Genomic DNA, 109,869 nt, shown 5'->3' on the forward strand with positions numbered 1-109,869 from the left:
CCGGCCATCCGCGCGGCGACGCCGGACGACGACCTGCTAAAATCCGCCTTCGACGCCTACTGGGGGATGCGCCTCGTCGACGACCCGGTCGTCCCCTGCCTCGTCTCGTTCATCTGCTCGGCGCAGATGCGCGTCGGCCGCATCCACGGGATGCAACGCGAACTCGAACGAGCCTTCGGGACGACCGTCGAGTTCGACGGGCGGACCTACCACGCCTACCCGACGGCCGAGCAGCTGGCCGCCGCGACCGAGGCCGAACTGCGCGACCTCGGGCTGGGCTATCGCGCCCCGTACGTCCTCGAAACCGCGCGGATGATCGCCGAGGGTGAGGCCCACCCCGAGGAAGCCGCCGACCTCGACTACGAGGACGCCCGCGAGTCACTGACGCGGTTCGTCGGCGTCGGCGACAAGGTGGCCGACTGCGTGGCCCTGTTCGCGCTCGACTTCCTCGAAGCGGTCCCGCTCGACACGTGGATCCGGACGACCATCGAGGAGTACTACCCCGACTGCGACCGCGGCAACTACGCCGAGACCTCCCGCGCTATCCGCGAGGCCTTCGGCGGCGAGTACGCCGGCTACGCGCAGACTTACGTCTTCCACTACCTGCGGTAGCGCGGAACCGGAGAGAAACTGCCGCAGCGTCGCGACGGCCTACCGCTCGTCGACCGGCGTCCACGAGCGGTCGTGTTCGCCGACGTACGCGGAGAGCGGGCGGATGAGGCGGTTGTCGTCGAGCTGTTCGAGCGCGTGAGCAGTCCAGCCGCCGACCCGTGAGACGGCGAAGGTCGTCGTGAACAGTTCCTTCGGGACGCCGACGCCGTCCAGCAGGGCCGCGGTGTAGAACTCGACGTTCGTGTCGAGGCGGCGACCCGGCTTGTGTTCTTCGAGCAGGTCGACGGCCACTTCCTCGAAGGCCCGCACGGAGTCGAAGAAGTCGTCGTCGCCGGCTTCCTCGTAGAACTCCGAGGCGGCCGCTTCGAGGACTGCGGCTCGCGGGTCGCGAACGCGGTAGACCCGGTGGCCGAAGCCCATCAGCCGCTCGCCGGCCTCCAGCTTCTCGCGGACGTACCCCTCGGGGTCACCGGACTCGTGGACGGTCCGGAGCATGTCGAGCACGGGGCCGGGCGCGCCGCCGTGGAGCGGCCCCTTGAGCGTGCCGACCGCCGCGGTCGCCGCCGAGACCACGTCCGACTCCGTCGAGACGACCGTTCGCGCGGTGAACGTCGAGGCGTTCAGCCCGTGGTCGACGACGGTGTTGAGGTACGTCTCCAGCCCGCGGACCGCGGGCTCGTCCGGCTCGTCGCCGGTCAGCATGTAGAGGTAGTTCGCCGCGTGGCGCAGGTCCTCGCGGGGTTCGACCGGCTCCTCCCCCTCGCGGTAGCGCCAGTACGTCGCGACGATGGTCGGGAAGACCGCGATCACCCGCCGGGCGTCAGCCTCGGGGTCCTCCCCCCCGGTACCGAGGTTGGCCGCCGCGGCGCCCATCCGCAGCGCGTCCATCCCCGGTTTCTCCTCGTCGGCCGCCCGCCGCAGGACCGCGCGGACTTCCTCGCCGATCTCCCGCCGTGCGGCCAGATCGGATCTGAACTCGTCGAGTTCCTCGGCCGTCGGGAGCCGGTCGTGAAAGAGCAGGTAGACGCTCTCCTCGTAGGTCGCCGCCCGCGCGAGTTCGTCGACCGGGAACCCGCCGATCGTGAGTTCGCCGGCCTCGCCGTCGATGTCGCTCAGTCGCGTCTCCGCGACGGTGATCCCCTCGAGACCGCGGTTCAGGTTGCCATCTCCCATGGCCACCACTCTGCGGGAGACTCCCAAAGCTCTGTTGGAACACTCCGAGCATTTCCGCGATAATTCGGAAAATGTCTCCACGTCTCCCGAGCATTTCACCAGTTGTGTCCAATTGTCGACGGCGTGATCGACAGTCGTAGAACTCACCGAACCGGCCAGGAACGACTCGCGGTGACTGGACGCCGACCGCCAGTCCGACCGTGACGGTCGATGCGTTTTTTCGGCGTCCGGTCGGTATCTGCAGATATGACAGACCGGACGCACGCACACGTCTACATCTCAGGTCGAGTACAGGGCGTCTACTACCGGGCGACGACCCGCGACGAGGCACGCGAGCGCGGGGTCGACGGCTGGGTGAAGAACCTCGACGACGGCCGAGTGGAAGCGGTCTTCGAGGGGCCCACCGACGCCGTGGATTCGATGGTCGAGTGGTGTCACGAGGGGAGTTCCCGCGCTCGGGTCGACGACGTGGAAGCCGAGTACGGCGAACCGGAGGGATTCGACGGGTTCGAGATTCGCCGCTGACCGCGCGAGGTCACCGCGACGCGGGACGTTCGCCGCCGCGGCCGTTGCCCCCACCCTTTTCAGCGGGGCGGGCGAACGCTCGCGTATGATTACTGGCAGCGAGATGGCTGTCATCGACGAGAACGCCGCGGCGATGGGGGTGCCGCGCAAGCAGTTGATGGAGTCGAGCGGGCACGCGGTCGCGCGAGCGGTCCGCGAGGTCGCCGGGCTCGGCGCGAGCGTCCGGGTCGTCGCCGGGAGGGGGAACAACGGCGGCGACGCGTTCGTCGCGGTGCGCTTTCTCGACGACTTCGACGTGACGACGACACTGCTCGGCCGCCCGGAGAACATCTCGACGGCCATCGCCCGCGAGAACTGGGCCGCCCTCGACGCCGGCGAGTACGACACCGACGTGGTCCGCGACTCCGCCGGGTTCGACCTCGGCGATCCCGACGTCGTCGTCGATGCGATGCTCGGCACCGGGATCAGCGGCGACCTCCGCGAGCCCGAGCGGACCGCTGCCGCGGCCATCAACGACAGCGATGCGGCGGTCGTCTCCGTGGACGTCCCCTCCGGCATGAACGCCGAGACAGGCGAACTCGCCGAGACGGCTGTCGACGCCGATCACGTGGTCACCTTCCACGAAACCAAGCCCGGCCTCGACGCGCTGGGCGCCGACGTGACCGTCGCGGACATCGGCATCCCCGCGGCCGCCGAGCGGTTCGTCGAACGCGGCGACCTGCTGCGGCTCGACGACCGAGACCCCGGGAGTCACAAGGGACAGAACGGCGAGGTGCTCGTCATCGGCGGCGGGCCGTACGCAGGCGCCCCCGCGCTGTCGGCGAAGGCGGCGCTCCGCGCCGGCGCGGATCTCGTCCGCGTCGCCTGCCCGATGGTTGTCGGGCGGGAACTCCAGGGGTTCAGCGAGGACCTCATCGTCCGCCCCTATCAGGGCAAACAGCTCGAACCGAAGCAGGTCGGCTTCCTGCTCCAGATGGCCCGCCACCACGACGCGGTCGTCATCGGCCCCGGGCTCGGCGACGCGGAGGAGACGCTGGAAGCCGTGGAAGGCATCCTCTCGGGGTACTCCGGGACCGCGGTCGTCGACGCGGACGCCCTCTCGCGCGTGCCGCAGGTCGACACCGACGCGGACCTCGTCTGCACGCCCCACCAGGGCGAGTTCGCGAAGATGGGCGGGCGCGTCTCCGACGACTGGGAAGAGCGGGCGAGCTACGTCGAGACGTTCGCCTCCGACCTCGGACAGGTCGTCCTCGTCAAGGGGGACTACGACGTCGTCTCCGACGGCGAGCGGACCCGAATCAACCGGACCGGCAACGCCGGGATGACCGTGGGCGGCACCGGCGACGTGCTCGCCGGTATCACGGGGGCGCTCGCGGCGACGCAGGACCCGCTCGACGCGGCCGCGATGGCCGCCTACACCAACGGACGCGCCGGCGACCGCGTCTACGAGCGGCGCAACAACGGCCTCGTCGCGACCGACCTGCACGACGAAATCCCGGAGGTCCTCTGGACCGACCGAGGTGGCGAGGCGTGAGCGACGACGGTTCGACGGACGACCCCCAAAGTACCGACGCCGACCTCACCCACACCGACGAGTCGGGTGAGGCCCAGATGGTCGACGTCGGCGACAAGCCCGACACGGCGCGCCGGGCGGTCGCCCACGGGTCGATCCACCTGCGCCCGGCGACGGTCGACGCCGTTCGAGAGAACAGCGTCGAGAAGGGCGACGTGCTCGCGACGGCACGTATCGGCGCGATCCAGGCGGTCAAGCACACCTGGGAGACCATCCCGATGTGTCACCAGATCCCGATCACGAACGTCGAGACGGACTTCGAGTTCGGCGAGGAGCGCATCGAACTCACCGTCACCGTCGAGACGACCGGCAAGACCGGCTGCGAGATGGAAGCGCTGGAGGGGGCTACCACCGGTCTCAACGTGGTCTGGGACATGGTGAAATCGGCCGAGAAGGACGCCGACGGGAACTATCCCGACACCGGCATCGAGTCGATCGAAGTCGTCGAGAAGACGAAGCGACCGCTGTGACTGTCGGCGATCGGTCCAGCGGCGGTCCGAACGTTCAAGTGCGAAAGTGGGACCAGAGCGGTCCATGCGCTGACGCTCGCCCCGCGGCGGCTCGCGGTCGCGCGACGCGACCGCCGCGCGGATCGGTCGGTCGCGTCGCCTGTTCGCTATCGGTCCGAGTTGTCGGCTCCAATCCCCCGTCTCGCCAAGCCAGTACTCCGGTTCCGGCCGCTTTTTCTCCGTGTAGCGATCACCGTAGCGTATGCGCGCAGCGATCTACCACGGACCGGAGGACATCCGCGTCGAAGACGTGCCGCGGCCCGAGATCGAGGACCCGGGCGACGCGCTCGTTCGAGTGACCCACACCGCGATCTGCGGGTCGGACCTGTGGCCCTACCGCGGCGAGAGCGACCGCGACGTCCCCTCGCGGATCGGGCACGAACCCATGGGGATCGTCGAGGAGGTCGGCGACGACGTGCGGAGCATCCAGCCGGGCGACCGCGTGTTCGCACCCTTCGTGATCAGCTGCGGCGAGTGCGAGTTCTGCCGACGCGGGCTACACACCTCCTGTGTGAACGGCGACGGCTGGGGCGGCGACAACGGCGGCGCCCAGGGTGAGTACGTTCGAACGCCCCACGCCGACGGGACGCTCGTCCGGATCCCCGACCGCCACGCCGACGACGAGGACGCGCTGCGAGCGGCACTCCCGCTGACCGACGTGATGGGAACCGGTCACCACGCCGCGGTGAGCGCGGGCGTCGAAGCGGGCAGCACCTGCGCCGTCGTCGGCGACGGCGCGGTCGGCCTCTGCGGCGTGCTCGCGGCCCGACGGCTGGGCGCCTCGCGGATCATCGCCGTGGGCCACCACCCCGACCGCCTCGAACTCGCCGAGGAGTTCGGCGCGACCGACACCGTACTCGGCGGCAGCGAGGGGGTCGACGACGAGGCCGAGCGCGTGGCCGAACTCACCAACGGCGGCGCCGGGCACGTCCTCGAATGCGTCGGCGCTGCGGGCGCGATGGAGACCGCCGTCGGCGCCTGTCGGCCCGGCGGCACCGTCGGCTACGTCGGCGTCCCGCACGGCATGGGCGACGGCCTCGACCTCTTCGACTTCTTCGGCGACAACGTCACCCTCGCCGGCGGCGTCGCGCCCGTCCGGGAGTACGCCGACGACCTCCTCGCCGACGTGCTCGGCGGGACGCTCGACCCCTCGCCCATCTTCACGAAGACCGTCTCACTGGAAGACGTCGCGGAGGGGTACCGCGCGATGGACGAGCGCGAGGCGATCAAGGTGCTCGTCGAGCCCGACTGGTAACTCCCGTCCGAGGCGATTCGCGGCCGCAGGAACGACAAGGCTCGCTCCCCACTCTCCGGTATGCCGACTATCAGCGACACGTATCTCGAGAACCGATGGCGCGTCCAGCCCAACCACGCGAACAACTACGGGACCGTCCACGGGGGCAACGTCATGAAGTGGATGGACGAACTCGGGGCGATGTCGGCCATGCGCTTCGCGGGCGAGCCCTGCGTCACCGCCTCGATCGACCGCATGGACTTCCACCGGCCGGTCCCCACCGGCAACGTCGTCGTCATCGAGGCGTTCGTCTTCGACGAGGGGCGCAGCAGCGTCAACGTCCACCTGCGGGCCGCACGCGAGAACCCGCGGACGGGCGACCAGGAGATGACCACCGAGTCGCAGTTCGTCTTCGTCGCTATCGACGAGGACGGCTCACCGGTCCCCGTCCCCGACCTGTCGGTCGAGGGCGAGCGCTGCAAGGAACTGCGCGACCGCGCACTCGAATGGCGCGAGGAGAAGGGCAACGGCGACTGATCGGCGGGCCGACGCCTCGGTGAGGTCGCCGTGGTGGAGCTGCCGTCCGAATCCGACCGCGATGTCGAACGTAGGCCGCACACCGGCGGCTGACTGTGAAGAGAGCAGTTGAGCGTACTCGTCACAACATTATTCTGCCGTCCGGCCCACGTTCGAGTATGGTCCCCGGACGAGACGACTTCGACTACAACTACGACGAGGACGGCTCCCGAATGTCCCCGAATACCCCGGGAACGCCGAACAGTTCCGGTGTGCTGTGGGCATTACTGATCTGCCTCGTCGGTCTCGGCATCCTGTTGTACCTGTAGCCGTTCGGCACGGACGCGCTGGCGTGCGCTCGCCCGGGTTGACTGTTCGGACGGCATCGGCGACGAGAGCGCTCGGCGATGTTGGGCCTGTCTCGTGGTTACCATCGGCCCGGAGTGCGGACTCCCTCGGTATCCGTCTGGCCCGGCGGTCCGAAGAGGCCGCTCCAGCGGTCGAGAACCGTCTCAGGCCGAGGCCTCGACGAGGTCGCCGGCCTTCGCCCGCGACCGCTCGACGATGGCCGGTCGGGCCTCGAACTCGACGATCACTTGGTCCCCGTAGTCGACGGAGTCGACCTGCGCGTGGTCGTGGATCCACGAGACGAGCGACATCGTGTCCTCCGTCATCGGTAGGACGAGCCGCTCACGTTCGTAATCGGGTAACTCCTCGTGAATACGCTCGCGCAGGTCGTCGACCCGCTCGCCCGTTCGGGCACTGACCGACACCGGGTTCGGCGCCAGGGCCGACAGCGCCTCGCGCTTGCGGGCGACCTCTTCGTCGTCGACCGTGTCGATCTTGTTCAGGACGGTCACGATCGGCGCCTCGTTGCGCTCGTAGAGGGTGTCGTGACACGTGACCAGTTTCTCGCGGATCTCCTCGATGGACTCGCTCACGTCGACGACGAGCAAGACGAGATCCGCCCGGTAGACCGAGTCCAGCGTCGACTTGAACGACTCGACTAGCCAGTGAGGCAGATCAGAGATGAACCCGACCGTGTCGGTCACGAGCACGTCCCGCTGGTCCATGTCCGCGCGGCGGGTGGTCGTCCCGAGCGTCGTGAACAGCCGGTCTTCGGACTCGGCGGTCGCGTCCAGATCGGGGTGCAGATCCTCGTTCTCGTCGACGTCGACGTCCTCGGCGAGCCGGCGGAGCAGCGTGGACTTCCCGGCGTTCGTGTAGCCCGCCAGCGCCACGAGGTCGAAGCCCGACTCGCGGCGCTGCTCGCGGCGGTGCTCCTCGGTCTCCTCGATCTGTTCGAGTTCCTCCCGGATCCGGGAGATCTGGGCCTTGATGTCGCGCTCGCGGCTCTCGTCGTACTCGCCCAGGCCCATGAACCCCGGCCGCTCGTCGCGGCGGGCGAGACTCGCCTTCGCCTCGGCCCGCGGCAGTTCGTAGCGGAGTTCGGCCAGTTCGACCTGCAGCTGGGCCTTCCGGGTCTGGGCGCGCTGACCGAATATCTCCAGGATGAGCCGGAACCGGTCGATCAGGCGGACCCCTTCGGGGAGCTCGTTCCCGACGTTGTACATCTGGTAGGGACCGAGCTGGTTGTCGAAGATGACCACCGTCGCCTCCGTCTCGACGACCCTGCGGGCGAGCGTCGCGACCTTCCCTTCCCCGAGGTGCGTCGCCGGGTCTTCCGTCCGGGTCTGGGTCACCTCGCCGACCACATCGTAGCCGGCCGCCCGCGCGAGCTCGCGGATCTCGGTCGTATCGGCCGTTCCGCTGTCGACGCGCTTGGCGACGACAGCCCGCCGTTCGGATTGTGACTGCGTCACTCGCGCGGAGCTACGTCACCCGCGTATTTAAACTCTGGTCGGTGTCGTCGGACGATCACACGCTTTGAACGAGGCGGAGTTACGGACAGTCTCGCCGCTGTTTTGGCCACACTCAGTTCTCGTAGGACGACCCTACTGACGGCGCGTTCGCGGACACAAGAGCCTTATTCCGTGGCCGACACCGGGGAGGATATGGTAGACATCGGTTTGCAGCAGATCGGGCTGGAACTGGGTTCGGGCGCGGTCATCGGGGGGCTGATCGGCTTCACGGCGAAGAAAGTCGCGAAGATCATCGCCTTCCTGATCGGCCTCGAACTCGCGCTGTTCAAGTTCCTCGAATCGCAGAGCATTCTCACGGTCGACTGGGAGCGCCTCTCGGCGGGACTGGTCAACGCGAGCAGCGTGGCCGGCGACGCTGCGACGGCAAACCAGCCGCCGAGCATGGTAATGAGTTTCCTCTCGATCATCCCGGTCAGCGCAGGCTTCACCGGCGGTTTCTTCGTCGGATTCAGAAAAGGATAACACCGCGCAACGCCGCGATCGGTTTTTCCGGTCCAGACTATCGAACAGCGACGGCTTCGCCGTCAGGGGGCGGCCGTCGGCGTGATCGGTTCGTCGCCGCCGTTGCCGTCGCCGCTACCGTCGTCTTCGCCGAACCCACCGCCGTCACCGCCGCCGAAACCGCCGTCCCCCCCGCCGCCGGTCGCCGGCACGTCCTCGTCCTTGTCGCCGGAGACGAGGAACTCGAGGAGGTTGCTGATGAACTGCTCGTTATCCATGTCGTAGCGCTCCGAGGACTTCAGGAACGACGTATCTCCCACGAGGACGAAGTTACCGTTCTGGGCCGCGACGGGGTGCTCGCCCTCGATCCGCCGGTCGAGCGTCTTGCTGCCCGGGAGCGCGCGGAGTCGCACGTCCGCTTGGTCGTTGATCTGGACGACGGTCCCCGCCGAGTCGAACGTGACGTTGTCGACGTCCTCGGTCAGCGACGAGTCACCGTCGGGGCTGGCAATGATGCTCTCGTAGTTGTTGTCGTTCCGGTCGTCGTCGATGTTGTAGACCCCCTCGGTTCCCATCCGGAGCCCGAACTCCTCGGCGAGGTCCTGCCCGCCGAACCGGACTTCGGTGATCTGGGAGGTCAGCCCGGTGCTGACCTGCAGTTGCGGGGGTTCGCCGAGCGCGACGATGCGGCCGCCGCCCTCCGCGTAGGCCTTCAGTCCCGCGACCTCGCCTTCGGAATACGACCCGGTCGGCTGGACGATCAACACGGCGTCGTAGCGCTGGAGCGTCGCGTTGTAACCGCCACCGCCGAAGCCGCCGTTACCACCGCTGGCGCCGACGTCGACCTCGTGGCCAGCCTGCGACAGCGCCTGGACGAGCGGCTCCAGTTCCGACTGGGAGAACTGGTTGCCGTGCCCGTTGTCGACGAGGATGCGTTTGTCTTCGCCGCCGGCGTCGACGGATATCTCGCCGTCGTCCGGGGCGCTCGTCTCGATCGCGTTCTCGGGCTGGTACTGGTTCGGCGACTGCCCCTCGATATCCTCGCCGTCAGCCGGTCCGGCCGACCCGGACCCGCTGAGCGTCGCGGCGACCGCGGTGCCAGCGAGGACGACAGCGATCACGAGCACGAAGACGCCGAGCGGCTTGAGTACTTCACTTGCTCTCATTGACGTTCACCTCCTCGGCGTCCTCGGTGACCGGGACGCCCCAGACCGCGTAGTACCGCACTGGTCGTTCGAACTCGGTGGCCGACTGGCCCGAGCGGTCGACGTAGACGACGTTCCCGTCGACCTTCTCGGCGCCCTGCGAGAGCAGGATAGTGCCGCCGGACGGGCTGATGGGCTCGTCGTAGTGGACGTTGTAGTCGCTCCCCTCGATCCCGTCGGCCTGCGAGGCCGCGTAGTCGATGGCCGAGTAGAGGTCGCCCGTCTCGTCGGCGAACCCGTTCCGGACCGCCACCGGGCCGATGTAGGCGTCGCCGTGGGCGACCTCACTGCGGGTCAGGTTGAGTTCGTCCTCGCGGTGGTTCATGATCGAGTCGACGAAGGAGTTGTGCAGCGTCTCCATCTCCTCGCGGTACTGGTCTTTCTCGTAGGTCGCCTTGTCCGGGCCGGTCCGGAGGTAGGTCTTGCTCTGGGCCGAGGCCTGTTCGAGCGCGCTCAGCGGTGAGCTGACGATCACGCCGATAGAGCCCACGGTCGAGCTCGGCTTGACGTAGATCTTGTCCGCAGGCGCGATCCCGTAGTATCCGCCCGATGCGGCCGTCCCCTCGACGTAGGCGACGACCGGCATCTGCCGTGCGGTCCGGTTGACCGCGAGATACAGCTCTTCGCTCGATGCCACAGCGCCACCGGGGCTGTCGATCCGGAACACGACCGCCTCGACGGAATCGTTGGTTCTCGCGTCGCGGAGGGATTCCTTGACGTCGTTGACCGGGCCGGCGTCAGTTCCGGCCCGCAGTGTGATCACGGACACCGTCGGGTCCCCCGAATCGCCCGAAGACTGTGCCGCGCTCCAGACGACTGGCGCGAGTACGGTTGCAATTAAAACGGCGACGACCACGACGATGACGTACAACACAGCGGTCGTCGAGGCCGAGTCGCTTCTGTCCACCATACACCCCGAGGGACGAACGACCCCCTCAAGAAGGTTGTTCAATCTAAAAATCTGTTTGACGTATTCGCCGCGCCGTCCCCGGGAACCTGCCGAGAGCGGTTGTATCGACGATCTCCCCGAAGTAGCCCTGTCTTACCCCCTTTGACCGCACCAGCACCGCTGGGCCGACCGAGCCAGTACGAGCGTTAACTCGTTTCTGACTCAGCAGGTATTTATTAGCTATCGACACGTGCATTCTGTCCATGCCCGAAATTCAGGTGTCCGACAGTCTGTACAGCCAGTTAGAGGAAGTCTCCGACGGGCGCGACCTCGACGCAGCGATGTGGGAGATGGTGTACCTCTTCCAGCGCGGAAACAACCCCTCCGAGTGAGTCCAAGCGCGATTCCGTCCGTTCAGTTCTTCGCCCGTGAGTCCCTCATTCGCTGTCCGCGCCGTCTCCGTGGCCGGACTCGCCGAGTAGTCGCTCCGCCCGGTCGCGGTCGTCGGGCGTGTTGACGTTGACGCGGCGCCCGTCGAAGGGGACCGTCTCGACGCGGCGGCCGGCTCGCAGGAAGAGGTCGATGGCGTCGGTGAGTTCGTACTGGCCGCGGGCCGAGGGCTGGACGAGATGGCAGGCGTGGAAGATGTCCGGGTCGAATCCAAACAGGCCCGTCAGCACTCTCGTCGACGGCGGATCGTCCGGCTTCTCGACGAGCGCGTCGAGTCGCCCGTCGTCGTCGGTGACGAACACGCCCGTCTCGGCCGCCTCGTCCCGGGACACCTCGTCGACCAGCAGCGTCGCGTCGACGCCGTCGGAGCGCTGGCGTTCGATCACGTCGCCGAGGTTCCCCGTGATCACGTTGTCGCCGTTGAACACGAGGAAGTCGTCGTCGACCTCGTTCTCGGCCCTGAGGACGGCGTCGGCCAGTCCTTTCGGTTCGCGCTGGTGGACGTAGGTGATAGGGACGCCTTCGAACTCGTCGCCGTAGTGGTCGATGATAGCCTCCTTCCGGTAGCCGACCACGAGCACGAACTCCGAGACGTCGAGATCCGCCAGCCGTGCGAGACCGTGCGAGAGCAGCGGCCGCCCGGCGACGTCGACGAGCGCTTTCGGCCGGTCGTCGGTGAGCGGCTGGAGCCGCGTCCCGCGCCCAGCCGCTGGGATGACTGCTTTCATCGAATTCGCGTAGACTCACGGCGGCGGCGTACAAAACGCTGGTGCGGTCCCGTCAGTCGCACCGGCCCCGGTCGATCACTCGGTTTTCGGCCGCTCAGAACGTGTCCTTGAGCCCTTCGAGCCGCGCGATCAGGTGGTCGATCTCCGCGTTCGTCTCCGCGATGCGCTCGGCGATCCCCTCCGCCGGCGTGGCGCCGTCGGGCGTCGGCTCCACCAGGTCGTCGTCCTCCAGCATCCGCAGCGAGTAGCGCACCTTGTGCTCGGGAACGCCCGTCACCTCGGCGAGTTTGACGATCCCGATCGGCCCGGACTCGACGACCGCCTCCAGAATGAGCAGGTCCCGTTCCTCCTTGCCGACCTGTTTGGCCAGTCTGTCCACCATACAGTTCACCGGTGTTTCCCACCCAGTCGTAATAAAGTCGCTGAAGCACCGATTCGTACCGTTCCCCGAGTGGTCCCAATAGCCGATCGGACGACCGCTCGCGCTTCTCTCAGCGGGTCGCGGTCACTCGTCGCCGACCGGTTTCCGCCGCAGTTCGTCCAGCTGGTCGCGGAGTCGGCCGAGTTCGCTCTCGAGGTCTTCCTGCCGGTCGATAAGCGCACTGAGCTCCTCGGTGTTGACCGAGTAGTCCCGATCCAGCGCGCTGTCGAGCGAGTCGGTCGTCGCCTGCACGAGGTACGACGCGAACTGCAGCACCTCCTCGGGCGAGCCCTGCCCGGCGAACAGTTCGACCGACCCCGACTTCGGCGCGTAGTTGACCACGGGCACCTCCGCATCGGAGTGGTAGGTCGTCGTCGCTTCCAGTTCCGTGACCGGATTGCGCCGCTCGCGGGTCTGTTCGGTGCGGACGACGCCGAACGGTTCGGCGAGCGCCGGGTAGGTCTCTCCTAGGTCCCGGAGGACGTCCGCGGCTTCGACGCCCAGCTGGGCTTCCACGTCGCCGTAGAACTGCTTGGACCCGGAGAGCGAGAGCGCGATGGCGTAGAAGACGTGCTGGTTGTTCTCGGCGAGGTCGCGGATGCGTTCGCGGACCGACTCGTGGTCGCCCTCCAGCGTCGCCCGCTCGAGGTCGTCCAGGAGCGCGCGCGTCCCCTCCTCGCGCTCGAGGAACTCCTCGACGAGGACGCGCGGCATCTCCTGGCTGTCGACTTCGTCCATACCGACCAATTCGGGCGCAGCCATTTACGCTTTTACCGGTCGGCTACCAGCCCTCGACGCTCCCGTGCGAGAGCACGTAGACGGCCGTGTACACCGCTACCGCGAGAAACACCCCGCTTGCTACCCCGGACAGGACCGATTGGGAGACTCCCCCCACCTCTCTGACGAGCCAGACGGATGCGATGACCGCCGCGATCAACACCACTCGGCCGAGCATCCCTGCGGTCCGCGACCACTTGCCGATACTGTCTCCGAGCGACGACTGCGCCAGCGGTCCGATAGCCAGGGCCGTCAGCAGAGCGCTCGCGGCTACAATGCCCCAGTTCAACTGCCCGGCCGTCGTCAGATTGCTCAGGAACAGCACCGCACAGACGGTGCCCGCGAGCACGTCGGTCCACGTCGGTGGCCGGTCGGACACCCACCGACCGGCTCGGCGCGCTGATTCCATACGTGGGTCGAGTCGCGCCCGATTGATAGTCCATTCGGCCGACACGACGGACTCTCTGAGAACGGCGACGGTTCCGGAATACAGCGCGAGGAGTACGGTGCGATGAAACGCGCCGCTTGTCGGTCGAGTTCGAGAGAAACGCTCGAGGCGGGATTTGAACCGGAATCAGACGTGCTCGCTTACTTCCCTCGCTGCGCGCGACTGGTAGGGTTCAAATCCGCTACTACCGCTCGCTGAATTCGGGAGTGGCGCGGAGATCGAACTCCGCGCCGTTGAAATCGAAGAAGCGCCCGAGGCGGGATTTGAACCACGCCCGAGAACCTGCGCCTGCGGCGCAGAACCTCGGTCTACCTCAAATCCCGGACGGCGTACACGAAATTCAGCGTTGCGCGGAGATGAAGCTCCGCGTAGATTGAATTTCGAGAAGCGCCCGAGGCGGGATTTGAACCCGCGTCACGACCGTGACAGGGTCGTATGATGGGCCACTACACCACCCGGGCTTACCAACATCTGGGGGGAACACACGGAAAAGGCTTTCCAGTTACGACGACGCCGTCCGCCGATCACGCCACACATGCCAATGAGTACCACACCCCAACACTAATCAAGGTCGTTTGCGTATCCTGCCCCACGAACGGGAATTGCCGCGGCCCACGGCGACTGTTCGCGGTCCGAGTAGCTATGCTCGACTGACTTGGTAAGCGTTTTATGGCTCGCGGTTATACGGCCCTGTAGTATCTCGTGACAGCAACTTCTCACTCCCAACAGGCCCACACATGGTAGACGTAAGCCAGCACGAACTCGTTCCCGACCACACGCTCCTCGACGGCGACGAAATCGAGGGCGTGCTCGAGGAGTACAACATCAAGAAAACAGACCTGCCGAAGATCAAGCGGTCCGACCCCGCGCTGCGCGATCTCGACGCCGACGTCGAGGCCGGCGACGTCGTCCGGGTGACGCGGGACTCGCGAACGACCGACCGGGCAGTCGTATACCGACTCGTGGTGGAATAATATGAACATTCAGGACAGACGCGAAATCTCACGGGAGTATTTCTCGAGGGAACGACTCGCAGAACACCACTTCCGCTCGTTCAACGCGTTCCTCGACCGGGGGATGCAGCGGGTGGTCGACGAGAAGGAGACGATCGAGACGGACATCGGCGACAAAGAGGGCGAAGAACCCGTCTACGTCGAACTCGGGGACGTGCGGGTGGTCACGCCGCGCGTCCGCGAAGCCGACGGTTCCGAGGAGCTGCTCTATCCCCAGGAAGCGCGCCTGCGGAACATCACCTACGCCGCCCCCGTGTTCATGGAGATGGCGATCATCAAGGGCGGCGAGGAAGAGGAAGAGCGGGTGGTCGACCAGACCGAGACCAAGATCGGCCGGATGCCGATCATGGTCGGCTCGAACAAGTGTAACATCGCCGGGTTCACGAAAGAGGAACTGATCGACATCGGCGAGGACCCCGCCGACCCCGGCGGGTACTTCATCGTCAACGGCTCCGAGCGCGTGCTGATGACGAGCGAGGACCTCGCGCCGAATAAGATCCTCGCCGAGACCGACACGAAGTACGGCGACACCATCGAGGTCGCCAAGACGTTCTCCCAGCGCCGCGGCTACCGCGCGCTCGTGCTCGTCGAGCGCACGCGGGACGGCCTGCTCGAAGTCTCGTTCCCCTCGGTGTCGGGGAGCATCAACTTCGTGACGCTCATCCGGGCGCTCGGGCTGGAATCCGACGAGGAGATCGTCCACCGCGTCTCCGAGGATCCGGAGATCGTGAAGTTCATGCTGGAGAACCTCGAGGCCGCCGAGGTCCAGACGACCGAGGAAGCCATCGAGGAGCTCGGCAAGCGCGTCGCCTCGGGCCAGGGCAAAAACTACCAGCTCAAGCGCGCCAACTACGTCATCGACCGCTACCTGCTCCCGCACCTCCACGAGGACGGGGTCGAGGAGGAGGACGTGCGCATCAACAAGGCCTACTACCTCTGTCGGATGGCAGAGGCGTGTTTCGAGCTCGCGCTCGAACGCCGCGACGCCGACGACAAGGACCACTACGCCAACAAGCGCCTCAAGGTCAGCGGCGACCTGATGAAGGACCTGTTCCGGACGGCGCTGAACAAGCTCGCGCGCGACGTGAAGTACCAGCTCGAACGCGCCAACATGCGCAACCGGCAGCTGTCGGTGTCGACGGTGGTCCGCTCGGACGTGCTGACCGAGCGGCTCGAACACCCCATCGCGACGGGCAACTGGGTCGGCGGCCGCTCCGGTGTGAGCCAGCTGGTCGACCGGACGGACTACATGGGCGTTCTCTCCCACCTGCGCCGACTGCGCTCGCCGCTTTCGCGCTCGCAGCCGCACTTCGAAGCGCGGGACCTGCACGCGACCCAGTGGGGTCGCATCTGTCCCTCGGAGACGCCCGAGGGGCCGAACTGCGGACTGGTGAAGAACTTCGCGCAGGCGATGGAGCTGTCACAGAACGTCGAGGACGAACAGGGACTCAAACAGGAACTGGCGGCGATGGGCGTCTCGGGCATCCCGGGCATCGAGTCCATCGACCAGCAGCAGCCGGCGGACGACTAACATGAGCCAGCAAACACGAGAAGCGAAAGTATACGTCAACGGGAGCCTGGTCGGGACCCACCCCGACCCGCATCAGCTTGCAGACCAGATCCGGCAGGCGCGACGGCGCGGCGACGTCAGCGAGATGGTCAACGTCTCGGTCAAGGACCGCACGCGCGAAGTCATCGTCAACGCCGACGCCGGCCGGGCGCGCCGCCCGCTGCTCGTCATCGAGAACGGCGAACCGCTCGTCTCCGACGAGGAGGTCCAGGCGGTCAAGGACGGCGACATGGAGTTCGACGAACTCGTCGAGCGCGGCTACATCGAGTTCATCGACGCCGAGGAGGAAGAGGACATCTACGTCGCGGTCGACGAGGAGGACCTGAACGAGGACCACACCCACCTCGAAGTCGACCCGTCGCTGATGTTCGGGATCGGTGCGGGCATGATCCCCTACCCCGAGCACAACGCCTCGCCCCGGATTACGATGGGGTCGGGGATGATCAAGCAGTCGCTCGGCCTGCCGAGCGCGAACTACCGGATCCGACCGGACACGCGCCAGCACCTCCTGCACTACCCGCAGCTGTCGCTGGTCAAGACGCAGACGACCGAGCAGATCGGCTACGACGACCGGCCGGCCGCGCAGAACTTCGTCGTCGCCGTGATGAGCTACGAGGGGTTCAACATCGAGGACGCGCTGGTCATGAACCAGGGCTCCGTGGACCGGGCGCTCGCCCGCTCGCACTTCTTCCGTACCTACGAGGGCGAGGAACGCCGGTACCCCGGCGGTCAGGAAGACCACTTCGAGATCCCCGACGACGAAGTCCGCGGCGCTCGCGGCGAGGAAGCGTACACCCACCTCGACGAGGACGGCCTCGTCAACCCCGAGACGCCCGTCGGCGAGAATGACGTGCTCCTCGGGAAGACCAGCCCGCCCCGGTTCCTCGAGGAGCCGGACGACATGGGCGGCCTCTCCCCGCAGAAGCGCCGAGAGACGTCCGTGACGATGCGCTCCGGTGAGTCCGGGGTCGTCGACACGGTCACGCTGATGGAGGGCGAGGACGGTTCCAAGCTCTCGAAGGTCTCCGTGCGCGACGAGCGGATCCCCGAACTCGGGGACAAGTTCGCATCGCGCCACGGTCAGAAGGGTGTCGTGGGCCACATCGCACCCCAGGAAGACATGCCCTTCACCGAGCAGGGCGTCGTGCCGGACCTCATCATCAACCCGCACGCGCTGCCCTCGCGGATGACCGTCGGGCACATCCTCGAGATGATCGGCGGGAAGGTCGGCTCGCTGGAAGGCCGCCGCGTCGACGGCACGGCCTTCACCGGCGAGGACGAGGACGAACTCCGCGGGTCGCTGGAGGAGCGCGGGTTCAAGTCCAGCGGCAAGGAGATCATGTACTCCGGCATCACGGGCGAGAAGATCGAGGCGGAGATCTTCGTCGGGACCATCTTCTACCAGAAGCTCTACCACATGGTCTCGAACAAGATCCACGCCCGCTCGCGCGGGCCGGTGCAGGTGCTGACCCGCCAGCCGACCGAGGGGCGCGCCCGCGAGGGTGGCCTGCGCGTCGGCGAGATGGAACGCGACGTGCTCATCGGGCACGGCGCCGCGATGGCGCTGAAGGAGCGACTGCTCGACGAGTCCGACCGCGAGTTCATCAACGTCTGTGCTAACTGTGGGATGGCCGCCGTCGAGAACGTCGAGCAACGGCGCGTCTACTGCCCGAACTGCGACGAGGAAACGGACATCCACGAGATCGAGATGAGCTACGCCTTCAAGCTCCTGCTCGACGAGATGAAGGCGCTCGGCATCGCGCCGCGCATCGAACTGGAGGACGCCGTATAAATGAGCGCACAAGGAACACCCCAGGAGATCGGTCAGATCAGCTTCGGGCTGATGGACCCCGAGGAGTACCGCGAGATGTCGGCCACGAAGGTCATCACGGCCGACACGTACGACGACGACGGCTTCCCCATCGACATGGGGCTGATGGACCCCCGGCTGGGCGTCATCGACCCCGGGCTGGAGTGCAAGACCTGCGGCAAGCACTCCGGGTCCTGTAACGGCCACTTCGGCCACATCGAGCTCGCCGCGCCCGTCATCCACGTCGGGTTCGCGAAGCTCATCCGGCGCCTGCTGCGCGGGACCTGCCGCGAGTGCTCGCGGCTGACCCCCGTCGACGGCCGCCGCGTCGCCGACGCCGAGGAGAAGGCCGAGCAGCGCAAGGAGACCTACCGCGAGAAGCTCCGCCGCGCCAAGGAACTCAACAAGGACCCCAGCGACGTGCTCAAGTCGGCCATCCGCGAGTGCCGGAAGGTCGACTACTGCCCGTACTGCGGCGCCAAGCAGTTCGACATCAAACACGAGAAGCCGACCACCTACTACGAGATCATCGAGGTTCCCCACGGCGAACTGTCCAAGCGCCTCGAGCGCGCGATGGACCCGCCCGAGGGCGACGCAGTTCGGCCGAGCGACGTCGCCGAGGAACTCGACGAGGGCGATTTCAACGCCGAGCGCATCCGCGAGCTGCTGTCGGGCACCTACCGCCCCGACCGCAACGACATCGACCGCCTGAAGAACCTCGGGCGGGCGCTCGGTCGACTCAACGACCTGGACGAGCTCGACGTGGACGTCAGCTCCTCGGCGGAGTACCTCGTCGAGGAGGACATGGACAAGCTGATGCCCTCGGACATCCGCGACTGGTTCGAGGAGATCCCCGACCAGGACATCGAGGCGCTGGGGATCAACCCCGACCGCTCGCGGCCCGAGTGGATGATCCTCACCGTCCTGCCCGTGCCGCCGGTGACGGCGCGGCCCTCGATCACGCTGGACAACGGTCAGCGCTCCGAGGACGACCTCACACACAAGCTGGTCGACATCATCCGCATCAACCAGCGGTTCATGGAGAACCGCGAGGCCGGTGCGCCCCAGCTGATCATCGAGGACCTCTGGGAACTGCTGCAGTACCACGTCACCACCTTCATGGACAACGAGATCTCGGGCACGCCGCCGGCGCGTCACCGCTCCGGCCGGCCGCTGAAGACCCTCTCCCAGCGCCTGAAGGGCAAGGAAGGCCGCTTCCGCGGTTCCCTGTCCGGGAAGCGCGTCAACTTCTCCGCGCGTACCGTCATCTCCCCCGACCCGACGCTCAGCCTGAACGAGGTCGGCGTCCCCGACCGGGTCGCCAAGGAGATGACCCAGACGATGAACGTCAACGAGCGGAACTTAGAGGAGGCCAAGCGCTACGTCGCGAACGGGCCGGAGGCGCACCCGGGCGCCAACTACGTCCGCCGCCACGACGGCCGACGGCTCAAGGTCACCGAGAAGAACTGCGAGGAGCTCGCCGAGAAGGTCGAGCCGGGCTGGGAAGTCAGTCGGCACCTCATCGACGGCGACATCGTGATCTTCAACCGGCAGCCGTCGCTGCACCGGATGTCCATCATGGCCCACGAAGTGGTCGTGATGCCGTACAAGACGTTCCGCCTGAACACGACGGTCTGTCCGCCGTACAACGCGGACTTCGACGGCGACGAGATGAACATGCACGCCCTCCAGAACGAGGAGGCCCGTGCGGAGGCCCGCGTCCTGATGCGCGTCCAGGAGCAGATGCTCAGCCCGAAGATGGGCGAGAACATCATCGGCGCCATCCAGGACCACATCACCGGAACATATCTGCTGACGCACACGAACCCGAACTTCAACGAGACGCAGGCGCTCGACCTGCTGCGTGCGACTCGGATCGACGAGCTGCCCGAGCCCGACGGGCAGGAAGACGGAGAAGCGTACTGGACCGGCCGGACGCTGTTCTCCGAGCTGCTGCCGGACGACCTGAACCTCGAGTTCACGTCCTCGGCGGGCGACACGGTCGTCATCGAGAACGGGCAGATGACCGACGGCACCATCGACGAGGACGCGGTCGGCGCGTTCGGCGGCGAGGTCGTCGACACCATCGCGAAGAAGTACTCGAAGACTCGCGCGCGCATCTTCATCAACGAGGTGTCGGCGCTCGCGATGCGCTCGATCATGCACTTCGGGTTCTCGATCAGTATCGACGACGAGTCCATCCCGCCGGCTGCCGAGGAGCAGATCGACGAGGCCATCGGCGACGCGTACGACCGCGTCGAGAAGCTCATCGAGACCTACGACGCGGGCGAACTGGAGTCGCTTCCGGGTCGGTCGGTCGACGAGACGCTGGAGATGAAGATCATGTCCACGCTCTCGAAGGCCCGTGACACGGCCGGTGACATCGCCGAGGACCACTTCGGCGACACCAATCCGGCGGTCATCATGGCCGACTCCGGGGCGCGTGGGTCGATGCTGAACCTCACGCAGATGGCCGGCTGTGTCGGCCAGCAGGCAGTCCGCGGCGAGCGGATCAACCGCGGCTACGAGGACCGCACCCTCAGCCACTACAAGCCCGACGACCTCTCCGCGGAGGCCCACGGCTTCGTGGAGCACTCGTATCGGAGCGGGCTCGAACCCCGGGAGTTCTTCTTCCACGCGATGGGCGGCCGCGAGGGGCTAGTCGACACGGCAGTCCGTACCTCGAAGTCCGGGTATCTCCAGCGCCGGCTCATCAACGCGCTGTCGGAGCTGGAGACCCAGTACGACGGTACCGTCCGGGACACCTCGGACAACATCGTCCAGTTCGAGTTCGGCGAGGACGGCACCTCGCCGGTCGAGGTCTCTTCGAGCCAGGACGAGGCCGCCGTCGACGTCGAGGCCATCGCGGACCAGGTCATCGACGCCGAGTTCGACGACGATGTCGCCAAAGAGCAGTTCCTCGGGCGCGAGCCCGAGCCGACGAACCTCTCCGAGCACGCCGACGACTGGTGGATGGAAGCGGCCGGAGGTGACTGACGATGGTCCAGGTAACCGAAGACATGCGGGCGCTCGTCGAGGACACCGAGCTCCCGCGCCGACTGAAGGAGGAAGTGTACAGCACGCTCGAAGAGCGCGACTCGGTCACGCTCGAACAGGTCGACGAGATCGCTCGCGCGGTCGAGAGCAAGTACGTCGACACGCGGGTCGACCCGCTCGACCCCGTCGGCACCGTCAGCGCCCAGTCCATCGGGGAGCCGGGGACGCAGATGACGATGAACACCTTCCACTACGCGGGGGTCGCGGAGATCGACGTGACCCAGGGGCTGCCCCGGCTCATCGAGCTGGTGGACGCCCGGAAGGAGCCGGACACCCCGATGATGACCATCCACCTCGAGGACGAGTACGCCGCCGAGCGCGAGCGCGCCCACGAGGTCGTCTGGCAGATCGAGTCGACGAAGATCCTCCAGCTCGGGGACGTCTCGACCAACGTCGCCGACATGCTCGTGCAGGTCGACCTCAACGAGGACACGCTCGAGGAGCGGTGGCCGACCGCCGACAGCCTCGAATCGGTCGTCCAGGACATCGCGGGAACGATCCAGGACAAACTCGGCGTCGAGGTCCAGACGCCCGCGCCGACGGTCGTCCAGTTCGGCCCCGAGGAGCCCAGTTATCGCGACCTGCTCCAGCTCGTCGAGGAGCTGCGCGACATCGTCTTCAAGGGCATCGAGGAGATCAGCCGCGTCGTCATCCGCAAGGAGGAGACCGAACACGGCGAGGAGTTCGTCCTCTACACCGAGGGGTCGGAACTCGGCGACGTGCTCGGCCTGGAAGGCGTAGACGCCTCGCGGACGACGTGTAACAACATCCACGAGATCCACCGCCAGCTGGGCATCGAGGCGGCCCGCGAGGCCATCATCAACGAGACGATGGACACGCTCGCCGAGCAGGGGCTCGACGAGGTGAACATCCGTCACCTGATGCTCGTCGCGGACATCATGACCAACCGCGGCACCATCGAGTCCATCGGCCGCCACGGCATCTCCGGCAACAAGGACTCCGTGCTCGCGCGCGCCGCGTTCGAGGTGACGGTCAACCACCTGCTCGACGCCGCGATCCACGGTGAGGTCGACGACCTCAACGGCGTGACCGAGAACGTCATCGTCGGCAAGCCGATCAAGCTCGGCACCGGCGACGTGGACCTGCGGATGACCGCCCGCGGCGAGGGCGGTGCCGAAGAGGCCGACTAGATGACGATCACGCTCTCGGACGAGGCGCGTCAGTACATCGCGCTGTTCGAGGACGAGACCGGCGCGACGGCCCGCGACTGCGTCGTCGACGACGAGTACGACCGCCTGATCTTCCTCGTCACCGCGGGGGAGATGGGCGAGGCGATCGGCCCGGGCGGCCAGCACGTCCAGCGCGTCGAGGAGCAACTCGACCGGGAGATCAAGCTCGTCGAGGACGCGCCGACCGCCGAGGACTTCGTCGCCAGCGCGCTCGCGCCCGCCGCCGTCTACAACGTGACGATCAGCGAAAACGACGACCGCGTCGCCTACGCCGAGGTGGCCGAGGAGGACCGCGGCGCCGCCATCGGCACCGGCGGCCGCAACATCGACGCCGCCCGCGAACTCGCCGCGCGTCACTTCGACGTCGACGAGATTGAACTGACCTGAGCGGGCGAGCGGTCGTCGCGATTCCGTTTTCCCCCAGCGCGCCCAACAGCCCGGGTAGTCCGCGCTCCGCGGCTGTGGTGTGCGAACCCGTCACAGGCCGTTTGCGTCGGGATTTCGGCGGGTGCGGCGGTCGCGTCGGCGGGTGAAAAGGGTGGGCTTAAGTGACTCCGTCGGGTACGCACGGCTACTATGGCGAACGGCAAATACGCCGCACGCAAACTGAAGAAGGACCGTCAGCAGCACCGATGGTCCGACTCCGACTACGCGCGCCGCGAGCGGGGACTCGGCCAGAAGTCCGACCCGCTGGAGGGTGCGCCCCAGGGACGAGGCATCGTCCTGGAAAAGGTCGGTATCGAAGCGAAACAGCCCAACTCCGCGATCCGGAAGTGCGTCCGGGTCCAGCTCATCAAGAACGGGAAGCAGGTCACCGCGTTCTGTCCCGGTGACGGCGCCATCTCGTTCATCGACGAGCACGACGAGGTCACCATCGCCGGCATCGGCGGCGCAAAGGGTCGCGCGATGGGCGACCTCTCGGGTGTCAACTACAAGGTCGAGAAGGTCAACGGCGTCTCCATGATCGAGCTCGTCCGCGGTAACGCGGAGAAACCGGTCCGATAACCATGAGTGCAGACGACGAATCCACCGAGACAGAGGAGCCGGCCCCGTCCGAGGAAGAGAGCGCGCCCGCGAAGCTCTTCGGCGAGTGGGAAGTCACCAACATCGACTACGCCGACCCCTCGACGGAACGGTACATCACGGTCACGCCCATCGCCCACACGATGGGTCGCCACGCCGGCAAGCAGTTCCAGAAGTCGGAGATCAGCATCGTCGAGCGGCTGATCAACCGCCTCATGCAGACCGAGGAGAATACCGGCGACAAGCAGAAGGTCATGCGCATCACCCGCGACGCCTTCGACATCGTCCACGAGCGCACGGACGAGAACCCGGTGCAGGTGCTCGTCACCGCCGTCGAGAACTCCGCGCCGCGCGAGGAGACCGTTCGCCTGAAGTACGGTGGTATCTCCGTCCCGAAGGCCGTCGACGTCGCGCCCCAGCGCCGCGTCGACCAGGCCCTGAAGTTCATCGCCGAGGGCGTCTACAGCGACTCGTTCAAGACGCCGACCGACGCCGAGGACGCGCTGGCCAACCAGCTCGTCTCGGCCGCCAACGACGACGTCTCCGCCTACGCCGTCAACCAGAAAGAAGAGAAAGAGCGCGTCGCCGCCGCCGCTCGCTAAGCGGTTTCTTCTCCCCTTCTCTTCACTTTCGTTCTCGCAGTCGACCCGGGAGCCGTGCGTTTCGGGCGTCGTCGCTCGTGGAAACGGATAATTGACTGGCTCGTGAAAGAGCGAGCATGGTCCCCCTCCAGTCCGGCGGTACTTCGGAACTGCTTGTCATCCTGTTGTTCTGGACAGTCCTGACAGTCCCCGTCGTCGTCGGTGCGATCGCGTTCGTGAACCGCGCCCGGGGCCGCGACCAGACGGACGAACTGGAAGAGTTGCGCGAACGCGTCGACGAACTGGAGTCCGAGCGTGAGTGAGTTGTAGATTGTTCCACGATGTGGGGATCCTTCACTCCGCTCGCTAGCTGGAGAGACTGCCACAGAATACACTGTGAGTTGAAAGCCCTCGACGCGCTCGCGGTCGCTGAGGCGGGATATCCGCGCTCTCCGCACCGCCCGCGCGGATAGTGCCCGCTCAGGCGACTAAACTGGACGCGAGCCCGCCTCGCCCTTTCAGTCCGCCAAGGAACCGCACCGCAACAGCAACAGCATCCGCACAGCACCACAACGGACCACACGCCTCCCCAGCCGATTCCTTCGCTCCCTGCGGTCGCTCACTCATCCCTCGCACGACTGTTTCGAGCGGCCCCGCCACGAGGCGGGCACGCTCACGGCAGAGCCGTTCGCATCGAGGCGCTCCCAAGTCGCGCCTCGCACCGCTCGACAGCGCGCGCCACGTTCGTCGACCAAAAGGCAGGCTGGCCTCTCAGATCCCCATCTCGTTGCGGAGGAACAGCTTCGCGGACTTGGCGTAGGAGGGACGGGCGATAGCTTCGCGTTCGGCCTCGGTGAGTTCGAAGTCGAGAGCTTCGAGGTTCTGCCGGAGGTGATCGCGGCTCGTGGACTTGGGCACCGTCGAGACGTTTTCGAGGCCGGTCACCCACCGGAGCGCGACCTGCGCGGGCGTCTTGTCGTAGCGGCGGCCGATCTCGGTGAGTACCCTGTCGTCCATGATGCCGCCGTGGGCCAGCGGGCTGTAGGCGGTCACCATGCTGTCCGACTTGACGGCGTCCTCGCGGAGCGCCTGCTGGGTGTAGAAGGGATGGAGGCGGACCTGGTCGGCGAGCAGCGGGATGGGCGACTTCTCGCGGGCGCGCCGGAGGCGCCAGCGGCGGAAGTTGCTGACGCCGGCGTGGGCGATTAAGCCGTCGTCGCGCAGTTCGGCCATCCCGCGGGCGGTGTCGCGGAAGGAGACGAGCGGGTTCGGCCAGTGGAGCAAGAGGAGGTCGACGTATCCCGTGTCGAGGCGGTCGAGGCTCTCCTTCGTGCTCTCGATGACGTCCTCGGTGCGGGCGTTGCCCGGCGTGACCTTCGTGGTGATCCAGACGTCGTCGCGGTCCACGTCGGAATCGGCGATGGCGCGGCCCACCTCGCGCTCGTTCTCGTACAGCTGCGCGGTGTCGATGTGCCGGTAGCCGAGTTCGAGGGCGGTCGAGACGGCGTCGTAACACTCCTCACCCGTGATCTGCCACGTACCCAGTCCGATGGCGGGAACCTCGGCGTCTTGGACGGAGACGTACTCCATGGCGCCGACTGTGGCTGCGATCGTGGTAAATCCCCGCGTCTGCGGGCGGAGGCGTCCGTCTCGCCCATCGGTATTCCGTAAACCAGTGTCTATATACTGGTTGACGGTGGACGGGTGGATATGTCACAGGAGTACGAATCGGTGGATCTGGTTGCGGACGACACCGTCCGGAATCTCGCGGGCGCGGCGGTGCTAGCGGCGCTGACGGCGGCGCTCGCGCAACTGTCGATCCCGCTTCCCAGCGTGGGCGTTCCGTTCTCCCTGCAGCCGTTCGGTCCGTTCTTCGCGGGGCTGTTGCTCGGACCGCTGTGGGGCGGGTTCGCGATGGCGCTGTACTTGGTCGCCGGTGCCGCGGGCGCGCCGGTGTTCTCCAACGGCGCCGCGGGCATCGGCTACTTCGGAGGACGGACCGGCGGGTTCCTCGTCGGCTTCGCGCTCTCGGCGGTCATCGTCGGAGCGGTCGCACACCGGGGAGTTCGGCCACGTCCGCTCTCGGAACTGTCCACGCCCGTCGAATTCGCTGCCGTGTTCGCGGGGCTGGTCGTCGTCTACGCAGTCGGACTGCCGTGGATGGCCGAGGTGCTGGGCGTCTCGATCGCCCGCGCCGGCGGACTGATGGCTCCGTACTTTCTCCCGGACGTGCTGAAGGTGCTGATCACCGTCGTCGTCGTCGAGGGCGGCCACCTAGCACTCCGGGAATGATCGAGACCGAGTCCCTGGTCCACCGCTACGGCGAGGCCGTCGCCGTCGACGGCGTGTCGCTCACCATCGACGACGGCGAGGCGGTCGCGGTCGTCGGCGCCAACGGGAGCGGGAAGACGACGCTCGTCCGCCACTTCAACGCGCTGCTCGAACCCGACGAGGGAACGGTGACCGTCGATGGGCGGGACGTGATCGAAGACCCCGTCTACGCCCGGACGCGCGTCGGGATGGTCTTCCAACACGCCCGCGACCAGTTCGTCGCCGGGACCGTCGGCGCCGACGTGGCCTTTGGCCCGGAGAACCTCGGGCTGGATCGCGCTGAGATAGACCGCCGGGTCGCCGACGCGCTGGCTGCCGTCGACATGGCCGGTCGGGGCGACGAGCGGATCGACCGCCTCTCCGGCGGCGAGCAGGCTCGCGTCGCCATCGCCGGCGTCCTCGCGATGGAGCCGGACCATCTGGTGCTCGACGAACCGCTGGTCGGTCTCGACGCGGGCGCCCGCGAGGCCGTGCTGGCTCACCTCGATTCGTTGGCCGCCGACGGGACCGGCCTCGTCGTCGTCACCCACGACCTCCGGGATCTGGTCGACCTCGTGGACCGCGTCGTCGGCCTCGCGGACGGCCGGATCGCGCTCGACGCCCCGACGGAGATGGCACTCGACCGACTCGACGGCTTGGGCGTCCGCGACCCGCGATGCTGACCTACGAGCCGGGCGACAGCCTCGCCCACGGGCTGGACCCCCGAGCGAAACTTGCGGTCCAGTTCGGACTCGCCATCGCGGTGTTCGCCTATCCGACCGTCCGTGGGTTCGCCGTCGGCGGCGCCGTCGCGCTCGCCGCGCTGGCGGCCGGGCGGCTCTCACCGCTGCGAGTGGTCCGAGTCTACTGGGTCGTGTTCCTCTTTCTCGCCGTCGGCCCGGTCGTCGGCGGGCTGGCGCTCGGCGAGCCGTGGTTCCGCCTCGAGTCGGCGCTGGAGTCGCTGCGGTCGGTCGCGCGAGTCGTCCCCGTGGTGTTCGTCAGCGCCGTCTACGTGCGGACGACGCCGGTTCGCGAGACGCGAGCCGCGATACAGCGTGTAGTCCCGGGCAAGGTCGGCCGGTTGTTCGGCGTCGGCGTCGGACTGGTCTTCCGTTTCTTCCCGGTGGTGCTGCGCGACCTGCGGGCGACCCGAACGGCGGTCCGCGCCCGGGCGGGCGGGCGACGGGCGCTCCGGGACCGCGTCGAACGGATCCTGGCCCGGGGGCTCCAGCGGTCGCTACTGCGGACCGACCGGCTGACGCTGGCGCTCCGTGCTCGCTGTTTCGCGTGGAACCCGACGCTGCCGGCGCTCCAGTTTCGCCGGCGAGACTACCTCGTGGCGGCGCTCGCCGCCGCGCTCGCCGCTTCGCCGCTACTTACGCTCGTTCCCGGAAGATTCATTCCGGTCGGGTGATAGGAGTCGGACATGCAACACGATTCGGCGGACGGCGACGCGTCCCGGGGACTCCGGTCGCGCCGCCGGTTCCTCGCAGCGACCGCCGCCGGCGTCGCTGGACTCGCCGGCTGTTCGACCGAGACCGCGACGCCTAGCGACGGCGGCGGCGGTGACGGCGACGGCGACGGATCGACCGGTAGCAACGGATCGACCGGCAGCGAGGGGACAAACGGGGACGGCACCACGGCCGAGGAGACGCCGACCGCGTCGGTCGTCGGTCGATCCATCGAAGAGTGGGACGGCTACGACCCCGAGTGGGAAGCACCGACGACGTCACCGCTGGACGCCTCGCTCGGGACGGAAGTCCTCGTCGAGAACCTGGAAGTCCCGTGGGACATCGCGTTCACGCCCGACGGAGACATGTTCGTCACCGAGCGGGTCGGGCGCGTCCTCCGCTTCGACGGCGACGAGGTGCAGACCGTCGCTGAACCGGCCGACGCCATCGACGCCGGATCGATCGAACCCGGGTCGGACAAACGGCCCTGGTGGGTCGACGGTGGCGAAGGCGGAACGCTCGGGATCGCGGTCCATCCGACCTATCCGGACCCCTCGCGGATCTACGTCTACTACACCTACAACGACGGCGAGAAGTACAACAAAGTCAGCGCTTTCGACGTCGATTCCGAGGAGCCCGGCACCCCTGTGGACACGGTCGTCAACGAGATCCCCGCCGACAGCTACCACAACGGCGGCCGGATCACCTTCGGCCCGCAGAACTACCTCTGGGTAACCTGCGGCGACGGCGGCCAGCCCGAAATCGTTCAGGATACCGGCACGCTCGCCGGGAAGATCCTCCGCGTGACGCCCGAGGGAGAGCCGGCACCGGACAACCCCGACCTCGGCGACGGCGCCGACCCGCGAGTGTTCACCTACGGCCATCGCAACCCGCAGGGGGTCGTCTGGCTGCCCGACGGGACGCCCGTCGCCTCGGAACACGGCCCCACGGGTCGCGACGAGATAAACCGGCTGGAAGCGGGCGCAAATTACGGCTGGGCCGAGAAGGGCGCACGGGTCCGCGAGCGCGAGCAGTACCTCGACAGCGACGTCCACTCGCCGCTTTTCAACACCGGCGGACAGAGCTTCGCGCCGACTGGGTCGCTGTTCTACACCGGCGACGAAGTACCGGCGCTGCAAAACCGGATGATCACGGGCGGGCTCATCAGCCAGCAACTCGTCATCACGACCCTGACGCCCCAGGACGGGGAGCTTCCGCCCGCCGAAGACGCCCACGCGCAGGTGACGGCCGACTGGTCAGACGACGCCTACGTCGCGACGGTCCACCGGGCCATGCAGGACGAACTCGGCCGCATCCGCCACGTCGAACAGTCGCCGGATGGCGACATCTACGTCATCACGTCGAACCGCGACGGCCGAGCGAAAGGCGAGTTCCCGACCGAGCGCGACGACGTCCTCGTGCGACTGATGCAGGAATAGCCGCTCCATCCGTCTCCGTTCTCAGTCCGCGGCCTGCTCGCCGCCCGTCGCGTACGCGCGAGTCATGTCGACCAGCGTCTTGCGGTATTCGCTGTCGTCGGGGTTGTGCGCCAGCGTCCGGAACCGCCGCTTGAACGCTTCGAGATCGATACCCGGAGCGTCCTCGGCGGCCGCGTGAGCGAGCGCGTACAGCCGGTGGTCCTCGTCGACCAGGTCGTGGCGCTCCACGAGGCCGAGCGCGAACGCGGCGTTGACGGCCGTGATATCGGGGTCGGCCGCCGGTGTGTGCCGTGCGGCGGGGTCTTTCGGCCCGCCGTAGCGCGGGGAAGGCGCCGCCGTGGTGCCCCACACCGGGGGCGCACGCGGGCGGTCGGCGACCGCGCCCGCCAGGCTGGATTCGAGGAAGGCGACCAGCTTGTCCGCCGGGGCGACCTCCAGCCAGAGGTCGTCGGCGTAGATGTCCTTCATGTGGTTGGCGATCTGGTAGCAGTGGGTGAGCTTGCGCTGCTCGACCGAACGCCCGGCCAGCGCGAGGAAGATGACTTCCTCCATCGACTGGGTGTGGGAGGGATGGTCTCGCTCGTAGTGGTGCATGTGCGCGAACTCGTGGAGCGCCAGTTCGCGGGCCATCGCGCTGGTGGCCGCCTGCCGCGAGATGATGAACAGATGGCTCTCGTCGTCGTGGCTCACACGCGTCCGCTCGTCGGGGTCCTCGCGTATCTCGACCGTGACCGGCCGCTCTAGCGTCCGTTCGGTCTCGAAGAGGTCGCGCGCCCCCAGAAACGGTTCTTCCGGGCCGGGGCCGCGCACTCGCACGTCCATACGCTCTGTGACAGGGGACACGAGAGTATTACTCTTGTGGGGGTGACTACCACGAACGGAGTGAGCCGCGGTCGGCGTCGGTCGTCTCGGCGCGGCGCTGTCGGGGTGGCCCACGCCGGCGCAACCGGCTGAAAACAGCGTCATTTCGTTCGCTTGCGACGAACTTCGGATTGCATGCTCCACCCTGTCGTACCCGGCTGGAAACAGCACCCTTTTGACGCCCCCATTGATAGAAAGCCGTATAATGGGCCGACGCAAAAAGATCGTACAGGAATGTGAGACACTGATGGACGAGCCGGAGAACATCCGGAACATCGCCATCGCCGCTCACGTCGACCACGGCAAGACGACGCTTACTGACAACCTGCTCGCCGGTGCGGGCATGATCTCCGACGACACCGCGGGCGAGCAGCTCGCGATGGACACCGAGGAGGACGAGCAGGAACGCGGTATCACCATCGACGCCGCGAACGTCTCGATGACCCACGAGTACGAGGACACCAACCACCTCATCAACCTCATCGACACGCCGGGCCACGTCGACTTCGGTGGCGACGTGACCCGCGCGATGCGCGCCGTCGACGGCGCGCTCGTGGTCGTCGACGCCGTCGAGGGCGCGATGCCCCAGACCGAGACCGTCCTGCGACAGGCGCTCCGCGAGGGCGTCAAGCCGACCCTGTTCATCAACAAGGTCGACCGCCTCATCTCCGAGCTCCAGGAGGGGCCCGAGGAGATGCAGGAGCGTCTGCTCGCGGTCATCCGCGACGTCAACGAGCTCATCCGCGGGATGACCGAGGAGATGGACGACATCGACGAGGACTGGACCGTCGGCGTCGAGGAAGGCACCGTCGGCTTCGGGTCCGCCCTCTACAAGTGGGGCGTCTCGATGCCCTCGATGCAGCGCACGGGCATGGACTTCGGCGAGATCATCGACCTCGAACGGGCCGACAAGCGACAGGAGCTCCACGAGCGGACGCCCCTGTCGGACGTCGTCCTCGACATGGTCTGTGAGCACTTCCCGAACCCCATCGACGCCCAGCCCCGTCGTATCCCGCGCATCTGGCGCGGCGACGCCGACTCCGACGTCGCCGAGACGATGCAGCTGGTCGACGAGGAGGGCGAAGTCGTCCTGATGGTCACCGACATCGGTATCGACCCCCACGCCGGAGAGATCGCCGCCGGCCGCGTCTTCTCGGGTACCCTCGAGAAGGGCCAGGAGCTGTACGTCTCCGGCACCGCCGGGAAGAACCGGGTCCAGTCCGTCGGCATCTACATGGGCGGCGAGCGCGAGGAGGTCGACCGCGTCCCCGCCGGGAACATCGCCGCCGTCACCGGCCTCAAGGACGCCATCGCCGGTTCCACGGTCTCCAGCGTCGAGATGACGCCCTTCGAGTCCATCGAGCACATCTCCGAGCCGGTCATCACGAAGTCCGTCGAGGCCCAGAACATGGACGACCTGCCGAAGCTCATCGAGACGCTCCAGCAGGTCGCCAAGGAAGACCCGACCATCCAGATCGAGATCAACGAGGACACCGGCGAGCACCTCATCTCCGGTCAGGGTGAGCTCCACCTGGAGGTCATCGGCCAGCGCATCGAGCGCAACCAGGGCATCCCGATCAACACCGGCGAACCGATCGTCGTCTTCCGCGAGGCCCCCCAGGGCGACTCCCGCGAGGTCGAGGGCATCTCGCCGAACCGTCACAACCGCTTCTACATCACCGTGACGCCGCTCGACGAGGACATCGTCGAGGCCATCCAGCTCGGCGAGGCGTCCATGGACATGCCGGAACTGGAACGCCGCGAGGCGCTCCAGGAAGCCGGCATGGACAAGGACACCTCCCAGAACGTAGAGCACATCCACAACACGAACGTCATCATCGACGACACGAAGGGTATCCAGCACCTCAACGAGACGATGGAACTCGTCCTCGAAGGGATGGAGGAAGCCCTCAACGACGGCCCGCTCGCCGCGGAGCCCGTCCAGGGTTCGCTCATCCGTCTCCACGACGCGCGACTCCACGAGGACGCCATCCACCGCGGTCCCGCGCAGGTCATCCCGGCGACGCGACAGGCGATCCACAACGCCCTCATCGACGCCGAGGTCCGCCTGCTCGAGCCGATCCAGGAAGTCCGCATCGACGTCCCGAACGACCACATGGGCGCCGCGTCCGGCGAGATCCAGGGTCGTCGTGGCCGCGTCGACGACATGTACCAGGAAGGCGACCTCATGGTCGTCGAGGGCGTCGCGCCCGTCGACGAGATGATCGGCTTCTCCTCGGACATCCGCTCGGCCACCGAGGGCCGCGCCTCCTGGAACACCGAGAACGCCGGCTTCCAGGTCATGGCCGACAACCTCCAGCGCGAGACCATCATGGAGATCCGCGAGCGCAAGGGCATGAAGCAGGAACTCCACGAAGCGATCGACTACTTCTAAACCACCTGGTTTCCATGTTTTTGCCGGCCGGGTTTCCTCGGTCGCTGCGCTCCCTGCGGAGAACCCGACCGGCAAAAACATGGGTGAAAAAGGCCGGCCGCTTCGCGGCCGGTGAATCGCGCTCGCTTCGCTCGCACGAATGCTTTCTCTCTGCGCGGTACTGCCCTTTTCAATCAGTTGAGCCGCTACGACACCAGTTCCCGATACAGCTCGCGGTGGTCGTCGCGGCCGCCGACGCGGTCGTCGAAGGCGATTTTGCCGTCAGCGAGGACGGTGAGGCGGTCCAGCGACGGGCCGAACGCGTCGAGGTGGTGGGTCGAGACGACGACCGTGCGCTCGCCTTCACAGTAGTCGGTGACGAACTCGACCACCCGTTCGCGGGCCGCGTCGTCGAGTTCGTCGAGCGGTTCGTCGAGGAACGCGAACGCGGGCTGGCGGACGAACGCGAGCGCAACGTCGAGCAACCGCTGGTAGCCGCCAGAGAGCTCGCTCACGATCCGCGATCCGACGGCGTCGAGGCCGAGGTCCTCACGGAGTCGTTCGACCCAGTCGTCGCTGGCGTCACCCATCGACGCGAACACCTGCAGGTTCTCGTCGACCGTCAGCCCCGGGTAGACGCTGGGCTGCTGGAAGCTGCAGCCGATCCGGTCATCCGGTCGGTGGATCGTCCCCCCGGAGGGACGGGAGAGGCCAAGCACGAGCGAGAACAGCGTGGACTTGCCCGACCCGTTCGGGCCGACGATGGCGTGCAGGTCGCCCTGCCCGATCCGGAGGTCGACCCCGTTGAGGACGGTGACGCCGTCGTAGCGCTTCCGTACGCCGTCGAGCCGTATCTCAGCCATCCTGTCCACCTCGCTCGTAGCGGACGACTGCGGCGACGAGCCAGCACAGCGAAGCGACGGCGACCCCGACGACGAAGAGGAGCCGGTCGGTGAAGAGGGCGGGCGAGTGCTCCGAGAGGGTCAAGCCGCGGACGACGACCGTCGCGTGGTAGGTCGGCATCCACGAGGAGATCGCGCCGCGGACCGCCGAGAAGAACCCGGCCGGATACACCGGGTTCGAGAACGCGACGATCCCGGCGAGCAGCGCGACGTTGGCGAACCGGCCGGTCACCGAGAATCGCGTCCAGAAGGAAACGCCGAGGCTCACGGCGACGAGACTGGCGCCCGTCAAGCCGAGGACGGCCAGCCCGACGGGGTCGGCGACGTCGACACGGTAGCCGAGCGCGGCGCCGACGAGGCCCATGCTCCCGAGCGCAGCCGCGCCGAGAGCGGTCAGCAGGGCGGCCTTAGCGCCCAGCAACGCCCACAGCGACGACTCGACGCGGACCCGGTCGAACACCCGTTGCTCGCGGGCGAGGTGGTACGGCACGTAGGTGAACGCGTACCCGGCGAGCAGGTAGAGAAGTCCCGTCGCGAAGAGGAACTCCGAGAGCGTGCGCTCGGGGCCGACGAGGTGTCGCTCGACGGTGACCGTCGAGGGGAAGACAGCGGCGCGCTCGCGTAGCGCGTTCGTTACCACGCGGGACGGTTCGACGTAGGTCGCCATCCCGCCGGCGACCGACACCGAGAGCGTCACGTTCGCGCCAGACTCGTAGAGGCCGTGGTCGACGGTGACGATGCCGTAGACACGCTCGCGGTCGAGCGCGGTTCGCGCAGCGGCCGACGAGTCGAACTGCTGGGGTGCGGCGACCGATCGCGTGAGGCCGCCGACGGCCCGCAGTTCGTCCTCGGTGACGGCGTCGTCGGCAGGGGCGACAGCGACCGGGACGTCGCGGGGGACCGTGCGGTCGAACGACGCCGTCGCGAGGCCAAAGAGTGCGGGGGCGAGGACGAACACCAGCGCGACCGCTCGCCAGTTTCGTCGCAGCCAGCGTAGCTCCTTCTCGGCGAACGGTCCGACAGCCATGCGAGAAAAGAAGGGCGGTGGCCCTTAGGCGGTGCCCTCTGCGGTCGCGCTCGCACTCGCGCTACCGGTCGCAGCTCCGGTGGTCGATCCGGTGTCAGTCAGGATGGAGCCGTACCACTTGATGAGCGTTACGGCGGTGTCGACGGACGTCTCGCGGGTGACGGTCACGGTCGTCCCGTCACGGGTCACGTTCGTCGAGCGGAGCTGGTCTTCGAGGGTCTCGTTCTGGATGGCCCCCGCCTGGATGGAGATGAACCCCTGCGTGATGTCCTGGACGTCCTGTGCCGTGTCCGTGGAGTTCGTCAGGATGCGGGACTCGAAGCCGAGCGTGTCGTCCTCCCCGATGTAGTACGAACCCGAGGTGACGTGGAGGTCGTTGTACGCCTGCGCGTACGCGGTGACGTTCAGGCCCGTCGACTGGCCCATCGTCCGGTTGATCTGCGTGATGTTGACGTTCTGGGACCGCTGCGCGTAGCGGAGGTAGCCGTCGTCGCGGGTGTCATCGTAGGCCGACGCCAGGTCGCCGTCGACCGAGTCGGCGTCGCCCACGGCGACGTCGATCGTGTCGTTGACGGCGTGCTGGGTCCCGAAGACGTACTCGCCGTCCTCGAGGACGGCGATCCACTCCTCGGGCTCGGGCGGCCCGAAGCTGATGTCGTCTTCCTCGCTCTCGTTCTCGTTCTCGACGGGCTGGTAGACCGTCACGCCGTTGACGGTCGTGTTCTCGTACTCCTCGTCACTGCTGTTGGACACAGCAGCGATGACGTCGTCTTCGGCCCAGTCAGCGTAGACGATAGCAGCCGAGTACTGGGGCTGGCTGTAGTTGCGCTGCTGGTTGAACATGACGACCTCGTCGGCCGCACGCGGGTCGAGACCGGTCTGGTTCTCGGTCTCGTCGAGCGCCGCCGAGAGGTTCGCCGGCACCATCTCGGCCGGCGACATCGTGGTCATGCTGTCGTCTTCGAACGCGTCGCTATCGTCGTCTTCCTCGTCCCCGGGGGTCGCGGTCGCCGGGGACTCGTCGTCACTCGCGCTCGCGCCGACGGTCGCGTTGTAGGCCGCCCCGTAGAGCGTCGCGCTCACGTCCTCCTGAACGACGCTCACGTCGAGCGTTGCCACGCTGTCGACGTCGTCGGGTACGTGTTCGAGTGAGTCGTGGTCTTCCTGCATGGCGCCGCTGAAGACGCCGATCTGCGCCGCGGCGACGCCACCGATCGCGATAAACGCGACGGCGACGACAGCCTTGGCGGCTGTACTGCGCAATACTCCGGTCGGAACACTACTGGAGGGCATTACGGGCGTAGCTACAGCGACATGTCAGTAATAAGTATCGGTTCCGTCGTCCCCGCGGCCGGCGTCGGGACGAGCGGAATGACCGGATTGATATACTCGCCCCCTGTGAGCTTTCCCTAATGAGCGCACGCGAGCGCACCAGGGAGGTGATCGGGCGATGAGCGACTCGACCGACGAGGTACGAGCGTACACAGTGAGACTCGAACTCGTCGACGAGCCGGGCGAACTCCTCCGGGCGCTCCACCCGATCGCCGACACCGGCGGCAACCTACTCTCTATCTTCCACGAGCGCGGGAATCTCACGCCCCGCGGACACATCCCCGTCGAGGTCGACCTCGAAGCGACGCCCGAACGGTTCGACGAGATCGTCGACGCGCTACGCGAGGCCGGTATCAACGTCATCCAGGCCGGCACCCAGCACTACAGCGAGTCGCTGACCATCGTCGTCTCGGGTCACATCGTCGACAGCGACCTCTCGGATACGCTCTCGCAGATCCAGCAGTCGACCGACGCGACGGTCACGGATCTGTCGCTGTCGGCGCCGGAAGGGACCGACGACGTATCGAGCGCCCGACTACGCCTCGCTACCGAGGAGGGCGAGACCGACTCGACGCTCGCGGCGCTGCGCGACATCGTCGATCGGAAGGATCTTCGGCTGATCGAGCCGCTCACGGTAGGTGATGCGGCATGAAACTCGCGATCCTCGGCGCCGGTGCGGTCGGCGCGTCGGTCGCGGAACTCGCCGCGGATTACGGCCACACCGTCACCGGCCTCACCGACTCCTCGTCGGCGGCCGTCGACGCCGACGGGATCGACGTGGAGGCGGCGCTCGAGGCCAAGCGCAGTGACGACGTCGTCGGAAGCGATGCGCCCGAGGACGCACTCGACGCCGAGTACGACGTGCTCGTCGAGGCGACGCCGACCACGCTGGGCGACGCCCAGCCCGGTTTCGGCCACGTCCGGACCGCGCTCGAACGCGACCGCCACGTCGTGCTGGCGAACAAGGGGCCGGTCGCCGAGCGCTACGGCGACCTGCGCGAACTGGAGCGGGCGAGCGACGGGCAGGTCCTGTTCGAGGCGACGGTCGGCGGGGCGATGCCCGTCCTCTCGACGATCGCCGACTTCGATGCCGACCACATCACGGCCGTCCGGGGCGTCCTCAACGGGACTGCGAACTTCATCCTCACGCGCATGGCCGCGGAGGGACTGGACTACGAGCACGTCCTCGCGGAGGCACAGGACCTGGGCGTCGCCGAGGCCGACCCGACCTTCGACGTCGACGGGACCGACGCCGCGCTGAAGTTCGTCATCCTCGCGAACGTCCTGCACGGCAACGGTCGGGAGTACTCGCTGGCGGACGCCGAGGTCGACGGCATCGAGGAGATCCCCGGGAGCGCGCTCGATCTTGCCACCGAGGACGGACGGACCGTCCGGCTCATCGGCGAGGTCACGCCCGCGGGCGAGGTGCGCGTCGGCCCGCGACTCGTCCCCGAAAACGGGACGCTCGCGGTGACGGGCACGAACAACATCGTCCAGCTCGAAACCGAGCACGCCGGTCGCCTCAACGTCTCGGGGCGCGGTGCGGGCGGACCGGAGACCGCGTCCGCCGTGCTGGCGGACGTGGGTCGGCTGGACCGCGACTGAACAGCGTTTCTGCCGGGTACTCACGATTCACGTGCCCTTCGTCGACCACCCAGTTTCTCGGTAGCGCCCGGTCCGTGATCGCTTGCCGTGGTTCGATCTGGTCGACGCTCGTCCGCCGCGGTCCGTCGGCCCCGCGGTCCGTGAGAGCGGTTGCCAAATCGCAAGACGGCGGCGGGATGCTCTGGATTCGCTATCGAAATGGTTTTAACACCAACCGCCAAAAGATTCCCACATAGCGCCTCTGCGCGTGAGATACAACAATGAGCGAAGACAAACCGCACCAGAACTTGGCCATCATCGGCCACGTTGACCACGGGAAGAGCACACTCGTCGGGCGACTGCTCTACGAGACGGGCAGCGTCCCCGAGCACGTGATCGAACAGCACAAAGAAGAGGCCGAGGAGAAGGGCAAGGGCGGCTTCGAGTTCGCCTACGTCATGGACAACCTCGCCGAGGAGCGCGAGCGCGGTGTCACCATCGACATCGCCCACCAGGAGTTCGACACCGACGAGTACTTCTTCACCATCGTCGACTGTCCGGGCCACCGCGACTTCGTCAAGAACATGATCACGGGCGCGTCCCAGGCGGACAACGCCGTGCTCGTGGTCGCCGCCGACGACGGCGTCCAGCCGCAGACCCAGGAGCACGTCTTCCTGGCCCGCACGCTGGGCATCGGTGAGATGATCGTCGCCATCAACAAGATGGACCTCGTCGACTACGAGGAAGGTCGCTACCAGGAAGCCGTCGAGGAAGTCACCGACCTGCTCAACCAGGTCCGCTTCGACACGGAGAACGCGAAGTTCATCCCCGTCTCGGCCTTCGAGGGCGACAACATCGCCAGCGAGTCCGAGAACACGGACTGGTACGACGGCGAGATTCTGCTCGAAGCGCTCAACGCGCTGCCCGAGCCGGAGCCGCCGACGGACGCGCCGCTCCGACTCCCGATTCAGGACGTCTACACCATCTCCGGCATCGGTACCGTCCCCGTCGGACGCGTCGAGACTGGGATGCTCAACACGGGCGACGATGTCTCGTTCCAGCCGTCTGACGTCGGTGGCGAGGTCAAGACCATCGAGATGCACCACGAAGAGGTGCCCCAGGCCGGCCCCGGTGACAACGTCGGATTCAACGTCCGCGGCATCGGCCAGGACGACATCCGCCGCGGTGACGTCTGTGGCCCCGCCGACGACCCGCCGTCGGTCGCCGAGACCTTCCAGGCTCGCATCGTCGTGATGCAGCACCCGTCCGTGATCACGGCGGGTTACACGCCGGTCTTCCACGCGCACACCTCGCAGGTCGCGTGTACCATCGAGTCCATCGACCAGAAGATCGACCCCGCCACGGGCGAGGCCGAAGAGGAGAACCCGGACTTCATCCAGAACGGCGACGCAGCGGTCGTCACCATCCGTCCGCAGAAGCCGCTCAGCATCGAGTCCGCCAACGAGATCCCCGAACTGGGGAGCTTCGCCATCCGCGACATGGGCCAGACCATCGCAGCGGGTCAGGTCATGTCCGTCAACGAGCGCGACTAACTCATGCAGCAAGCACGCGTCAGGCTGGCCGGCACCAGTCCCGAAGACCTCGATTCGATCTGCGGCGAGGTCAACGACATCGCCAACAAGACCGGCGTCGAGCTGTCGGGGCCCATCCCGCTCCCGACCAAGACGCTCGAGGTCCCCACGCGCAAGTCCCCCGACGGCGAGGGGACGGCGACGTGGGAACACTGGGAGATGCGCGTCCACAAGCGTCTCATCGACATCGACGCGGACGAGCGCGCCCTGCGCCAGCTGATGCGCATTCAGGTCCCGAACGACGTGTCGATCGAGATCGTCCTCGAGGACTAAGCGAAGAGAGGGGACGGCGGCACGCGCCGCCACAGTCGCCCAGTCGCCCGACGGCGACGGCGTGTGACTGATCCCCAAAGCCGCTCTCACGCGCAGGACTTATCCCCTCTGCGCCACGAGCGATATACGCGGGCTCGTAGATCAGCGGTAGATCGCTTCCTTCGCAAGGAAGAGGCCCGGGGTTCAAATCCCCGCGAGTCCACTACGCCGTTTCTTCACCGCGAATTATCCGGTTAGTCGCCGGTATTGCGGTTCTCGCAGACCGGTATCACAGTTCTCACAGTGAACCATCTCGCACACGGATAGCGAGCGGGAAGTAGTCGCACGCGAGCCAGCTGGCGACTGCGGAACGACGGATCGCTGTTGCGCACGTCTCGATCTGAAAACGTGTCTGGCCGCAGGGACGCACCGCTCGGGCGCGCCGGATCGAAATCCACTCAAAAGACCACATTTCTTATATAATTTCTCGGCCCTTTCGGCGATCGACGTAGCAACGCCGGTCTGACCCGTTCCACCCTGTTTCCATAAGAAAGTTTAGAACTATGGAAATCTAACCAAATACTTCGAGCGGAATCGGTCTCCGATCGGAGCCAGAACTCGGACCCCCCATTTCTTCCATTGCAAATCCGGCCGTAGTCATGCGTTTTTCCGCCAGTCCGAATAACTTTCACTCTGGTCCGACTAGCCTTAATAGACGCTCGCCGTATGAAACAGAACGCACGGTTACACAGTCGGGATCGTCTGTAGCGGCGCGACTATCGGAATTCAGACACCTGTACAGCGCGACAGATTCCCGCAACCAAAGGGTTATTTGGGATCCAGACAAACAGAAATTCCGTCACAAATGATAGGTATGAGGCCACAGCGGACACGCTCTCGATCCGGTGCCTGTATCGCCACGCGGAGGGGTGCGACGCATGAGTAACGCCGATCTCTCGGTCGACGACATCGACCTGCCGATCAAGCGCACCGAAGGGGCGACGTTAGAGGAGCGCCTGACCGGCAACGCGTATCACAACATTCTGCCGGCGCGGTATCTGCGCAAGGACGCCGACGGTGAACTCATCGAACAGCAGGAGGATCTCTTCGTCCGCGTCGCGAAGAACATCGCGCTCGCGGAGGCCGTCTACGAGGCCGAGAAACAGGACGTCGAGGTCACCGTCACGCCCGAGCAGCTCAAGCCCGACCACCCGCGCCGGGACGAGCTGGCCGAGGAAGTCTTCGGCAAGGGGACCACGGCCGAGGACGACGTCGAGACGGCGCTCACGCAGTACAACGTCAACAAGTTCTCCTACGACACCGTCGTCCCGGAGCTTCCGGACGAGGTACGCGGACACGTCGAGGAGACGGCCGAGGAGTTCCAGACGCTGATGGAGGATCTGTCCTTCATGCCGAACTCGCCGACGCTGATGAACGCCGGCGACGAACTCCAGCAGCTGTCGGCCTGTTTCGTCGACTCGCCCGAGGACGACATCGACGACATCCACCAGACCGCCAAGGAAGCGGCACAGGTCTTCCAGTCCGGCGGCGGCATGGGCTATGCCTTCTGGCGGCTCCGCCCGTACGGGGACGCGGTCGGCTCGACGGGGGGTATCGCGTCGGGTCCGATCACCTTCATGCGGACGTTCGACCAGATGTGCGAGACCATCGCGCAGGGGGGCGCCCGTCGGGGCGCACAGATGGGCGTCATGCGTATCTCGCACCCGGACGTCATCCAGTTCATCCACGCGAAGAACAAGGACGTCTCGCTCGCACACACGCTCCGTCTGAACGACCCGGACGACTTCACGCACAACTCCTTCGCCGACGCGCTCGAAGAGGCCCGCGAACTCATCGACGAGGACGGCAAGGTGCCCAAGCACCTCCGCAACGCCGTCGAAGGCCACCTCTCTAACTTCAACATCTCCGTCGGGATCACCGACGACTTCATGGAGGCCGTCAAGAACGACGAGGAGTACACCTTCACCAACCCGCGGACGGGCGAGCCCCACGTCGCCACCGCCGAGACGAAGGAACTCTACGAGATGTTCGACCTCGGCGAGCACGTCGAGGTCGGCGAAGTGCTCTCCGTTCCCGCACAGAAGATCTGGGAGCGCATCGTCCAGGGCGCCCACGAGAACGGGGAACCGGGCGTCATCTACCTCGAACGCGTCAACAAGGAACACTCCTTCGACGTCGAGGAGCACCCGGACCACCGCATCCTCGCGACCAACCCCTGCGGCGAGCAGCCGCTGGAGGAGTACGAGGCCTGCAACCTCGGGCACATCAACCTCTCGACGCTGGCCGCCCGCGACGCGCCGGACTGGCGCGTCTGGTACGACGACCACGGCGACGAGTACGACTCGCTGGAGTCGGCCGTCGACGCATTCCTCGAGGACGCGATCGACTTCGAGGAGTTCGACCACCGCATCGAGATGGGGACGCGGTTCCTCGAGAACGTCGTCACGATGTCGGACTTCCCGGTCCCGAAGATCGAGCAGACCGTCCGGGAGATGCGCAAGATCGGCCTCGGCATCATGGGCCTGGCGCAGCTGTACATCCAGCTGGGCATGAAGTACGGCGACGACGTCTCCAACGAGGTCGCCCGCCAGCTGATGCGCCACATCAACCACCAGTCCAAGTGGGCCAGCCACGAACTCGCCCAGGACCGCGGGACCTTCGAGGAGTGGGACAACTCGAAGTTCGCGAACCCGACCCAGTATCGCGAGTGGTTCGAGAAGCAGACCGGCCTCGACGCCGACGAGTGGGAAGACGGCTTCCCGACGCGCAACCACAACACGACGACCATTGCGCCCACCGGGACGACCTCGATGGTCGGCAACACGACGGGCGGCTGTGAGCCCATCTACAACGTCGCCTACTACAAGAACGTCTCCGACGACGTCCAGGGCGACGAGATGCTCGTCGAGTTCGACGACTACTTCCTCCGCGTCCTCGAGGAGAACGACCTCGACATCGACGCCGTGAAGGAAGAGGCCCAGGAGCAGATGGCAAACAACGAGTTCGACGGCGTCGACGGCCTCTCGACGGTCCCCGACGCGGTCGGCGAGCTGTTCGTCACCACGGGCGACCTCTCGGCGAAGGCTCACGCGGGCATCCAGGTCGCCTGCCAGGAGGGCGTCGACTCGGCCATCTCGAAGACGGTCAACGCGCCCAACGACTCCACGACCGAGGACGCCGCGGAGGTCTTCGAGTACATCTACGACCACGGCGGGAAGGGCGTCACCTACTACCGCGACGGCACCCGTAGCAAGCAGGTGCTCACCACGCGCGCCCAGAACACCGAGTTCTCCGAGATGGACGCCAGCGAGGTCGTCGCCCAGATCGAGGAGGTCTTCGGCGGGTTCGACGCCTTCCTCGAAGAGGACGCCGTGCAGGCGGCCGTCGAGACCGAGACCGAGCAGCTGCTCGGGGCCGCCGACGGCGACCGTCCGGAGTACGCCCAGAAGCGCACGCGCCCGGACGTCCTCCACGGCGTCACCCAGCGCATCGACACCGGCTACGGGAAGCTCTACGTCAACATCAACGAGGACCCCGAGGCCGAGCGTCCCTTCGAGCTGTTCGCCAACATCGGCAACTCCGGCGGCTTCACCGCCTCCTTTACCGAGGCGCTCGCGAAGACCATCTCGACGGCGCTGCGCGCCGGCGTGGACCCGCGAGAGATCGCCGACGAGCTGCAGGGCATCCGCAGTCCGAAGGTCGCCTGGGACAAGGGCGAGCAGATCCAGTCCATCCCGGACGCCATCGGCACGGCCCTGCGTCGCTACCTCGACGACGAGATCGACAAGGGCTACCCCCAGCAGCAGACGCTGGAGGAGACCGCCGAAGAGGAGCGACGTGACGACAGCAACCCCAACCAGGACGTCTCGGCTGCCGAACCCGAGACCGACGGCGGCGCCTCGGTCTCGCTGGACGCCAAGCCCGGCAGCGACGCCGGCCCCGACGGGCAGGCGACCGACGACGCTCAGCAGGAGCTGATCGACGCCGGCGAGAGCCCGGAGTGTCCGGAGTGTAGCTCGCTGTCGCTGTACTACTCCGAAGGCTGCAAGACCTGCGAGTCCTGCGGCTGGTCGGAGTGTTGAGGTAGATGAGCGAGGCCGCCGCGTCGCCGCTGGCGCGGGGCCTCCGCTGGCTTCGAAGCGTCCCGACGACCATCTCGCTCTGTCTTCTCTTCGCTTTCGTCTTCGCCGTCGAGTGGTACGTCTGGACCCGCCTCGGCCGCGCGACGTTCGTCGAGTTCTTCGTCGCGACCCGGGAGCCCTCCGTCGGATGGGTACTCGCGCCGCTCGCCCACCTCCCGACCGACGGCCGCCACCTCACGTCGAGCGTCGCGCAGTTGCTCCTGTTCGGCGGCATCGTCGAGCGGCGGTTCGGCCGTCGGCAGTTCCTCGCCCTCGTCGTCGGATCCGGGATCGCGACGACGGCCGCACAGGTCGCCTCCTACGCGGTGGTCGGCGTCGGCCGACCCGTGGGCACGCTCGGTGCCAGCGGCATCGTCCTCGCGATGACCGCGCTGGCCGTGGTGGACAGCCTGCGCTACCGCCGCGCGACCGGCGACTGGCACGGCGACGCGACGTGGGTGTGGGTGCTGCTCGGCGGATTCGTCGTCGTTCAGGCCGTGTTCGGACTGGCGAACCTGGCCTCTGGGACCGCAAGCGTCGGCGTGGTCGGCCACCTGACCGGCGTGATCATCGGCTCTGGCTTGGGACTGATCCGGCCGGTCGAGGGCGTCGTTCGATCTGATTCCGGGTGATCGCTCTCGACGCGTTTGCTAGCGATTGATTTTGGGACTACCGACAACAAGTGATGAAAGCTCTCGGCGCGCTCGCTAGGAGTGATCTCAACCGCAGAGTACACTGAGCGATGAAAGCCCTCGGCGGGCTCGCGGTCGCTGAGCAGGATATCCGCGCTCTCCGCACCGCCCGCGCGGATAGTGCCCGCTCAGACGACTACATAAACGCGAGCCCGCCTCGCCCTTTCAGTCCACCAGGATGCCGCCCCGCACGGCACCGCAGACAGCCACGACCCTCCCCAGCCGATTGCGATGCTCGCAGGCTGCGCTTCTCATCCCTCGCGCGATGCTGTCGCGGCATGAACGCCGCGACAGCGCGCGCCGTGGAGAAAAATCAGAGGCCGAAGAATCACGTCGGAAGGGAGATCGCCGTCACGTCTCCCTCACTGCATGGTCACGTAGGTCAGGAAGAGGAGGGCGAGGAACTGCAGCGCCCGGAGGACGACGACGGCCTGCTGGGCGCCGGGGTCGCCGGCGTAGAGCATCTGCATGCTGAAGAAGTAGTAGACCGCGACGAGGTTCTCCAGCAGCATGACGCCCGCGAAGGCGAGCAGGCCGAGTATCAGGTTCGTGCCGAACGTGCGGTAGTTACGCAGCCAGACGGCGCCGAGCGCCACCAGTAGCAGGGCGTTCAGCCCCGCGAGGGCGGTCGCCACGGTCAGCCAGGGTCCCATCGCCATGTGTATCACTCCATTTGGTCGGTTATGGTCTCGAACTCCTCGCGGTGGTGCTCGAACCGGTCCGTGAGGAAGTACATCGCGCCGTAGTCGTCGCCGCCGCGCTCGACCACGTCGTGCTCCAGTAGCACGTCGAGGTGGTGTCGCACCGTGTTGTAGTCCACGTCGAGCGCGTCGGCGAGGCGGTTGGCGTTGCGCGGCCGGTCGTCGAGCAACCGGATGATCCGCGCGCGGTTCTCCCCGCCGCGCGTCCCGGCGAGCAGATACCAGAGTGCCTTCTCCATCGACGCTCGTGGATTTTTGTCTCGACCGTGATATTTATGCGTGCTGGTTGGGACCGCCGACGATTCGGAGGTCACTGCAAGCTATCCGGGTCGATCGTCTCGCTCACCCAGCCGGTCGGCCCGCTGGGGAAGGCGTTGGTCTCTTCTTCGGGCTGGAGTTCGCCCGTGCCGTCGGTGGCGCGCACGACGACTTCGTGGGACTCGGCGGGCGGGTCGTAGGTGTACTGCCACTGGCGCCACGCGTCGTTCGCGCGTTCCGGCGGGTCGTCGGCGGCGCCGGTGGCACCGGGGAGCGGGTCGGTGAGTTCCGCGTCGGCCCAAGTCTCCCCGCCGTCAACGGACACCTCGACGCGCTCGATGCCTCGGGTGCCGGCGTAGGCGTGCCCGCCAACTCGAACTTGCCCATCGTCGGTCCGAGTGGTCGCGTGGAGTTTGGCGACGGTGTTGACCGGGCCGGTGCCGTGCCACCCGTTCTCTTCCCAGTAGCCCTCCTGCTCGCGGTCGAGGAACTCGATCTCGGTGATCCACTTGACGTTGATCTCCCCCCAGTGGCCGGGGATGAGCGCGCGGACCGGCGCGCCGTGACTGCGGGGGATCGGTCGGCCGTTCATCCCGAGCGCGAGCATCCCGGTCTCCAGCGCCTCGAGGGGGAACTCCTCGTAGTAGTCGTCCGCCGCGCGGAGCATGACGCAATCGCACCCGGAGTCGGGCTTCGCGTCCTCGATCAGGGACGCGATGGGGACGCCGCTCCAGAGCGCGGTGTCCATCTTGTGCCCGTTGAGTCCCTCGCCGACGCAGCGCAGCGTGACGAACCGGTGTTCGAACTCCCGCTCGCGCAGGTCTGCGTAGGAGTACGACAGCTCCTCCTCGACCTCGCCGGTGACCGAGAGCTCCCACTCCGCCGCGTCGGGCGTCGGCGAGACGGAGCTGTAGGAGACGTTGAAGAACGTCTCGCTGACGAGCGGCTCTATCCCCTCGATGTCGTAGGCCCGCTCGTCAGCGGCGGCGAGCTGGTCGTCCACGTCGAACGTCGGGACGTCGACGTCGCCGTAGATCGCCGAGTCCGCGGACGAATTCTCGCCGCTGTCACTGCCGTCGCCGCCGGTGTTGACGCTCGAACGTCCCTGTCGCCCGAGCGAGAAACTGACGGCGCTGGCCGCGGCGGCCGTGCCGACTGCGGTGACAACGCGGCGACGGCCGTCGGGGTCGCGGTGTCCAGCGAGGCGTTCGCCAGACCGCGAGAGGTCCGTCAGCCAGACGACGACGCCCGCGCCGACCGCGGCACCCAGCGACAGCACCGGACGGAGCGTCATCGCCGCGGTTATCGCCCAGACGGCCACCGGTCCGCCGACGACGGGCACGAGTCGGGCGTTCAGTTGCCGGCCGATCCCGATGGTCAATCCGATCACCAGTGCGTACAGCCCCGCGACGATGGACCCCGCGAGCGCGACGTTGAGCTTCTGGCCGAGGTCGCCGAGCACCGTGATCGCGAAGGTGATCACCGCGCCGGGCATCACCTGCGAGAGTGTGCTCTCGACCGGTGCGAGGGCGAACCCCGGTGCGAACCCGGCCGCCCCGAACGACCCGAGCAGTCCCGCGACGCCCGCGGCGAGTGCGACCGCTGCAGTCCCGAGTCCGGGCGGGTACCGATCGGCCAGTGGCGTAGATCCAGTCATAGATCGGAGTCGTCCGCCACCGCCATTAGGCGTTGTTCGAAAACCCGTCGAACTCCGTCTAGAATTCGTTCGGTTTGTCGGCTCGTCTGCGGCAGTCCCGCAGTCGGAGCCACCGCGGAGAACAAGACTCAAGCGGCCATCGACCGAGGAACGGGTATGAGCGACGGCGGCCGACCCTGTCCCCTCTGCGAGCGGCCGATGACCCACCGCCACTGCAAGTACGTCTGCCCGGAACACGGCGTCGTCTACGACTGCGCGGACACCTTCTACTGACTCGGCGGGGAGAATCGACCGTCCTGCATCACCGGTCTCCAGCGGCGGGACCGACCCCGTACTTCTCGCGGACGAACCGGTAGGCCGGTCGAGCCACCAGCAGCGCCGAGAGGAAGGTCGCCGCGGCGAACAGCGCGATGCTGTGGCGCAGGCCGTGGACCGACAGCGTGTGCATCGAGGCGCCGGCGATCACCTCGGCGGCGATCCACGGCGACTCGCCTATCAGTGTCCCGAGCAGGTACGCCCGCAGGGACACGTCCGACAGGCCCGCGCCTGTGGAGACGATGTCGGCGGGTAGCGGGGCGAGTCGCGCGGCGACGACGCCGCGGAACTCGCCGGTCGCCTCGACGATCCGGTCGCTCGTCTGCGTCGTGAGTCCGACGATTCCGTCGTCGGTCCGCGCGTACCGGGCGAGCAGGAACGGCGTCGTGTTCGAGAGCACCGTCCCGGCGACGGCGACCGGAATGCCGTATGTCGTCCCGAGGACGTACCCGACGGTCAGCGAGAGCGCACTGACCGGCCACAGGAGGAACGGCCGCGCGAGATACAGGACGACCAGAACGCCGAGGAACTGCCACGGGTGGGCCGATAGCTCGGCGATCGAGCGCAGCACGGCCGCCGGCGAGAAGACGAGCGCCGCGACGGCGAGTACGGCGCCGACCGCTCCGAGGCTCCCGAACTGGCGGCGCGTTGCCCGACTGACTGCCATCGGTTCTCATCTTTACTACGCCGGTACAAGTCTTGCGGTCGTCGACCGACCGCGACGCGGAAACGCTTACTTTGCGGGGGGACACACCAGCGAGCGTGGACGACCGCGTCGAACTCGGCCTCGAACTGCTCGCGCACCTCGAACACGCGGAGCTGTCGCTCCCCGAGGCCGTCGACCGCATCGAGACGGTCACGAGCGACCCGACCGTCACGCGCGAGATCCTCGAAACCGCGGAGCGGCGGGGCATCATCGAACGCGACGGCGACACCGTCGTCCCCACCTCCGGCGACTACCTCAGCTTCGAGGGCGACGTCGTCAGCAAGGAAGGGGAGTTCACCTGCCAGCGCTGCGGCGCGGGCATCACGACCGGCTACTTCATCGAGTTCGACGCCGGCGAGCACGGACCGTTCGGCTCGTCGTGTATCAGGAAGGTAACCGGCCGAGAAAGCGACTGAACGGAGTTATTCCGGCTGCTGGTCGCGCTGGACGAGCTTCTTGAGCGCGCGGTGTTGCCGTTTGAGCAGTTCGTTCTGCCTGTCGACGGCGTCTGTTAGCTCTTCGACGCGCTCGGCCAACGCCTCGTACTCCTCGCGGGTGATCCCCTCGCCCGTCGAGGAGTCGGCGCTCGTTGCCGTCGACGACGGCTGCTCGTCCTGTTTCGGTTCGACTGTGCGGTCAGGGGTACCCGCAGCCGTCTGCGATTTCGTCGCCGTCGAAGTCGACGTTGAGTCCTGCCCGGACCGGTCCGGTTGCTCGCTCCGGCTCTCGCTCTGGTGCTGCTCGCTGGATGACGACGTGGCCGCGTTCCCCGGCGAGGACGACTGTCGCTGGCCGGACGACGCCGAGCGCTGCTGGCCCGAAGACGCGGACCGCTCCTGTGTGGGTTCGGACGGTTGCTGGTTTCCCCCGGACGGCTGCTGTTGTGCGGGATCAGTCTGCTGTTGTGCAGGCTCGGTCTGCTGGGTGTCGGGCTCGGACTGCTGCTGACCCCGGTTGGGCTGGCTGTGTCCCGTCTCCGAGCGTTGCTGTGCCTGCTCAGGTGACTGCTGGCCCGATCCGGCCGACTGGGGTTGTTCGGGCGTGTTCGAACTGCCGGACCCACCACGGCCCGGTTCCCCACCGGTTCCGCTCGACGCGTTCGCGGACGGGTCGGCACCGGCGTTCGGCTGATCAGCCGCAGCACCCGCAGACTGATCGGGCGTCGGTTCCGAAGCGGGACCTGCGGACTCGCCGCCACGGGGCTGCTGTGCACCGGCGGGCTCCCCGGAGGCGGCCCCCTGCTCCGGCCGGTCCGCGTCGACCGGTTCGATCAGTTCCTCTTCCTCGTCGCTGACGAGCGGGTCGAAGTCGTCGCCGAACGAGAACCCGTCGTCGCTGTCGTCGGTTTGCTCGACGCCGCCGGCATCGACGCCGTCGTCGCCGCCGACGATCCGGTTGAGTTCGTCGATCGACCCGACGTCATAGTACCCGAACAGCGCCTCTTCGAGCGTCTGGCGGACGACTGGCGCGTTGTCGTTGGGAACCTTCACTCGCTGGGGTCGACCGTTGACCGTCAGGGCGATGCTCGTCGCGACGCTCGCGCGTTCGAACTCAAGGCCGGTCACGTCGTCGTAGTCGTAGACCTCGAAGTCCTCGGTCCACACCTGGTTGCCGATGTGTTTGATCAGTCGCTGCTCCGCGATGATGAGCGTCAGTTCGCTGAATCGGTAGACGCCCGCGATGGACTCGCGGGGTTCGATGACGCCGTCGAGGCGGAGCACGCCTTCGAGGAAGAGCCCGAGCACCTTGTCGCCGCGGTTGGCCGGGACGGTGAACGACTCGGTGCCGTCGATGTACTGCATCGTGAACTTGGTCTTGCGACGGCCTTCCGAGACGCCGAGTGCCTCGATGTCGTGGGAATACTCCTCGACCTGTTCGTCGCTCAGCAGCCCTTCGCCGCGGTAGACGAGCGTCCGCGTCGGCGTGAGACAGACGGCGTCCTCGTCGCCGAGCGAGACGCCAGCCTGGATCTCCTCGTCGCCGAGTGCCCCCTTGACGAGGTCCGGAATGTCCATGGGAGAGGTGTACCGGTCCGTGTGTATAAAACCGCGGGTGCCAATACCATCTTTTTCACTGGGAGGTTTCTCCCCCGCGCCGACAGTGTCCGGGTATTCGACGTAAGCACGCCGAAGCCAGGAATGCAGTGGCGCGTGCTGTCGAGTGAGCCCACCTCGTTGTGGGCCGCTCGAAATAGCCGTGCGCGGTCTTCGCGAGCGCGACGAGGGCTTTCATCGCCTACTGTTTCCTGCGGTACTGATTCTATCCACTGAGCGCGCTCTCACACAACAGACATTTCAGTGACTGAACGGCCCGAAAACCACCGGTCGAGAAGGGCCCGCCAGAGCAAAGTGATGACTACGATTCGGACGCGTCGAGGTGGTCGCGCATCCACTCGAACTGCTCGTCGACCATCCGGCGGCCGGCGTCGGTGAGCGCGTACTCGTCGTGGATACCCGCTTCCCGGAGTTCGAGGTGGCCGTTGTCGACCAGCGTGTCGAGCGCCCCGTAGAACGAGCGGGGCTCGATGCGCTCGTCGTAGTGCGATTCGATCCGCGTCTTGAGCGCCTGCCCGTGGAGCGGTCCCTCGCCGGCGAGGATGATCAGGAGATCCCGGCGGCGGCCGCTCTGGAGCCACTTGGTCATACTCGCCCCTCGTCCGGCGGTGGTTCGACTCTTGCGGTTCGCGCTGTGTGTCCCGCAATCGGGACCGAGAGATCGAAGCCTACGACTATCACCGGCCCACAGGTCCTCCAATGACCGACGCCACCGCGACCGACGACGGGATCACGGCCCGCTACGAGGAGACCGACGCCGAGCGACTGGTGACCTTCGAGCGCGACGGGCGGACGGCCGCGATCGCACAGAACGTCGAGGGATACGCGATGCTGAAGGTCCGCCCGAGCGCCGACGGCGACGAACTGGAGCGCTACTACGGGTTCGACATGGCGCTGGACCACGCCGCAGAACTGCTCGGCGTCGGACCCCACGACCTGCCGGTCCCCGACGCCGCGGCGGACATGGGGATGTGAGCGGTGGACGCGCCCCCGTTCGGCCGGTCGGTCGGCGCGACCGATCGCGCGATCGGTTTCAGTTCCAGCGCGCGCCTTTTATCGGATGGAGTGCCTACTGGTAGTCGATGACGCACCCACGCGTTTCCGGCGTCGGGTTGACCCGCTTCGGAGAGCACTCCGAACGGACGGGCAGGGACCTGTTCGCGGAAGCCGGGCTGGCCGCGCTGGACGACTCGGGCGTCGACCCGGACGACGTCGAGGCCCTGCTCTACGGCAACTTCATGGGCGAACTCGCCGAGCACCAGGGCCACCAGGCCCCGCTGATGGCCGAGGCCGTTGGGCTGAACGTGCCCGCGACGCGCTTCGAGGCCGCCTGCGCCTCCAGCGGCGCTGCCGTCCGCGAGGCAGTCAAACACCTCCGGAGCGGCGAAGCCGACGTGATCCTCGTCGGGGGGAGCGAGCGGATGACCAACATCGGCACCGCGGGCGCGACGGACGCCCTCTCCATCGCCGCGGACGACCTCTACGAGATCCGCGCGGGGATGACCTTCCCCGGCGCCTACGCGCTGATGGCCCGCGCGTACTTCCGTGAGTTCGGCGGCACCCGCGAGGATCTGGCTCACGTCGCCGTGAAGAACCACGAGCACGCGCTGCCCAACGAACACGCGCAGCTTCGCAAGGAGATAACCGTCGAGGACGCGCTGGAAGCGCCGATGGTCGCGGAGCCGCTCGGGCTCTACGACGCCTGTCCGATCACCGACGGCGCCAGCGCCGCCGTCCTCACGAGCGCCGAGTACGCCGAGGACCACGACCTCGACGCGCCCGTCGCGATCACCGGCACCGGGCAGGGAAGCGATCGGATGGCGCTACAGGACCGCGACCACCTCCTGAACTCGCCGGCCGCGGTCAGGGCCGCCGACGAAGCCTACGGCGACGCCGGCGTCGGCCCCGGCGACGTGGACGTCGCCGAGGTCCACGACTGTTTCACCATCGCCGAGGTGCTCGCCATCGAGTCGCTGGGCCTCTACGAGGACGGCGAGGGCATCACCGCCGCGCGAACGGGTGAGACCAGCGCGACCGGCGAGATACCCGTTAACCTCTCCGGCGGGCTGAAGGCGAAGGGCCACCCCGTCGGCGCGACGGGCGTCGCACAGATCGCCTCGCTGACGAAGGTACTCGAGGGCGAGTCGCCGTGGTCCGACGACGTGGGTGACGCGCGCGTCGGCGTCGCGCACAACGCCGGCGGCACGGTCGCGAGTGCAACTGTCCACGTGTTGGAGGTGGTCGCATGAACTCGCGGTTTGAGTTCATGCGATTACGCCAGAGCTTCGCTCTGGAGGTGATGGGATGAGCGACAGAGCCAGAGACGGCGCGTACGACGACCTGCTCGACGCCATCGAGGAGGGCGAGGGCTACTACGTGGAATGCGAGAACGGCCACGGCTGGCTACCGCCGCGGCGCGTCTGTCCCGAGTGCGGTAGCCGTGAACTGACCGAGACGCCGTTCCCCGACTCCGGCGAGGTCGCGACGTACACGACGGTCGCGGTCGCGACGCCGCAGTTCAGCGAGGACACGCCGTACACGACGGCAATCGTCGATTACGGACCAGTGCGCGTGACCGGATTGGTCCGCGGGGTCGACCCGGAAGAAATCGAGGTCGGGATGCCGGTGGGAATCGACGTCGGTCAGCGCGAGACCACGGGGGACCGCGCCATCGTCTTCCGCCCGCGATAACGGATCGGAAGCCTTCGACCGTCGGCCAGGTTCGAGGGAGCCGATGGGTTCAGACGATGGCCAACGACCGGGAACCATCGCCCACAGAATTAGCGCGGAGACGAGCGCGAGGACGGGGTTCCGCTTGGTCGTCGAATGCCCGGAGAGAACCGGTGACGCGAAGAAACGCTCCGGGCCCGATCCCCGGAGAAAATAGCCACCAGTTATTTGCAGAGTGGAAACGGAGGTGTCGATGATGTCGGGTCGGTTCTCGGTCGGGACGGTTCTGGAGGCCGTCTTGATCGTCTTTCTGGTGGCGATGGTCGCCGGCCAGGTATTCGGACAGCCGGTGTTGCTGGGCTACGTCGAGACGGGGAGTATGCAGCCGACCCTGAACCCGGGCGAGGGGTTCGTGGCCGTGCCGGCGGCTATCGCAGGGGACATCGAGGAGGGCGATGTCGTCACGTTTCGGGCAAAGGAGATCCACGGCGGCGGACTGACGACACATCGGATCGTCGAGGAGACGGATCGCGGATTCGTCACCCGGGGGGACAACAACCCGTTTACGGACCAGGATGGAAACGAACCGCCGGTCAAGCGTGCTCAGATCGTCGCCGTCGTCTGGCAACCGTCCGGATCGGTACTCGCGATCCCCGGCGTCGGAACGCTCGTCTCCGGCAGCGAAACCGTGATGACGGCGATCCAGCGGCAACTCTCCGCGGCGCTCGGAACCCGCTCACTGCTGGGAACGCAGGGAGTGGCGTATCTGCTGCTGGGGGTCTCGGTGCTTGCGTACGTGGCAGATCTCTGCTTCGGAAGTGACCGGCGGGATCGAAGCCGCGAAACCCGGCGTGACTCGGGGATGGATACGCGACTGCTAGTGGGCGCGTTCGCCGTCGTCGTGGTCCTCGTCGCCACGGCCACGATGGTTGCCCCGAGCGGACCACAGGAATTCGGCGTCGTCAGCGCCGAAAGCGAGTCACCGGGCGTTCGCGTGATCGAAGCGGGGACCAACGAGTCCACGGGGTACAAACTGGGCAACGGGGGGTTCGTCCCGATGGTGGCGTACTTCGAACCACAGACGGACGGCGTCGACGTTCAGCCCTGCAGTACCGTGATCCCCGGCCGATCGACGGTCAACGCGACGCTGACGCTGTCGGCGCCGCCGGAGACCGGGTACTACCGGCAGTACCTCACCGAACATCGATACCTGTACGTGCTACCGGAATCGATGTTGCGAGCGCTGTACGAGGTCCACCCGTGGCTTCCGATCGTCGTGATCGACGCGTTGATCGGCGTCTCGTTTTACGCATTCGGCGTCTCTCTCGGGGGGACCGGCCGGATTCGGTCCCGGTCGCGAGATGGCCCCTCTCGACTCGACCGGCTTCGATCACGAGTGTTCGACTGAGAGGAATCGAGCGAGGCGAATGCGGCGGTTACTGTTCTGTTCGTCAGTGTCCCCTCGACGTCTCGAAACGCGATTCGGGGGGACAGCGAGTTCATAATCCTGTGGAATAAAGTACAATTACTTCACAATAATCTCGCATGGGCGAGGACAGGCGGATCCGGGTTCGGGCGATAGTGGGTCGGTGGTTCGGGGGTATCGTCATCGCGTCACTCGTCGTCGGCGCTACGGGCGCTGTCCTCGTTCACGGTGCGTATCTCGAACCGGGGACGCACCAGGAACAACGCGTCGTCGACGAGTGGAGCGTGAACGGATCGTTTGCCCACGGTTCGATCGTGACTGGCGCGGCCGACGAAACGCCGTTCAGGAACGGAGAGGCCGTTCGGGGCCGTACTGTCTACTTCCAGCGGATCATGCCCGTTCTCACGGGCGAATTTCGGCTTCGAACGCCCGGTGCGAACGCGCCGGTGAACCTCACGATCGACAGACGGCTTCTCGTCGAGAGCGCCGACGCGGCACGAGGCGACGAAGAACCGACGGTGTACTGGCGGGATACGCGCCCGCTCGGAACGGATCGGACCGTCAAACAACCAGGAGAGACCGCGACCGTCCCCTTCGAGCTGAACGTGACGCGGACGGTCGCACACGCGCGGAACGTGAGCCAACGACTCGGCGCTCCCGGACAGATACGGACGCGCCTCCTCGTGACGGTCGTCGCGACGCGACAGACGAGCGGCGCCGAGACCCGTCGATTCACGTACGCGCTACCGATCGACGCGGAGTCGGGGATCTATCGGGTCGAAACCACACCGTCGACCGAGCGGTTCACCGAGAGGGAGATGGTCACCGTTCCGAACGATCCCGGTCCGTTCGAACGGCTCGGCGGTCCGCTACTGTTGCTGTGTGGAGTGATCGGTGCGATCGGTCTCACAGTCGCGCAGTGGCGCGACGCCATCGCCCTCTCCGACGCCGAACGCGAGTGGCTAACGTATCGGAACGACCGGGCGGACTTCGAGGAGTGGATCACTGCGATCCGTCTCCCGGCCGAAGCCCGGAACCTCCCGGTAGCGCACGCCGAGACGCTCGCGGACCTGGTCGACTTCGCGATCGACACCGACAGCGCAGTGATGGAGGAGCCGAACGGCGGCGCGTATCACGTCGTTCACGACGGCTATCGATACACGTACGAGGCGCCCGCGGCGCCGACGGCTGATCCCCTCCGAATCCCGGGTGACGCAGAAGTCGAGGGCGACGCTGGCACCGACTCCGACGCCGGCGAGGGACGACCGACGGCGTCGGAGAGCGGTGAAGTGGTCGCTGACGGCGCTAGGAGCGGGAACGCGGACCGGTGATCGCCGTCCCGCCGTCGCCGTCCAGCCGCTGCCTACCTATCGGGACGCGGGACGTTCCGGCCGTCTATCGCAAGCACGACACGCTCCCCTCCCCGCCCCCGAGCGGAACGTATGCAATCAGTACTCCACCTCGTGTCCGGCGATGAAGGGGAACAGGAAACCTCCCTCGCCATCGCGAAGAACCTCGTGGACGACGAATCCGGTCGCATCGACGACGTCGCCGTCGTCGCGCAGGCGGACGGTATCGAGGCCCTCACCAGCGAGGGCGGATTCGAGGAGGAAGTCGAGTCCCTCGCCGAAGCGGGCGTCTCGTTCAAGGCCTGCGCCAACACGCTGGAGATGAAAGACATCGAGGAGTCGGCACTCCTCGGGAACGCCGAGACGGTCCCCGAGGGGGCCGTCGAGATCACGCGGCTGGAAAACGAGGGATACGCCTACATGCGGCCGTGACTCAGGCGGAGAAGAGTCCCAGCCCGACCACGACGAACCCGAGGGCGACGATCGTGATCCCGATGCCGTATGCCCACAGGCGCTGGTAGCGTTCGGCTCGCTCGGGGTCCTCCTTCCAGGTCCGCGCCGAGACGAAACTGCGGAGATAGTTCGGGAAGCCGATCGAGAACACGCCCAGCCCGATCAACACGACGCCGAGAAAGACGACGGCCGGGTCCATACCGAACGATACGGCCACCGCTATCAAGGCGGTTTTGTTCCCAGCGGGCTACTCCCCGTTCGAATCGGCGCCGACGAGTTCGATGTCGGAATCGGGCGGGTCGTCCATCCCGACGCCGAGGTAGAAACTCGGGTGGGGCGGCTGGTTGTAGGCGACGTTCTGCCACGCGACGGCAGTCCGGTACTGCGGATCGTGCATCAGCGTGGGAATCCGGTGGTCCGTCTCGTGGGTGGTCGCGTACAGCCGCAGCGCCTCGCTGTCATCCGTCCGCCAGATCACCTCCTCGCGCCAGTCGCCGAGGAGGTCCGCCGAGAGGCAGGGGTTGCCTTTCGTCCAGTTGTTCGAGCGGGTGCCGTCGAAGCGGACCAGCGTCTCTAGCTCGCCCGCGTCGTGGTCCCAGCGGTCGATCTTCCCCACGCCGACGCCGGCGTCGCCGTCCCAGTCGTGGTCGAGCAGTTCCCGCTGGAGGTCGCCGGTCCACCAGACCCCGAAGTTGTACGACTGGGGGATCTCCTCGCTGATCTGCTCGCCGTCGGCGGTCCAGAGGCCGACGCCGGCGGGCGCCCACGCCTCAGCGCCGGGGTGGGTCGGGTCGATGTCGGCGATCATCCCCCGGCCGGTGTCCGTACCCGTGTACTCGCCCCAGATGAGGTCGCCCGTGCCGGCCTCGCGCATCGACGCGCCGTGTTCGGCGTCGGCTTCCTCGTGGACCTGATAGACCTCCAGTCCGTCGCGCTCGGGGTCGAAGTCGCCGACGTGGAGCGCGTCGCCGTGGCCCCAGCCGGTCGAGTACAGCCCGGTCCCGTCGTGATCGATGACGCAGGCGCCGTAGACGATCTCGTCCTTGCCGTCGTCGTCGACATCGGCGACGCTGAGGTGGTGGTTGCCCTGCCCCTCGTAGGCCTCGTTGCCGGGGTCGGTGCTGTCGAAGGTCCAACGGTGGGTCAATTCGCCGTCGCGGTAGTCGAAGGCGGCGAGCATCGTCTTCTCGTAGTAGCCGCGGGCCTGCACGATGCTCGGGCGCTCGCCGTCGAGGTAGGCGACGCCGGCGAGGTACCGGTCGCCCCGGTTGCCGTAGTCGTCGCCCCAGTCGGCGATGTCCCCGCGGGCGGGTTCGAAGTCCACGGTCTCAAGCGCCTCGCCCGTCTCGCCGTCGAAGACGGTGAGGTACTCGGGCCCCTCGATGACCCGTCCCGTCTCGTCGGGGTAGAGCGCGTCGGGGTCGCCGATGACCGATCCGGTGCCGTCGACCGTGCCGTCGGCCGTCCGGCAGGCCAGTTCCGCCTTCCCGTCGCCGTCGAAGTCGTAGACGAGGAACTGCGTGTAGTGGGCGCCCGCGCGGACGTTCCGGCCGAGTTCGATCCGCCAGTGGTGCGTCCCGTCGAGCGCGTAGGCGTCGAGGATCACCTGGTTGGTCTGACCCTCGTGGGCGTTGTCCTTCGCGTTCCACGGCTCCCACTTGAGGACGATGTCGTACTCGCCGTCGCCGGTGAGGTCGCCGACGCTCGCGTCGTTGGCGTGGTAGCCGACCGACGACCCGTCCTCGGGGTGCTCAGCGTCGGCCGGTTTGTCGAGCGGAATCTCCAGGTACTCCCGATCCCAGACCTCCGTTGGCTTCGACCGCTCGCCTTCGTCCCCGTCGACGACCGGGGCGACGGCGTACGTCGAATCCGTCGTCCCCTCGGGGTCGCGGTAGTCGGTGCTCCCGGTGATCGGGTCGTCGGTCACGCGCTCCCCGTCGCGGTAGAGCGCGAACGCGACGCCGTCGGGGTCGGTCCCCAGCAGCCGCCAGCGGACGTACACGCCGTCTTCGACGGGGACCGCCACGACGCCTCTGTCCAGCGCCTCCATCTCGCGCGTCATGGTACTGTCACTCTCTGTCACGGTCGGCCCGTCGGCTCTTTATACTACCTTTCGCGGAAGCAGGCGGGAGCGGCGGGCGGTCGCGCGGCTGGCGACCGGCAGTTCGGAGAAACGCGGCTGGTCTCGATCAGTTCACTCGTCGGACTCGGCGATCTCGGGATGTTCGGTCGCTTCGCCGCGGACCACGCGGAGGAACTCGGTGGGGTGTTCGACGTGGGGCAGCAGCGCCGACTCGCCGATAGAGACGAGTTCGACGTCGGCGACGCTCGCCAGTTCCCGGCCGTCCGACAGCGGCGGCATGTCGCTCTCGCGGCCCCAGACGAGCGTGACCGGAACCTCGAGATCGCCGAGCACCTCGCTCAGGTCGAGATCGGGATCGAGGTGGCCGCTGATGAAGGAGGCGGGCGCGAAGCGGGCGCCGGGCTGATGCGCGGTCTGCCACTCGTACTCGACGGTCTCCTCGTCGAGGTTCGCGGTGTCGTAGTAGCCGTGGTCGTCGTGGAAGTAGCGGATCGACCGCTCGCTCCCGATGGCGTTGTAGATCGTCTGGCCGACGACCGGCGTCCGGATCAGCGAGCGGAGCCACACGCGCCGCCCGGGGATCGTCTTCGCAGTCGGACAGATCAGGACGAGCCGCGAGACGTCCAGGTCGCGAGCGGCGTCGGCGACGTACGCGCCGGTGAGCGACGAGGCGACGACGACGGCGTCCTCGCTCATGTCGGTCACGAAGTCCCGGACGAACGTCGTGTACAGCGACGCGGAGTAAGTCAGCGGCGGCCGGTCCGAGAGCCCGAAGCCGGGCAGGTCCGGGGCAATGACGTGGTAGTCCTCGGCCAGCTGCTCGAAGACATCGCGCCACTCGTTGCTCGTCGCCGCCGCGTTGATCCCGTGGAAGAGGACCAGATCAGGGTCGTCGGGGTCGCCGGCTTCGGTGTAGGCCACGTCGAACCCGCGCCAGCGGTAGATGTCGGACTTGCCGCGCAGCGGCGGACCGAGTTCCCCGGCCCGCCGGCCGAGCGCGCGGTTGGTCACTGCGGCCGCACCGACCGCTCCGATCGTCGCTCCGACGAGAGTCCGCAGTTTCATGACCGGACGTAGGGGCCTCTACCGCATATAAGTGATGCACGACGAACACTCCACTCGCTCTCGGCCCCCCTCTCCCACATGCACTGCCGCCGACGCCACGCACTCCAGCGCCGCTCACTTACGCCGTTCGCGGGCGCAGTCGGCGAGCGGTTCGAGGATCTCCTCGGCGACGGTATAGGGGTCGGTCTCTCGGCGGGCCACCGCGTCGACGTACTCCTCGAGGCCGCCGCCCGCCTCGATCTCGGCGGCGAGGAGGTCGCGGACGTCCTCGCGCAGGAGCGTCCGGATCTCCTCGGCGTACCGCGTTCGCTCCCTCGCTTCGAGCGTCCTCGACTCGACGAGGTACGAGCGATGGGACGCGAGCGCGTCGAGGAGGTCGTCGACCCCTTCACTGCGGTTGGCGACCGTCTCGACGATCGGCGGGTCCCAGGGATCGGGTGTCTCGGAGTCGTCTCCCGAGTCGCTTCCCTCGACATCGACAGCCGTCTCCGCGAACCCGTGGTGGCCGCCGCCGCGTACCTCGCCGTCGCGGAGCTGGAGCATCTCCCGGAGCTCCCGCACCGTGCGGTCGGCGCCGTCGAGGTCGGCCTTGTTGACGACGAAGAGGTCCGCGATCTCCAGGATGCCGGCCTTGAGCATCTGGACGTCGTCGCCGCTGCTCGGCGGGACGAGCACGACGACGGTGTCGGCGGTACGGACGATGTCGACCTCGTTCTGGCCGGCGCCGACCGTCTCGACGATGATCTTGTCCTTCCCGAAGGCGTCGAGCGCCTTCACGGCGTCCGTCGTCGCGGTCGAGAGCCCGCCGAGCGTCCCGCGGGCGGACATCGACCGGAAGAACACGTCCATGTCGCCGACGTTCGAGGCCATCCGGATGCGGTCGCCCAGCACGGCACCGCCCGTGAACGGCGAGGCCGGGTCGATGGCGATGACGCCGACCGTCAGCCCCCGGTCGCGGTAGGCCTTCGCGAGCTTGTCGACGAGCGTCGACTTCCCGGCGCCGGGGCTGCCGGTGATGCCGATCACGTCAGCGGTCCCGGTGTGGGCGTGGAGCTGGGAGACCAGATCGCGGTAGCCCGGCGAGCGGTTCTCGATCTTCGTGATGGTTCTGGCGAGCGCGCGGTGGTTTCCGTCGAGCAAGTCGGCGATGAGGGGATCGTCGGCGTCTGCACCGTCTCCGCCAGCGTCGGGAGCGTCGCCCCGAGCGTCGGGGTCCCCGCCGGTCATCGTCGCTCGGGCGAGTGCTCCCGGATGTAGTCGATCATCTCGTCCATCGACGCCCCGGGGCCGAAGATCTCGGCGACGCCCTGCTCGTAGAGGAACTCCTCGTCGTCGTCGGGGATGATCCCCCCGACCAGCACCAGCGTGTCCTCGCGGGCGCCGTACTCCTCCAGCCCGTCCATGATCTTCGGGACGAGCGTGTTGTGAGCGCCCGAGAGGATAGAGATGCCAAGTACGTCGACGTCCTCCTGGACGGCGGCCTGAACTACTTCGTCGGGCGAGCGGTGGAGCCCGGAGTAGATGACCTCGAACCCCGCGTCCCGCAGCGCCCGCGCGATGACGTGCGCGCCGCGGTCGTGCCCGTCGAGGCCGACCTTGGCGACGAGACAGCGGATCTGGCGTCGACCCTGCTCTGCGCTCATGGCCGCTAGTTGGCCCGTTTCCCGTTTCACGTTTGCGGTGATTTTTGCGAAGCGGGCGCTCGCGGGCGCGCTCGCTTCCGAAGCGGGTATACCGGCGGCGTCCACAGATCCGGTATGGCAGTCGCCGACACCCTCCAGTCACGCGCGCGGGCGAACCCACGGCGCGTCACGGCCGTCCTCTCGGTGATCGGGTACGCCCTCGTCATCGCCGCGTTCACGCCGTACGCGCCGTTTCCGTCGATTCACGACGACACCGTCATCCTCCTCGGTGACGCCATCGCCGTCGTCAACTCCCTCGCCCTGATCTCGATCCTGATCGGCGTCCGGTACATCAAACGCGGCGAGGTGGAGAAACACCGGACCGCGATGTTGACCGCCTTCGGGCTCATCCTCGTCTTCCTCGTGTTGTACCTGCTGAAGGTCGGCGGCGGGTTCGAGAAGTCCATCCTCGCCTCCGGCGTCGTCTACTACGCCTACCTCGTGATGCTCGCCGTCCACATCCTCCTCTCGGCGCTCGCGGTGCCGGTCGTCCTCCACGCCGTCGTGCTCGGCCTGACGCACTCCCCGTCGGAGCTTCGCGACACCTCTCACGCACGCGTGGGCCGGATCGCCGTCGCCGCGTGGTCGCTCAGCCTCTTCCTCGGCATCGTGACCTACCTCCTGCTCAACCACGTCTACATGTGGGAGCGGCGGGGACACGAGGCCCTGTTCCTGCTCGCTATCGGCCCGTCGATCCGCGCGTTCGTCGAACGCGAATCCGACGACTGACGGCACTCTCATCGCCCACCCGGCCCGAGTCGCGAACACGCCACGCACTTTTTCCAGCCGCGCACGCTACTGTCTCACATGGTCGAGCAGCCGAACGCGCCCGACGGCAACGCGGCGGTGGGGATCGGCGCCGCACAGGGAGCCTCTCGCCACGAGGGACAGGGCCAGCCGTCACCGGAGACCGGCCGCTGTGACTTCTGTCGGCTCCCCATTCCGGAAGTGCCGGTCACCGACGAGTACGGGGGCGAGGAGTACTCCTACTGCTCGAACGCCTGCCGCGACGCCGCCCGGAACTGTGAGAAGGTGTTCACGCAGTACCACGGGTTTCGCCGGGTGCCCACGGGCGTCGCGCCGCTCGACGAGAGCCTGCCGCAGGGGGTGCCGCGCAACTCCTTCGTCCTCCTGACCGACCTCGCGGGCACGCGGACGGAAGCGATCCAGGCCGAGTTAGTCTGGCGCTCGCTCCAGCGCGGGGAGCCGGCGGTCTACGTCTCCTTCCTCGAACCGCCGATGTCGGTCGTCCAGACGTTCGTCACGCTGGACTGGAACGTCTTCCCCTACCTGGAGGCGGGCCAGCTGCAGATACTCGACTGTTTCACCTACCGGCTGGAGAACCGCGAGCGGATGTACGAGCGGCTCAACGACTGGAACGCCTTCCTCTCGGAGGTCGCAGGTGGCGCGACGACGCAAGTCCGTGATCCGACCGAACTCGGCGAGCTGAACAACCGGATCGACGCCGTACTCGAAGCCCGGGACATGGAAGACCGCGGCATCGTCGTCGTCGACTCGCTGACGGAGTTCGGCGCGCTCGTCCAGCCGGTCAAGGCCTACGCGTTCCTGAAGGACGTCCGCGCGGAGGTGTGCAAGAGCCGGTTCGTCCCCATCTACGCCGGCGCGACCGTGACCGGCGAGGACCAGCAGTTCCCCCACGACCTCAACTACGTGGTCGACGGCATCGTCGAGCTGAACCTCGACGAGGAACTGGTCGAGGACTCGCTCGTCAAGCGGATCCGCGTCCGCAAAATGAGCGGCGTCCTCACGCTGCCGAAGTGGGTCGCCTACGAGTACACCGCCGGCGAGGGCATCGTCACCGTCGAACTCCCGGGACCGCCCGACCACGGCAGGGAACCGTCTAGCGGCGGAAACGACGCGGGACAGGCCCAGGGGGACGGGCAGCACTCGGTGGCCAGCGGGACGGACGGTGCGGGCGCGGGGTACGGACAGGGGCCGCCCGTCGGTCAGTCGGCAGGTGAACCGCCCGGGGAGTACCCCGGGGTGGACGGGTTCGCTGGCGGTGACTCGTCGGCTGACGAGAAGTCGTAGGCGACGGCGACGAGCCAGCAGTGTACGCGCTGACCGCCGGCCCTCAGTCGGTCCGCGGCAGCGCGTACGCGCCGAGGCCGACGAAGACGGCCGCGAGCACCGCGAGCACGAGCAGGTACGCCAGTTCCGGGGCGAGCGTTCCGAGCGGGACCACCTCGCCTCCGTCGGTCGCCGCGCGGACGCCGCGGGCGAAGTAGGTGAGCGGCGACAGCGCCGTCGCGGGACGGAACCACGCGGGGAGCATGTCCAGCGGGACGAACGTCTCCGAGAGGAAGAGGAGGGGCAAGGCGATGGTGTTGCTCGTCGCGATGACGCCGTCCTGCGAGTCGGCCAGCGAACCGATGAGCGCGCCGATGCCGCAGAACAGGGCGACACCGAGGACGACGTAGCCGACGAGCAGCGCGACGACCCCTGCGGAGAGCGTGACCTCGGCGCCGGTCAGGCCGACGACGAGGGCGAGGAGCATCAGCGCGGCCAGCCCGATGACGACGACGTTGACGAGGGTCTGGGCGAGCAGCCACTCGCCGCGCGAGAGCGGCGTCGTCGCGAGCTTCTCGAAGCGGTTGCCGTCGCGGTGGCGCGCCACCTCGCTGCCGACCCGCGAGAGCGGCGTGAACAGGACGACCACCGCGAGGTAACCGGGAATGTAGTAGACGGGGGGTTCGGCGAACAGCCCGCCCCCGGTCGGCTGGGTCTGGACGAGCACGCCGAAGATGACGACGATCAAAAGCGGGAACAGGAACGTGAAGAACACGGCCGTCCGCCGCCGCAGGAACGACTGCCAGCCCGCGCGGACGGAGGCCGCGACGCGCCCGGTAAGGGTCATCGGTCGCCCTCCGCTGGCGTGGCTGCTCGCCCATTCGTCGTCCCGCGACCACCCGCCTGTCCGCCGTACCGCGCCTCCGATCCGCCGGCGAGTTCGAGGTAGACGTCTTCGAGGTCGGGTTCGCTCCACGAGAGGGCGTCGTAGCTCGCGCCCGCCGCTTCGAGGGCGTCGACCACGTCGCCGATGGCCTCGGGGGCCACGTCGGAGACGACCAGCGCGTCGCCGGTGCGCTCGGCCGGATAGGGCAGTTCGAACGCGTCCGGATCGGCGTCGGTCTCGACGACGAGCCGGCTCTCGCCGCCGTACTCCGCGACGAGCGCGTCGGGGTCGTCGACAGCGACGAGCTTGCCGTCGGCGAGCAGGCCGACGCGGTCAGCCAGCCGGTGAGCCTCGGCCATGTCGTGGGTGGTGAGGAAGATCGTCGTCCCGCCGGCGGCGAGCGATTCGAGGAGGTCCCACAGCGTCCGGCGGCCCGCCGGGTCGATGCCGGTGGTCGGCTCGTCGAGGAAGAGCAGGTCGGGATCGTTGACCAGCGCCGCGCCGACGCACGTCCGGCGCTGCTGACCGCCGGAGAGGTTCTCGTACCACGTGTCGGCGTCGTCGGTCAGCCCCACGTCAGCCAGCACCGCGTCGACGTCCCGACTGTCGTCGTAGAGCCCGGCGTAGTACTCGAGCAGTTCGCGGGCGGTGAGCCGCTCGGGCGGGGCGAACGCCTGCGGGAGGAGCCCGATGCGTTCGCGGTCGACCTGTCGGGGGTCGGCGCCGAACAGGGAAACCGACCCCTCGGCGTCGGTGGTGCCCGTCAACGCGCGGACGAGCGTCGTCTTGCCCGCGCCGTTGGGCCCGACCAGCGAGAACACCTCGCCCGCGTCGACCGAGAGCGAAACGCCGTCGAGCGCGACCGTGTCGCCGTAGGTCCGCCGCACGTCCTCGGCGACGAGCGTCGCTGTCATAGCTGGAGGATCCACTGGAAGTCGCAAAGGCGGTTCGGTTCGGAGACGTGCGAATGTGCCGAAAAAACCTCCACAAGGCAGTCAGTTTCGCGACGAACAGCAGGTGGCGACCGTTCGGTTCGAACCCGGGCTCAACAGATCTGTGGACCGGATCTCCGTTCACGGTCTGTAGCTTCTGCGGTCACGAAGTAGATCGCAGTCGAGTAGGTATCTCCGTGGCCGTTGCCGCTCGAATACCAGAACGGATGGCGAACCGCGACCTCGACGGTATCTCCCGTCCGATTCCTGATGACCGCTGTTTTGCTCACCACTGGCGCGCTGAATCCCCAGTCGTCGACACAGGATTTGCTCGGCAGGGAGTCCGAAAGGAACGCTCTTTCAGCGCCCAAAGCCCGCTGTTTGGCGGTATCGTCCGGTAATCCGGGGACGGGCGTCCCGCCCACGTCCGTCGCATTCCGATCGATCGTCGGCGGTGTCGACGACTCCGGAGGTGACGACTGAGTACCGAGACAGGCGGCGATCAGGACGAGGATGGCCACAGCGAGCGGTATGGCGACGTTACGGGAGATTCGTCCCGCCTCCATGGATCGCTTATGTCGCCGATACTGTATAATCCGACCGGTAACTCACGTCCCTGTTTCAGCCACGACGATGGGGGGCGAAGGCTCGGCTTCGGCTGCCGGGAGCCGGTGGTCGCAATCGGAGGCGAGGGAGACAAGTGGTGACGGCGGCAGGGCAGGCGAGTATGTGGGGATGGGTGGGAGCGTCGACGGAAACCAGTAGGAGGGCGAACGTCAGCAGGGCGGTGCGTGGGGCTCGGGCGTCAACGGAGGGCGACGGAGTGGAGGGCTGCACGTCAGCAGGGTGGGGGTGGAGTGCCGCACGTCAGCGGGGTAGGGGTGGAGGGCTGCGCGTCAGCGGAGGGCGATGGGATGGAGGGCTGCGCGTCAGCGGGGAAGGGTGGACTCCGGACTCCAGCGTCAGGCCGCCCGCGGGGAGGGATCGGGGGGCGGCGTCTCGACACCGTCGTCACCGTCGCCGCGCCAGCGGGCCGCGACGACGAGCGCGCCGGCGCCCAGGCCGACGAGGAGGACCGCGAACGTCACCAGGCCGCCGACGACCGGCAGGAGCCCGAACGCCTCGACGCCGAGGACGCCGACAGCGAGGGCCGCCCAGCGGCTGTCGTAGCCGGCGGACGTGAGCGCGAACCGGCCGACGAGGTACTCGCCGTAGATCAGCGCCGTCCAGACGGCCAGTCCGAACAGGGCGCCGCCGCCCATGGCGAGCGGGATGCCGACGACGGTCAGCATCACGGCGATCAGGAGGACGGGGACGGCGAACAGCGCCGCGAGCCCGGCCGCACCGGACCGCGCCGGGTCGTCGGTCGCCGTCTCGACCAGTTCAGCGGAGAACTCGGGGAACAGCCCGATCAGGAGCGAACCCACGAGCAGCGACAGGAGCGTCCAGTAGACGGCGGACAGCGGCGAGAAGACGTCGTCGAACGTCTCACCGATGCCGAGGCCGACCTCCGCGCCGCCGACCTGGAACTTCGGATTCGACTCCTCGGTCACCGTGCCGGCGACTGACGCGCCGGCCGCGCGGTCGAGCGTCTCGTGGTAGGTCACGTCGCCGCCGACCGTCGCGGTCGATTCGAGGACGACCGACTGGCCGCTGGCTACGTCGCCGTCGACCGTGCCGGCGACCTCGATGTCACCGCCACCCGCGCTCGCGTCTTCCGCGATGGTCGCGCCCTCTGCGACGGTGACGGACCCGCCGCCAGCGCTGGCGCTCCCCTCGACGCGGCCGTCGTCGACGACGTCGACCGACCCGGCCGCCGCGGTCGCGTCACCTCCGACGGTTCCGGCTACCGTGACCGACCCGGACGCGGAGGTGACGTCGCCGTCGACACTGCCACCGTCGGCGACTTCGACGGATCCAGCGACGGCTGTGACGTCGCCGGTGACGGTCCCGCGGACGAGGACGTCCCCGGTCATGACCGTCAGGTCGCCGGTGACCGTCTCGTCCGGCCCGACGACCCGATCGGCGTCCTGGGGCGTTGCGGCCGCCGCGCCCGGCAGGAGCGCGAACGCGACGACGAGACTGCATACGAGTACGAGGACCCGCGAAGAGCGGGCCTCTGGGGTGAGGGGAGCCATTGCAGTTAGACCGTCGTCCCCCATCCCGGTAAGTACCGAACGCGAACTTCCGACCCGGTAAGTCGGGGAAATATTTAAGTGAAGGTTCGTCGGTCAGCAGTGATTCCGTACGTCGCGGACGACGGCATCGACGTCGAACTCGTCGTCGGCCTTGTCGAAGACGACCTCGCCGTCCACTTCCACGCGGAAGACGCCGTGGTCGCCCATCACGAGTTCGAAGCTGTCGATCTGCCGTTCGAGGCTGGTGAGGATCGCTTCCTGCGTGTCGAGCGCGCGCTCCCTGAACCCGCAGGGGACGCAGTAGGTCAGCGTGACTCGTGTCATGGGGGACTCTCCGGCGGGAGCCCGGATAAACCGTGCGACGCGGTCGCGGGCGGTGTCGCGAACGGCCGAGCGGGGGTGTTCACTCCCGGCGGAACGGCCGCCAGACCAGCAGCGCGACGGTCGCGACGAAGACGGCGGTCGAGATGCCGTAGGAGCCGTCGGCGACCGCGGCGGCAACGCCGGAGCCGCTGCCGGCGATGCCGGTGGCGATCGACGCGATCACGGGCCAGCTACACGAGACGCACGAGAGCAGGCCGATCACGCCCGTGACGGCCGACTTCGCGGCGTCGAGGATCGTGGCGTACACGAGGTACGCGAGCGTCGCGTACCCGACCAGCTTGTAGGGGATGAGGGTCACGGAGAGGCCGCCACCGTTGAACAGGAGCGCCGGTGACCAGCCGGGGGGCAGCCCCCACGAGATCCGGGCCGTCGTCGGTCCGTGGCCGGGACCGACGAGTCCGCCGGTGTATGCGAGGATCCCGAAGTACCCGACCGCGAGCGCGGCCGCGATTCGGCGATTGCGGACCGAGGTCGACGCCGGGTCCGTCCGGGAGATCGCCCACAGCGAGACGTTGAACCAGACGAACGGGTAGATCCACAGCCGCAGGCCGCCGACCGAGAGGAGGCTCTGGCCGCCGAACGCCGCGTACGCGAGCAGGAGGAGCGCCTCTGTGTTGACGAGGAGCGCGCCCCACAGCAGCGTCTCGCGGCGCGGGCGGAGTCGGTCGGCGAGCGCGTCGGTGTCGATGGTGGACATCGGTCAGACGGCCAGCGCGTCGACGACGATGGCGACCAAGAGCGCCCCGAGGTAGGCGTTCGAGGCGTGGAACGCCCGGAACGCGGCTGATTCGGTGCGCTCGCGGTGCAGTCGGAGGACCGCCCAGAGGAACAGGCCGCCGAACGCGCAGGTCGTCGCCGCGTACACCCAGCCGAGCCCCGTCATCGCCGCGAGCGCGACGGCCGCGACGAGCGTGGCGGCGAGGTAGTAGAGGATGTGCTTGCGGGTCTCGGCGTCGCCGCGGACGACGGGCATCATGGGGAACCCGCCCTTCGCGTAGTCCTCCTTGTACGCGAGCGCGAGGTTGTAGAAGTGCGCCGGCGTCCACAGGAAGATGACGCCCGCGAGCGCCAGCCCGGGCAGGCCGAAGGTGCCGGTGACGGCCGCCCAGCCGATGAGCGCCGGGAGCGCGCCAGCGAACCCGCCGATGACCGTGTTCTGCACGGTGTTGGGCTTGAGCACGAGCGTGTAGACGACGCTGTAGAAGAGGATGGCCGACAGGCCGAGCGCGGCCGCGAGCAGGTTCACCTGCGCGAACACGGCCAGCGAGGCTGCCGCCAGCCCGACGCCGAACGCGACCGCGCGGCGGACCGGGATCTGGTGGGTCGCGATCGGCCGGTCGGAGGTCCGGTCCATCTTCTTGTCCTTCTCGCGCTCGAACACGTGGTTGAACGTCCCCGAGGCGCCGATGGCGAGGACGCCCCCGCCGAGAGTCAGCACGACCGTCCGGACGGTCAACTCGTCGCCGCCGGTCGATGCCAGCGCCATGCCGGCCGCGGCGACGAGACAGAGCAGCCACATCAGCCGCGGCTTCATCAGCCGGAAGTACGCCGACAGCGTCGCCGTCACGCGCCGGAGCGGCGGGATATCCGCGGGCGAACTGGGTCCGGCACCCGTTGCGGCCGCGGAATCGATGGCGTCCGTCGCGACGGCGGGGTCCGGGTTGTCCGGGCGGTCGGCGGATTCGTCGCCGGGCTCGACGGCCCAGCCGTCTTCGGGTGCGTCGGCAGCGTCGGGCTCGAGTTCCCACGCGAGCGCGACGACCAGCGCGGTGAACAGGACCATCCCGACGAGGAGGTGGGCGGTGGTCAGCAGGTCGGTCGGGCCGGAGATGACGACCACGGCGCCGATGCCGACCTGTACCGGAAAGAGGGCGACTCCGAGCGCGAGCGCGGCGAGGACGCGCCGGCGTAGACGGTGGCGAGCGCGGAATGCGGCGACCGCGGTCGCGAGCGCGAGACAGCCAACGAACAGGGCCACGGCGCGGTGGCCCCAGGCGACGAGCAGCGCGGGGTCGGCGAGCGTGACGGGACCGCGGCAGACGGGCCAGTTCGTGCACGCACGCGCGGCATCAGCGATCGACGCCGTCGCGCCGGCGACGACGAGCAGGTAGACGCCCATCGCCGTCGCTGCGAGCAGATCCGGGAACGCCGGTCGAGTTGCGCGCTTTAACACGTTGGAAACCCCGCTGTTGCCAGGACTTTGGGGTGTCTCCACTTAGTGTTCGCGTTTCGGGGATCGGACCGCGGAGTGAGCCGACGTGTCCGGGGTATCGGAACCGCCGAGGAGTCGCCGCGGAGCCGCACACGTTCGGGAACATATCGCCGATGAAGTATCATCATCTTTCGGACACGGCGACGGGATTCAGCACGTTAATATGCGGACAATCCCAAGCCCACGTCAAGAATGAAGGGTAAGCGCGTCGCACTCCTGGCGCTGTTCGCGGCCGCCCTGGCCGTGGTGGCGATCGAGCCCGCCGCCGCCCAGTCCGGGGCCGACTCGACCACCGAGGAGCTCATCTGGAACCTGAACAACCAGCTGCTGTACATCGCCGTGCCGATCACGGTGCTCGTCGAGGCCATCCTCTTCTACACGGTCTGGAAGTTCAGGAACAACGAGTCGCCGCTTCCCACGAAGGAGAACCGCCGGCTGGAGATCACCTGGACCGTCGCGACGGCCGTCATCCTGCTGTTCGTCGGCGTCGCTTCGTACCAGGTGCTCGCCGAACCGTACGTCACCGCCGCTTCGGAGGACACCGGCGTCGACACCGTCGCCAACGAGGAGGAGATCCTCGAAGTGCAAGTGACCGCCCAGAAGTACAACTGGCAGTTCAACTACCCCGGCCAGGAGGTCTCGAACGCCAACACGCTGGTGTTGCCGGCCGATCGGCCAGTGCGGTTGAACATCACTTCGAAAGACTGGCTCCACGCGTTCCACGTCCCCGGGCTGGGCCTGAAGAGTGACGCGTTCCCCGGCCAGTCGAACTACATCTTCACCAAGCCGACTGACACCGGCGAGTACCAGCTCTACTGCGCCGAGTACTGCGGCGCCGGCCACTCCGAGATGCTGGGTACCGTCGAGGTGCGCAGCCAGGACGAGTTCCAGAGCTGGCTCGCCGACAACAGCGAGTCCGGCGGATCCGGCGGCAACGAGACGGCCACCAACGAGTCCGCCGCACTCGCCCCCTGAGAGGGGTCCGCGGCGCGCTTTCTTTCCCGTTTTTCGTCCCCGATAGCAGCTGCTGGTATTTTTCACGGCCCGGAGCGTACCGCCGGCCAATGCGGTACTTCGAGGACCTCTCCGTCGGTGAAACGGCCCATTTCGGGAGCTACGAGGTGACGAGCGAGGAGATAACGGCGTTCGCCGAACGGTACGACCCGCAACCGTTCCACACGGATCCCGAGGCCGCGGCGGACTCGCCGTTCGGCGGGCTCGTCGCCAGCGGCTGGCACACCGCGGCGATGACGATGCGGCTACTCGTCGAGAACCACCTCGCCGACGCGGCGACGCGGGGCGCGCTCGGCGTCGACGAACTCCGGTGGCGCCGACCGGTCAGACCGGGCGACGAACTCGTCGTCCGGACCGAGATCGTCGACAAAGACGACTGGGACGACGACAACGGCCTCGTCTCGGTCGCTATCGAGGCCGAAGCCGACGGCGAGGAGGTGCTGTCGATGGTCGGGCTCGTCCTCTACGAACGCCGCGCGGAGGCGTAACTCGTCACTTTCGAGGCGATCGATAAAACGACGCCGCCGGTCAGTTGCCGGCGACGAGGCCGGGCTCCGGAGTGCCCTCGTGCTCGGTGTAGGCGTCGAGCTGGCGTTCGCCGCGTTCGGTGATCCGGTAGACCACTTCCGGGCTCACCGGCTCGGCGAGGCCGTTCTCGACCAGTTGTTCGGTCCGTCGCTCGACGTAGTCGGTCGGCATCCCCAGACGGTTCGCGACGAGCGCCACGTATGTCGGCCGCTCTTCGGCGAGGTAACTCAAGATCGCTGCGTCTGCGTCGCGGAACCAGTCCGGGTGCTGTGGCATCGGTATCCCCGACGTACTGTGTGTGTTGTTCACATATAACACTGTCGCCGCGACAGCGCGGTATCCGGTGACCGGCGGGCGGTGGCGTCCGGGCTGCGAGCGGCCCGGTGTGCCAACAGAGTCAAATCCGGGCAGTCCGGAGGGGTAGCAGAGACGTGCCATCGAACGTCGGCGATCGACCGACAGTCCTCGTCGTCGACGACGAGGAGGAAGTAGCGGAAGTGCTCGCGCTCAAACTCCGGGAGGAGTACGAGACTCGAGTGGCCACCGGCGGGGAGGAGGCGCTGGAGGTCATCGACGAGAGCGTCGACGCGGTGTTGCTCGACCGGCGGATGCCGGACATCCACGGCGACGACGTGCTCGCGGAGATCCGCGAGCGCGGCTACGACTGCGTGGTCGTGATGACGACGGCCGTCGATCCCGACCTGAACATCCTCGAGATGGACTTCGACGACTACCTCACCAAGCCCGTCGAGACGGAGACGCTCCTGACGACGCTCGACCAGCAACTCGACAGCAAGCAGTCCGGCGACCCGAAGCTCGAGGAGTTTTTCGCCGTCGTCTCGAAGATCGAGGTCCTCGAAGCGGAACTCACGCCGGCGGAACTCGCAGAAAGCGACGAGTACGAGGAGCGAAAGCGCGAGGCCGAGCGACTCGGCCGGGAACTCCAGGAGTCCCACCCCGACTTCGAGGAGATCGTCGACACCTTCCGCGACATCAACCGCGGTTCCTCGTAGTTCGACTTCCGCCGATACAGCCAGCTACAGTGCCGATAGCGCCGCCTGTATCGCGTCCCAGTCTGGCTGCTCGGACGGTTCGTCGGCGGCCCACGCGTACCGGACTTTCGTGTCCCCGTCGATCACGAACACCGAACGGCGGGAGACGTCCCGGTGGCCGGCGAGTTCGTTGTGGCGGACGCCGTAGCGCTCGCTGACGGCGCCGTCGCTGTCGGACAACAGCGGGAAGGACAGGTCGTACTCGCGGGCGAGCGCCCGGTGGCTGAACGCGCTGTCGCGGGAGACGGCCAGCACCGTCAGACCCTCGCGCGCGTCGACCCACTCAGCGTCCCGGAGGCCGCGCAACTGGTCGACGCAGGCGGGGTCGAAGTCGAACTGGTAGAACGCGAGGACGACGGGGCCGTCGCGCGTGTGTTCGGCGAGCATGTACTCGCGGACGATCTCGCCGTCCGTCCCGGGGAGGATGAAGTCGGGCGCCGCGGTGCCGTCGGTGAGCATGGGACGGTCACGGAGTTCGGCGCAGGACCGCATAAAGCGGTCGGTGGCCCAACTTCGCGGGAAGCGACAGAGCTTTTCCCCGTCGCTCGATAGCGAGGGGTACCACAGATGCTTCAGGGCGCGACGCTGGCACGAGCCGGGATCGACGCGGTCGCCGTCAAGCCCGCGGAGGTCGACGTCGAGCGCGCCGCCGCCCTCGACGTGGACGCTTTCGCGGTCGACTACGAGGGCCGCGAGCACCTGCCGTCGCCGGAGACGCTCGCGGATCTGGCCGCGGAGGCGGACGTCCGGGTCACCACGCCCGTCCGCGCCGACGGCTTCGACCCGCTCGGTGAGAACGACCTCGCCGAAGCGCTCCCCGAAGACGCCGGGCGGGTACTCGTCGCCGGTCACCGAGCGTATCTCACTGACGTCGAACGCGAGCGCGAGGTCGCGCCACGACTCCGGGCGGCGGCCGCGCGCAGTCGCGACCCCTGGGTCGGCACCGAGGGGATCGAGCGGATCGCCCTCGCCGTCGGCGGCACGCAGTTCGAACTCCTCGGCCCGGGCACCGACGGTCGCCTCCGCGCGCTCAGGCAGGCCGGCTTCGAGGGCGAGGTCGCCCTCTACGCGCCGACGGTCCTCACCGACGACGAGGACGCCGTTCTCGACGCGCTCGGTGCCTACGCCGCTCGCCGCGGTCCAGTCAGGTCCGCACTGCCCGACGGCGCAGCCACCGACGCGGAGGCCGACGGACGCGCCCGCGAGGTCCTCTCGCAGGCCGTCCGCGATTACGGACTCGTGGGCGACGTCGACCACGTTTCTGACCGCGTCGAACAGCTCAAAGCGGCGGGCGCCGACCACGTCGTCGGCTACCCCGCCCGCGGCCTCGACCCCTTCCTGTAGATGTCCCGACGCGTCGCAGTCGTCGGCGGCGGTGCCCTCGGCGTGACGGCCGCTCGTGACCTCGCGGCCCGCGGTGCCGACGTGACGCTCTACGAACGCGACGAGGTGGCGAACGGCGCCTCCGGCCGCGCGGCAGGCATCGCCTACGACGCCTTCGCCGAGGATATCGACGCCGCGGTCGCCGAGCGCGCGGTCGAGCGATTCCGGGCCCTCGACGCCGAGGGTACCATCGAGTTCGTCGAGCATCCCTACGTCTGGTTCGCGCGGGCGGGCGACGAGCGCCGCGCCGAAGTCGTCCGCGAGAGCGCCGAGCGGATGCGGGCGAACGGCCGCGACGTGACGCTCCTCGACGAGGGGGAACTCGCCGGCCGGTTCCCCCCGCTCGCGTCGGTCGACGTGGCGGTCGCCGCCGTCGCGCACGACGCGGGGTACCTCGATCCGGCGGAATACGTCCGGGCGATGGCCGACCGGGCCGCCGCGACCGGTGCGACCGTCGAGACCGGGACGCGGGTCGCGCTCGCCGACGGCGGCACGGCGGTCGAGACGGCGGCGGGTACCGAGTCGTTCGACGCCGTGCTGGTCGCCGCGGGCGCGCACACCAAGCGCCTGCTCGCCGGTGTGGACGTACCGATCCCGATGAAACCCTACCGCGTCCAGGCGCTCGTAACTGAGGCGTTCGACGACGCCGGGTCCGTGCCGACCTGCTACGACGCGACCGGCGGGCAGTACGCCCGCCCCCGCGACGGCGGCCTCCTCGTCGGCGACGGGACGCAGGAACGGGAGTTCGACCCCGACGACTACGACGCCGACGCCGATCCGTCCTTCGAGCGGTCGTCGCTCGACTGGCTCCGTGGCGTCCTCGGCGAGCCGATAGCGGACCGCGACTTCACTGTCCGGCGGTCGTGGGCTGGTCTCTGTACGGCCACGCCCGACCGCGACCCGCTGCTCGGGCAGGTCGAACCGGGCCTGTTCGTCGCCACTGGGTGGCACGGCCACGGGTTCATGCGCGCGCCGGCGCTGGGCGAGCGGATCGCGGACGAGATTCTCGGCGGCGAGGGGATCGACGGATTCGACCCGCGCCGCTTCGACGGCGACGAGTCGTTCGAGGTCGTCGAGGGCATGACCGTCGAAGAATAGCAGTGCTGGGTGGTCGGCGCAGTCCGTCGCGGGGAGTTACGCGTTCGCGCCGCTCCAGTCGCCCTCGTCGTCGCTGGTTTCGTCACTACTGTCGGTTTCGTCGCTACCGGCGGCCTCGGCGTCGAGTTCGTTCGCGTCGGCGGCCCCTTCGTCGACGCTCTCGGTTTCGAGCGCTTCGTCGACGTCGGGTTCGACCGGCTCGCTCGTCTTGGGGATTCGGACTTCCAGCGTGCCGTTATCCCGGAGCGTCGCGGACGCCGCCTTGGCGTCGACTCGCGCGTGCTCGGGGAGTTCGACCCGCCCGTCGAGCGCGAGGCCGCGCCCGGGGTAGCGCATCTCGAAGCCCTCGTGGAACCCGCGGAACCGGTCGATTCGCACCTCGACGGCGCCGTCGTCGTACTGCACCTGGACGTCCGACCCGCGGGCGCCCGGCGCGTCGAAGACCGCGAGGTAGACGTCCTCGCTCTCCAGCAGGTCGACCGGTAGCGGCGTCCGTTCCTGGGCGCGCCCCATCGCGCGGCCGACGTTCTCGAGGACGGCGTTACCGAGCGACTCCCCGATGTGACGGATCTTGCTCATACGCGGCGATTAGGCCGGTGTTCCCTTCAGGATTGTGCCCGCGGGCGCAGGACAAAAACGGCGAGGCGGGCCGAGCGGGAAGCGTGCGAATTCGTGCTGTTACAGTTCGATCTCTTCGAGGCAGTCCGTCCCGCCACAGACCGGACACTGCAGGTCCTCGACGGAGTGGTCGTCGGGCACGTCGTAGGTGTAGTGGTTCTCGAACATGTCGAGGAAGCAGTCCTCGCTCGTGCACTTGATCTCCTTCGTCGGTGGCATGGTCGCGGGTTCGGACGGCCGACGGATACTGTTTTCGGCACTCCCCGTCGGGGTACCCGAGTGGGGACTCAGGCGTGTTTCGGGAGCGAGACGGTGAAGACGCAACCGCTCGGGTCGCCGTCCTCGACCGAGATCCGGCCGCCGTACTGTTCGACGAGCGTGTGTGCGAGATAGAGGCCGATCCCGGTCCCCGGGCTCTCGGGACCCATCTCGCCCTTGCCGAACACCGACTCCTTCTGCGAATCGGGGATCCCGGGGCCGTTGTCCGCGACGCTGACGTGGACGTGGGTCTCCGACTCCTCGCTGCTCACCGTGGCCCGCGGATCGGACGAATCGTTGTGGCGGGCGGCGTTGCTGAGCAGGTTCCCGTAGACCGAGGATAGCAGTTCGTTGGCCCTGACGGCGACGTCCGGGATGTCGCCGTCGACCGTGACCGTCAGGTCGTCGTGCCGTCGGTCGGCCTTCTCGACCTCGTCTTCGAGGATGTGCCGGACGTTCACGCCGGTGAGCGCGAACTCGGTTTCGCCGCCGATCGAGTCGACGAAATCCCGCGCGATGGAGGTCAGTTCCGCGATGTGGTCGCAGGTGTGCTGGATCCGGTCGACGTACTCCTGGCCTTCGTCGTCGACGTGCCGGCCGATGCCGTCGGCCCACGCGATGAGCAACTGGACGTCGTTGTTGATGTCGTGGCGGACCAGCCGGTTGATGACGGCAAGCTCCTCGGTCCGGGACTCCAGTTCCCGCTCACGGCGTTTCTGATCGGTAATGTCGCGGGTGATGAGCTGGAAGGAGTCGGACTCGCTCCCGACGCTGACCGGGGCAGCGACGTTGTGGAAGTGGCGGACGCCGTACCCGTCCTGGAACGTGACCGCCGATCCAGCGGTGAGGGCTCTGCGGCCGTGTTCGAGACGGTTGACGGCCGTCTCCCTCGGGAGGACGTCCGAGATGTGCTCGCCGATTAGCTCCGAGCGGGTGGTGTCGAACGACCGCGCTGCGGCGTCGTTCGCGGCCGTGATCGTCCCGTCGACGGTGACCTGTGTAATCTCGTCGGGTGTGTTGTTGACCAGCAGTTCGTACTTCTCGTCGGCGCGACGCTGGGCGACGACGTTCTCGATCCGGTTTGCGAGCAACTGGAGTTGGCCCTCCTCCGCGATGTCGTCTTTCCGGAGGTAGTCGTCGATCCCCGTACCGATAGCTCGGCTCGCCGTCTGTTCGTCGCCCTGGCCCGTCAACAGGATGAAGGGGAGCCCGTACTCGGCTTCGACGCGCTCGTACAGCTCCAGTCCGTTCAGTCCCGGCATCTCGAAGTCGCTCACCACGCAGTCGACCGGTCGGTCCGCGAGAATTTCGAGCGCTTCCTCGCCGCTGCTCGCTTTCGACACGGAGATGTTCTCGGATTCACCGAGTTTGTCCGAGACGATCTCCCGAAAGAAACCGCTGTCGTCGACGAGGAGCACGTCGATCAACGACGTACGTATCATAGGAGAGCTTTCCCGGACGAAGTGTTATAGCTATCTGCCGGATTTTCTCAGACGATAATTCCGGTGGCAGCGGTCGGACAGGAACCCGACGCGCGGGCCGTGCGAAGCCACGAACCGGAGTCGTTGGCTGCAAGCCCGGGATATTTCAGTCAGTAGCCGAACTGAGTGGCATGACGGACGAACACGGCGGGTTCGAGGGCGTCCGCGAGAACCTCGACCGCCACCCGATGGTCCAGCTATTCGGCTACGCGACGCCGTACTGGCTCAGGCTGACCGTCGGCATCCTCGCTTCGTTCCTGACGCGGTTCGCGCGGCTCGTCCCGCCGATCATCGTCGCCGCGGCCATCGACCGCGTCATCCTGAACAACGGCGAACCGGGCCTGTTGACTCAGGCCGGACTGCTCCCCCGCGGCACGATCACCGGCGAGGCCGCGAAGATGGCGTTCCTCCAGCGACTCGTCGCCCTCGCGGCCATCGCCTACCTCGTCCGGTCGGTGACACGGTTCGTCTCGCGATACCTCCTGCAGTCCTCGGCACAGAAGATCCAGCGGGACCTGCGCAACGACACCTACGACCACCTCCAGCGGCTGTCGATGGACTTCTTCGCCAACCACCAGACCGGCGGGATGATGTCGATCCTCAACAGCGACATCAACCGACTGGAGTCGTTCCTGAACACGGAGTTCCGCCAGTTGATCCGCGTCGTCGCCACCGTCGGCGGCATCGCCGCCATCCTCTCGACGTACTCGGTGAAGCTCGCGCTCATCGCGCTGGCGCCGGTCCCGATCATCGGGATCGCCAGCGGCTACTTCCTGACGTGGATCGAACCGCGCTACCGGTCGATCCGCCGGACGGTCTCGCGGCTCAACACCCGACTGGAGAACAACCTCAGCGGCGCCGCGGTCATCAAGGCCTTCGACCGCTACGAGTTCGAGCGCGAGCGCGTCGAGTCCCAGAGCCAGACCTACCACGACGAGAAGGTCGCCGCCCTGCGCATCCGCCGGGGCTTTTTCGCCGCGCTGCGGCTGTTGACCGGCGTCGTCTTCGTCGCCATCCTCTACGTCGCCGGGACGGACTTCATCACCAACCCAGAGAGCGAAGCGGCTCTGAGCGCCGGCACCTTCGCGGTCTTCTTCCTCTACCTCCGCCGGCTCTACTCGCCGATGCGCCGCGTCGGCAAGTCCGCCAACAAGTACCAGCTCGCCAAATCCAGCGCCGAGCGCGTGTTCGGTCTGCTCGGCCACGAGCCGGCGATCACCGAGCCCGCCGACCCCTACGATCCCGACCGGATCGAGGGCAGCGTCGCCTTCGAGGACGTGACCTTCGCCTACGACGACGACCCCGTGGTCCGGGACGTGACCCTCGACGTCGACGCGGGGGACACGATCGGCCTCGCAGGACCGACGGGCGCGGGCAAGTCGACCCTGCTGAAACTCGTGCCCCGCTTCCACGACGCCGACGAGGGAGTCGTCCGCGTCGATGGGACCGACGTGCGGGAGTACGGCCTCCAGACGCTCCGCCAGCACGTCGCCGTCGTCGAACAGCAGCCGTATCTGTTCTCCGGCACCGTCGCCGAGAACGTCGCCTACGGCGACCGGGAGGTGCTGGCCGGTGAACAGCGCCGCGCCCACGAGGACGACGACGGGGAGCGGCCCCACGACGAGCGCGAGCGGACAGCCGACGCCGACGCGGCCCGCGAACGCGTCCGCGAAGCCGCTCGCGCGGCCGAAGCCCACGAGTTCATCACCGACCTGCCCGACGGCTACGACACCCAGATCGGCGAGCGCGGCGTCAAGCTCTCGGGCGGCCAGCGCCAGCGCGTCGCCATCGCCCGCGCCCTGCTGAACGACCCCGAGATCATCATCTTCGACGAGGCCACTTCCGACGTCGACACCGAGACGGAAGAGCGCATCCAGGAGAGCCTCGACCGCCTCGTCGAAGACCGCACCGCCTTCGTCATCGCCCATCGCCTCTCGACCATCCGCGACGCCGACCGCATCGTCGTCATGGACGACGGCGCAATCGTCGAGCGCGGCACCCACGACGAACTCCTCTCGGTCGGCGGCGACTACGCCGACCTCTGGCACGCCCAGGCCGACGACCAGCCGGTCAGTGCCGACGATTAGCGTGGACCCTTTCGATCAGGCTACTCTATCAGCGGCCGTCACGACCGCCGCGAGTTCGAGTCACAGCAGGCCGTCGTCGCCGAAATCGACGTACTTGTCGGCCCTCACGCCTGGACTCGGGTATCCCCCGGAGAACAACCTGAACGCGACGAACAAGTACACGGGGAGGGTGACTACGGTCAGGAGATCGGCCACCCAGTAGTCTCGTCCCCCTCGTTCGGCGAGGGCGTTCACGGCGAACCAGTCGATCGCGAACAGCACGACCACGAACCCGCCGACGAGGGCGGACAGGATCACGGCGACGACAGCGAGGAATAGCACTCTGCGTAGCAGCCACCGAACCGCGCTCGATGCCGCGGAACGGAAACGCTGTCCTCGTTCTCCCATATCGTAGTACTACGTGTCTGTCAGGTAAGTGTTTTAGGGCGAGAACGTCTCGAGGTGTCTCACCGGGCGCGGACGGAGTACGCCGTCGGCGAACGGGGATACCGCGCCCGCAAAACGGCGGTTCGGAAGCTTTGTTAGCCGCCGTCACCGGTCTTGGAGCAATGAGCCACGCTTCGTCGCCGGTCCGCCGCGTCGCGGACTGGGACTTCGATCAGTTGTCTTCGCTGGCGGCCGAGCACGATACGCCGCTGTACGTCGTCGACCTCGACAGGGTCGCGGCGAACTACGAGCGCTTCGCCGCGGCGTTCCCGGACGCTCACGTCATGTACGCCGCGAAGGCCCACACGGGCCGCGCCGTCCTCGAAACGCTCCTCGACGCCGGCGCGGACATCGAGTGCGCCGCCCGTGGCGAACTCCAGCGGGCGATCGAGGCAGGAGCAGACCCCGATACGCTCCAGTACACGGCGGTCAACCCGCCGGACGCGGACCTGGACTACGCGGCGGAGCTCGGTGCCGAACACCCGGGACTGACGGTCACGGGCGGGGCGCGGGACACCTTCGACCGGCTGGAAGCGCGGGGCTACGACGGCCGGGTCGCCATCCGGATCAACCCCGGCATCGGAACCGGCCACCACGAGAAGGTCGCGACGGGGAAGGACGCGAAGTTCGGGATTCCCTACGACGAAGTGGTCGAACTGGCCGACGAACTGCGCGAGCGCTTCGACCTCGTGGGGCTGCACGCGCACATGGGCAGCGGCGTCCTGCACGACGACCTGGACGACCACTGCCGAGCCATCGGGAAGGTCGCCGACCTCGCTCGCGAAGTCGGTGACGACGACCTCGAGTTCGTCGACTTCGGCGGCGGGTTCGGCGTGCCCTACCGCGAGGACGAGGAGCCGCTGGACATGGAGGTCGTCGGCGAGAAGGTCCGCGACGCGGTCGGGGCATTGGATGCGCAGATCAAGCTCGAACCCGGCCGCTACGTCGTCGCCGACGCCGAGGTGATCCTGACGGAGGTGAACACGGTCAAGGAGACGCCGGAGGCGACCGTCGTCGGCGTCGACGCCTCGCTGGCGACGCTCATCCGCCCGGCGATGTTCGACTCTTACCACCCGATCGCGAACGTCTCCGCACCCGACCGCGCGGCCGAACCGGTGTCCATCGGTGGCCCGTGCTGCACGAGCGCGGACGTGTTCTGCACGGACCGACCGGTCGCCCGGCCCGAGCGCGAGGACCTGCTCGCCATCGGCAACGCGGGCGCCTACGGCTACGAACTCGCGAACCAGTTCCACTCGCAGCCCCGGCCTGCGGAAGTCGCCATCGAGGACGGCCAGACGCGAGTCGTCCGCCGGCGGGAGTCGATGGACGACGTGACGCGAGTCGAGCGCGAAGCATCGGGAACCGCAGAGGGAAGCCAGCAGCGATGACCTTCGACACCCTCGACTTTCACGAGCGCGCGGTCCGGACCGAATCCCACGAGTCCGTCGACGAGATGCGCGAACTGCTCGTCGAGACGCTCGAAGCGACCGGCGCCGAGCCCGTCGTCGACGAGGCGGGCAACACCCTCGCGACCCGGACTGCCGACGGGTTCGAGTCCGGTGACGCCGCCATCGCGCCCGCCGATAGGGAATCCGAACGGAGCGAGGACGACGCGGACGGGACCCACCTCGTCCTGAACACGCACATCGACACGGTGCCGCCGCACGTTCCCTTCGCCGAGCGCGAGGACGGGGACGTCGTCGAGGGACGGGGGGCCTGTGACGCGAAGGGGCCGCTCGCAGCGCTGGTCGACGCGTTCCTGACCGCGGGGGTCGAGGACGACGGCAGTCGGCTGACGCTCGCGATCACGCCCGACGAGGAGACGGTCCAGTCCGGGGCTGCACACGTTGCGGGGCGATTCGGCGCCGACGGCGTGGTCGTCGGCGAGCCCACGGGACTGGACGTCTGCAACGCGGCACGCGGGCAGTACGAGGGATCGATCACGATCACGGGCTCGGCCGCCCACGCCGCCACGCCCGAGAGCGGCGCGAACGCGATCCGGGCCGTCGCGCCGATCCTGCAGGCGATGGAGACCTACGACGAGAAGCGCGGACCGGCCGAGCACGAGTCGCTCGGTCGACCGACGCTCACCCCGACGGTGATCGAGGGCGGCGAGGTGTCCAATCAGGTGCCCGAGGAGTGCGTCCTCACCTTCGACCGCCGGCCCGTTCCGCCCGAGACGCCGGAGGAGTTCCGCGAGGGGCTGGAAGCGCACCTCTCGGAGTGGATTCCGACCGGAATGGACCTCAGCGTGGTGTTCACACCGCGGGAGACGCCGTTCCTGACGGCGTTCGCGACCGACTCGGAAGATCCCCTCGTCGAAGCCGTGGCCGCGGCCAGTGGCGGCGAGGTGCGCCCGTTCGGCGCCGCGACGGAGGCCTCGTACTTCGCGGAGCACGCGCCGACGGTGGTCTTCGGTCCGGGCGATCTCGCTGACGAGGAAGGCGCGGTAGCCCACAGCGAGCGCGAATACGTCCGTCGCGAGGACGTCCGCGCGGCCGCACGGGCGGTCCGCGACGCTATCGACGTGCTTCTCTAGAAGATCGATTCCGCCGCGGGCTCCGATATCGGATCGTTACTCGACCAGCGGGAGGACGATGCCGAACACGAGCGGTGAGAACAGCCCGAGCAGGATCCCGAAGACTTCCATGTCGAAAAACAGCGTCTGTTCCCAGCCGGGCAGTCCGCCGAACATCGCCGTCCCGGCGATCTCTCCGAGCCCGCCGAGGGCGAACAGCGCGACTCCAGCGAGGAATCCGAGCTTCGCGAGCGACGGGTAGTCGGTAGACACGTACTGCGTCATACCTCTCGATGGCCCGCCCCCGTACAAAAATCCCTCGCGTTGCACCGTCACAGACTCTCACGAAAACCATATGTGCGATAGTAGCATATCGGGCCCCAATGCGAGAACTCCTCTTCGGACCGATCGCCGAGGCGCTCGGCATGGTCCTGTACGTCGTCGTCGCGGGAGCACTGACCGTCGTCGGTACACTCGCCGAACAGGCGAGCGTCCACAACCTGAACGCCGGACAGATGACGCTCGGTGTCTGGGAAGCCGTGGTCGGTGCCGTTCTCATCTACGCCGGCCTCAACGTCGCCTACCACATCGTGTTGCCGCGACTCCGCGGGGCCGAGCCGACGGCCTGAGCGACCGTGACGGTCACGCGAGATACGACATCGCTTCTTCGTCGCTGACCTGGCCGAACGTTCTGTAGTGAGCGCCGACCGCCCGGAAGCCGTGCGGTCGCTCGACCGCGACCACGGCGTCCGCGAGCGCTTCGAGTTCGGCGAGCGTCTCCGGCGGTCCGACCGGGACGGCGGCGACCAGCGACGCGGGGTCGTCCTCGCGGATCAGTCGGAGGCAAGCCCGCATCGTCGCGCCCGTCGCGACGCCGTCGTCGACGACCACGACGCGCTTGCCGGCGAAGTCGGGGCGCTCCCCCGTCCGGTAGGTAGCGGCCTTTTCGGCGGCGACCGCCCGTTCCCGTTCTCGCTGATCGGCGAGGTACTCCTCCGAGGGAGCGGCCCGTTCGAGCGCCTTTTCGTTGAGCCAGACGGCGCCGTCCTCGGCGACGGCACCGATGGCGTACTCGGGGTTGCGCGGCGCGCCGATCTTCGAGGCGACGACCACGTCCAGCGGCGCGCCGAGGCGGTCGGCCACCACGCGACCGAGCGGCAACCCCCCACGAGGGATAGCGACGACGACGTCGGCCACTACCCCCTTCGATTCGAGAGCGTCGGCGAGGCGAGCGCCCGCGTCCGTTCGGTCGCGGAACATGCGCGTGGGTACGAGTCACACTGGCATAGGTCTGTGCCCGCCGCTTCGTCCGGGGAACCAACATTGTTAGGTTCCGAAACTATATCCCGACACTCCTTCGGTACGGTCGATGTCAGAGGCAACAACGGACTGGCGGCTGTACGTCGAAGAGAACGCACTCATCGCGGATTTCCCGGAAGATCTCGAGACGTCGGAGTCGGTGTTCGCGGCGGTCAACGAACGGTTCGAGGAACTCGCTCCCCAACCCGAGGTCGACACGCACATCTCGGTCATGCGCATGGACTCCCCCCTGAACGGCGAGGTCTTCGAGAAGGCGAGGGAGGCGGCGCGGGTCGGCACCGAGTTCGACATCACGACGTGGATCCTCGTCTCCGAGGACATCAAGAACCGGGCGCTCCAGAGCAAGATCGGGTCCATCGAGGGCGTCGAGACGGCCGTCGCCGCCAGCGTCGACGAGGCCCTGGAACTGGCCCAAGAGTGACGGCGGGCGACTGACTGCACAGAGCCGCGGAGACAACCACTGATTCTGTCGGACTCTTGCGGATGCAACCCCTGGAACTGAGCGACCGCTATTTGGACCTCGACCGCGGGTGGGCGCTCACTCCCGGATGTCGTCGACTAGCTCGCTGGCGACGCCAGTGTAGCCCGCGGGGGTCAGCGAGTGGAGTTCCGCGCGCACGTCCTCGCTCACGTCGAGGTCGTCGATCATCGCGGCGAAGTCGTCCATCGACACGTCGCGGCCGCGCGTCGCTTTCTTCACGTGCTCGTAGGCGTCGTCGAAGCCCTCCCGGCGCAGAATCGTCTGGACAGCTTCGCCGATTACCTCCGGCGTCGACTCCAGATCGTCGCGCATGACCTGCTCGTTGGGGACGACCTTGCCGAGGCCGTTCTGGAGCTTCGAGTACCCGATGAGACAGTGAGCCAGCGCGGCGCCCATGTTCCGCTTGACCGTCGAGTCCGACAGATCGCGCTGGAGCCGGGACTTCGTGACGTAGTCTGCGAGGAAGGTGAGATCGGCGTTGGCCTTCGAGAGGTTGCCCTCGCTGTTTTCGAAGTCGATCGGGTTGACCTTGTGGGGCATCGTCGACGAGCCGGTCTCGCCCTCCGCTGCTTCCTGGCCGAGGTAGCGGTCGGAGACGTAGAGCCAGACGTCAAGATCGAGGTCGAGCAGGACGTTGTTCGCGCCGCGGAGCGCGTCGAAGACGGCCGCGAGGTCGTCGCAGGGGTTCACCTGCGTCGTGACCGGCTCGTGGTCGAGGCCCAGATCCAGGACGAACGTCCGCGAGAAGGCGGGCCAGTCCACCTCGGGGTAGGCCGCCTCGTGAGCCGCGTAGTCGCCCGAGGCGCCGGCGAGCTTGCCCGCGATCTCGTCGGTCGCACGCTTGATCCGTCCGAGCGCTCGACCGAGGCGGGAGGCGTAGACGGCGAGTTCCTTCCCGAACGTCGTCGGCGTCGCGGGCTGGCCGTGGGTCCGCGCGAGCATCGGTAGATCGCGGTACTCGCGGGCCATCTCGGCCAGTGCGTCGCGCACTTCACGGAGCTGCGGGACGAGCACCTCCTCGACGGCGGGCTTGACCATCAGGCGGTGGGCGAGGTTGTTCACGTCCTCACTAGTGAGGCCGAAGTGGATCCACTCGGCGGCGCTCAGGTCCTCGGGGAAGCGCTCGCGGACGAAGTACTCGACGGCCTTCACGTCGTGGTTGGTCGCGGGGTACTCGCCGTACCCCTCGGTCTCGATCTGCTTGACGAGCGCCGCGTCGTCGCCGTCGAACTCCTCGTAGATCGACCGGAGTTCCTCGCGCTGGGGGCTGCTGATCTCCAGCGGAGTCTGAGGGAGGTCCGCCAGCGCGATGAGGTACTCCACTTCCACGCGCGTGCGAGCCCGCATCAGCGCCTGCTCGCTGGCGTAGGGGACCAGCGGTTCGGTGTAGCGGGCGTAGCGCCCGTCCAGCGGCGAGACGGCCTGCAGTGACGAACGGTCGGTCATGTTCGCCCCTGTGACGAGTCGGCCAAAGAGGGTGTCGGTCTAGATTACTGCGAACGTCTAAATCCCATATGAACAGATATCATCTATGCAATCATCGATTTTATACCGTTCACACCATCGTTCTCTAAAGATAAATATTCTTTACTTTTCTGTATTTTGTCATACTCACTATCGGTTGGGAATATATCCAAACAATCCTCTAATTCTGAATAGAATGAAATTATATTGAAATTCTTTTTTCCATGGCCTTCGATCTCTAATACGCATTTCGCGGTACACAAATCTTCGAAATTAGTGCGCTCTTCACAAAATACATGGATACTATTCTGCCAATCTTTTGTAAGTTCGTTATTTATATCGTCAATGCATGAGCTAAATGGATCATTATCAAGATCAACCATTACTGTGAGTTCAATACTATTATTATAGAACTGGAATGCTATCTCTGGAAACATGCCCGCGACCTTATTGTAGCCGCCTTCAGCTTTGATTAAGGATCTCAAATTATCTTGCAATAAACAGTGCTCTATCCGTCTTTTTTGAGGGATCTGGGCTTGTTCATTATGGAAGAGGTCGTATTCTTCTGGGTGATGGGTTTCTTTAACCACTTCTCGCAAAAAGATTAAGTCGTTCTCTCCTTCGCTAAGAATGATGTGTTTCATTTTCCACCTCGAAGGTCAGCATGGAGATCTTCAATTTTCTCGCGGGACCTTTCATAGTTTAGTGTTCTCGGCAAAGGAGACGTTAGCTGAGTCAATTGGAAATTATCAATTAAGTAGCTCTCCCTTTCCTCTTTTAGAGGTTCTGAGAAGAAGGCGTCAATAAAGTCTGTATCATGGGTGGTTATAAACATTTGAATGTTATTTTCATCAGAAATCCTCACGATTTCTTGAACAAGATGGATAATATACTCTGGGTGAAGATTGTTTTCTGGTTCTTCTATCATGAGGACTTCTCCTTGATACTCTTCATCAAACAACTCCCAAAGAATGTGGACAATAGATTGTAGACCACTCCCAACAAAATCATAGGGGACATCATATTTTTCTCCGTCCTCTTCAAACACCAAACTTTCGAATGAAAAGTCGGATAAATTCTCAACGATGTTATTGTCAACCAGATATTCTTCAATATTTGAGATGCGTACTGGGTCTTCCTCAGAAGGTAACCCTGGGTCAGTGGGCACAAAACGAACTCCATCAACTGGAGACGGTTTTTCCTCAATAAATCGTCCACGTCCAAATCTTGGAACTAGTAGATTTCGTAGACTTCTTTCGATCATGCTTTCTGGAACCCCTCTCTCATCCATGAGTTCCTCTAAATCAATATCTGACCGGACATGATCAATGATTCTATCCCGAAGGCTATCATATTCAGTCCCCAGATAGATGTATGGATATTCTTTACCGTCAACTTCAACAATTAAACAATTACCTTCAGCAGCTTCAAACAAATATTCCTCTGAAAGATCAGTAATACTTTCAACCAATCTGCTTTCTAGCTCACCGAACTCCCCCTCCGGAGTTTCGAATGTTTTTTGATTGATGTGTGATGGGATGGGATATTCTTCATTCATGTCTAAGATATCTTGCAGAGTCTTCAACATGAGCTGTGGAAGCATTTTATCTGGTGGTTTTCGCAGACCTACTTCTCTATTATTTTTGTAGGGCTCTCCAGAATCGAAATCTCCATCTAAAGTGGCTTGATTCTTCCCATATTTTATATTCACTGAACAAGTGTCACCTTCTTGACTTTTGTTCACCACCATATCGATGTTATCTCCATATCTCTGGATGGAACGGGGATTGAAACCAAACTCAATAGATTGGAGTAGAGAGGTTTTCCCAGAATTGTTTGGTCCTGTAATCAAATTTATCTTTTTGGGAGCTACCTCAAACTCTTCAATAGCTTTGAAGCCCTGAATGCGTAGAGACTCAATATTGGTCATTTAATTGTTTATACTGTCCGGACGGAAAGGCATTAATTCTTCGTGTGAAGTTGCTCGCAGGTTGCTCAGGTACTCTGCAAAATGACTCATCAGAATCCCATTCAGATCTTGTTACTACAAATGACATGTCCAGATGGTCTGTTGTCTATTGTGTCGACTGTGTCTTCGCCTATTCGCAACTACTTTGCGCGGGGCCGACGGCCCTCCGAACATGAAACTCGCGGGACTCGCAAGCAATCGCGGACGCAACTTACTGAACATCGCCGACCGCTCCCCGGGAGGAGCGGAGTTCGCCGTGATCCTCACGAACGACGCCGGCGCGCCCGTTCTCGACGCGGCGGCCGAGCGCGGGATCCCAACCGAAGTCGTCGAACGCGAGGAGGGCGAGGACCGCCGCGACCACGAGGAGCGGGTCCTCGACGCGCTTGCCGACTACGACTTCGAACTGGTGACCCTCGACGGTTACATGCGCCTGCTGTCGGAGACGTTCCTCGACGAGGCGCCGACGACGCTGAACGTCCACCCGTCGCTGCTCCCGTCGTTCCCCGGCATGGACGCGTGGGGCGACGCGCTCGACTACGGCGCGAAGGTCGTCGGCTGCACGGTCCACGTCGTGACCAACGCCATCGACGACGAGGGCGAGATCGTCGAGGAGGAGGTCGACGGCGGGCCGGTCGTCACGCAGGAGCCGATCCCGGTCTACGAGGGCGACGACGAGGACGATCTCAAAGAGCGCGTCCTCTACGAGGGCGAGTTCAAGGCCTACCCGCGAGCCGTCAAGTGGTTCGCCGACGGCGACGTGACCGTCGACTACGAGGCGAACACGGTGTCCGTCGACGCCGACACCGGGGGCGACCTGCCGGCCCGCCTGTTCAGCTCCGAGGACCGCGCCGCGGACCTGCGCTACGGGGAGAACCCGCACCAGGACGCCGCGGTCTACGCCGACAACACGGTCGACGAGGCCAGCGTCGTCCACGCCGACCAGCTCAACGAGGGCGCGAAGGCGCTGTCGTACAACAACTACAACGACGCCGACGGCGCTCTCAATCTCATCAAGGAGTTCGACGAGCCCGCCGCGGCGGTCATCAAGCACACCAACCCCGCGGGCTGCGCGACCGCCGACACGCTCGCCGACGCCTACGCCGACGCGCTCGCGACCGACCCCAAGAGCGCCTTCGGCGGCATCGTCGCTCTCAATCGCGAGTGCGACGAGGCCACCGCCAAACAGATCATCGACTCGTTCAAGGAGGTCGTCGTCGCGCCCGGCTACACCGACGCGGCCCTCGAAACGCTCTTCGAGAAGGAGAACCTGCGAGTCCTCGACGTCTCCGACCAGTACGACGTGACCGAGGCAGTCACCGAGAAGAAGCTCGTCGGCGGCCGCCTCGTCCAGGAGCGCGACACGCAGTCGCTGACCGCCGACGACCTCGAAGTCGTCACCGAACGCGAACCCACCGACGAGCAGATCGAGGCTTTGCTCTTCGCCTGGCAGACCATCAAGCACGTCAAGTCCAACGCGATCGTCTTCGCGAAGGGCACCGAGACCGTGGGCGTCGGCGCCGGACAGGTCTCCCGCGTCGACGCGGTCGAGATCGCCGGCATGAAAGCCGAGAAGGACGCCGAGGGCAAGTCCGCCGAGGGCGCCGTGATGGCCTCTGACGCCTTCTTCCCGTTCCCGGACGGCATCGAGAAGGCCGCCGAGGCGGGCATCGAGGCGGTCATCCAGCCCGGTGGGTCGAAGAACGACGACATCGTCACCGAGGCCGCCGACGAACACGACATGGCGATGGTCATGACCGGCCAGCGCGCGTTCCGTCACGACTGAGCGCCGGAGCGTTCGGACCGTCCCCCCGGTCGACCTTCCGCGATCGCACCACTTACGGTCCGATGGGGCGCGCGATAGGGTATGACGTACCGCGTTATTCAAGTGGGGACCGGTGGGCAGGGCGCCCGCTGGTGCGAATCGTTCCTGCCGCCGCACGTCGAGGACGAACGGATCGACGTCGTCGCCGCCGTCGACGTCGACGCCGACGCACACGAGAACGCCGTCGAGCACCTCGGCGTCGACCCCGAGGACTGCTACACCGACACCGAGACCGCCTTCGCGGAGGTCGACGCCGACTTCTGTACCGTCGTGACCCCGCCGTGGACACACGAGGAGGTCGTCGACGCCGCTATCGAACACGACCTGGACGTCCTCTCGGAGAAACCCATCGCGGACACGCTCGAAGCGTCGGTCCGCATCGCCGAGAAGGTCGACCGCGCGGACCTGAAGATGGGCGTGACGATGAGCCACCGGTTCGACCGCGACAAGACGACGATGCGCCGGCGCCTGCGCTCGGGCGAGCCCGGCCCGCTCGATTACCTGGTCGGCCGGTTCACCTGCAACGCCCGCACGTACGGCACGTGGGGCGCCTTCCGGCACGACATGGACAACCCGCTGCTCGTCGAGGGCGCGGTTCACCAGCTGGACTTCCTCGCGGACATGGCCGGGGCGAAGTGCGAGCGGCTGTACGCCGACACCTGGCTCCCCGAATGGGCCGAGTATCAGGACGACGTGCAGGCCACGGTGCAGCTGCGCTTCGAGAACGGCGTCCGCGCCACCTGGGAGGGCGCGAAGGCCAACGCGACCACGCTCAACGGCTGGGGCAACGACTACGTCCGCGCCGAATGTCGCGACGAGACGCTCGTCCTCGACGGCCGCGAGATCACGCGCTACCCCTACGACCAGGCCGAGGAGACGGTCGGCGGCACGAACGAAGTCGAGGGCGAGGAGGTTCCTCTCGACGAGCAGGAGTTCTGGGCGAACACCTGGCTCGTCGGGCAGTTCGTCGACTGGCTCGACGGCGGCGAGCCGATGGCGACCGACGTGGAGTCGAACCTCCAGTCGGTCGCCCTCGTCGAGGCCGCCATCGAGAGCAGCGAGCGCGACGAGGCGGTCGACCCGCAGGAACTGCTCGCCGAGGCGCGCGAGACCGTCGAACTGTAAGTCAATCCGCGGAATCGATTCGGCCTGCAACCGCCCGACAGCGGACCGGCCGGTGTCCTTAGGTGTGCTCGCGACGTGAACGGAGACATGGGACTCACGGATTGGGCTCGGAACCACCTCCTCGCGACGGTCGCCCTGTCGCTCGTCTTCGGCACGCTCGCCGTCGTCTCGGTCCTCGGCGTCGCCATGTGGGTGCTCTGGGCGGCGCTCGGCATCGGAGGTGCGTCGACGCTCGCCACGTTACTGCCGCTGTTTCTCGTCGGCGTCGTCGTCGGCGTTCCGGGCGCCGCGGTGTCGCTCGTCGCCGCGGCGGCCGGGCTGGCGACGCGGGCGTCCGCCGCCGTCAGCGAGCGGACTCGCTTCGCCAGCGTCCGCCTGGGGCAGGTCGCCTCCTACGTCGAGCGCGAGAGCGAACTCGCGCGGCTGGTCGGCCTCGCCGAGTTCGTCGAGCGGTTCGACTCCCGCTCGCCCGACCGGCGCGCCGAGGACCGGATCCAGCGCCTCAAGGACCGCTACGTCGACGGCGACGTCTCCGAGTTCGAGTTCGAGCAGCGGATGCAACGGATCATGGACGAGGAGGGCGTCCATCGCGACAGCGTCTCCGCGATCGACGACGAACTCGCCTCCATCGGCGAGGACGAACTCCGGAAAGGGCCCGACGACCAGCGGGTCGCCGAGCGGAACTGAGCGCCCGGCCGGGCCGCCCGACCACGCAGTTATTTCCGGGTGACGCCCCAACGACGTGACATGGGAAAGACGCTGCTGGGGATCGACCTCGACGAGTCGCCCGTAGGGGGGTTCGTCGAGCGTCTGCTCTCGGACGAGGAGATGGAGAAACTCACCGACGGCGGACGCGATCCGCGCGACGAGAGCGACGCGACCGACCGCCGAGACGCCGGCGATGTCGGCACGGCTGACGACGACGCCGGGACCGACCTCGTCGACGACGCGGTCGAGGCCGACGGCTCGGACACCGGCATCCCGGTCGGGACTACCACCGGGACAGGGACGACCGACACGCCGAGCCCCGGCGATGAACATCCGGTCGGCGGCCCCGTCCCGTCACCGGGCGAGGAGGACTCTGACGACGGCTGGAAGTCGAAGCTCAAACCGATCCTCCTGAAGGGGAGCATCGCGCTCGCCGTCCTCGCGGTCGTCGGCTTCCTCGCGTACCGCTACCTCGGGAAGGCGAAAGACGTCGCAAGCGACAAGATCGGGAGCGACGACGAGGAGTCGACCTCGCCGTCGCCGGAGAACGTGACCGGGGACGTCCCCGAGGCCCGCCGCCGTGCGAAGGCGCCGAGCCGCGAGCGCGAGGAGTACGCCGACCGCCAGGTCGACGAGACCGTCCGCCACGCCCGGGACGTGGCCGAAGACGAGCGCGACGCGGACACGAGCGACGACGCAAGCGGGACCGACCCGTCTCGAACCGCCAGCCGGGCGAGGAACGATTCGGACGTGGGCGCGCTCGTCGGGCTGGCGGCGCTCGCCGTCGTCGCGGCGGCGGTCCGGAAGTTCAGCGAGGACCCGACGCGGGACCCGCTGGTCGACGGCCCGGTCGACGACCGCGACGATGAGTGAACGGGAGCGCGACGGCCAGTCCGCTCGCTCCCTCGACGGCCTCGCCGAACGAGAAGGCTGGCGCGTCGAAGGATCGGCCGCGCGAGTCCACTATCAGGGCGAGGGCGACCGCTACAGCGTCGAATACTACGCGCCGAGCGACTGCGTGATCTACTGGAAGGTGCCGCCCGAGGAGGGCGGCGAGACGGCCGTCCCGGTGGGCCGGGACACCGTGCCGACGCCGCTGCGCGAGCGGATCCGGATGGATATGGACGCGGCGGGGATCGACCCGGCGGTCGAGCGGCGGTCACTGTAGGCCGGGCGCCACGCCGGACGGAGCGACTCGTTCTGTGACGACTGTGTCGACGGTCGCGGCCCGCTCGTTGGTGAGTCCGACAGGTCTAAGCGGGCCCATCTGGAACCGCACGTGCATGGAGTTTCACGAGGCGGCGGACTTTCTCTTCGATCTGCGACGGTTCGCGCCGCGGCCGGGGCTGGACCCGACGCGGGAGCTGCTCGCCCACCTCGGCGACCCCCACGAGGACCTGCGGTGCGTGCAGGTCGCGGGGTCGAACGGGAAGGGGAGCACGGCCCGGATGGTCGAGCGGGCGCTCCGAGAGGCCGGGCTCTCGGTCGGGCTGTACACCTCGCCGCACCTCTCCGACGTCCGCGAGCGGGTGCGCGTCGACGGCCGGCCGATCACCGAGTCGGCGGTCACCGAGTTCGTCGGCGAGTTCCGCGAGTACGCGACCGACCGGGCCGTCGACGGCGCCTCGCCCACGTTCTTCGAGACGGTGACGGCGATGGCCTGCTGGGAGTTCGCCCGGCAGGACGTGGACGTGGCCGTCCTCGAAGTCGGCATCGGCGGGACGCTCGACGCGACAAGCGTCGTCGACCCCATCGCGAGCGCGGTCACCGCGGTCACGCTCGAACACACCGACCTGCTCGGCGACACCGTCGGCGAGATCGCCCGCGACAAGGCCGGCGTCGCCCCCGCCGACGCCCCGCTCGTGACGGCGACGACGGGCGACGCGCTGGCGGCCATCCGCGACGAGGTCGACGACGTAGTGACCGTCGCCGACGAGGCGTGGGACGACGCCGACGACCCCGACGTGACGGTCAGCTACGGCGGCCGCGACGGACTGGAGGGCGCGGTCGAGATCGACGGTCGCGGCGGCGCTGGCATGAGTGACGGCGAGAACGACGATGACGGGGACTGGGTCGTCGACACCCACCTCCCGCTGCTGGGCGCGCATCAGGCCCGCAACGCGGGGGTCGCGGCGGTCCTCGTCCGGCAGGTGGCCGACAGACTCGACGCGGACCTGCCGGCCGAGGCCATCGAGCGCGGGTTCCGCAACGCCCACTGGCCGGGGCGGTTCGAGGTGATGGGCCGGGACCCGCTGGTCGTCCTCGACGGGGCGCACAACCCCGGCGGGTGCGAGACGACCGTGGACGTGCTGTCGACGTTCGACTACGACGACCTGTACCTCGTCGCCGGCGCGATGACGGACAAGGACCACCGCGGCATCGCGGCGGCGTTCGCCGACGCGGATCCCTCGCAGGTCGTCGCCTGCCGGCCCGACCACGACCGCGCCGAGTCGGTGGCGGTCATCGCGCAGGCGTTCGAGGAGGAGACCGACGCCGCCGTCGACACCCACGAGTCGGTCGCGGGCGCGCTCGACCGAGCGCTGGAGGCCGCCGGCCCGGACGACGCCGTGGTCGTCGCAGGGTCGCTGTACGCCGTCGCCGAAGCCCGCGCTCGCTGGGCGCGACCCGCCGTGCCCGCGCGCGTCGACTCGCTCGACGCCGCCCGGGAGACGCTGGAGCGCGCGCACGTCTCCGCATCGGACGCGGCCGGGGCGAGCGGCGACGCGGTCCACCGCGTCCTGCGAATGCGACTCCGTCCCCGGCAGGCCCGCCGATTGCAGTCCGAACTGCGCGCGCTCGGCGGCGAGTGCGCGCTCTCGGCGCTTTCCGACCAGGACGAAGAGCCCGTCGACGCGGTGCTGATGGCGACGCGGGCGCAGTTCGACCGCCTCGTCGCCGACCTCGCAGAGAGGGAGGACGGCCTCGAACCGCTCGCCGCGGAGATCCGGACCGCACTGGAGGGGCGACCGACGCCGAACGAGCAGACAGCGGTCGCGACTCGGGGCGCTGCCGGTTCTGTGGACGGGGATGACGCGACAGAGCGCGGCTACCCGTGGGAAGACGGAACCGCGGTGATGGGCATCGTCAACATCACGCCGGACAGCTTCCACGACGGCGGCGAGTACAACTCCGTCGCCGCCGCGCGCGAGCGCGCCGAGGAGATGGTCGAGGCGGGCGTGGAGATCCTCGACGTCGGCGGCGAATCGACCCGGCCCGGCGGCGAACCCGTCCCCGTCGAGGAGGAGATCGACCGCGTCGTCCCCGTCGTCGAGGAACTGGCGGATCTGGACGCGATGATCTCCGTCGACACGCGGAAGGCGGCCGTCGCTCGCGCGGCGCTCGACGCGGGCGCGGACCTGCTCAACGACGTCTCGGGGCTGGAAGACCCGGAGATGCGGCTGGTCGCCGCCGAGTACGACGTGCCGGTCGTCGTCATGCACAGCATCGAGGCGCCGGTCGATCCGACCACGAGCGTCGAGTACGACGACGTGGTCTCGGACGTGATCGACTACCTCGCCGAGCGCGTCCTGCTCGCGGAGAAGGCCGGGCTGGACCGCTCGCAGATCCTCGTCGACCCCGGGCTCGGGTTCGGCAAGTCCGCGGCGGAGAGTTTCGAACTGCTCGGCCGGCTGGACGAACTCGCAGCGCTGGGCTGTCCGGTGCTGGTCGGTCACTCCCGCAAATCGATGTTCGAGCTGACCGAAGGCGGGCGCGAGGGCGCGCTCGACGAGACGGTCGCCGGGACGGCGCTGGCGGCCGAGCGCGGCGCCGACGTGATCCGCGTCCACGACGCCCACGAGAACGTCGCCGCGGTCCGCGTCGCGCAGGCCGCGACCGATCCCGATCGGTTCGCCGACGAGTGAATCCCCGACCGCTTCGCCGACGAGTGAGAGAATTCGACCGGTTTCCGGACGGGTGAGAACTGGTGACGATCGCCCGGTAACCTTTTCCCGCTGTCTTCCGGCACTCGCAGGTATGACTGACGAGACGCCGACCGGTGACGGGGCGGCCGACGGCGCCCGCGACTGCGACGAGTGGGCCCGCGCCGTCATGGACGGGTACGACGGCGTGGCCGAGGCGTACGACGCCGACCGGGACGGCGCCGACGAGGTACCGTTCGTCGAGTCGCTCGTCGCAGACCTCCCGGAGGGCGCCCGGATTCTCGACGCCGGGTGCGGCGGCGGCCGCACCGTCCTCGAAACGCTGGCCGACGACTACGAGACCGTCGGGATCGACCTCTCGTCGGAGCAACTCGCTCTCGCCGGCGAGCGCGCACCCGCCGCGCGACTGGTCCGGGGCGACCTGACGCGGCTGCCGGTCGCCGACGGCGCCGTCGACGCGCTCACCGCGCTGCACTCGGTCATCCACGTTCCACGCGAGCACCACGAGGCCGTCTTCACGGAGTTCGCCCGCGTGCTCCGACCAGGTGGCAAGCTACTGCTGACTACCGGCGTCGGTGACTGGGAAGGAGAGAACGACGACTGGCTGGACAGCGGCGCGGCGATGCAGTGGAGCTTCCACGGTCGCGAGCGGAGCCTCGAACTGCTGGAAGAAGCCGGCTTCTCGGTCGAGGACGACACTGTCCTCGGCGACCAACTCAGCGGTGGTGAGTGGCTGTTCGTCCGAGCGACGTTCGACGACCGATAGCGGCCGACCGTTCAGACGACGCTACGGAGTGCGTCGATCAGTCCGCCGAGACCGCTCCCGATCATCGGCAGGGAGTCGTGCTCGATCACGTCGGCGAAGATATGCGTCCACACCGACAACAACAGCAGTAAGCAGACACGCCGTGAGGAGATCCAGCTTGTAGAGCCATCGCGGCCCGTCGGTGAGTACCGCGAGGAAATCAAACGCATCGACGCTAGCCCCAGCAACCCCACAAGCGCCGACGACCAGAAGTGATACCAGACGAGGCCGATCGGAATATCCATGCACACCAGCAAGAGGCGACTAGCCCGATATAACTCGGTCGGCCGGATTATTGAAATTGAAATCGGCAGGCTGCGCGGCCCAGCGACTGCGAACAGCGACTCGCCGCCGGCGCGACCCGAGCCGTAACTTCCCCGTCCAGTCGATTAGTTCAACACCGGGTTCGCGAGCGTTCGGAACCGGTGGCCGCAGCGAGGGCATTCGACCCGGTTGCCGCCGTGGATCCCGGTGGGACGGTCGGCGTCACTCTCCGTTCGGCGGTCGCCCTCGCTGTCACCGTCGACGGCGGCGAACGACCGTACCAACCCGATCTTGCCGCACTCGGGGCAGCGGCGGACGAGCGGTGGGATCATCGACGTCCACGTAGGCGGCCGAGCGGGAAGGGTCCGTCGGCGAGTGGCTCGAAGGGGTCCGCGAGGCGGTCCCAGCCCGTCAGAACAGTCCGTACTCGGCCTGCAGGTCGCGGTACGTCTGGAGGTACCGTTCGAGGACGGCGTCGCGGTCGAACGCCGCCCAGTCCTCGTCGACGGTCAGGCGGTCGAACTCGCCGGCGTCGACGACGGCGTCGGCGATCTGCTGGGGGTCGGTCGCGCGGAAGCTCCGCTCGGCCTCCTCGATGAGTTCGTGCGCGCTCGATTCGGCCTGGTACTCGACGATGCCGACGCAGCCACAGGCCATCGCCCACAGCAGTTCAGTGGCGAAGTACTCCCGGTAGGCGGTCTGGACGAACGCGTGGGCGCCCTTGTAGAGCGCGACGCGTTCCTCGCGGTCGCAGGCGCCGGCGAAGGTGACCCGATCGTCGATCCGCAGGTCGCGGACCTGTCGCTCGTAGTCCTCGCGCTGGGGGCCGTCGCCGACGACGGTCGCCGTCCAGTCGCGGTCCCGCAGTTCGGCCAGGCCGAGCAGGAAGCTCTCGACGTTGGCGCTCTCGTCGAGCGGGTGGGCGTAGACCACGTCGGTCTCCTCGGCGGGTTCGGTCTCGCGGACGAGCGACATATCGATGCTCTCGGGGATCACCTGCGAGGTCGCTTCGGTCGCGCCGAGTTCGCGGACGCTCGTGCGGACCATCTCCGAGGGGGTGACGACCATCTCGGGGAACGTGGCGGCCCGTTCGTGGAATCGCGAGGCAGCGACGGACTCGTCGCCGAACCATTCGACGACCAGCGGCGCCCGCGCGAGGGTGCCGCCGAGGCCCGCGGCGAGGACGGTCACCGGTGGCTCCGGGCGGGCGTGGACGACGTCGGGGTCGTAGAGCGCGAGGAGGGCGGGAATGCGGACGGCGAAGGACGTGAGCGCAGGCGAAATCGTCACGCCGTGGTAGGTGACACCGTCGCGCTCGACGGTTTCGTCGGTGCCGTCCCACCACTGCGTGCAGAAGACGGTCACGTCGTGACCGCGGGCGGCGAGGTGGCGTGCGACGCGTTCGAACCGGCGGGCGCCTTCGGTGTCGCGATAGTGAGTCGTCTCCATCGAGACGAACGCGACGCGCATACGACCGAGGAGGGTACCGGGTGTCAAAAATCCCCTCCATCCCTCCGACGACGGGTAGGACCGCGGTACTGCGGTCAGTCCTCGGCCGGCTCCGGGCGTAGGACGAACCTACCTGGCCGGAACGCTTATGAGTGATACTGGGTATCAGAGGGGTAGTGAACAGACGGGGGTTCCTCGCGGGTGTCGGCGCGGCCCTGTCGCTCGGCGTCGTCGGGAGGCGGGCCGCACGACCGGCGGACCCGGTCGTCGTTCGCGTCTGGTTCAGCGACGCGGCCGCCGCGCACGACGACCTCCGATCCCGGGTCGAGGGGTACCTCACCGACGCCCTCGAGGCGGCCGTCGGCCCGGTCGAAGTCGACTTCGCCCCGGAATCGGTTCCGCTCCCGGCGGAGGGCGGACGACACGTCCTCGCGGTCCACTGGCCGACGAGGGTCGTCGAGGGCGCAGTGGGCGTCGGCGCAGTCGACCCCGTGGCCGACGTGAACCTGCTCGTCACCGACGGCGACCCGACCGGGCAACCGGCGGGCTACGCTCGACCGCACGTCGCGGCGGTGACCGGTGGGGCAGCGATCGCGCGGATGCCACCGGCCGACAAGACGCCGGAGATCGTGCCGTACTCGGTCGAGGCCGCGGCGACCCAGCTGGTGCTCCACGAGGTGGGCCACGCCCTCGGCGTGAACCACGCCCACGGAGCCGCAGAACGCGACGGTGGCACCGTCGTTGCGAGTCCGATGATCGGCAGTTACCTCTGGGCGTCGGACGAACTCCGTGAGAAACACGTCCCCAACCGGAACGCCTGCGGCGCGTCCGTTCCGGGGGACCTGTCCGCGTCGGAGCGGCGATTGCGCCTGCGCTACGCCGACTGCGCAGTGCAGGCGCTCGGGTGAACCGCGCGCGAAAACGAACTTCCTAGCTCTCCGCGGTGGTCTCCGTCGGGGTCTCGTCCATGCCACCGTCGGTCTCGTTGTCCGTCTCGCCGATCACGCCTTCGTCGGTCTCCGTCTCGTCCATGCCGCTGTCGGTTTCGGTGGCGTCACCGACGCCCCCTTCGTCGGTCTCTTCACCGGCACCGTCGTCGGCCTGGGTTTCGGTCATCAGGTCCTCTTCAGTCACGGTCTCGTCGCCGATCCCGCCGTCGCCTCCGTCGGGGGATTCGCCGACGCCGCCGTCGTCGCCGACGGCGGCCGTCTCTGTTTCGGCTCCGGGACCTGGTCCGCCGCAGCCAGCGAGGGCGACCAGGGCGACTGTGCAGACGATCGCGAGTGCACGATACATGCGAGTTCGCCTAGGAGAGACCACCGTTTCGTTATTGACGGCCCATCGGAGAAGGGACGCAACGTTTCCCGAGTTGTGACAGTTTCGTGTACTAAAACAGCGACTTACCGCCACAGTTTCTCACGCCTACCGAAGCGGAGCGGCCCCCGCGGACCGAACGCCCGGAAGGACTTTCTCCGTCCCGCCGCTTGCCCGCCGTATGTACGATCTCGACCGGTATCTCAACGTGCGCAGCGCCTACGGCGCGTCGTTCGCGCCCGACGGCACACTCTCGTTCATGCTCGACGCGACCGGCACGCCGCAGGTCTGGACGCTCGACGAACCGGAGTCGTGGCCGGTCCAGCGCACCTTCTACGAGGAGCGGGTCACCTTCGCCTCGTGGTCGCCCGAACGCCGCGAACTCGCCTTCGGGATGGACGAGGGGGGCAACGAGCGCGCCCAGCTCTACCGGCTCGACGCCGACGACGGGACGATCACCGACCTCACCGCCCACCCCGACGCGAAACACCGCTGGGGCGGCTGGTCCCACGACGGCGAGCGCTTCGCGTTCGCCTCGAATCGCCGTGACGAGTCCGTCTTCGACGTGTACGTGCAGGACCGCACCGAGACCGGCGAAGAGGCGACGCTCGTCCACGAGGGCGACGGCTGGCTGTCGGCCGGCGGCTGGGCGCCCGACGACGACCGCCTGCTCGTCTCGCAGGCCCACTGGAACTTCGATCAGGATCTGTACGTCCTCGACATCGAATCCGGCGAGATGCGCCATCTTACGCCCCACGAGGGGGACGTGCGGTTCACGAGCGCCCAGTGGAGTCCCGACGGCGACGCGCTCTACCTGACCACCGACTACGAGGCGAACACGAAGTACCTCGCGCGGCTCGACGTCGACGCGCTCGGCGACGACCCCGACGAGGCCGAGTTGGCCGACGCGCTCGACACCGTGGCCGACGGCGGCGAGTGGAACGTCGGGGGCGTCGCGCTCGACGACGAGACCGGCCGGCTCGTCTACTCGCGCAACGTCGACGGGTACACCGACCTGACCGTCGGCGCACTCGCCGGGCCGACGGAGATCGACGAGTTCCCGACGCCGGACCTGCCGGGCAACCTCGCCGGCGGCGTCGCCTTCGACGAGGACGCCGAGCGGTTCGCGCTGTCGGCCACCGGCCGCACGGAAAACACGAACGTCTACGTCGTCGAGATGGAGACCGGCGCGGTCGAGCGCTGGACGGACGCCTCGACCGCTGGCATCCCGAAGGAGACGTTCGTCGAGCCCGAGCTGGTGCGCTACCCGACCTTCGACGACCGGGAGATCCCGGGGTACTTCTCGTTGCCCGACGAGTGGGAGGCCGGCGAGACCCCGGTGATCGTGGACATCCACGGCGGTCCCGAGAGCCAGCGCCGCCCCTCCTTCGGCGGGCTGACCCAGTACTTCCTCTCGCGGGGGTACGCCGTCTTCGAGCCGAACGTCCGCGGATCGACTGGGTACGGCCGAGAGTACACCCACCTCGACGACGTGCGCAACCGGATGGACTCGGTGGCCGACGTCGAGGCCGCCGTCGAGTGGCTCGCCGACCACGAGGCCGTGGATCCGGACCGCGTCGTCGCGATGGGTGGCTCCTACGGCGGGTTCATGGTGCTCGCGGCGCTGACCGAGTACCCCGACCTGTGGGCCGCGGGGGTCGACGTCGTCGGCATCGCCAACTTCGTCACGTTCCTGGAGAACACCGGCCCGTGGCGCCGCGAACTGCGCGAGGCCGAGTACGGATCGCTCGAGGAGGACCGGGAGTTCCTCGAATCGGTCTCGCCGATCAACAACGTCGAGGCCATCGCGGCGCCGCTGTTCGTCCTCCACGGCGCGAACGACCCGCGGGTCCCGCTCGGCGAAGCCGAACAGATCGCCGAGAAAGCGGCCGAGCAGGGCGTCCCCGTCGAGAAACTGGTCTTCGACGACGAGGGCCACGGCATCACCAAGCGGGAGAACAAGATCGAAGCCTACACCGCCGTCGTGGACTTCCTCGACGAGCACGTCTGAGATGGGCGAGGACTCGGAGGAACTGGCGGAGTCGGATCTCGCGGCGCTGTCCCGCGAGCGCGTCGACGGCTGGCTCGCGGATCTGCGGGAGCGATACGACGCGTTCGAGCGCGTCGAGAAGCACTGGGACTGCTCGCCGGCGGTCTACGAGCGCGACCGCGACCGGATCGTGGCGGGCGCGAACGGCGGTGGAGGCGTCTGGATCACGAACGACCGCGGCGACGTCCTGCTGGTCCGCAACGAGGGCGACGCGGGATGGGGCGACCCCGGCGGCAAGCGCGAGGCCGGCGAGACCTTCGCGGAAGCGGCCCGCCGGGAGGTGCGCGAGGAGACGGGAGTCACCTGTCGGATCACGGGCGTCCGCGAAACACACGTCCTCGAGCTCGTCGACGAGACCGACCCCGACCGGCCGGCGCTCGCGAGCCTCATCGTGATCTTCGACGGAGTCTACGAGGACGGGGAGCCGCGTGCCCGCGAGGGCGAGATCGCCGAGGTGGGCTGGTTCGAGACCTGTCCGGACGCAGTCCTGTACGAAGAGGTCGCCGAGCGGCCGTTTCCGGCGAGCGAGTGAGCGACTGGCGCGGCTCGAACGAACAGACGGGTTTATTGGGGAGTACGCGCAGATGCGGACAATGTCCGTGGCCGAGGGTTCCCGGGACCGGGTAGAGTCGCGGCTGGTGACACTGCAGGAGGACTACGACGGGTTCCCGGTGAACCAGACGACGCTCGCGGTGTCCCGCGAGGCGTACGAGCGCGCCAGCGAGCGTTGCGATCGGGGCATCGTCGACTCGTACGTCCAGTTGTACAACGAGCGCGACGACGTGCTGCTGGTCGATGACGACGGCGACTGGGTCGTCCCGCACGGCGAACCGCGACCGAGCGAACGCGTCACCGCCGGCACCGAGCGGGCGGTCCGCGACCGGACCGGTATCGACTGCTCGCTCACCGATCTCTCGCGGGTGACGATCCTCGGCGTCCGCGACGAGAGCGACCCGGACCGCCCCCCGGTCTACCGGCTGATAGCGGTCTTCACGGCCGAAACCGACACCGAAGCGGTGGCGGTCGACGGCGGCGAAGCGGGCGAGGCCGTCCCCGACGACGTCCGCTGGCAGTCGACGCTCCCCGAGTCGGCCGTCCCGTCGCACTGACTGGGACGCGCGGCCCGCGGCCGACCCGGGGCGGCGATCCTCCGCCTGCCTCGATATGACGACTCCACAGCCGACCGGACGCCGCGACGCCACGGCCGAACGGCCCGCCGTCACCGGAACACTTAGCACTGCGCTGGGTCCAAAACGTCCGTAGTGGCAGCCATCGAGACCGACGGGCTCACGAAGCGGTACGGGTCGGTCGCCGCCGTCGAGGGGCTGGACCTGACCGTCGAGGCCGGGACCATCTACGGCTTTCTCGGCCCCAACGGCGCCGGCAAGACGACGACGATGCGTATGCTGACCGGGCTGACCAGGCCCACCGAGGGGAGCGCCACCGTCGCCGGTATCGACGTCCGTGAGCGCGACCGGCTCGGCGAACGCATCGGCTACGTCCCCGACACGCCGCCGCTCTACGAGAAGCTCACTGCCCGCGAGCAGCTGTCGGCAATCGCCGACGTCCGCGGCCTCGACCCCGACGCGACCCGCGAGCACGTCTCGGCGCTGTTCGACCGGTTCGGCCTCGACGCGGCCGACGACCGCATCGAGACGTACTCGAAAGGGATGAAACAGAAGACGAGCGTCGTCCAGGCCATCGTCCACGAGCCGGACGTGGTCTTCCTCGACGAGCCGACGAGCGGCCTCGACCCCAACGCCGCGCGGACGCTCAAGTCGGTCCTCGCCGAGCTCCGCGACGCCGGGACCGCCGTCTTCCTCTCGACGCACGCCCTGCCGGTCGTCGACGAACTCGCCGACGTCGTCGGCCTCCTCTACGACGGCGAGTTACTGGCCGAGGACGACCCCGACCGGCTCAAATCCGATCTCGACGGCGAGACGCTGGAGGACGCCTTCGTCGAGCTGACGACCGATTCCGACCCCGCCGCCCGCCTGCGAGAACGACCATGAGGACCGTGCGGCCGGCCGCCGTCGTCACGAAGACTGCGCTCCGACAGACCTACCGGAAGGTCCGCGAATCGCCGCGGATGACGGCGTTTTTCCTCCTCATCCCGACCTTCTTCGCGCTCCAGCTGTCCGGCCTGGTCGGCCCGGGCGCCTACGACCTCGGGCGGCAGTTCGCCCGCGGCGACACCGCCGGCCCCGTCGAGCAGGTGCGGACCGCGGCGCTGTCGGGGCTGGTCCTCCTCTCGCTGATGGGCGTGCTCGGCGCCGCCGGCGGCAACAGCGAGTTCAAGGACCGCTACGTCGCCTTCCTGACTGCAACGAGCACGCGCGCGGTCGTCCTCGGGAGCGTCGCCCGACAGACCGCCGTCTGGACGGCACTGTTCTGGCCGGCCGCACTGACTGCCGGCGTCACCTTCGCCGTCGGTGTCGGCGACCCCGCCGCCGCCGTCTCGCTGGCCGCCGGCAGCCTCTGGCTGTTCGTCGTCGCCGGCGTGGTGACCTCGCCCGTCGGCTTCGCCGCGCGGTGGTTTCTCGACGGACAGGACTTCTCGAAGAACGCCCGCTTCGGCCTCGGCGTCGGCATGCTCGGCCTGTTCTACCTCGTCCTGTTCACTCGCGAGTACGTCAGCCACGTCCTCTCGGCGACCCCGCTCTCGTGGGCCGGCGACCTCCTGCTGGTGACCGTCCCGGGCTCGGGCGCCTCGCCCGCGCTCGCCGGCGGATTCCTCGTGGCCTCGCTCGCGTTCGTCGGTCTCGCGCTCTCGACGTCAGTGCGTCTCGCCGAAGCCGTGTGGTACGGCGACCGGCCGACGAACGCGGTCGAGGAGGGGAACGCCGCGGACACCGTCACCGAGACGCCGATCCGCGACCTGCTCGCGTCGGTCGTTCCGCGGCCGACGGCGACGCTCGTCGAGGTGACGTGGCGCCGTACCAAGCGCACGCCGAAGACGCTCTGGTACGTCTACCCCGGGGTCTTCGTCGGGCTCGTCATGGGCGAGCAGCTGGTCTACAGCGGCCCGTTCTCGGCGGCGATGTACCCCCCGGTCGTCGCGTTCGCCGGGTCGCTCGCCGCCGGCAGCGGGTTCACGCTCAACCCGCTCGGCACCGAGGGCGACGCGCTCCCCGGGCTGCTCACGGCCGGGATCTCCAGCGAGACGGTCGTCCAGTCGAAGGCGCTTGCGGTCGTCTTCCCGGCGATGCCGCTGGTCGCCGGGTCGGCGCTGGGCGTCGCGCTCGGCGTGGGCCCGCTGTCGCCGCTGGTCGTCGCCGCCGTCGGCGCGTTCGCCGTCTCGCTGGTCGTGCTCGCACCGCTGCTCTCGCTCGCGCTCGGCGTTCACTACCCGCCGGGCGCCGAGGGGCTGCTCGGCGGCAGCGTCAAGATCCCCAACAAGTCCGCCTCGGCCGCCTACACGCTCGGGATGGTCGCCGTCGCGGCCCCCGGCTTCGGCTCGCTCGGCATGGTCGCGCTCTCCGGACGGATCGATCCCGTGACGCTACTCGGCGGGGTCGGCGTGACCGTCCTCGCGGCGCTCGCGGTCGGTCGGTTTGCCTACCGCCACGCCGTCTCCGAACTCGACGCCTACTCGATAGAGTGAGAAGAGACGCTCTTCTTTCGCTTCCCTCAGACGACGCCGGTCACGCGGACGGCCTCGCGGGCGGCCTCCTCGCTCACGCCGTCACCGAGGATGGTGTAACGGTCGCGGATCTCGTGGGCGGTCGTCAGCGCCTCGATCACGGTCTCGCCGTCGATGCCGAGTTCGTCGGCCGTCGTCGGCGCGTCGATGCTCGCGAGCGCGTCGCGGATGTCCCGCCACTGGCCCTTCGGCCCCGAGTGGAGGTACTCGGTCACGATAGAGCCGACGCCGACCTGATGACCGTGGAGCGCGGGCTCGGGCGCGATGCGGTCGAGCTGGTGGGAGAAGAGGTGTTCGGCGCCCGAGGCCGGCCGCGAGGAGCCGGCGATGGACATCGCGACGCCCGAGGAGACCAGCGCCTTCGTGACGATCCACGCCGACTCCTCCAGTTCGGGCCGGATCGAGTCGGCGTTCTCGACGAGCATCTCGGCGGTCATCCGCGAGAGCGCGCCGGCGTACTCGTGGTACTCGACGTTCTTCAGCCGGTGGGCCAGCTCCCAGTCGCGGACGGCGGTGAAGTTTGAGATGATGTCGGCACAGCCAGCGGTAGTGAGTTCCCACGGCGCGTCGGCGAGGATCTCCGTGTCGGCGACGACCGCGAGGGGTGGTTCGGCGGCGACGCTGTGGCGGGTGTCGCCCTCGGGAATGGACGCGCGTCCGGAGACGATGCCGTCGTGGCTGGCGGCGGTGGGGACGGAGACGAAGCCCTTGTCGACGTCTTCGGCGGCCATCTTCGTCACGTCGATGACCTTGCCGCCGCCGACGCCGACGAGGTAGCCCACGCTCTCGTCGGCGGCGACGTCGATCACGTCTTCGACCGCGGCGAAGGTCGCCCGTTCGATGCGGACCACCTGCGGGTCGAACCCGGCGGCGGCGAACTCGTCGACGACCCGCTCGCCGGCGATCTCCGCGGGCGTCGGGCTGGTGACGATCAGCGGGTCGCCGGCGAGGTGGAGGTCGTCGACGGCCGCCACGGTGTCGTCGAGGACGCCGTGGCCCACCACCACGTTCCGCGGCAACCGAATCCACGTCGACTTGTCGAACATACTCCGACTCTCACACGCCGAAGCAAAAAGTTGGCCGTCCCGCTCAGGCCGGACAGTACCTTTTTGTGACGGCCGACGCGACTGCCACGGTATGAGTCGTGTCAACGCCGGCGGCATTACCGGCGCCGGTCGCCGCTTCACGCGACACGCCAGCCGACGCGCCTTCGTCGTCGAACTGGCGGTCGCAGTCGCCCTCCTCGCCGTCGCACAGGCGTATCTGAACCTCCTGAACCTCGTCCTCGATCTGGTCCGGACGCTCGCCTCGTCGCTTCCGAACGGCCAGCGACGGAGCCTGGAGACGGTCGTCTACAGCCTCCTCGCGGTCGGCGGTCTCAGCGCGCTCGCGGTGGCATACACTTCCGTCCGCGAGGTCGACCTCGGGCTGTCGATGCCTGACCGTGAGGACGCGCCGCTGGTGGCGCTCGCGGCGGCCGTTCCGGCAGTGCTGGCCGCCGGTTTCAGCGCCGCGACCCTGGCCGCCTCGAACGTGTCGCTCGCGGATATCGCGGCTGCCGACCTCGGAGCGGGCGCGCTGTTCGGTTTCCTGCCGACCAGCTTCGCCGTGGAAGTGCTCGCGCTCGCGGCGGTGTCGGCGCTGCTGTACCACGGGCTGGTCCAGGAGTCGCTCGCCCGGGTCGCCGACGCCGACATCGCGGTTCTGGCGACGACGCTCGTGGTCGGGGTCCTGCTCCGGGAACCCGCACTGCTCGGCTTCCGGGAGCGGCCGCTGTGGTTCACGTTCTCCGAGGAGGGCGTCGCCATGGCAGTTCTGTTCGTCGCCGCGCTCGCAGCGGTCGCGTACGCGACGAACTTCCTGAAGGGGTCCTCGCTCCGGTGGCTGGCAGTTCTCCCGCCGGTACTCGCGCTCGCGCTCGCCGCCGTGTGGACCGTCAACGGGGCCAGCACGCCGCTAGAACTGGTCTATAACGGCCTGGAGGTCGCCGTCCTCGGCCTCGCGGCCTACGCCTACGACCGCACCGAATCGCTGGTCACGCCGGCGGTGGCGTACCTGTCGTTCGCGGTGGTCGACCAGATGCTGGGGAGCGCGCTGATCACCGTGTGGGCAGCCCAGGCCATGTAAACTCGAAGCTGGATCTCGTCGGTGCCTCAGACGGTGTCGAGCACGCCCAGTACTCGCTCCTCTGACTCCCGATCCGGCCCTTCCTGCGCTTCGTCGGCTTCCCGTTCCGGGGACGCCTCGACGGTCTCAGCGATAGCGTCCTCCGGCGCAACGGGCTCCCAACCGAGCCGGCGAAGCTTGTTCGTATCGAGGACGTGCGGCGGGTCGCGGTAGAGCGGGAAGTCGTCCGGTTCCAGTCCGCCCGTCGCGAGTTCGCGCTCGCCGGCGGTGACTAGCTCGACGTCGGTGTCGAGCGCGTCGGCAACGGTCTCGATCGTCTCCCGGAGCGTCTGGAGCGTCCAGTCGCCGGCGTTGTATGCCTCGCCGGGCTGGCCTTCCTCGGCGACGACGCGGAGGGTGCGCGCGACGTTCTCGACGCTGACGCGGTGCCAGAGGTTCGTGCCGTCGCCGGGGACGAGCACGCGGTCGTAGTTGGCGACCCGCTGGACCCAGTAGTCGAACCGGCGGGTGTAGTCGTGGGGGCCGTAGACGACGGGCGGCCGGACGCTCAGTGCGTTGACGCCGTCTTCGGCCGCGGCGAAGACCGCGCGGTCGCCCTCGGCCTTCCGGGCGCCGTAGGTCTCGTGGGAGTCGTCGGTCGCTTGCTCGTCGGTGCAGGGTTCGAGCGCCGTCTCGCCCTCGCGCTTGGGGACGTCCTCGTCGCCGTAGGCGGAGCCGCTGGAGACGTAGACGTAGGCGTCGACGTCGTCGAAGATTCGCGTGGCGCTGCGCACGTCGCGCGGTTTGTACGCCACCAGGTCGACGACGACGTCGGGGTCGACGGCTGCGGCGTCGACGAGGTCACCGTCGTCGGTGCGGTCGCCGTGGACGTGGTCGACGCCCTCGTCGTCGGCGAACGGGCTGTCGTGTTCGCCGCGGTGGAACAGCGTGACGTCGTAGCCGGCGTCGCGGAACTCCCGGACCGCGTGGCGGCCGATAAAGCGGGTGCCGCCGATGAACAGGGCCTGTCGAGTCATACCGGCGATTCGGCCCTGCCGCGCTTAAAAGCGGGGACATTCGACTGGGCGGTCGGTGGTCGTCGATAGGGGCTACCGGTGAGGCGAAATCTGGGGCGTGAGGGGTTTTATACGGCGTATAACAATAGATGGTCGGGACGTCGATGGAGGTATGCAGTGCGCGAACTGTCGGGAGGACGGGGCACCGGCGTACACGCTTCGGGCACACGTCGACCGGGGCGAGGACGCGGACGACCGCAACGGAGACGCGGCCGGCTCTGGCGAGGGCGACGTGAGAGCCCGCACGGACGGCGGCGAGCAGGCGACCGTTGACCTGCCGTTCTGCTCGCTGGCCTGTCTCAGGTCCTGGACCTGACGGAGAGCCAAAGAGCTATCCGGGCGGCCGGTCCAGCCAAACGCATGGAAAACGTCCATCCGGGACAGCGCGTCGCGGTCCTCGCCGACGCGCAGAACCTCTATCACACGGCCCGCAGTCTCTACACTCGCAACATCGATTACTCGTCGCTGCTCGACGAGGCGGTCGCCGGCCGCCAGTTGACCCGCGCCGTCGCCTACGTCATCCGCGCCGACTCGCCCGAGGAAGAGTCCTTTTTCGATGCGCTGGTCGACATCGGTTTCGAGACCAGGATCAAGGACATCAAGACCTTCGGCGACGGCTCGAAGAAGGCCGACTGGGACGTGGGGATGAGCCTCGACGCCGTGACGCTCGCCAACCACGTCGACACCGTCGTCCTCGCCACCGGGGACGGCGACTTCTCGCGACTGTGTTCGCACCTGCGCCACGAGGGCGTCCGCACGGAGGTCATGGCCTTCCAGGAGTCGACCTCCGAGGACCTGATCGCCGCCGCCGACCACTTCACGGACATGAGCGAAGACACCGACCGCTACCTCCTCTGAACCGGTTTTCGCCGTCGATACAGCCGCTCCCCGGGTAGATCGAAGCGGCGTCTTCAGCGTCAGTCGTTCGGACCGATATCGATTCGGAGAGCCGCCGCTTCGGGGGAGCGATATTCCGAGATAGAGAGAACGGAGCCGCGCGACGCCTCTGATGGGGCGCGGTATCGGCAGTTTAGACCGGACGACCGCTCGAAGAGGTACCGACGAGGAGCGCGCCGGCGGCGAGGCCGAGCGTCCCCGCGGTGATCACGGCGAGCGGGACGGCGACGCCGAGCGTTCCGGGACCGAAGATGAGGACCGTGCTGACCGCCAGCAGCACCAGACCGAACGCGACTTTCCGTGTATCCGTCTCTGACATACCCCCATTTTGGTAATCGATTCGTATAAATTCTCCTGAAACCCCGTCACACGGAGACGATCAATCATGATATATGTCGGATGTTATGGCGTGCGTTATCGTATAGCACTATCCGTTCGCCGCGGCGGCTCCCGGGTGAGACAGATACAAGGCGGGGCGTATCGAACGAGGGAGCGATGGACGAGCGCGACAGGGCGATGCTGACGCGGGTGGCCGACTACCAGTGGGGCAGCGGCGCCGGCGAGGCGCTGTTCGACGGCGACCCGGAAGTGACCCACACGAGTTCCGGGCGCCCGCGACAGGTCATCGGCGAGGACGGCCGGCTCGTCACCTACGCCACCGACGGGCGATTCACGCTCGGCGTCGACGGCGGACGGCGGCTCTACGACTCGCTCCCCGACGGCAGCTATCAGGTCGTCGTCGGCGACGAGAGCGAGCCGTTCGTCCGCGACGGTCGGAACGCCTTCGCCAAGTTCGTCAGCGAGGCCGACGACGCGATTCGACCGGGCGACGAAGTCGTCCTCACGCACGAGCGCGGAGAAGTGCTCGCCGTCGGTCGCGCGGAACTGAGCGGCGAGGGGATGCTCGACTTCGAGACCGGGATGGCTGTTTTCGTGAGGGACGGCGCCGACGGCGGGACGTGAGAGCGAGAGTGCGGATCGAGCAGTTCTTTCGGTCACCTGAAGCTCGACTCGAATCCGGGCAGCGGTACCCGCAGGGACCGTCAAGTGTCGGAAGCCCTCGACGCGCGCGCTAGAAGCACTCGGCACCGCTACCGCAGAGTACACCGAGAGTCGAAAGCCCTCGGCGGGCTCGCTGCGAATTGCTACCGCGTGAATCAGTAAGCGATGAAAGCCCTCGACGCGCTCGCGGTCGCTGAGGCGGGATATCCGCGCTCTCGGCACCGCCCGCGCGGATAGTGCCCGCTCAGGCGACTAAATGAACGCGAGCCCGCCTCGCCCTTTCAGTCCGCCAGGACAGCAACTGCCCGACACAGCACCGCGGACGGCCACACGCCTCCCCAACCGATTCGCTCCCTGCGGTCACTCATCCCTCGCACGATGCCGTCGAGCGGCCCGCCACGAGGCGGGCACGCTCGACAGCGCGCGCCACTGTAGTTTGTGCGGTAGCTGTGGCGATAGCATCCGGCGCCTTCGGCGCCGGTTCACCGCTCGCGCGGAGCGCGAGCGGCCTTCCTCGTGAGGGGAGCGAACGAGGTGGTTCGAGACGGCAAAGCCGTCTCGTCATGCCAAAAATCTGCGATTTTGAGCAGCTCGAGAGAGCTTGCTCTCCCGGTGTTTTCACCCATGTTTTTGTCGCCCGGGTTCCCCGCAGCGCGCCTTCGGCGCGCGAGGAAACCCGGACGGGAAAAAGATGGTTGGTCAGGCTTTTTGCTCAGGGGGCCGGACGTGGGGGTATGTTCCCAGGAGGCGGCGGCATGAACGACCGCAAGATGCAGCAGATGATGAAGCAGATGGGTATCGACATGCAGGACCTCGACGCCGAGGAGGTCATCATCCGGACCCCCGACGAGGAACTCGTCTTCACCAAGCCCGACGTCCAGCGCATGGACGCGCAGGGCCAGCAGACCTATACCATCGTCGGCGAGCCGGAATCCCGCGCCGCCGGCGAGGGCGGCAGCGACGAGCCCGCTATCGAGGAGAGCGAGAGCGACAGCGGGGCCGCCGAGATCCCGGACGAGGACGTCGAACTGGTCGCGACCCGCGCGGGCGTCGGCGAGGACGAGGCGCGCGAGGCGCTCGAGGAGACGAACGGCGACCTAGCGGCGGCCATCGAGCGGTTAGAGTGAGCCTGCTGTTCGTCCACGAAGCGGAGGGACGCGAGTACCTGCTCGCGCCGGGCGAGACCTTAGAGTGCGATCTGGGCGTGCTGGAAGTGCCCGGCGACGTCGAACCGGGCGAGGTCGTCGAGACGCACATCGGCGAGCCGTTCACGGCGCGGAAGCTCCGCGGGCCGGATCTGTTCAACCACTTCGAGCGGACGGGCGCGCCGATGATGCCGCGCGACATCGGGCTCATCGTCGGCCACACCGGCGTCTCGTCGGCCGACCACGTCCTCGACGCGGGGACGGGGACGGGCGTGCTGTCGGCGTACCTCGGCC

General features: G+C 67.5%; 117 protein-coding genes and 2 tRNA genes (2 of these 119 running past the window's edge). 69 read left to right on the top strand and 50 right to left on the bottom strand.

All coding sequences use genetic code 11. The annotated features are described in order from the left end of the window. Positions 1–612 carry the 3' portion of a DNA-3-methyladenine glycosylase family protein gene (locus tag AB2U09_RS09565; RefSeq protein WP_459192491.1) on the top strand. Its footprint begins 327 nt before the window's first position, so 612 of the gene's 939 nt are visible here — the last part of the coding sequence; its start codon lies beyond the left edge, outside the window; it ends in the stop codon at positions 610–612. Between the two features lie 39 nt (positions 613–651). On the opposite strand, the gene AB2U09_RS09570 is transcribed toward AB2U09_RS09565, so the two are convergent. Continuing rightward, a complete protein-coding gene (locus AB2U09_RS09570) occupies positions 652–1,785 on the bottom strand; it encodes a citrate synthase (RefSeq protein WP_459192492.1) in 1,134 nt (377 codons plus the stop codon). Between the two features lie 246 nt (positions 1,786–2,031). On the opposite strand from AB2U09_RS09570, the gene AB2U09_RS09575 reads away from it, so the two are divergent. The 6 genes from AB2U09_RS09575 to AB2U09_RS09600 all read left to right on the top strand — a co-directional run bounded on the left by AB2U09_RS09575 (position 2,032) and on the right by AB2U09_RS09600 (position 6,471). Then, positions 2,032–2,310 carry an acylphosphatase gene (locus AB2U09_RS09575; protein WP_459192493.1) on the top strand — a complete coding sequence of 93 codons (279 nt, stop codon included), beginning with the start codon at positions 2,032–2,034 and terminating at the stop codon, positions 2,308–2,310. Positions 2,311–2,395: 85 nt separating this feature from the next. Continuing rightward, entirely contained in the window at positions 2,396–3,844 is a 1,449-nt protein-coding gene (locus tag AB2U09_RS09580; protein WP_459192494.1) for an NAD(P)H-hydrate dehydratase, read from the top strand. After that, positions 3,841–4,353 (top strand): cyclic pyranopterin monophosphate synthase MoaC, encoded by a 513-nt coding sequence (gene moaC, locus AB2U09_RS09585; RefSeq protein WP_459192495.1) that lies wholly within the window; start codon positions 3,841–3,843, stop codon positions 4,351–4,353. The genes AB2U09_RS09580 and moaC overlap by 4 nt, the downstream gene beginning before the upstream one ends. A gap of 241 nt (positions 4,354–4,594) precedes the next feature. After that, entirely contained in the window at positions 4,595–5,647 is a 1,053-nt protein-coding gene (locus tag AB2U09_RS09590; RefSeq protein WP_459192496.1) for a zinc-dependent alcohol dehydrogenase family protein, read from the top strand. A 60-nt stretch (positions 5,648–5,707) separates the two neighbouring features. After that, the gene (locus AB2U09_RS09595) at positions 5,708–6,163 is read left to right on the top strand and encodes an acyl-CoA thioesterase (RefSeq protein ID WP_459192497.1); all 456 of its coding nucleotides are present in this window, start codon (positions 5,708–5,710) and stop codon (positions 6,161–6,163) included. A gap of 158 nt (positions 6,164–6,321) precedes the next feature. Beyond that, on the top strand, positions 6,322–6,471 hold the full coding sequence (locus AB2U09_RS09600; RefSeq protein ID WP_459192498.1) for a hypothetical protein: 150 nt from the start codon (positions 6,322–6,324) through the stop codon (positions 6,469–6,471). A gap of 183 nt (positions 6,472–6,654) precedes the next feature. Here AB2U09_RS09600 and hflX read toward each other — a convergent pair whose 3' ends face one another. Further along, entirely contained in the window at positions 6,655–7,965 is a 1,311-nt protein-coding gene (gene hflX, locus AB2U09_RS09605) for a GTPase HflX (protein ID WP_459192499.1), read from the bottom strand. 192 nt (positions 7,966–8,157) lie between these two features. Here hflX and AB2U09_RS09610 point away from each other — a divergent pair, with 192 nt between their 5' ends. Beyond that, complete coding sequence (locus AB2U09_RS09610) at positions 8,158–8,487, top strand: FUN14 domain-containing protein (protein WP_459192500.1); 330 nt, start codon at positions 8,158–8,160, stop codon at positions 8,485–8,487. Between the two features lie 62 nt (positions 8,488–8,549). Here the strand turns inward: AB2U09_RS09610 and AB2U09_RS09615 are convergent, their stop codons facing one another. Continuing rightward, the gene (locus AB2U09_RS09615) at positions 8,550–9,632 is read right to left on the bottom strand and encodes a DUF4350 domain-containing protein (protein ID WP_459192501.1); all 1,083 of its coding nucleotides are present in this window, start codon (positions 9,630–9,632) and stop codon (positions 8,550–8,552) included. After that, positions 9,619–10,581 (bottom strand): S49 family peptidase, encoded by a 963-nt coding sequence (locus AB2U09_RS09620; protein ID WP_459192502.1) that lies wholly within the window; start codon positions 10,579–10,581, stop codon positions 9,619–9,621. The genes AB2U09_RS09615 and AB2U09_RS09620 overlap by 14 nt, the downstream gene beginning before the upstream one ends. A 242-nt stretch (positions 10,582–10,823) precedes the next feature. Here AB2U09_RS09620 and AB2U09_RS09625 point away from each other — a divergent pair, with 242 nt between their 5' ends. Continuing rightward, positions 10,824–10,952, top strand: a complete 129-nt coding sequence (locus AB2U09_RS09625; RefSeq protein ID WP_274324426.1) for a DUF8556 family small protein — start codon at positions 10,824–10,826, stop codon at positions 10,950–10,952. A 45-nt stretch (positions 10,953–10,997) separates the two neighbouring features. Here AB2U09_RS09625 and AB2U09_RS09630 read toward each other — a convergent pair whose 3' ends face one another. From AB2U09_RS09630 to AB2U09_RS09650, 5 genes are all read right to left on the bottom strand, one after another. After that, on the bottom strand, positions 10,998–11,738 hold the full coding sequence (locus AB2U09_RS09630) for a sugar phosphate nucleotidyltransferase (RefSeq protein ID WP_459192503.1): 741 nt from the start codon (positions 11,736–11,738) through the stop codon (positions 10,998–11,000). A gap of 94 nt (positions 11,739–11,832) precedes the next feature. Next, entirely contained in the window at positions 11,833–12,120 is a 288-nt protein-coding gene (locus AB2U09_RS09635; RefSeq protein WP_459192504.1) for a winged helix-turn-helix transcriptional regulator, read from the bottom strand. Between the two features lie 123 nt (positions 12,121–12,243). After that, positions 12,244–12,897 carry a hypothetical protein gene (locus AB2U09_RS09640; RefSeq protein ID WP_459192505.1) on the bottom strand — a complete coding sequence of 218 codons (654 nt, stop codon included), beginning with the start codon at positions 12,895–12,897 and terminating at the stop codon, positions 12,244–12,246. A gap of 43 nt (positions 12,898–12,940) precedes the next feature. Beyond that, positions 12,941–13,345, bottom strand: a complete 405-nt coding sequence (locus tag AB2U09_RS09645) for a hypothetical protein (protein ID WP_459192506.1) — start codon at positions 13,343–13,345, stop codon at positions 12,941–12,943. Positions 13,346–13,772: 427 nt separating this feature from the next. Further along, positions 13,773–13,845: transfer RNA gene (locus AB2U09_RS09650), tRNA-Asp, on the bottom strand. Between the two features lie 276 nt (positions 13,846–14,121). Here AB2U09_RS09650 and AB2U09_RS09655 point away from each other — a divergent pair. The 9 genes from AB2U09_RS09655 to AB2U09_RS09695 all read left to right on the top strand — a co-directional run bounded on the left by AB2U09_RS09655 (position 14,122) and on the right by AB2U09_RS09695 (position 23,951). Continuing rightward, positions 14,122–14,358 carry a DNA-directed RNA polymerase subunit H gene (locus tag AB2U09_RS09655; RefSeq protein ID WP_459192507.1) on the top strand — a complete coding sequence of 79 codons (237 nt, stop codon included), beginning with the start codon at positions 14,122–14,124 and terminating at the stop codon, positions 14,356–14,358. Position 14,359: 1 nt separating this feature from the next. Then, positions 14,360–15,928 (top strand): DNA-directed RNA polymerase subunit B'', encoded by a 1,569-nt coding sequence (locus tag AB2U09_RS09660; RefSeq protein WP_459192508.1) that lies wholly within the window; start codon positions 14,360–14,362, stop codon positions 15,926–15,928. Position 15,929: 1 nt separating this feature from the next. Then, entirely contained in the window at positions 15,930–17,759 is a 1,830-nt protein-coding gene (rpoB, locus tag AB2U09_RS09665) for a DNA-directed RNA polymerase subunit B (protein ID WP_459192509.1), read from the top strand. After that, the gene (locus tag AB2U09_RS09670) at positions 17,760–20,774 is read left to right on the top strand and encodes a DNA-directed RNA polymerase subunit A' (protein WP_459192510.1); all 3,015 of its coding nucleotides are present in this window, start codon (positions 17,760–17,762) and stop codon (positions 20,772–20,774) included. Between the two features lie 2 nt (positions 20,775–20,776). Beyond that, entirely contained in the window at positions 20,777–21,985 is a 1,209-nt protein-coding gene (gene rpoA2, locus AB2U09_RS09675) for a DNA-directed RNA polymerase subunit A'' (protein ID WP_459192511.1), read from the top strand. After that, positions 21,986–22,411, top strand: coding sequence for a NusA-like transcription termination signal-binding factor (locus AB2U09_RS09680; RefSeq protein ID WP_459192512.1), 426 nt, complete (start codon positions 21,986–21,988; stop codon positions 22,409–22,411). Between the two features lie 189 nt (positions 22,412–22,600). Next, positions 22,601–23,029, top strand: a complete 429-nt coding sequence (locus AB2U09_RS09685; RefSeq protein ID WP_006885266.1) for a 30S ribosomal protein S12 — start codon at positions 22,601–22,603, stop codon at positions 23,027–23,029. Positions 23,030–23,031: 2 nt separating this feature from the next. Continuing rightward, positions 23,032–23,649: a 30S ribosomal protein S7 gene (locus tag AB2U09_RS09690; protein ID WP_459192513.1), complete on the top strand. Its 618-nt coding sequence runs from the start codon at positions 23,032–23,034 to the stop codon at positions 23,647–23,649. A 116-nt stretch (positions 23,650–23,765) separates the two neighbouring features. Next, on the top strand, positions 23,766–23,951 hold the full coding sequence (locus tag AB2U09_RS09695) for a hypothetical protein (protein ID WP_459192514.1): 186 nt from the start codon (positions 23,766–23,768) through the stop codon (positions 23,949–23,951). Positions 23,952–24,399: 448 nt separating this feature from the next. On the opposite strand, the gene AB2U09_RS09700 is transcribed toward AB2U09_RS09695, so the two are convergent. After that, positions 24,400–25,218, bottom strand: coding sequence for an aldo/keto reductase (locus AB2U09_RS09700; protein ID WP_459192515.1), 819 nt, complete (start codon positions 25,216–25,218; stop codon positions 24,400–24,402). A gap of 120 nt (positions 25,219–25,338) precedes the next feature. On the opposite strand from AB2U09_RS09700, the gene AB2U09_RS09705 reads away from it, so the two are divergent. Genes AB2U09_RS09705 through AB2U09_RS09720 form a run of 4 tightly spaced genes read left to right on the top strand, consistent with a single transcriptional unit; the run spans position 25,339 to position 28,828 of the window. Beyond that, complete coding sequence (locus AB2U09_RS09705; RefSeq protein ID WP_459192516.1) at positions 25,339–25,920, top strand: biotin transporter BioY; 582 nt, start codon at positions 25,339–25,341, stop codon at positions 25,918–25,920. Further along, the gene (locus AB2U09_RS09710; protein WP_459192517.1) at positions 25,917–26,621 is read left to right on the top strand and encodes an energy-coupling factor ABC transporter ATP-binding protein; all 705 of its coding nucleotides are present in this window, start codon (positions 25,917–25,919) and stop codon (positions 26,619–26,621) included. Before AB2U09_RS09705 ends, AB2U09_RS09710 begins: the two co-directional genes overlap by 4 nt. Further along, positions 26,615–27,352 (top strand): energy-coupling factor transporter transmembrane component T family protein, encoded by a 738-nt coding sequence (locus AB2U09_RS09715; protein WP_459192518.1) that lies wholly within the window; start codon positions 26,615–26,617, stop codon positions 27,350–27,352. Before AB2U09_RS09710 ends, AB2U09_RS09715 begins: the two co-directional genes overlap by 7 nt. Positions 27,353–27,364: 12 nt before the next feature. Next, on the top strand, positions 27,365–28,828 hold the full coding sequence (locus AB2U09_RS09720) for a PQQ-dependent sugar dehydrogenase (RefSeq protein ID WP_459192519.1): 1,464 nt from the start codon (positions 27,365–27,367) through the stop codon (positions 28,826–28,828). A 21-nt stretch (positions 28,829–28,849) separates the two neighbouring features. Here the strand turns inward: AB2U09_RS09720 and AB2U09_RS09725 are convergent, their stop codons facing one another. Then, positions 28,850–29,650, bottom strand: a complete 801-nt coding sequence (locus AB2U09_RS09725) for a DUF5781 family protein (protein WP_459192520.1) — start codon at positions 29,648–29,650, stop codon at positions 28,850–28,852. Between the two features lie 244 nt (positions 29,651–29,894). Between AB2U09_RS09725 and AB2U09_RS09730 the strand changes: the two genes are divergently transcribed. After that, on the top strand, positions 29,895–32,084 hold the full coding sequence (locus AB2U09_RS09730) for an elongation factor EF-2 (protein WP_459192521.1): 2,190 nt from the start codon (positions 29,895–29,897) through the stop codon (positions 32,082–32,084). Positions 32,085–32,269: 185 nt separating this feature from the next. Here the strand turns inward: AB2U09_RS09730 and AB2U09_RS09735 are convergent, their stop codons facing one another. The 3 genes from AB2U09_RS09735 to AB2U09_RS09745 are packed head-to-tail and all read right to left on the bottom strand — an operon-like array spanning position 32,270 to position 35,285. Beyond that, a complete protein-coding gene (locus AB2U09_RS09735; protein WP_459192522.1) occupies positions 32,270–32,926 on the bottom strand; it encodes an ABC transporter ATP-binding protein in 657 nt (218 codons plus the stop codon). After that, positions 32,919–33,992, bottom strand: a complete 1,074-nt coding sequence (locus AB2U09_RS09740) for an ABC transporter permease (RefSeq protein ID WP_459192523.1) — start codon at positions 33,990–33,992, stop codon at positions 32,919–32,921. Before AB2U09_RS09740 ends, AB2U09_RS09735 begins: the two co-directional genes overlap by 8 nt. A 24-nt stretch (positions 33,993–34,016) precedes the next feature. Further along, positions 34,017–35,285, bottom strand: coding sequence for a hypothetical protein (locus AB2U09_RS09745; protein WP_459192524.1), 1,269 nt, complete (start codon positions 35,283–35,285; stop codon positions 34,017–34,019). Positions 35,286–35,442: 157 nt separating this feature from the next. On the opposite strand from AB2U09_RS09745, the gene AB2U09_RS09750 reads away from it, so the two are divergent. The 7 genes from AB2U09_RS09750 to AB2U09_RS09780 all read left to right on the top strand — a co-directional run bounded on the left by AB2U09_RS09750 (position 35,443) and on the right by AB2U09_RS09780 (position 43,526). Continuing rightward, a complete protein-coding gene (locus tag AB2U09_RS09750) occupies positions 35,443–35,976 on the top strand; it encodes an amino acid-binding protein (RefSeq protein WP_459192525.1) in 534 nt (177 codons plus the stop codon). Further along, the gene (locus AB2U09_RS09755; protein WP_459192526.1) at positions 35,973–36,929 is read left to right on the top strand and encodes a homoserine dehydrogenase; all 957 of its coding nucleotides are present in this window, start codon (positions 35,973–35,975) and stop codon (positions 36,927–36,929) included. Before AB2U09_RS09750 ends, AB2U09_RS09755 begins: the two co-directional genes overlap by 4 nt. A gap of 260 nt (positions 36,930–37,189) precedes the next feature. After that, positions 37,190–38,461: a translation elongation factor EF-1 subunit alpha gene (gene tuf, locus AB2U09_RS09760; RefSeq protein ID WP_459192527.1), complete on the top strand. Its 1,272-nt coding sequence runs from the start codon at positions 37,190–37,192 to the stop codon at positions 38,459–38,461. 3 nt (positions 38,462–38,464) lie between these two features. After that, positions 38,465–38,773, top strand: coding sequence for a 30S ribosomal protein S10 (gene rpsJ, locus AB2U09_RS09765; protein WP_006885248.1), 309 nt, complete (start codon positions 38,465–38,467; stop codon positions 38,771–38,773). Positions 38,774–38,903: 130 nt separating this feature from the next. Continuing rightward, positions 38,904–38,975: transfer RNA gene (locus AB2U09_RS09770), tRNA-Ala, on the top strand. A 715-nt stretch (positions 38,976–39,690) separates the two neighbouring features. Further along, positions 39,691–42,855: an adenosylcobalamin-dependent ribonucleoside-diphosphate reductase gene (locus AB2U09_RS09775; protein ID WP_459192528.1), complete on the top strand. Its 3,165-nt coding sequence runs from the start codon at positions 39,691–39,693 to the stop codon at positions 42,853–42,855. Between the two features lie 5 nt (positions 42,856–42,860). Beyond that, on the top strand, positions 42,861–43,526 hold the full coding sequence (locus AB2U09_RS09780) for a rhomboid family intramembrane serine protease (protein ID WP_459192529.1): 666 nt from the start codon (positions 42,861–42,863) through the stop codon (positions 43,524–43,526). Between the two features lie 422 nt (positions 43,527–43,948). Here AB2U09_RS09780 and AB2U09_RS09785 read toward each other — a convergent pair whose 3' ends face one another. From AB2U09_RS09785 to AB2U09_RS09795, 3 genes are all read right to left on the bottom strand, one after another. Beyond that, complete coding sequence (locus AB2U09_RS09785) at positions 43,949–44,245, bottom strand: DUF8036 family membrane protein (RefSeq protein ID WP_459192530.1); 297 nt, start codon at positions 44,243–44,245, stop codon at positions 43,949–43,951. 5 nt (positions 44,246–44,250) lie between these two features. Further along, entirely contained in the window at positions 44,251–44,526 is a 276-nt protein-coding gene (locus tag AB2U09_RS09790; protein WP_459192531.1) for a winged helix-turn-helix domain-containing protein, read from the bottom strand. 71 nt (positions 44,527–44,597) lie between these two features. Then, the gene (locus tag AB2U09_RS09795) at positions 44,598–46,202 is read right to left on the bottom strand and encodes a molybdopterin-dependent oxidoreductase (RefSeq protein ID WP_459192532.1); all 1,605 of its coding nucleotides are present in this window, start codon (positions 46,200–46,202) and stop codon (positions 44,598–44,600) included. A gap of 156 nt (positions 46,203–46,358) precedes the next feature. On the opposite strand from AB2U09_RS09795, the gene AB2U09_RS09800 reads away from it, so the two are divergent. Beyond that, on the top strand, positions 46,359–46,475 hold the full coding sequence (locus AB2U09_RS09800; protein WP_459192533.1) for an HVO_2523 family zinc finger protein: 117 nt from the start codon (positions 46,359–46,361) through the stop codon (positions 46,473–46,475). 28 nt (positions 46,476–46,503) lie between these two features. Here AB2U09_RS09800 and AB2U09_RS09805 read toward each other — a convergent pair whose 3' ends face one another. Continuing rightward, on the bottom strand, positions 46,504–47,184 hold the full coding sequence (locus AB2U09_RS09805; RefSeq protein ID WP_459192534.1) for a TVP38/TMEM64 family protein: 681 nt from the start codon (positions 47,182–47,184) through the stop codon (positions 46,504–46,506). A 95-nt stretch (positions 47,185–47,279) separates the two neighbouring features. Between AB2U09_RS09805 and AB2U09_RS09810 the strand changes: the two genes are divergently transcribed. Next, positions 47,280–47,639 (top strand): DUF5830 family protein, encoded by a 360-nt coding sequence (locus tag AB2U09_RS09810; RefSeq protein WP_459192535.1) that lies wholly within the window; start codon positions 47,280–47,282, stop codon positions 47,637–47,639. Positions 47,640–47,645: 6 nt separating this feature from the next. Here the strand turns inward: AB2U09_RS09810 and AB2U09_RS09815 are convergent, their stop codons facing one another. Together AB2U09_RS09815 and AB2U09_RS09820 are read right to left on the bottom strand one after the other, a co-directional pair. Further along, complete coding sequence (locus AB2U09_RS09815; protein WP_459192536.1) at positions 47,646–49,238, bottom strand: DUF7115 domain-containing protein; 1,593 nt, start codon at positions 49,236–49,238, stop codon at positions 47,646–47,648. Between the two features lie 340 nt (positions 49,239–49,578). After that, positions 49,579–49,866: a PadR family transcriptional regulator gene (locus AB2U09_RS09820; RefSeq protein WP_459192537.1), complete on the bottom strand. Its 288-nt coding sequence runs from the start codon at positions 49,864–49,866 to the stop codon at positions 49,579–49,581. 110 nt (positions 49,867–49,976) lie between these two features. Between AB2U09_RS09820 and AB2U09_RS09825 the strand changes: the two genes are divergently transcribed. The 6 genes from AB2U09_RS09825 (at position 49,977) to AB2U09_RS09850 (ending at position 55,154) form a co-directional block, all read left to right on the top strand. After that, entirely contained in the window at positions 49,977–50,252 is a 276-nt protein-coding gene (locus AB2U09_RS09825) for a DUF7111 family protein (RefSeq protein WP_459192538.1), read from the top strand. Between the two features lie 107 nt (positions 50,253–50,359). Beyond that, positions 50,360–51,526 (top strand): thiolase domain-containing protein, encoded by a 1,167-nt coding sequence (locus AB2U09_RS09830; RefSeq protein ID WP_459192539.1) that lies wholly within the window; start codon positions 50,360–50,362, stop codon positions 51,524–51,526. 55 nt (positions 51,527–51,581) lie between these two features. Then, positions 51,582–51,968 carry a Zn-ribbon domain-containing OB-fold protein gene (locus AB2U09_RS09835; RefSeq protein WP_459192540.1) on the top strand — a complete coding sequence of 129 codons (387 nt, stop codon included), beginning with the start codon at positions 51,582–51,584 and terminating at the stop codon, positions 51,966–51,968. 235 nt (positions 51,969–52,203) lie between these two features. Next, positions 52,204–53,355: a signal peptidase I gene (locus AB2U09_RS09840; protein WP_459192822.1), complete on the top strand. Its 1,152-nt coding sequence runs from the start codon at positions 52,204–52,206 to the stop codon at positions 53,353–53,355. A 137-nt stretch (positions 53,356–53,492) separates the two neighbouring features. Next, a complete protein-coding gene (locus AB2U09_RS09845) occupies positions 53,493–54,704 on the top strand; it encodes a DUF5305 domain-containing protein (RefSeq protein WP_459192541.1) in 1,212 nt (403 codons plus the stop codon). A gap of 111 nt (positions 54,705–54,815) precedes the next feature. After that, positions 54,816–55,154: a DsrE family protein gene (locus AB2U09_RS09850; RefSeq protein ID WP_459192542.1), complete on the top strand. Its 339-nt coding sequence runs from the start codon at positions 54,816–54,818 to the stop codon at positions 55,152–55,154. A 1-nt stretch (position 55,155) separates the two neighbouring features. Here AB2U09_RS09850 and AB2U09_RS09855 read toward each other — a convergent pair whose 3' ends face one another. From AB2U09_RS09855 to AB2U09_RS09875, 5 genes are all read right to left on the bottom strand, one after another. Beyond that, entirely contained in the window at positions 55,156–55,374 is a 219-nt protein-coding gene (locus AB2U09_RS09855) for a hypothetical protein (protein ID WP_459192543.1), read from the bottom strand. 48 nt (positions 55,375–55,422) lie between these two features. Next, positions 55,423–57,225: a rhamnogalacturonan lyase gene (locus AB2U09_RS09860; protein WP_459192823.1), complete on the bottom strand. Its 1,803-nt coding sequence runs from the start codon at positions 57,223–57,225 to the stop codon at positions 55,423–55,425. A gap of 144 nt (positions 57,226–57,369) precedes the next feature. Beyond that, positions 57,370–58,323, bottom strand: coding sequence for an alpha/beta fold hydrolase (locus AB2U09_RS09865; RefSeq protein ID WP_459192544.1), 954 nt, complete (start codon positions 58,321–58,323; stop codon positions 57,370–57,372). A gap of 114 nt (positions 58,324–58,437) precedes the next feature. After that, positions 58,438–59,550, bottom strand: a complete 1,113-nt coding sequence (gene meaB, locus AB2U09_RS09870; protein ID WP_459192545.1) for a methylmalonyl Co-A mutase-associated GTPase MeaB — start codon at positions 59,548–59,550, stop codon at positions 58,438–58,440. Next, positions 59,547–59,966 carry a cobalamin B12-binding domain-containing protein gene (locus AB2U09_RS09875; protein ID WP_459192546.1) on the bottom strand — a complete coding sequence of 140 codons (420 nt, stop codon included), beginning with the start codon at positions 59,964–59,966 and terminating at the stop codon, positions 59,547–59,549. Before AB2U09_RS09875 ends, meaB begins: the two co-directional genes overlap by 4 nt. A gap of 114 nt (positions 59,967–60,080) precedes the next feature. Between AB2U09_RS09875 and AB2U09_RS09880 the strand changes: the two genes are divergently transcribed. After that, positions 60,081–60,734 carry a DUF420 domain-containing protein gene (locus AB2U09_RS09880; protein WP_459192547.1) on the top strand — a complete coding sequence of 218 codons (654 nt, stop codon included), beginning with the start codon at positions 60,081–60,083 and terminating at the stop codon, positions 60,732–60,734. Positions 60,735–60,812: 78 nt separating this feature from the next. Continuing rightward, positions 60,813–62,057, top strand: a complete 1,245-nt coding sequence (locus AB2U09_RS09885; protein WP_459192548.1) for an RAD55 family ATPase — start codon at positions 60,813–60,815, stop codon at positions 62,055–62,057. Positions 62,058–62,100: 43 nt separating this feature from the next. Here the strand turns inward: AB2U09_RS09885 and AB2U09_RS09890 are convergent, their stop codons facing one another. The 7 genes from AB2U09_RS09890 to AB2U09_RS09920 form a co-directional block, all read right to left on the bottom strand. Then, positions 62,101–62,883 (bottom strand): ABC transporter permease, encoded by a 783-nt coding sequence (locus AB2U09_RS09890; protein ID WP_459192549.1) that lies wholly within the window; start codon positions 62,881–62,883, stop codon positions 62,101–62,103. After that, the gene (locus AB2U09_RS09895) at positions 62,880–63,836 is read right to left on the bottom strand and encodes an ABC transporter ATP-binding protein (protein WP_459192550.1); all 957 of its coding nucleotides are present in this window, start codon (positions 63,834–63,836) and stop codon (positions 62,880–62,882) included. The genes AB2U09_RS09890 and AB2U09_RS09895 overlap by 4 nt, the downstream gene beginning before the upstream one ends. A 131-nt stretch (positions 63,837–63,967) precedes the next feature. After that, the gene (locus tag AB2U09_RS09900) at positions 63,968–64,420 is read right to left on the bottom strand and encodes a hypothetical protein (RefSeq protein ID WP_459192551.1); all 453 of its coding nucleotides are present in this window, start codon (positions 64,418–64,420) and stop codon (positions 63,968–63,970) included. A gap of 396 nt (positions 64,421–64,816) precedes the next feature. After that, entirely contained in the window at positions 64,817–65,992 is a 1,176-nt protein-coding gene (locus AB2U09_RS09905) for a polymer-forming cytoskeletal protein (RefSeq protein WP_459192552.1), read from the bottom strand. 93 nt (positions 65,993–66,085) lie between these two features. Further along, positions 66,086–66,316, bottom strand: a complete 231-nt coding sequence (locus tag AB2U09_RS09910) for a SelT/SelW/SelH family protein (protein WP_459192553.1) — start codon at positions 66,314–66,316, stop codon at positions 66,086–66,088. A 79-nt stretch (positions 66,317–66,395) separates the two neighbouring features. After that, positions 66,396–67,073: a DUF7546 family protein gene (locus tag AB2U09_RS09915; protein ID WP_459192554.1), complete on the bottom strand. Its 678-nt coding sequence runs from the start codon at positions 67,071–67,073 to the stop codon at positions 66,396–66,398. Positions 67,074–67,076: 3 nt separating this feature from the next. After that, entirely contained in the window at positions 67,077–68,495 is a 1,419-nt protein-coding gene (locus AB2U09_RS09920) for a heme o synthase (RefSeq protein WP_459192824.1), read from the bottom strand. Between the two features lie 285 nt (positions 68,496–68,780). Between AB2U09_RS09920 and coxB the strand changes: the two genes are divergently transcribed. Further along, complete coding sequence (gene coxB, locus AB2U09_RS09925) at positions 68,781–69,563, top strand: cytochrome c oxidase subunit II (RefSeq protein WP_459192555.1); 783 nt, start codon at positions 68,781–68,783, stop codon at positions 69,561–69,563. Between the two features lie 89 nt (positions 69,564–69,652). Further along, entirely contained in the window at positions 69,653–70,090 is a 438-nt protein-coding gene (locus AB2U09_RS09930; RefSeq protein ID WP_459192556.1) for a MaoC family dehydratase, read from the top strand. Positions 70,091–70,130: 40 nt separating this feature from the next. On the opposite strand, the gene AB2U09_RS09935 is transcribed toward AB2U09_RS09930, so the two are convergent. Further along, positions 70,131–70,406 (bottom strand): hypothetical protein, encoded by a 276-nt coding sequence (locus tag AB2U09_RS09935; RefSeq protein WP_459192557.1) that lies wholly within the window; start codon positions 70,404–70,406, stop codon positions 70,131–70,133. A gap of 155 nt (positions 70,407–70,561) precedes the next feature. Between AB2U09_RS09935 and AB2U09_RS09940 the strand changes: the two genes are divergently transcribed. Continuing rightward, complete coding sequence (locus AB2U09_RS09940) at positions 70,562–71,143, top strand: response regulator (protein ID WP_459192558.1); 582 nt, start codon at positions 70,562–70,564, stop codon at positions 71,141–71,143. Between the two features lie 24 nt (positions 71,144–71,167). Here the strand turns inward: AB2U09_RS09940 and AB2U09_RS09945 are convergent, their stop codons facing one another. Beyond that, positions 71,168–71,641: a redoxin domain-containing protein gene (locus AB2U09_RS09945; RefSeq protein WP_459192559.1), complete on the bottom strand. Its 474-nt coding sequence runs from the start codon at positions 71,639–71,641 to the stop codon at positions 71,168–71,170. Positions 71,642–71,749: 108 nt separating this feature from the next. Between AB2U09_RS09945 and AB2U09_RS09950 the strand changes: the two genes are divergently transcribed. Both AB2U09_RS09950 and AB2U09_RS09955 read left to right on the top strand, forming a co-directional pair. After that, positions 71,750–72,526: a DUF7388 family protein gene (locus tag AB2U09_RS09950; RefSeq protein ID WP_459192560.1), complete on the top strand. Its 777-nt coding sequence runs from the start codon at positions 71,750–71,752 to the stop codon at positions 72,524–72,526. Then, on the top strand, positions 72,527–73,663 hold the full coding sequence (locus tag AB2U09_RS09955) for an NAD(P)/FAD-dependent oxidoreductase (protein WP_459192561.1): 1,137 nt from the start codon (positions 72,527–72,529) through the stop codon (positions 73,661–73,663). Between the two features lie 36 nt (positions 73,664–73,699). Here the strand turns inward: AB2U09_RS09955 and AB2U09_RS09960 are convergent, their stop codons facing one another. The 3 genes from AB2U09_RS09960 to AB2U09_RS09970 form a co-directional block, all read right to left on the bottom strand. Beyond that, positions 73,700–74,242: an Hsp20/alpha crystallin family protein gene (locus AB2U09_RS09960; RefSeq protein ID WP_459192562.1), complete on the bottom strand. Its 543-nt coding sequence runs from the start codon at positions 74,240–74,242 to the stop codon at positions 73,700–73,702. 99 nt (positions 74,243–74,341) lie between these two features. Continuing rightward, positions 74,342–74,500, bottom strand: coding sequence for a DUF7559 family protein (locus AB2U09_RS09965; protein WP_459192563.1), 159 nt, complete (start codon positions 74,498–74,500; stop codon positions 74,342–74,344). A 68-nt stretch (positions 74,501–74,568) separates the two neighbouring features. Continuing rightward, a complete protein-coding gene (locus AB2U09_RS09970; protein ID WP_459192564.1) occupies positions 74,569–75,981 on the bottom strand; it encodes a response regulator in 1,413 nt (470 codons plus the stop codon). Between the two features lie 170 nt (positions 75,982–76,151). On the opposite strand from AB2U09_RS09970, the gene AB2U09_RS09975 reads away from it, so the two are divergent. Further along, positions 76,152–78,107, top strand: a complete 1,956-nt coding sequence (locus tag AB2U09_RS09975; RefSeq protein WP_459192565.1) for an ABC transporter ATP-binding protein — start codon at positions 76,152–76,154, stop codon at positions 78,105–78,107. 60 nt (positions 78,108–78,167) lie between these two features. Here the strand turns inward: AB2U09_RS09975 and AB2U09_RS09980 are convergent, their stop codons facing one another. Then, the gene (locus tag AB2U09_RS09980) at positions 78,168–78,494 is read right to left on the bottom strand and encodes a hypothetical protein (protein ID WP_459192566.1); all 327 of its coding nucleotides are present in this window, start codon (positions 78,492–78,494) and stop codon (positions 78,168–78,170) included. A gap of 161 nt (positions 78,495–78,655) precedes the next feature. Here AB2U09_RS09980 and lysA point away from each other — a divergent pair, with 161 nt between their 5' ends. Then, entirely contained in the window at positions 78,656–79,921 is a 1,266-nt protein-coding gene (gene lysA, locus AB2U09_RS09985) for a diaminopimelate decarboxylase (protein ID WP_459192567.1), read from the top strand. Further along, a complete protein-coding gene (locus tag AB2U09_RS09990; RefSeq protein ID WP_459192568.1) occupies positions 79,918–81,072 on the top strand; it encodes a M20 family metallopeptidase in 1,155 nt (384 codons plus the stop codon). The genes lysA and AB2U09_RS09990 overlap by 4 nt, the downstream gene beginning before the upstream one ends. A 36-nt stretch (positions 81,073–81,108) precedes the next feature. Here the strand turns inward: AB2U09_RS09990 and AB2U09_RS09995 are convergent, their stop codons facing one another. Next, positions 81,109–81,336, bottom strand: a complete 228-nt coding sequence (locus tag AB2U09_RS09995; RefSeq protein WP_459192569.1) for a DUF7860 family protein — start codon at positions 81,334–81,336, stop codon at positions 81,109–81,111. A 98-nt stretch (positions 81,337–81,434) separates the two neighbouring features. Between AB2U09_RS09995 and AB2U09_RS10000 the strand changes: the two genes are divergently transcribed. Further along, a complete protein-coding gene (locus AB2U09_RS10000) occupies positions 81,435–81,680 on the top strand; it encodes a DUF8151 family protein (RefSeq protein ID WP_459192570.1) in 246 nt (81 codons plus the stop codon). A 13-nt stretch (positions 81,681–81,693) separates the two neighbouring features. Here AB2U09_RS10000 and AB2U09_RS10005 read toward each other — a convergent pair whose 3' ends face one another. Next, positions 81,694–82,311, bottom strand: coding sequence for a phosphoribosyltransferase (locus AB2U09_RS10005; protein WP_459192571.1), 618 nt, complete (start codon positions 82,309–82,311; stop codon positions 81,694–81,696). Between the two features lie 109 nt (positions 82,312–82,420). On the opposite strand from AB2U09_RS10005, the gene AB2U09_RS10010 reads away from it, so the two are divergent. Continuing rightward, positions 82,421–82,792 (top strand): hypothetical protein, encoded by a 372-nt coding sequence (locus tag AB2U09_RS10010; protein ID WP_459192572.1) that lies wholly within the window; start codon positions 82,421–82,423, stop codon positions 82,790–82,792. Positions 82,793–82,909: 117 nt separating this feature from the next. Here AB2U09_RS10010 and purB read toward each other — a convergent pair whose 3' ends face one another. The 3 genes from purB to AB2U09_RS10025 form a co-directional block, all read right to left on the bottom strand. Next, a complete protein-coding gene (purB, locus tag AB2U09_RS10015) occupies positions 82,910–84,298 on the bottom strand; it encodes an adenylosuccinate lyase (RefSeq protein ID WP_459192573.1) in 1,389 nt (462 codons plus the stop codon). A gap of 83 nt (positions 84,299–84,381) precedes the next feature. After that, on the bottom strand, positions 84,382–84,960 hold the full coding sequence (locus tag AB2U09_RS10020; RefSeq protein ID WP_459192574.1) for a hypothetical protein: 579 nt from the start codon (positions 84,958–84,960) through the stop codon (positions 84,382–84,384). Then, positions 84,957–86,246 (bottom strand): AAA family ATPase, encoded by a 1,290-nt coding sequence (locus AB2U09_RS10025; protein ID WP_459192575.1) that lies wholly within the window; start codon positions 86,244–86,246, stop codon positions 84,957–84,959. Before AB2U09_RS10025 ends, AB2U09_RS10020 begins: the two co-directional genes overlap by 4 nt. Positions 86,247–86,457: 211 nt before the next feature. Between AB2U09_RS10025 and purH the strand changes: the two genes are divergently transcribed. The 7 genes from purH to AB2U09_RS10060 all read left to right on the top strand — a co-directional run bounded on the left by purH (position 86,458) and on the right by AB2U09_RS10060 (position 94,590). Further along, positions 86,458–88,071: a bifunctional phosphoribosylaminoimidazolecarboxamide formyltransferase/IMP cyclohydrolase gene (gene purH / locus AB2U09_RS10030; RefSeq protein ID WP_459192576.1), complete on the top strand. Its 1,614-nt coding sequence runs from the start codon at positions 86,458–86,460 to the stop codon at positions 88,069–88,071. Positions 88,072–88,152: 81 nt separating this feature from the next. Then, positions 88,153–89,235 carry a Gfo/Idh/MocA family protein gene (locus tag AB2U09_RS10035; protein WP_459192577.1) on the top strand — a complete coding sequence of 361 codons (1,083 nt, stop codon included), beginning with the start codon at positions 88,153–88,155 and terminating at the stop codon, positions 89,233–89,235. An 87-nt stretch (positions 89,236–89,322) separates the two neighbouring features. Next, a complete protein-coding gene (locus tag AB2U09_RS10040) occupies positions 89,323–89,922 on the top strand; it encodes an SHOCT domain-containing protein (protein ID WP_459192578.1) in 600 nt (199 codons plus the stop codon). 60 nt (positions 89,923–89,982) lie between these two features. Further along, positions 89,983–90,816 carry a hypothetical protein gene (locus AB2U09_RS10045; RefSeq protein WP_459192579.1) on the top strand — a complete coding sequence of 278 codons (834 nt, stop codon included), beginning with the start codon at positions 89,983–89,985 and terminating at the stop codon, positions 90,814–90,816. Further along, on the top strand, positions 90,809–91,111 hold the full coding sequence (locus AB2U09_RS10050; RefSeq protein ID WP_459192580.1) for a DUF7538 family protein: 303 nt from the start codon (positions 90,809–90,811) through the stop codon (positions 91,109–91,111). Before AB2U09_RS10045 ends, AB2U09_RS10050 begins: the two co-directional genes overlap by 8 nt. Before the next feature lie 115 nt (positions 91,112–91,226). Next, positions 91,227–93,806, top strand: a complete 2,580-nt coding sequence (gene folP / locus AB2U09_RS10055; protein ID WP_459192581.1) for a dihydropteroate synthase — start codon at positions 91,227–91,229, stop codon at positions 93,804–93,806. 112 nt (positions 93,807–93,918) lie between these two features. Further along, positions 93,919–94,590 carry a class I SAM-dependent methyltransferase gene (locus AB2U09_RS10060; RefSeq protein ID WP_459192582.1) on the top strand — a complete coding sequence of 224 codons (672 nt, stop codon included), beginning with the start codon at positions 93,919–93,921 and terminating at the stop codon, positions 94,588–94,590. An 11-nt stretch (positions 94,591–94,601) separates the two neighbouring features. On the opposite strand, the gene AB2U09_RS10065 is transcribed toward AB2U09_RS10060, so the two are convergent. From AB2U09_RS10065 to AB2U09_RS10075, 3 genes are all read right to left on the bottom strand, one after another. Beyond that, positions 94,602–94,874: a hypothetical protein gene (locus AB2U09_RS10065; protein ID WP_459192583.1), complete on the bottom strand. Its 273-nt coding sequence runs from the start codon at positions 94,872–94,874 to the stop codon at positions 94,602–94,604. Between the two features lie 144 nt (positions 94,875–95,018). Then, positions 95,019–95,225 (bottom strand): hypothetical protein, encoded by a 207-nt coding sequence (locus AB2U09_RS10070; RefSeq protein ID WP_459192584.1) that lies wholly within the window; start codon positions 95,223–95,225, stop codon positions 95,019–95,021. A 79-nt stretch (positions 95,226–95,304) separates the two neighbouring features. Beyond that, complete coding sequence (locus tag AB2U09_RS10075; RefSeq protein WP_459192585.1) at positions 95,305–96,363, bottom strand: glycosyltransferase; 1,059 nt, start codon at positions 96,361–96,363, stop codon at positions 95,305–95,307. 155 nt (positions 96,364–96,518) lie between these two features. Here AB2U09_RS10075 and AB2U09_RS10080 point away from each other — a divergent pair, with 155 nt between their 5' ends. After that, a complete protein-coding gene (locus tag AB2U09_RS10080) occupies positions 96,519–97,250 on the top strand; it encodes a hypothetical protein (protein WP_459192586.1) in 732 nt (243 codons plus the stop codon). A gap of 22 nt (positions 97,251–97,272) precedes the next feature. Here AB2U09_RS10080 and AB2U09_RS10085 read toward each other — a convergent pair whose 3' ends face one another. Then, on the bottom strand, positions 97,273–97,638 hold the full coding sequence (locus tag AB2U09_RS10085) for a hypothetical protein (RefSeq protein WP_459192587.1): 366 nt from the start codon (positions 97,636–97,638) through the stop codon (positions 97,273–97,275). 199 nt (positions 97,639–97,837) lie between these two features. On the opposite strand from AB2U09_RS10085, the gene AB2U09_RS10090 reads away from it, so the two are divergent. The 5 genes from AB2U09_RS10090 (at position 97,838) to AB2U09_RS10110 (ending at position 103,310) form a co-directional block, all read left to right on the top strand. Continuing rightward, positions 97,838–99,667: a S9 family peptidase gene (locus AB2U09_RS10090; protein ID WP_459192588.1), complete on the top strand. Its 1,830-nt coding sequence runs from the start codon at positions 97,838–97,840 to the stop codon at positions 99,665–99,667. Position 99,668: 1 nt separating this feature from the next. Then, positions 99,669–100,238: an NUDIX domain-containing protein gene (locus tag AB2U09_RS10095; RefSeq protein WP_459192589.1), complete on the top strand. Its 570-nt coding sequence runs from the start codon at positions 99,669–99,671 to the stop codon at positions 100,236–100,238. 61 nt (positions 100,239–100,299) lie between these two features. After that, positions 100,300–100,815 (top strand): NUDIX domain-containing protein, encoded by a 516-nt coding sequence (locus AB2U09_RS10100; protein ID WP_459192590.1) that lies wholly within the window; start codon positions 100,300–100,302, stop codon positions 100,813–100,815. 153 nt (positions 100,816–100,968) lie between these two features. Beyond that, the gene (locus tag AB2U09_RS10105) at positions 100,969–101,718 is read left to right on the top strand and encodes an ABC transporter ATP-binding protein (RefSeq protein ID WP_459192591.1); all 750 of its coding nucleotides are present in this window, start codon (positions 100,969–100,971) and stop codon (positions 101,716–101,718) included. Continuing rightward, on the top strand, positions 101,715–103,310 hold the full coding sequence (locus AB2U09_RS10110; protein WP_459192592.1) for a hypothetical protein: 1,596 nt from the start codon (positions 101,715–101,717) through the stop codon (positions 103,308–103,310). Before AB2U09_RS10105 ends, AB2U09_RS10110 begins: the two co-directional genes overlap by 4 nt. A gap of 26 nt (positions 103,311–103,336) precedes the next feature. On the opposite strand, the gene AB2U09_RS10115 is transcribed toward AB2U09_RS10110, so the two are convergent. Further along, positions 103,337–104,395 (bottom strand): NAD(P)-dependent glycerol-1-phosphate dehydrogenase, encoded by a 1,059-nt coding sequence (locus AB2U09_RS10115; RefSeq protein ID WP_459192593.1) that lies wholly within the window; start codon positions 104,393–104,395, stop codon positions 103,337–103,339. A 91-nt stretch (positions 104,396–104,486) separates the two neighbouring features. On the opposite strand from AB2U09_RS10115, the gene AB2U09_RS10120 reads away from it, so the two are divergent. Next, entirely contained in the window at positions 104,487–105,476 is a 990-nt protein-coding gene (locus AB2U09_RS10120) for a hypothetical protein (protein ID WP_459192594.1), read from the top strand. Positions 105,477–105,502: 26 nt separating this feature from the next. On the opposite strand, the gene AB2U09_RS10125 is transcribed toward AB2U09_RS10120, so the two are convergent. Further along, positions 105,503–106,492 (bottom strand): NAD-dependent epimerase/dehydratase family protein, encoded by a 990-nt coding sequence (locus AB2U09_RS10125; RefSeq protein WP_459192595.1) that lies wholly within the window; start codon positions 106,490–106,492, stop codon positions 105,503–105,505. 151 nt (positions 106,493–106,643) lie between these two features. On the opposite strand from AB2U09_RS10125, the gene AB2U09_RS10130 reads away from it, so the two are divergent. Beyond that, positions 106,644–106,847 (top strand): hypothetical protein, encoded by a 204-nt coding sequence (locus AB2U09_RS10130; protein ID WP_459192596.1) that lies wholly within the window; start codon positions 106,644–106,646, stop codon positions 106,845–106,847. A gap of 44 nt (positions 106,848–106,891) precedes the next feature. Further along, entirely contained in the window at positions 106,892–107,389 is a 498-nt protein-coding gene (locus tag AB2U09_RS10135; RefSeq protein ID WP_459192597.1) for a LabA-like NYN domain-containing protein, read from the top strand. A gap of 172 nt (positions 107,390–107,561) precedes the next feature. Here the strand turns inward: AB2U09_RS10135 and AB2U09_RS10140 are convergent, their stop codons facing one another. Beyond that, the gene (locus tag AB2U09_RS10140) at positions 107,562–107,747 is read right to left on the bottom strand and encodes a hypothetical protein (protein WP_459192598.1); all 186 of its coding nucleotides are present in this window, start codon (positions 107,745–107,747) and stop codon (positions 107,562–107,564) included. Between the two features lie 176 nt (positions 107,748–107,923). Between AB2U09_RS10140 and AB2U09_RS10145 the strand changes: the two genes are divergently transcribed. The 3 genes from AB2U09_RS10145 to AB2U09_RS10155 form a co-directional block, all read left to right on the top strand. Beyond that, positions 107,924–108,391 (top strand): PUA domain-containing protein, encoded by a 468-nt coding sequence (locus AB2U09_RS10145; protein WP_459192599.1) that lies wholly within the window; start codon positions 107,924–107,926, stop codon positions 108,389–108,391. A gap of 773 nt (positions 108,392–109,164) precedes the next feature. After that, positions 109,165–109,557: a nascent polypeptide-associated complex protein gene (locus AB2U09_RS10150; protein ID WP_459192600.1), complete on the top strand. Its 393-nt coding sequence runs from the start codon at positions 109,165–109,167 to the stop codon at positions 109,555–109,557. Then, positions 109,554–109,869, top strand: the 5' portion of a protein-coding gene (locus AB2U09_RS10155; RefSeq protein ID WP_459192601.1) for a methyltransferase domain-containing protein. The gene runs 413 nt beyond the window's last position; only the first 316 of its 729 coding nucleotides appear in the window; its start codon is at positions 109,554–109,556; its stop codon lies beyond the right edge, outside the window. Before AB2U09_RS10150 ends, AB2U09_RS10155 begins: the two co-directional genes overlap by 4 nt.

Source organism: Halosimplex yunnanense, from assembly GCF_054504345.1.

Bases quoted from the DNA above. Each gene is read 5' to 3' on its own strand.
- AB2U09_RS09905 (WP_459192552.1), bottom strand. From the start codon at position 65,992: ATGGCTCCCCTCACCCCAGAGGCCCGCTCTTCGCGGGTCCTCGTACTC.
- AB2U09_RS10075 (WP_459192585.1), bottom strand. From the start codon at position 96,363: ATGCGCGTCGCGTTCGTCTCGATGGAGACGACTCACTATCGCGACACC.
- AB2U09_RS09785 (WP_459192530.1), bottom strand. From the start codon at position 44,245: ATGGCGATGGGACCCTGGCTGACCGTGGCGACCGCCCTCGCGGGGCTG.
- AB2U09_RS09900 (WP_459192551.1), bottom strand. From the start codon at position 64,420: ATGGAGGCGGGACGAATCTCCCGTAACGTCGCCATACCGCTCGCTGTG.
- meaB (WP_459192545.1), bottom strand. From the start codon at position 59,550: ATGACCGGCGGGGACCCCGACGCTCGGGGCGACGCTCCCGACGCTGGC.
- AB2U09_RS10145 (WP_459192599.1), top strand. From the start codon at position 107,924: ATGGACGAGCGCGACAGGGCGATGCTGACGCGGGTGGCCGACTACCAG.
- AB2U09_RS09635 (WP_459192504.1), bottom strand. From the start codon at position 12,120: ATGGTGGACAGACTGGCCAAACAGGTCGGCAAGGAGGAACGGGACCTG.
- AB2U09_RS09885 (WP_459192548.1), top strand. From the start codon at position 60,813: ATGGTCGAGCAGCCGAACGCGCCCGACGGCAACGCGGCGGTGGGGATC.
- AB2U09_RS09680 (WP_459192512.1), top strand. From the start codon at position 21,986: ATGACGATCACGCTCTCGGACGAGGCGCGTCAGTACATCGCGCTGTTC.
- AB2U09_RS09965 (WP_459192563.1), bottom strand. From the start codon at position 74,500: ATGCCACCGACGAAGGAGATCAAGTGCACGAGCGAGGACTGCTTCCTC.
- AB2U09_RS09685 (WP_006885266.1), top strand. From the start codon at position 22,601: ATGGCGAACGGCAAATACGCCGCACGCAAACTGAAGAAGGACCGTCAG.
- AB2U09_RS10045 (WP_459192579.1), top strand. From the start codon at position 89,983: ATGGGAAAGACGCTGCTGGGGATCGACCTCGACGAGTCGCCCGTAGGG.
- AB2U09_RS09800 (WP_459192533.1), top strand. From the start codon at position 46,359: ATGAGCGACGGCGGCCGACCCTGTCCCCTCTGCGAGCGGCCGATGACC.
- AB2U09_RS09595 (WP_459192497.1), top strand. From the start codon at position 5,708: ATGCCGACTATCAGCGACACGTATCTCGAGAACCGATGGCGCGTCCAG.
- AB2U09_RS10150 (WP_459192600.1), top strand. From the start codon at position 109,165: ATGTTCCCAGGAGGCGGCGGCATGAACGACCGCAAGATGCAGCAGATG.
- AB2U09_RS10005 (WP_459192571.1), bottom strand. From the start codon at position 82,311: ATGTTCCGCGACCGAACGGACGCGGGCGCTCGCCTCGCCGACGCTCTC.
- AB2U09_RS09865 (WP_459192544.1), bottom strand. From the start codon at position 58,323: ATGAAACTGCGGACTCTCGTCGGAGCGACGATCGGAGCGGTCGGTGCG.
- tuf (WP_459192527.1), top strand. From the start codon at position 37,190: ATGAGCGAAGACAAACCGCACCAGAACTTGGCCATCATCGGCCACGTT.
- AB2U09_RS09975 (WP_459192565.1), top strand. From the start codon at position 76,152: ATGACGGACGAACACGGCGGGTTCGAGGGCGTCCGCGAGAACCTCGAC.
- AB2U09_RS10050 (WP_459192580.1), top strand. From the start codon at position 90,809: ATGAGTGAACGGGAGCGCGACGGCCAGTCCGCTCGCTCCCTCGACGGC.
- AB2U09_RS09855 (WP_459192543.1), bottom strand. From the start codon at position 55,374: ATGGACCCGGCCGTCGTCTTTCTCGGCGTCGTGTTGATCGGGCTGGGC.
- AB2U09_RS10025 (WP_459192575.1), bottom strand. From the start codon at position 86,246: ATGACCAATATTGAGTCTCTACGCATTCAGGGCTTCAAAGCTATTGAA.
- AB2U09_RS09990 (WP_459192568.1), top strand. From the start codon at position 79,918: ATGACCTTCGACACCCTCGACTTTCACGAGCGCGCGGTCCGGACCGAA.
- AB2U09_RS09995 (WP_459192569.1), bottom strand. From the start codon at position 81,336: ATGACGCAGTACGTGTCTACCGACTACCCGTCGCTCGCGAAGCTCGGA.
- AB2U09_RS10090 (WP_459192588.1), top strand. From the start codon at position 97,838: ATGTACGATCTCGACCGGTATCTCAACGTGCGCAGCGCCTACGGCGCG.
- AB2U09_RS10125 (WP_459192595.1), bottom strand. From the start codon at position 106,492: ATGACTCGACAGGCCCTGTTCATCGGCGGCACCCGCTTTATCGGCCGC.
- AB2U09_RS09930 (WP_459192556.1), top strand. From the start codon at position 69,653: ATGCGGTACTTCGAGGACCTCTCCGTCGGTGAAACGGCCCATTTCGGG.
- AB2U09_RS09950 (WP_459192560.1), top strand. From the start codon at position 71,750: ATGCTTCAGGGCGCGACGCTGGCACGAGCCGGGATCGACGCGGTCGCC.
- AB2U09_RS09745 (WP_459192524.1), bottom strand. From the start codon at position 35,285: ATGCCCTCCAGTAGTGTTCCGACCGGAGTATTGCGCAGTACAGCCGCC.
- AB2U09_RS10120 (WP_459192594.1), top strand. From the start codon at position 104,487: ATGAGTCGTGTCAACGCCGGCGGCATTACCGGCGCCGGTCGCCGCTTC.
- AB2U09_RS10130 (WP_459192596.1), top strand. From the start codon at position 106,644: ATGCAGTGCGCGAACTGTCGGGAGGACGGGGCACCGGCGTACACGCTT.
- AB2U09_RS09935 (WP_459192557.1), bottom strand. From the start codon at position 70,406: ATGCCACAGCACCCGGACTGGTTCCGCGACGCAGACGCAGCGATCTTG.
- AB2U09_RS09700 (WP_459192515.1), bottom strand. From the start codon at position 25,218: ATGGAGTACGTCTCCGTCCAAGACGCCGAGGTTCCCGCCATCGGACTG.
- AB2U09_RS09830 (WP_459192539.1), top strand. From the start codon at position 50,360: ATGACGCACCCACGCGTTTCCGGCGTCGGGTTGACCCGCTTCGGAGAG.
- AB2U09_RS09960 (WP_459192562.1), bottom strand. From the start codon at position 74,242: ATGAGCAAGATCCGTCACATCGGGGAGTCGCTCGGTAACGCCGTCCTC.
- AB2U09_RS09590 (WP_459192496.1), top strand. From the start codon at position 4,595: ATGCGCGCAGCGATCTACCACGGACCGGAGGACATCCGCGTCGAAGAC.
- folP (WP_459192581.1), top strand. From the start codon at position 91,227: ATGGAGTTTCACGAGGCGGCGGACTTTCTCTTCGATCTGCGACGGTTC.
- AB2U09_RS10020 (WP_459192574.1), bottom strand. From the start codon at position 84,960: ATGAAACACATCATTCTTAGCGAAGGAGAGAACGACTTAATCTTTTTG.
- AB2U09_RS10010 (WP_459192572.1), top strand. From the start codon at position 82,421: ATGTCAGAGGCAACAACGGACTGGCGGCTGTACGTCGAAGAGAACGCA.
- AB2U09_RS09795 (WP_459192532.1), bottom strand. From the start codon at position 46,202: ATGACTGGATCTACGCCACTGGCCGATCGGTACCCGCCCGGACTCGGG.
- AB2U09_RS09850 (WP_459192542.1), top strand. From the start codon at position 54,816: ATGCAATCAGTACTCCACCTCGTGTCCGGCGATGAAGGGGAACAGGAA.
- AB2U09_RS10135 (WP_459192597.1), top strand. From the start codon at position 106,892: ATGGAAAACGTCCATCCGGGACAGCGCGTCGCGGTCCTCGCCGACGCG.
- AB2U09_RS09715 (WP_459192518.1), top strand. From the start codon at position 26,615: ATGCTGACCTACGAGCCGGGCGACAGCCTCGCCCACGGGCTGGACCCC.
- AB2U09_RS09890 (WP_459192549.1), bottom strand. From the start codon at position 62,883: ATGACCCTTACCGGGCGCGTCGCGGCCTCCGTCCGCGCGGGCTGGCAG.
- AB2U09_RS09720 (WP_459192519.1), top strand. From the start codon at position 27,365: ATGCAACACGATTCGGCGGACGGCGACGCGTCCCGGGGACTCCGGTCG.
- AB2U09_RS09730 (WP_459192521.1), top strand. From the start codon at position 29,895: ATGGGCCGACGCAAAAAGATCGTACAGGAATGTGAGACACTGATGGAC.
- AB2U09_RS09845 (WP_459192541.1), top strand. From the start codon at position 53,493: ATGGGCGAGGACAGGCGGATCCGGGTTCGGGCGATAGTGGGTCGGTGG.
- coxB (WP_459192555.1), top strand. From the start codon at position 68,781: ATGAAGGGTAAGCGCGTCGCACTCCTGGCGCTGTTCGCGGCCGCCCTG.
- AB2U09_RS10085 (WP_459192587.1), bottom strand. From the start codon at position 97,638: ATGTATCGTGCACTCGCGATCGTCTGCACAGTCGCCCTGGTCGCCCTC.
- AB2U09_RS09840 (WP_459192822.1), top strand. From the start codon at position 52,204: ATGTCGGGTCGGTTCTCGGTCGGGACGGTTCTGGAGGCCGTCTTGATC.
- AB2U09_RS09620 (WP_459192502.1), bottom strand. From the start codon at position 10,581: ATGGTGGACAGAAGCGACTCGGCCTCGACGACCGCTGTGTTGTACGTC.
- AB2U09_RS09630 (WP_459192503.1), bottom strand. From the start codon at position 11,738: ATGAAAGCAGTCATCCCAGCGGCTGGGCGCGGGACGCGGCTCCAGCCG.
- AB2U09_RS09640 (WP_459192505.1), bottom strand. From the start codon at position 12,897: ATGGACGAAGTCGACAGCCAGGAGATGCCGCGCGTCCTCGTCGAGGAG.
- AB2U09_RS09825 (WP_459192538.1), top strand. From the start codon at position 49,977: ATGACCGACGCCACCGCGACCGACGACGGGATCACGGCCCGCTACGAG.
- AB2U09_RS09775 (WP_459192528.1), top strand. From the start codon at position 39,691: ATGAGTAACGCCGATCTCTCGGTCGACGACATCGACCTGCCGATCAAG.
- purB (WP_459192573.1), bottom strand. From the start codon at position 84,298: ATGACCGACCGTTCGTCACTGCAGGCCGTCTCGCCGCTGGACGGGCGC.
- AB2U09_RS10100 (WP_459192590.1), top strand. From the start codon at position 100,300: ATGTCCGTGGCCGAGGGTTCCCGGGACCGGGTAGAGTCGCGGCTGGTG.
- AB2U09_RS09860 (WP_459192823.1), bottom strand. From the start codon at position 57,225: ATGGAGGCGCTGGACAGAGGCGTCGTGGCGGTCCCCGTCGAAGACGGC.
- AB2U09_RS10070 (WP_459192584.1), bottom strand. From the start codon at position 95,225: ATGATCCCACCGCTCGTCCGCCGCTGCCCCGAGTGCGGCAAGATCGGG.
- AB2U09_RS10060 (WP_459192582.1), top strand. From the start codon at position 93,919: ATGACTGACGAGACGCCGACCGGTGACGGGGCGGCCGACGGCGCCCGC.
- AB2U09_RS09655 (WP_459192507.1), top strand. From the start codon at position 14,122: ATGGTAGACGTAAGCCAGCACGAACTCGTTCCCGACCACACGCTCCTC.
- AB2U09_RS09780 (WP_459192529.1), top strand. From the start codon at position 42,861: ATGAGCGAGGCCGCCGCGTCGCCGCTGGCGCGGGGCCTCCGCTGGCTT.
- AB2U09_RS09820 (WP_459192537.1), bottom strand. From the start codon at position 49,866: ATGACCAAGTGGCTCCAGAGCGGCCGCCGCCGGGATCTCCTGATCATC.
- AB2U09_RS09660 (WP_459192508.1), top strand. From the start codon at position 14,360: ATGAACATTCAGGACAGACGCGAAATCTCACGGGAGTATTTCTCGAGG.
- AB2U09_RS09815 (WP_459192536.1), bottom strand. From the start codon at position 49,238: ATGGACATTCCGGACCTCGTCAAGGGGGCACTCGGCGACGAGGAGATC.
- AB2U09_RS10000 (WP_459192570.1), top strand. From the start codon at position 81,435: ATGCGAGAACTCCTCTTCGGACCGATCGCCGAGGCGCTCGGCATGGTC.
- AB2U09_RS09710 (WP_459192517.1), top strand. From the start codon at position 25,917: ATGATCGAGACCGAGTCCCTGGTCCACCGCTACGGCGAGGCCGTCGCC.
- AB2U09_RS10095 (WP_459192589.1), top strand. From the start codon at position 99,669: ATGGGCGAGGACTCGGAGGAACTGGCGGAGTCGGATCTCGCGGCGCTG.
- AB2U09_RS09805 (WP_459192534.1), bottom strand. From the start codon at position 47,184: ATGGCAGTCAGTCGGGCAACGCGCCGCCAGTTCGGGAGCCTCGGAGCG.
- AB2U09_RS09570 (WP_459192492.1), bottom strand. From the start codon at position 1,785: ATGGGAGATGGCAACCTGAACCGCGGTCTCGAGGGGATCACCGTCGCG.
- AB2U09_RS09970 (WP_459192564.1), bottom strand. From the start codon at position 75,981: ATGATACGTACGTCGTTGATCGACGTGCTCCTCGTCGACGACAGCGGT.
- AB2U09_RS09705 (WP_459192516.1), top strand. From the start codon at position 25,339: ATGTCACAGGAGTACGAATCGGTGGATCTGGTTGCGGACGACACCGTC.
- AB2U09_RS10115 (WP_459192593.1), bottom strand. From the start codon at position 104,395: ATGTTCGACAAGTCGACGTGGATTCGGTTGCCGCGGAACGTGGTGGTG.
- rpoB (WP_459192509.1), top strand. From the start codon at position 15,930: ATGAGCCAGCAAACACGAGAAGCGAAAGTATACGTCAACGGGAGCCTG.
- AB2U09_RS10035 (WP_459192577.1), top strand. From the start codon at position 88,153: ATGACGTACCGCGTTATTCAAGTGGGGACCGGTGGGCAGGGCGCCCGC.
- purH (WP_459192576.1), top strand. From the start codon at position 86,458: ATGAAACTCGCGGGACTCGCAAGCAATCGCGGACGCAACTTACTGAAC.
- AB2U09_RS09580 (WP_459192494.1), top strand. From the start codon at position 2,396: ATGATTACTGGCAGCGAGATGGCTGTCATCGACGAGAACGCCGCGGCG.
- rpoA2 (WP_459192511.1), top strand. From the start codon at position 20,777: ATGGTCCAGGTAACCGAAGACATGCGGGCGCTCGTCGAGGACACCGAG.
- AB2U09_RS09670 (WP_459192510.1), top strand. From the start codon at position 17,760: ATGAGCGCACAAGGAACACCCCAGGAGATCGGTCAGATCAGCTTCGGG.
- AB2U09_RS09735 (WP_459192522.1), bottom strand. From the start codon at position 32,926: ATGGCTGAGATACGGCTCGACGGCGTACGGAAGCGCTACGACGGCGTC.
- AB2U09_RS09790 (WP_459192531.1), bottom strand. From the start codon at position 44,526: ATGGAGAAGGCACTCTGGTATCTGCTCGCCGGGACGCGCGGCGGGGAG.
- lysA (WP_459192567.1), top strand. From the start codon at position 78,656: ATGAGCCACGCTTCGTCGCCGGTCCGCCGCGTCGCGGACTGGGACTTC.
- AB2U09_RS09740 (WP_459192523.1), bottom strand. From the start codon at position 33,992: ATGGCTGTCGGACCGTTCGCCGAGAAGGAGCTACGCTGGCTGCGACGA.
- AB2U09_RS09610 (WP_459192500.1), top strand. From the start codon at position 8,158: ATGGTAGACATCGGTTTGCAGCAGATCGGGCTGGAACTGGGTTCGGGC.
- AB2U09_RS09915 (WP_459192554.1), bottom strand. From the start codon at position 67,073: ATGTCCACCATCGACACCGACGCGCTCGCCGACCGACTCCGCCCGCGC.
- AB2U09_RS09980 (WP_459192566.1), bottom strand. From the start codon at position 78,494: ATGGGAGAACGAGGACAGCGTTTCCGTTCCGCGGCATCGAGCGCGGTT.
- AB2U09_RS09600 (WP_459192498.1), top strand. From the start codon at position 6,322: ATGGTCCCCGGACGAGACGACTTCGACTACAACTACGACGAGGACGGC.
- rpsJ (WP_006885248.1), top strand. From the start codon at position 38,465: ATGCAGCAAGCACGCGTCAGGCTGGCCGGCACCAGTCCCGAAGACCTC.
- AB2U09_RS09750 (WP_459192525.1), top strand. From the start codon at position 35,443: ATGAGCGACTCGACCGACGAGGTACGAGCGTACACAGTGAGACTCGAA.
- AB2U09_RS10065 (WP_459192583.1), bottom strand. From the start codon at position 94,874: ATGGATATTCCGATCGGCCTCGTCTGGTATCACTTCTGGTCGTCGGCG.
- AB2U09_RS09645 (WP_459192506.1), bottom strand. From the start codon at position 13,345: ATGGAATCAGCGCGCCGAGCCGGTCGGTGGGTGTCCGACCGGCCACCG.
- AB2U09_RS09690 (WP_459192513.1), top strand. From the start codon at position 23,032: ATGAGTGCAGACGACGAATCCACCGAGACAGAGGAGCCGGCCCCGTCC.
- AB2U09_RS09920 (WP_459192824.1), bottom strand. From the start codon at position 68,495: ATGGGCGTCTACCTGCTCGTCGTCGCCGGCGCGACGGCGTCGATCGCT.
- AB2U09_RS09695 (WP_459192514.1), top strand. From the start codon at position 23,766: ATGGTCCCCCTCCAGTCCGGCGGTACTTCGGAACTGCTTGTCATCCTG.
- AB2U09_RS10140 (WP_459192598.1), bottom strand. From the start codon at position 107,747: ATGTCAGAGACGGATACACGGAAAGTCGCGTTCGGTCTGGTGCTGCTG.
- AB2U09_RS09835 (WP_459192540.1), top strand. From the start codon at position 51,582: ATGAGCGACAGAGCCAGAGACGGCGCGTACGACGACCTGCTCGACGCC.
- AB2U09_RS09615 (WP_459192501.1), bottom strand. From the start codon at position 9,632: ATGAGAGCAAGTGAAGTACTCAAGCCGCTCGGCGTCTTCGTGCTCGTG.
- AB2U09_RS09725 (WP_459192520.1), bottom strand. From the start codon at position 29,650: ATGGACGTGCGAGTGCGCGGCCCCGGCCCGGAAGAACCGTTTCTGGGG.
- AB2U09_RS09625 (WP_274324426.1), top strand. From the start codon at position 10,824: ATGCCCGAAATTCAGGTGTCCGACAGTCTGTACAGCCAGTTAGAGGAA.
- AB2U09_RS09875 (WP_459192546.1), bottom strand. From the start codon at position 59,966: ATGAGCGCAGAGCAGGGTCGACGCCAGATCCGCTGTCTCGTCGCCAAG.
- AB2U09_RS09575 (WP_459192493.1), top strand. From the start codon at position 2,032: ATGACAGACCGGACGCACGCACACGTCTACATCTCAGGTCGAGTACAG.
- AB2U09_RS09895 (WP_459192550.1), bottom strand. From the start codon at position 63,836: ATGACAGCGACGCTCGTCGCCGAGGACGTGCGGCGGACCTACGGCGAC.
- AB2U09_RS09880 (WP_459192547.1), top strand. From the start codon at position 60,081: ATGGCAGTCGCCGACACCCTCCAGTCACGCGCGCGGGCGAACCCACGG.
- AB2U09_RS09755 (WP_459192526.1), top strand. From the start codon at position 35,973: ATGAAACTCGCGATCCTCGGCGCCGGTGCGGTCGGCGCGTCGGTCGCG.
- AB2U09_RS10110 (WP_459192592.1), top strand. From the start codon at position 101,715: ATGAGGACCGTGCGGCCGGCCGCCGTCGTCACGAAGACTGCGCTCCGA.
- AB2U09_RS09910 (WP_459192553.1), bottom strand. From the start codon at position 66,316: ATGACACGAGTCACGCTGACCTACTGCGTCCCCTGCGGGTTCAGGGAG.
- AB2U09_RS09945 (WP_459192559.1), bottom strand. From the start codon at position 71,641: ATGCTCACCGACGGCACCGCGGCGCCCGACTTCATCCTCCCCGGGACG.
- AB2U09_RS09955 (WP_459192561.1), top strand. From the start codon at position 72,527: ATGTCCCGACGCGTCGCAGTCGTCGGCGGCGGTGCCCTCGGCGTGACG.
- AB2U09_RS10040 (WP_459192578.1), top strand. From the start codon at position 89,323: ATGGGACTCACGGATTGGGCTCGGAACCACCTCCTCGCGACGGTCGCC.